The sequence below is a fragment of the Pseudomonas sp. FW507-12TSA genome, assembly GCF_058781435.1.
In genome coordinates, this window is the sequence record NZ_JBYSWT010000033.1 from 1 (window position 1) to 85,451 (window position 85,451).

At 63.9% G+C, this 85,451-nt stretch carries 81 protein-coding genes; 51 read left to right on the forward strand and 30 right to left on the reverse strand.

The window, feature by feature from the left end:
- The first annotated feature begins 369 nt into the window (after positions 1–369).
- From iacA to AC3WK8_RS25875, 7 genes are all read left to right on the forward strand, one after another.
- Entirely contained in the window at positions 370–1,539 is a 1,170-nt protein-coding gene (gene iacA, locus AC3WK8_RS25845) for an indole-3-acetate monooxygenase (protein WP_103326220.1), read from the forward strand.
- Between the two features lie 18 nt (positions 1,540–1,557).
- On the forward strand, positions 1,558–1,920 hold the full coding sequence (locus AC3WK8_RS25850; protein WP_085596979.1) for an IacB protein: 363 nt from the start codon (positions 1,558–1,560) through the stop codon (positions 1,918–1,920).
- Positions 1,921–1,981: 61 nt separating this feature from the next.
- Positions 1,982–3,256, forward strand: coding sequence for an aromatic ring-hydroxylating oxygenase subunit alpha (locus AC3WK8_RS25855; RefSeq protein ID WP_103326221.1), 1,275 nt, complete (start codon positions 1,982–1,984; stop codon positions 3,254–3,256).
- Between the two features lie 14 nt (positions 3,257–3,270).
- On the forward strand, positions 3,271–3,747 hold the full coding sequence (locus AC3WK8_RS25860; protein WP_103326222.1) for an aromatic-ring-hydroxylating dioxygenase subunit beta: 477 nt from the start codon (positions 3,271–3,273) through the stop codon (positions 3,745–3,747).
- Between the two features lie 10 nt (positions 3,748–3,757).
- Entirely contained in the window at positions 3,758–4,498 is a 741-nt protein-coding gene (locus tag AC3WK8_RS25865; RefSeq protein ID WP_103326223.1) for an SDR family NAD(P)-dependent oxidoreductase, read from the forward strand.
- A 46-nt stretch (positions 4,499–4,544) separates the two neighbouring features.
- Entirely contained in the window at positions 4,545–5,504 is a 960-nt protein-coding gene (locus tag AC3WK8_RS25870; RefSeq protein WP_085596983.1) for a PDR/VanB family oxidoreductase, read from the forward strand.
- 11 nt (positions 5,505–5,515) lie between these two features.
- A complete protein-coding gene (locus AC3WK8_RS25875) occupies positions 5,516–6,013 on the forward strand; it encodes a flavin reductase (RefSeq protein WP_085596984.1) in 498 nt (165 codons plus the stop codon).
- A 27-nt stretch (positions 6,014–6,040) separates the two neighbouring features.
- On the opposite strand, the gene AC3WK8_RS25880 is transcribed toward AC3WK8_RS25875, so the two are convergent.
- A complete protein-coding gene (locus AC3WK8_RS25880; protein ID WP_085596985.1) occupies positions 6,041–6,520 on the reverse strand; it encodes a MarR family winged helix-turn-helix transcriptional regulator in 480 nt (159 codons plus the stop codon).
- Positions 6,521–6,717: 197 nt separating this feature from the next.
- On the opposite strand from AC3WK8_RS25880, the gene AC3WK8_RS25885 reads away from it, so the two are divergent.
- Together AC3WK8_RS25885 and AC3WK8_RS25890 are read left to right on the forward strand one after the other, a co-directional pair.
- Positions 6,718–7,842, forward strand: coding sequence for an amidase (locus tag AC3WK8_RS25885; protein ID WP_103326224.1), 1,125 nt, complete (start codon positions 6,718–6,720; stop codon positions 7,840–7,842).
- A gap of 45 nt (positions 7,843–7,887) precedes the next feature.
- Positions 7,888–8,406 carry a nuclear transport factor 2 family protein gene (locus AC3WK8_RS25890; protein ID WP_103326225.1) on the forward strand — a complete coding sequence of 173 codons (519 nt, stop codon included), beginning with the start codon at positions 7,888–7,890 and terminating at the stop codon, positions 8,404–8,406.
- Between the two features lie 39 nt (positions 8,407–8,445).
- On the opposite strand, the gene AC3WK8_RS25895 is transcribed toward AC3WK8_RS25890, so the two are convergent.
- Positions 8,446–9,417 carry an AraC-like ligand-binding domain-containing protein gene (locus AC3WK8_RS25895; protein ID WP_207245109.1) on the reverse strand — a complete coding sequence of 324 codons (972 nt, stop codon included), beginning with the start codon at positions 9,415–9,417 and terminating at the stop codon, positions 8,446–8,448.
- 159 nt (positions 9,418–9,576) lie between these two features.
- Here AC3WK8_RS25895 and AC3WK8_RS25900 point away from each other — a divergent pair, with 159 nt between their 5' ends.
- From AC3WK8_RS25900 to AC3WK8_RS25910, 3 genes are read left to right on the forward strand one after another with little or no spacing between them, the layout of a single operon-like run.
- A complete protein-coding gene (locus tag AC3WK8_RS25900; protein ID WP_103326227.1) occupies positions 9,577–10,575 on the forward strand; it encodes a carbon-nitrogen hydrolase family protein in 999 nt (332 codons plus the stop codon).
- Positions 10,572–11,612, forward strand: a complete 1,041-nt coding sequence (locus AC3WK8_RS25905; RefSeq protein WP_256592377.1) for a phenylacetaldoxime dehydratase family protein — start codon at positions 10,572–10,574, stop codon at positions 11,610–11,612. The genes AC3WK8_RS25900 and AC3WK8_RS25905 overlap by 4 nt, the downstream gene beginning before the upstream one ends.
- A gap of 20 nt (positions 11,613–11,632) precedes the next feature.
- Complete coding sequence (locus tag AC3WK8_RS25910; RefSeq protein ID WP_085596990.1) at positions 11,633–12,505, forward strand: transporter; 873 nt, start codon at positions 11,633–11,635, stop codon at positions 12,503–12,505.
- 146 nt (positions 12,506–12,651) lie between these two features.
- Here the strand turns inward: AC3WK8_RS25910 and AC3WK8_RS25915 are convergent, their stop codons facing one another.
- Both AC3WK8_RS25915 and AC3WK8_RS25920 read right to left on the reverse strand, forming a co-directional pair.
- On the reverse strand, positions 12,652–13,728 hold the full coding sequence (locus AC3WK8_RS25915; protein WP_103326228.1) for an endonuclease/exonuclease/phosphatase family protein: 1,077 nt from the start codon (positions 13,726–13,728) through the stop codon (positions 12,652–12,654).
- Between the two features lie 89 nt (positions 13,729–13,817).
- Positions 13,818–14,477: a YciC family protein gene (locus AC3WK8_RS25920; RefSeq protein ID WP_022641161.1), complete on the reverse strand. Its 660-nt coding sequence runs from the start codon at positions 14,475–14,477 to the stop codon at positions 13,818–13,820.
- Between the two features lie 178 nt (positions 14,478–14,655).
- Between AC3WK8_RS25920 and AC3WK8_RS25925 the strand changes: the two genes are divergently transcribed.
- The 3 genes from AC3WK8_RS25925 to AC3WK8_RS25935 all read left to right on the forward strand — a co-directional run bounded on the left by AC3WK8_RS25925 (position 14,656) and on the right by AC3WK8_RS25935 (position 16,683).
- Positions 14,656–15,432, forward strand: a complete 777-nt coding sequence (locus AC3WK8_RS25925; RefSeq protein ID WP_103326229.1) for a DUF2076 domain-containing protein — start codon at positions 14,656–14,658, stop codon at positions 15,430–15,432.
- A gap of 137 nt (positions 15,433–15,569) precedes the next feature.
- Positions 15,570–16,049, forward strand: a complete 480-nt coding sequence (locus AC3WK8_RS25930; RefSeq protein WP_022641159.1) for an NYN domain-containing protein — start codon at positions 15,570–15,572, stop codon at positions 16,047–16,049.
- A gap of 28 nt (positions 16,050–16,077) precedes the next feature.
- The gene (locus tag AC3WK8_RS25935; RefSeq protein ID WP_022641158.1) at positions 16,078–16,683 is read left to right on the forward strand and encodes a 3'-5' exonuclease; all 606 of its coding nucleotides are present in this window, start codon (positions 16,078–16,080) and stop codon (positions 16,681–16,683) included.
- Positions 16,684–16,771: 88 nt separating this feature from the next.
- Here AC3WK8_RS25935 and AC3WK8_RS25940 read toward each other — a convergent pair whose 3' ends face one another.
- A complete protein-coding gene (locus AC3WK8_RS25940) occupies positions 16,772–17,233 on the reverse strand; it encodes an Lrp/AsnC family transcriptional regulator (protein ID WP_103326230.1) in 462 nt (153 codons plus the stop codon).
- A gap of 162 nt (positions 17,234–17,395) precedes the next feature.
- Here AC3WK8_RS25940 and yedA point away from each other — a divergent pair, with 162 nt between their 5' ends.
- Entirely contained in the window at positions 17,396–18,304 is a 909-nt protein-coding gene (gene yedA, locus AC3WK8_RS25945) for a drug/metabolite exporter YedA (protein WP_085596995.1), read from the forward strand.
- Here the strand turns inward: yedA and AC3WK8_RS25950 are convergent, their stop codons facing one another.
- Together AC3WK8_RS25950 and AC3WK8_RS25955 are read right to left on the reverse strand one after the other, a co-directional pair.
- Positions 18,305–19,366, reverse strand: a complete 1,062-nt coding sequence (locus AC3WK8_RS25950) for an alpha/beta hydrolase family protein (RefSeq protein WP_103326231.1) — start codon at positions 19,364–19,366, stop codon at positions 18,305–18,307.
- 62 nt (positions 19,367–19,428) lie between these two features.
- On the reverse strand, positions 19,429–19,887 hold the full coding sequence (locus AC3WK8_RS25955) for a hypothetical protein (protein ID WP_085596997.1): 459 nt from the start codon (positions 19,885–19,887) through the stop codon (positions 19,429–19,431).
- A 196-nt stretch (positions 19,888–20,083) separates the two neighbouring features.
- Between AC3WK8_RS25955 and rhlE1 the strand changes: the two genes are divergently transcribed.
- Entirely contained in the window at positions 20,084–21,418 is a 1,335-nt protein-coding gene (gene rhlE1 / locus AC3WK8_RS25960) for an RNA helicase RhlE1 (protein WP_085596998.1), read from the forward strand.
- A gap of 46 nt (positions 21,419–21,464) precedes the next feature.
- Here the strand turns inward: rhlE1 and AC3WK8_RS25965 are convergent, their stop codons facing one another.
- Both AC3WK8_RS25965 and AC3WK8_RS25970 read right to left on the reverse strand, forming a co-directional pair.
- On the reverse strand, positions 21,465–22,721 hold the full coding sequence (locus AC3WK8_RS25965) for a TIGR03862 family flavoprotein (RefSeq protein WP_103326232.1): 1,257 nt from the start codon (positions 22,719–22,721) through the stop codon (positions 21,465–21,467).
- A 583-nt stretch (positions 22,722–23,304) separates the two neighbouring features.
- Positions 23,305–24,225 (reverse strand): histone deacetylase family protein, encoded by a 921-nt coding sequence (locus AC3WK8_RS25970; protein ID WP_085597000.1) that lies wholly within the window; start codon positions 24,223–24,225, stop codon positions 23,305–23,307.
- Positions 24,226–24,300: 75 nt separating this feature from the next.
- Here AC3WK8_RS25970 and AC3WK8_RS25975 point away from each other — a divergent pair, with 75 nt between their 5' ends.
- From AC3WK8_RS25975 to AC3WK8_RS25985, 3 genes are all read left to right on the forward strand, one after another.
- The gene (locus AC3WK8_RS25975) at positions 24,301–24,870 is read left to right on the forward strand and encodes a GNAT family N-acetyltransferase (protein WP_085597001.1); all 570 of its coding nucleotides are present in this window, start codon (positions 24,301–24,303) and stop codon (positions 24,868–24,870) included.
- Positions 24,871–24,974: 104 nt separating this feature from the next.
- Positions 24,975–25,844 (forward strand): acyl-CoA thioesterase II, encoded by an 870-nt coding sequence (gene tesB / locus AC3WK8_RS25980; protein WP_022641150.1) that lies wholly within the window; start codon positions 24,975–24,977, stop codon positions 25,842–25,844.
- On the forward strand, positions 25,841–26,434 hold the full coding sequence (locus AC3WK8_RS25985; RefSeq protein ID WP_103326233.1) for an HAD family hydrolase: 594 nt from the start codon (positions 25,841–25,843) through the stop codon (positions 26,432–26,434). The genes tesB and AC3WK8_RS25985 overlap by 4 nt, the downstream gene beginning before the upstream one ends.
- Positions 26,435–26,448: 14 nt before the next feature.
- Here the strand turns inward: AC3WK8_RS25985 and AC3WK8_RS25990 are convergent, their stop codons facing one another.
- Positions 26,449–27,420, reverse strand: coding sequence for a hypothetical protein (locus AC3WK8_RS25990; RefSeq protein WP_103326234.1), 972 nt, complete (start codon positions 27,418–27,420; stop codon positions 26,449–26,451).
- Complete coding sequence (gene ypfJ, locus AC3WK8_RS25995; RefSeq protein WP_103326235.1) at positions 27,421–28,317, reverse strand: KPN_02809 family neutral zinc metallopeptidase; 897 nt, start codon at positions 28,315–28,317, stop codon at positions 27,421–27,423.
- A 140-nt stretch (positions 28,318–28,457) separates the two neighbouring features.
- Here ypfJ and pcaQ point away from each other — a divergent pair, with 140 nt between their 5' ends.
- The 12 genes from pcaQ to AC3WK8_RS26055 all read left to right on the forward strand — a co-directional run bounded on the left by pcaQ (position 28,458) and on the right by AC3WK8_RS26055 (position 41,887).
- On the forward strand, positions 28,458–29,387 hold the full coding sequence (pcaQ, locus tag AC3WK8_RS26000; RefSeq protein WP_022641147.1) for a pca operon transcription factor PcaQ: 930 nt from the start codon (positions 28,458–28,460) through the stop codon (positions 29,385–29,387).
- Between the two features lie 103 nt (positions 29,388–29,490).
- Positions 29,491–30,210 (forward strand): protocatechuate 3,4-dioxygenase subunit beta, encoded by a 720-nt coding sequence (gene pcaH / locus AC3WK8_RS26005; protein ID WP_085597005.1) that lies wholly within the window; start codon positions 29,491–29,493, stop codon positions 30,208–30,210.
- Positions 30,211–30,220: 10 nt separating this feature from the next.
- Positions 30,221–30,826, forward strand: a complete 606-nt coding sequence (gene pcaG, locus AC3WK8_RS26010) for a protocatechuate 3,4-dioxygenase subunit alpha (protein ID WP_103326236.1) — start codon at positions 30,221–30,223, stop codon at positions 30,824–30,826.
- A 157-nt stretch (positions 30,827–30,983) separates the two neighbouring features.
- Positions 30,984–31,661, forward strand: a complete 678-nt coding sequence (locus tag AC3WK8_RS26015) for a TetR/AcrR family transcriptional regulator (RefSeq protein WP_103326237.1) — start codon at positions 30,984–30,986, stop codon at positions 31,659–31,661.
- 96 nt (positions 31,662–31,757) lie between these two features.
- Complete coding sequence (locus tag AC3WK8_RS26020) at positions 31,758–31,982, forward strand: hypothetical protein (protein ID WP_103326238.1); 225 nt, start codon at positions 31,758–31,760, stop codon at positions 31,980–31,982.
- A gap of 107 nt (positions 31,983–32,089) precedes the next feature.
- Positions 32,090–32,611 (forward strand): RNA polymerase sigma factor, encoded by a 522-nt coding sequence (locus AC3WK8_RS26025; protein WP_085597008.1) that lies wholly within the window; start codon positions 32,090–32,092, stop codon positions 32,609–32,611.
- Positions 32,612–32,674: 63 nt separating this feature from the next.
- On the forward strand, positions 32,675–33,688 hold the full coding sequence (locus AC3WK8_RS26030; RefSeq protein ID WP_207245108.1) for a FecR family protein: 1,014 nt from the start codon (positions 32,675–32,677) through the stop codon (positions 33,686–33,688).
- Between the two features lie 131 nt (positions 33,689–33,819).
- On the forward strand, positions 33,820–36,519 hold the full coding sequence (locus AC3WK8_RS26035; RefSeq protein WP_103326240.1) for a TonB-dependent receptor: 2,700 nt from the start codon (positions 33,820–33,822) through the stop codon (positions 36,517–36,519).
- 82 nt (positions 36,520–36,601) lie between these two features.
- Entirely contained in the window at positions 36,602–37,216 is a 615-nt protein-coding gene (locus AC3WK8_RS26040) for a heme acquisition protein HasA (RefSeq protein ID WP_085597011.1), read from the forward strand.
- 218 nt (positions 37,217–37,434) lie between these two features.
- The gene (locus AC3WK8_RS26045; RefSeq protein WP_085597012.1) at positions 37,435–39,219 is read left to right on the forward strand and encodes a type I secretion system permease/ATPase; all 1,785 of its coding nucleotides are present in this window, start codon (positions 37,435–37,437) and stop codon (positions 39,217–39,219) included.
- Complete coding sequence (locus AC3WK8_RS26050) at positions 39,216–40,556, forward strand: HlyD family type I secretion periplasmic adaptor subunit (protein WP_103326241.1); 1,341 nt, start codon at positions 39,216–39,218, stop codon at positions 40,554–40,556. The genes AC3WK8_RS26045 and AC3WK8_RS26050 overlap by 4 nt, the downstream gene beginning before the upstream one ends.
- The gene (locus AC3WK8_RS26055; RefSeq protein WP_085597014.1) at positions 40,553–41,887 is read left to right on the forward strand and encodes a TolC family outer membrane protein; all 1,335 of its coding nucleotides are present in this window, start codon (positions 40,553–40,555) and stop codon (positions 41,885–41,887) included. The genes AC3WK8_RS26050 and AC3WK8_RS26055 overlap by 4 nt, the downstream gene beginning before the upstream one ends.
- 74 nt (positions 41,888–41,961) lie before the next feature.
- Here AC3WK8_RS26055 and trmA read toward each other — a convergent pair whose 3' ends face one another.
- A complete protein-coding gene (trmA, locus tag AC3WK8_RS26060; RefSeq protein WP_085597022.1) occupies positions 41,962–43,041 on the reverse strand; it encodes a tRNA (uridine(54)-C5)-methyltransferase TrmA in 1,080 nt (359 codons plus the stop codon).
- Positions 43,038–44,330: an NCS2 family permease gene (locus AC3WK8_RS26065; protein ID WP_103326242.1), complete on the reverse strand. Its 1,293-nt coding sequence runs from the start codon at positions 44,328–44,330 to the stop codon at positions 43,038–43,040. The genes trmA and AC3WK8_RS26065 overlap by 4 nt, the downstream gene beginning before the upstream one ends.
- Positions 44,331–44,537: 207 nt before the next feature.
- Here AC3WK8_RS26065 and AC3WK8_RS26070 point away from each other — a divergent pair, with 207 nt between their 5' ends.
- A complete protein-coding gene (locus AC3WK8_RS26070; protein WP_103326243.1) occupies positions 44,538–44,987 on the forward strand; it encodes a DUF4879 domain-containing protein in 450 nt (149 codons plus the stop codon).
- A 26-nt stretch (positions 44,988–45,013) separates the two neighbouring features.
- Here the strand turns inward: AC3WK8_RS26070 and AC3WK8_RS26075 are convergent, their stop codons facing one another.
- On the reverse strand, positions 45,014–46,258 hold the full coding sequence (locus AC3WK8_RS26075; protein ID WP_031320570.1) for an MFS transporter: 1,245 nt from the start codon (positions 46,256–46,258) through the stop codon (positions 45,014–45,016).
- A gap of 513 nt (positions 46,259–46,771) precedes the next feature.
- Here AC3WK8_RS26075 and AC3WK8_RS26080 point away from each other — a divergent pair.
- The 3 genes from AC3WK8_RS26080 to AC3WK8_RS26090 all read left to right on the forward strand — a co-directional run bounded on the left by AC3WK8_RS26080 (position 46,772) and on the right by AC3WK8_RS26090 (position 49,471).
- Positions 46,772–48,202 (forward strand): cytochrome ubiquinol oxidase subunit I, encoded by a 1,431-nt coding sequence (locus AC3WK8_RS26080; protein ID WP_103326244.1) that lies wholly within the window; start codon positions 46,772–46,774, stop codon positions 48,200–48,202.
- Between the two features lie 3 nt (positions 48,203–48,205).
- Positions 48,206–49,213, forward strand: coding sequence for a cytochrome d ubiquinol oxidase subunit II (gene cydB, locus AC3WK8_RS26085; protein WP_022641127.1), 1,008 nt, complete (start codon positions 48,206–48,208; stop codon positions 49,211–49,213).
- Between the two features lie 90 nt (positions 49,214–49,303).
- On the forward strand, positions 49,304–49,471 hold the full coding sequence (locus tag AC3WK8_RS26090) for a DUF2474 domain-containing protein (protein ID WP_083456947.1): 168 nt from the start codon (positions 49,304–49,306) through the stop codon (positions 49,469–49,471).
- Between the two features lie 199 nt (positions 49,472–49,670).
- Here AC3WK8_RS26090 and AC3WK8_RS26095 read toward each other — a convergent pair whose 3' ends face one another.
- A complete protein-coding gene (locus AC3WK8_RS26095) occupies positions 49,671–50,795 on the reverse strand; it encodes a methyltransferase (protein WP_103326245.1) in 1,125 nt (374 codons plus the stop codon).
- Between the two features lie 219 nt (positions 50,796–51,014).
- Here AC3WK8_RS26095 and AC3WK8_RS26100 point away from each other — a divergent pair, with 219 nt between their 5' ends.
- On the forward strand, positions 51,015–51,791 hold the full coding sequence (locus tag AC3WK8_RS26100; protein ID WP_053134690.1) for a ferredoxin--NADP reductase: 777 nt from the start codon (positions 51,015–51,017) through the stop codon (positions 51,789–51,791).
- A 54-nt stretch (positions 51,792–51,845) separates the two neighbouring features.
- On the opposite strand, the gene mscL is transcribed toward AC3WK8_RS26100, so the two are convergent.
- A complete protein-coding gene (gene mscL, locus AC3WK8_RS26105) occupies positions 51,846–52,259 on the reverse strand; it encodes a large-conductance mechanosensitive channel protein MscL (protein ID WP_022641123.1) in 414 nt (137 codons plus the stop codon).
- Positions 52,260–52,547: 288 nt separating this feature from the next.
- Between mscL and katB the strand changes: the two genes are divergently transcribed.
- From katB to AC3WK8_RS26125, 4 genes are all read left to right on the forward strand, one after another.
- On the forward strand, positions 52,548–54,089 hold the full coding sequence (katB, locus tag AC3WK8_RS26110; RefSeq protein ID WP_103326246.1) for a catalase KatB: 1,542 nt from the start codon (positions 52,548–52,550) through the stop codon (positions 54,087–54,089).
- A 182-nt stretch (positions 54,090–54,271) separates the two neighbouring features.
- Positions 54,272–54,820, forward strand: a complete 549-nt coding sequence (locus AC3WK8_RS26115; protein WP_103326247.1) for an ankyrin repeat domain-containing protein — start codon at positions 54,272–54,274, stop codon at positions 54,818–54,820.
- 45 nt (positions 54,821–54,865) lie between these two features.
- Positions 54,866–56,233, forward strand: coding sequence for a DNA repair protein RadA (gene radA, locus AC3WK8_RS26120; protein ID WP_022641120.1), 1,368 nt, complete (start codon positions 54,866–54,868; stop codon positions 56,231–56,233).
- Between the two features lie 31 nt (positions 56,234–56,264).
- A complete protein-coding gene (locus AC3WK8_RS26125; RefSeq protein WP_103326248.1) occupies positions 56,265–56,993 on the forward strand; it encodes a hypothetical protein in 729 nt (242 codons plus the stop codon).
- 14 nt (positions 56,994–57,007) lie between these two features.
- Here AC3WK8_RS26125 and AC3WK8_RS26130 read toward each other — a convergent pair whose 3' ends face one another.
- Positions 57,008–57,376 (reverse strand): PilZ domain-containing protein, encoded by a 369-nt coding sequence (locus AC3WK8_RS26130; protein ID WP_022641118.1) that lies wholly within the window; start codon positions 57,374–57,376, stop codon positions 57,008–57,010.
- 252 nt (positions 57,377–57,628) lie between these two features.
- Between AC3WK8_RS26130 and AC3WK8_RS26135 the strand changes: the two genes are divergently transcribed.
- The 3 genes from AC3WK8_RS26135 to yjiA all read left to right on the forward strand — a co-directional run bounded on the left by AC3WK8_RS26135 (position 57,629) and on the right by yjiA (position 60,997).
- A complete protein-coding gene (locus AC3WK8_RS26135) occupies positions 57,629–59,695 on the forward strand; it encodes a carbon starvation CstA family protein (RefSeq protein ID WP_053134681.1) in 2,067 nt (688 codons plus the stop codon).
- Positions 59,696–59,711: 16 nt separating this feature from the next.
- Positions 59,712–59,909 (forward strand): YbdD/YjiX family protein, encoded by a 198-nt coding sequence (locus AC3WK8_RS26140; RefSeq protein ID WP_007937254.1) that lies wholly within the window; start codon positions 59,712–59,714, stop codon positions 59,907–59,909.
- A gap of 101 nt (positions 59,910–60,010) precedes the next feature.
- Positions 60,011–60,997 carry a GTPase gene (gene yjiA / locus AC3WK8_RS26145; RefSeq protein WP_404942591.1) on the forward strand — a complete coding sequence of 329 codons (987 nt, stop codon included), beginning with the start codon at positions 60,011–60,013 and terminating at the stop codon, positions 60,995–60,997.
- Here the strand turns inward: yjiA and AC3WK8_RS26150 are convergent.
- From AC3WK8_RS26150 to AC3WK8_RS26180, 7 genes are all read right to left on the reverse strand, one after another.
- Entirely contained in the window at positions 60,933–61,709 is a 777-nt protein-coding gene (locus AC3WK8_RS26150) for a GntR family transcriptional regulator (RefSeq protein WP_103326250.1), read from the reverse strand. The genes yjiA and AC3WK8_RS26150 overlap by 65 nt on opposite strands.
- Positions 61,710–61,745: 36 nt before the next feature.
- Positions 61,746–62,459 carry a FadR/GntR family transcriptional regulator gene (locus AC3WK8_RS26155; protein ID WP_085597033.1) on the reverse strand — a complete coding sequence of 238 codons (714 nt, stop codon included), beginning with the start codon at positions 62,457–62,459 and terminating at the stop codon, positions 61,746–61,748.
- A 75-nt stretch (positions 62,460–62,534) separates the two neighbouring features.
- Positions 62,535–63,845, reverse strand: a complete 1,311-nt coding sequence (locus AC3WK8_RS26160; protein WP_022641113.1) for a C4-dicarboxylate transporter DctA — start codon at positions 63,843–63,845, stop codon at positions 62,535–62,537.
- Between the two features lie 354 nt (positions 63,846–64,199).
- Positions 64,200–65,453 (reverse strand): serine hydroxymethyltransferase, encoded by a 1,254-nt coding sequence (gene glyA / locus AC3WK8_RS26165; protein WP_022641112.1) that lies wholly within the window; start codon positions 65,451–65,453, stop codon positions 64,200–64,202.
- A gap of 172 nt (positions 65,454–65,625) precedes the next feature.
- Positions 65,626–69,474 carry a bifunctional diguanylate cyclase/phosphodiesterase gene (locus AC3WK8_RS26170; protein ID WP_085597034.1) on the reverse strand — a complete coding sequence of 1,283 codons (3,849 nt, stop codon included), beginning with the start codon at positions 69,472–69,474 and terminating at the stop codon, positions 65,626–65,628.
- Positions 69,475–69,586: 112 nt separating this feature from the next.
- Positions 69,587–70,198, reverse strand: a complete 612-nt coding sequence (locus AC3WK8_RS26175) for a LysE family translocator (protein ID WP_103326251.1) — start codon at positions 70,196–70,198, stop codon at positions 69,587–69,589.
- A 48-nt stretch (positions 70,199–70,246) separates the two neighbouring features.
- Positions 70,247–70,885: an alanyl-tRNA editing protein gene (locus AC3WK8_RS26180; protein WP_103326252.1), complete on the reverse strand. Its 639-nt coding sequence runs from the start codon at positions 70,883–70,885 to the stop codon at positions 70,247–70,249.
- 350 nt (positions 70,886–71,235) lie between these two features.
- On the opposite strand from AC3WK8_RS26180, the gene ettA reads away from it, so the two are divergent.
- On the forward strand, positions 71,236–72,900 hold the full coding sequence (ettA, locus tag AC3WK8_RS26185) for an energy-dependent translational throttle protein EttA (protein WP_031320563.1): 1,665 nt from the start codon (positions 71,236–71,238) through the stop codon (positions 72,898–72,900).
- A gap of 291 nt (positions 72,901–73,191) precedes the next feature.
- Positions 73,192–74,529: an NADP-specific glutamate dehydrogenase gene (gene gdhA, locus AC3WK8_RS26190; protein ID WP_085597038.1), complete on the forward strand. Its 1,338-nt coding sequence runs from the start codon at positions 73,192–73,194 to the stop codon at positions 74,527–74,529.
- 6 nt (positions 74,530–74,535) lie between these two features.
- On the opposite strand, the gene AC3WK8_RS26195 is transcribed toward gdhA, so the two are convergent.
- The 4 genes from AC3WK8_RS26195 to AC3WK8_RS26210 all read right to left on the reverse strand — a co-directional run bounded on the left by AC3WK8_RS26195 (position 74,536) and on the right by AC3WK8_RS26210 (position 77,978).
- The gene (locus AC3WK8_RS26195; RefSeq protein ID WP_103326253.1) at positions 74,536–75,018 is read right to left on the reverse strand and encodes a GreA/GreB family elongation factor; all 483 of its coding nucleotides are present in this window, start codon (positions 75,016–75,018) and stop codon (positions 74,536–74,538) included.
- Between the two features lie 69 nt (positions 75,019–75,087).
- A complete protein-coding gene (locus AC3WK8_RS26200; protein ID WP_085597040.1) occupies positions 75,088–75,444 on the reverse strand; it encodes a hypothetical protein in 357 nt (118 codons plus the stop codon).
- 99 nt (positions 75,445–75,543) lie between these two features.
- Positions 75,544–77,397 (reverse strand): Lnb N-terminal periplasmic domain-containing protein, encoded by a 1,854-nt coding sequence (locus AC3WK8_RS26205; RefSeq protein WP_103326254.1) that lies wholly within the window; start codon positions 77,395–77,397, stop codon positions 75,544–75,546.
- 92 nt (positions 77,398–77,489) lie between these two features.
- Positions 77,490–77,978: a DUF3015 domain-containing protein gene (locus AC3WK8_RS26210; RefSeq protein WP_022641102.1), complete on the reverse strand. Its 489-nt coding sequence runs from the start codon at positions 77,976–77,978 to the stop codon at positions 77,490–77,492.
- A 278-nt stretch (positions 77,979–78,256) separates the two neighbouring features.
- On the opposite strand from AC3WK8_RS26210, the gene AC3WK8_RS26215 reads away from it, so the two are divergent.
- Both AC3WK8_RS26215 and AC3WK8_RS26220 read left to right on the forward strand, forming a co-directional pair.
- On the forward strand, positions 78,257–80,695 hold the full coding sequence (locus tag AC3WK8_RS26215) for a Lon protease family protein (RefSeq protein ID WP_022641101.1): 2,439 nt from the start codon (positions 78,257–78,259) through the stop codon (positions 80,693–80,695).
- Positions 80,696–80,909: 214 nt separating this feature from the next.
- The gene (locus AC3WK8_RS26220; protein WP_031320562.1) at positions 80,910–81,251 is read left to right on the forward strand and encodes a PA4575 family protein; all 342 of its coding nucleotides are present in this window, start codon (positions 80,910–80,912) and stop codon (positions 81,249–81,251) included.
- A gap of 21 nt (positions 81,252–81,272) precedes the next feature.
- Here the strand turns inward: AC3WK8_RS26220 and AC3WK8_RS26225 are convergent, their stop codons facing one another.
- Positions 81,273–83,105 (reverse strand): hypothetical protein, encoded by a 1,833-nt coding sequence (locus AC3WK8_RS26225; protein WP_103326255.1) that lies wholly within the window; start codon positions 83,103–83,105, stop codon positions 81,273–81,275.
- A 152-nt stretch (positions 83,106–83,257) separates the two neighbouring features.
- Between AC3WK8_RS26225 and AC3WK8_RS26230 the strand changes: the two genes are divergently transcribed.
- The 3 genes from AC3WK8_RS26230 to bamJ all read left to right on the forward strand — a co-directional run bounded on the left by AC3WK8_RS26230 (position 83,258) and on the right by bamJ (position 84,928).
- On the forward strand, positions 83,258–83,746 hold the full coding sequence (locus tag AC3WK8_RS26230; RefSeq protein ID WP_031320561.1) for a TIGR00645 family protein: 489 nt from the start codon (positions 83,258–83,260) through the stop codon (positions 83,744–83,746).
- Between the two features lie 132 nt (positions 83,747–83,878).
- Positions 83,879–84,184, forward strand: coding sequence for a DUF6482 family protein (locus AC3WK8_RS26235; RefSeq protein ID WP_022641097.1), 306 nt, complete (start codon positions 83,879–83,881; stop codon positions 84,182–84,184).
- Between the two features lie 126 nt (positions 84,185–84,310).
- Positions 84,311–84,928 carry a BamJ family beta-barrel-assembly machinery protein gene (gene bamJ, locus AC3WK8_RS26240; protein ID WP_103326256.1) on the forward strand — a complete coding sequence of 206 codons (618 nt, stop codon included), beginning with the start codon at positions 84,311–84,313 and terminating at the stop codon, positions 84,926–84,928.
- 87 nt (positions 84,929–85,015) lie between these two features.
- Here bamJ and AC3WK8_RS26245 read toward each other — a convergent pair whose 3' ends face one another.
- The gene (locus tag AC3WK8_RS26245) at positions 85,016–85,285 is read right to left on the reverse strand and encodes a PA4570 family protein (protein WP_022641095.1); all 270 of its coding nucleotides are present in this window, start codon (positions 85,283–85,285) and stop codon (positions 85,016–85,018) included.
- Positions 85,286–85,451: the final 166 nt, after the last annotated feature.

The window sequence follows — 85,451 nt, forward strand, 5'->3', positions numbered from 1 at the left end:
AATAATAAGCGTCATGATTGTTATGGATTTTTATTTGATAAATTGTCGATTAAATTGATTTAAATCAATTAGTTATATTTTTATGCGGAATTTGGTTGTTTGGGTTTCGTGTCGAATGATTGCTTTTTAGCGTGAATATTCAATTGACATTTCACGTAAAAAATCACGATTCTTGGCCATCGGCACCATAACAAGAGAGACAGCCCATGCCGCCTAGCCCCCTTCAAGCCCCTGCGCGTGGCCGACATCCCGCTATCGCCTTGCCTCGCCATACCCTTGGCGGTTTTCGCGGCTACCGATCCAGGTGGCGCCAGCGGCATTTCCCTCCTGCCATCTAGTACCCAACCGCACCTGAGACGGAGAAAGTCCATGGATTCGCTTTGCCTGCATTCGGCGCCTGCTTCGGCGCTGGCCTCCGGACCGGCCTTCGAGGCCTTGCTCGACGGTATTCGTGATCGTGCCCGCCTGGGAGAGTTCGATCGCCAGCGGCATATTTCCCGTGACGTGATCGACGGGTTCAAGGCCCACGGGGTCTATCGTGCCCTGGTGCCGCGTCGTTTCGGCGGGTTGGAATGCTCGCCCGGTGAGTTCTGCCAGATGATCGAGCGTATCTCCCACGCCGATGGCTCGGCGGGCTGGGTGGCCAGCTTCGGCATGAGCCCGGTGTACCTGGCAGCGCTGCCCCTGGCGACCATCGCCCGGATCTATGGCGACAACCCCGACACAGTATTCGCCGGCGGCATCTTTCCACCGCAACCGGCCGAAGTAGTGGCGGGCGGCTTCAGGGTCAATGGGCGCTGGAAATACTCCAGCGGTTCGCTGGGCGCCGATATCGTCGGGGTTGGTATCGCTCCGCGCCACGGCGACAAGCTCGACCTGCCGCGCCTGGCCGTGCTGCCCAAAGCCCAGGCGCGTATCGAGGAAACCTGGGACACCGTGGGTTTGCTGGGTACGGGCAGCCACGACCTGGTGGTGGAGGATGTGCGGGTAGACGAGGACTGGACGTTCGTCCGTGGCGGCCTGCCCAACCTGGACGAGCCGTTCTTTCGTTATCCATCGCTGTCCTTCGCCACCCAGGTGTTGTCGGTGGTCGGCCTGGGAGTCGCCCGGGCCGCCCTGGACGAGCTGTCGGCGATGGCCGGCGGACGACTATCGGTGACCGGGGCCCCTGCGCTGGCCGACCGCCCGCTGGCCCAGGTGGATGTGGCCAAGGCTGAGGCGGCGCTGCGTTCGGCCCGGGCCTTCTTCTACGAATCCATCGAGCGCGCCTGGAGCCATGTTCAGGCTGGCGATCCCGTACCGCAGGAAATCACCAACCTGCTGCGCCTGTCTTCTACCCATGCCACGCGCATCGCCGCCGACGTGGCACGCAACGCACAAATGCTCTCGGGCATGACCGGCATCTATCACGACAGCCCACTGGCCCGCTGCGTCAACGACGCCCAGGTGGTCACCCAGCATGCCTTCATGGGCGATGTCACCTATCAGAACGCCGGAGCGATGTTCTTCGGCAAGCAGCCCCTGCCGGGCTACCTGTAACCATCGAGGAGAAATTCCATGAACGACCGGAAGACCTTGCGCGTGCTGTTCTGCATGGGCATCAACCAGAACTTCTTCGATGCCCCGCGCGAAGAGCAGCTCCAGGTGTGGGCGGCCTTCAGTGCGATGTGGAATGGCATCCACGATCTGCCTGGAGTGAAGGTGCTGGGCAACATGGATGACGACCAGGGCATGGTCGGCCCGTCCGATGGCTATCCCTGGACCACCTACCTGTTGGCCGATGTGCCGGATATCGAGACCGTCCATGGCGCCTGCAACCTGTTCCGCACCACTGAGGTGGGCCAGGGGCCCTACAAGCTGTGGCGCTACGCCAAGGTCGAGGCGCGTATCGGCCGCGAGTTGGTGATCCAGCGTGCCTGAAGTCCCGCGAGCCCCTCTACAACGAGAATGCCCAGCCTTCGACGCTGGCAAGGAGTACGCCGTGAACAACCTGATTCCCGCCGTCAACCTGGCGCTCGATCCTGCCGGGTTGGTGCAGGACGACCGCGTCCATACCTCCATGTACACCGATCCGGCGCTGTTCGATGCCGAACTGGAAAAGATCTTCTACAGCACCTGGGTCTGGGTCGCCCATGAAAGCGAAATCCCGGACGCCGGCAGCTACAAGAGCACCTACATCGGCAAGCAACCGGTGATCGTGGTGCGCGATCGCAAGCAGGCCATCCACGTCCTGCTCAATCGCTGCCGGCATCGCGGGGCCACGGTCTGCGAGCACAAGAAGGGCAAGGCCAACAGCTTCGTCTGTCCCTATCACGGCTGGGGTTATGCCCTCGATGGCTCGCTGCGGGGCATTCCTCAGCCAGAGAGCTATGGCGAATGCCTGGACAAGTCCGAGTTGCCGCTGGTCAGCCTACGGGTGGAGAGTTATGCCGGCATGGTCTTCGCCACTTTCAAGGATGACATCGAGCCGCTGGAGGACTTCCTCGGTGCGGCGAAGAAATGGATGGACCTGTTCATGAAGCAAGGTGCCGGCTATGGCATCAAGGTGCCCGGTGAGCATCGTTTCCGTTTTCCCGGCAACTGGAAAATCCAGCTGGAAAACACTACCGACGCCTATCACTTCCCCCTGGTGCACAAGAGCTTTTTGTCCTCGGTCGACGAGCAGACCCTGAAACTGTTCGACTTCGCCGAAGGCCCGGGCTACGTCGAGGACCTGGGCAACGGCCATAGCGTAATGGTGATGATCCCCGACCTGGTGGACCTGGAGGCCGACCTCGACAAACCCATCCCCGAGCGCTTCGCGGGCCTGGCTGCCGAGCTGCGCGACGAGGGCATCGACGAACCCCGGGTGCGCCGCATCGTTCGAGCCGTGGGCGGCTCGGGTTTCAACCTCAACCTGTTTCCCAACATTGCCTGCTCGATGGCTTTTTTCCGGGTGCTGCAGCCGATCTCGGTGACCGAGACCGAGATTCACCATGCGGTGATCACCATGGACGGTGGGCCGGCCGCGGCCAACCGTTATCGCCTGCGCCTGCACGAACACTTCCAAGGACCCATGGGCTTCGGCACTCCCGACGACTCCGAGGCCTGGGAGCGCGTGCAGAAGGGCGCCAGCGCCGGCGAAGACCTGTGGATCATGCTCAACCGTGGCCTGCCGGGCGAGAGACCCAGCGCCGATGGCCTGGTTTCGGACGTGAGTGCCGAGACCGGTATGCGCGCTGCCTACCGGCAATGGAAAAAACTGATGTCGGCCTGAACCTGGAGAACCCCATGAATCTGCAACTGCTGCAAGAAGTGAGCGCTTTCATCTGGCAGGAAGGCGACATGCTCGACCATGGCGAATACGAAGCCTGGCTGGCGCAATGGACGGAAAAAGGCACCTACATCATTCCGATCAGGCCCGGGGAAGGCGACTACGAGAACAGCCTCAACTATGCCTATGACGACCACCACATGCGCGGCCTGCGAGTGCAGCGCCTGGTCGGCGGCGAGTCGATCTCCACCAGCCCGCGGCCACGCACGGTGCGCACGCTTTCGCGCTTTCGGGTGCTCGACGATGACGGCGACCAGGTCACGGTGCGCTGTGCGCAGAACCTGCGGGAGTTCCGCAAGGACACGCTCAAGCACTACAGCGCCGACCTGACCTACACCCTGGTCAGGGCCGACGGCGGATGGCGCATCCAGCGCAAGGTGATCAGCCTGATCAACAGCGACGATACCCTCGCCGGTATCGGCTACATCCTTTGAGGAGTCGGCCATGAACCAAGTCGCATTGGTAACCGGTGCAGGCCAGGGGCTGGGCCAGCGTACCTGCGCCCGCCTGTTGGCGGCGGGCTTCGATGTGGTGGTCAGCGACCGCGACCTGAAGCTCGCCAAGGCTAGCGTCGCACAGTTGCAAGGGGCGGGCGGGGGGCTGCTGGCACTTGAGCTGGATGTCGGCAGCAAGGCCGACTTCCAGCGGGGCCTGGCGCGGGTGCTGGAGCATTTTGGCGCCTTGCAGGTGGTGGTCAACAACGCCGCCGTGACCAGGACCACGCCACTGATGCAGATCAGTCCCGAGGAGTTCGATGCCGTGGTTGGGCTCAACCTGCGTAGCGTATTCCTCGGTTGCCAGGTGTTCGGCGCGTACCTGGCCGAGGCCGGCTATGGCCGGATCATCAACATGGCCTCCCTGGCCGGGCAGAACGGCGGTACCGCCACGGGCGCGCATTACGCGGCGAGCAAGGGCGCGATCATCACCCTGACCAAGGTCTTCGCCAAGGAATTCGCCGCCCGTGGGGTCACCGTCAACGCCATTGCCCCGGGGCCGATCGATTCGCCGGCGGTGCGTGCGGCGATCCCGGCCGAGCGCATGGCCGGCCTGCTGGCTGGCGTGCCGGTGCAACGCCTGGGGGATGCGGACTTCGTCGGCGAGCTGATCGTGCAGTTGGCGCGGCCCGAGGCCTACTTCACCACCGGTGCCACCTGGGACGTGAACGGCGGCCTGTTCATGCGTTGATTTTCCGGGGCGCCTGTTCGCCCCTGTCGTGATGAGGAGCGCGGTCATGAATGAACAATTACTGAAGGTCGTCGTGCGCAAGCGCGAGATCCAGGGGCACGATGTGGTCGTCCTCGACCTGGGGCGTGGCGATGGCGCGGCATTGCCGGCATTCGAGGCGGGCGCCCATGTCGATATCCATATCGCTCCTGGCCTGGTGCGCCAGTATTCGCTGTGCGGCGATCCGGCCGATGGCGCGGTATATCGCCTTGGAGTCCTGAAGGACCCGGCTTCCCGGGGCGGTTCGCAAGGCGTGCATGAAATCCTGCTCGAAGGACGCGAGGTGCAGATCAGTACGCCGCGCAACTTGTTCCCCCTGGCACCGGGTGCCGGGCGCAGCATCCTGCTGGGAGGCGGGATCGGCATCACGCCGATGATCGCCATGGCCCATACCCTTTATCTGCAAGGCGCCGACTTCGAGCTGCACTACTGCGGTCGTTCGCGCAGCCGCAGTGCCTTCCTCGCGGAACTGGCCAGCGCGCCGTTCGCCGATCGCGTACAGACTCATTTCGATGACGAGAGCCCGGAGCAGCGCCTGGACCTTGCGCGGGTGCTGGGGCCTGGCGCGGTCGGCACCCACCTGTATACCTGTGGCCCGGCAGGCTTCATGGATTGGGTTATCGCCGGTGCCCAGGGGCAAGGTTATGCCGAGGACCATATCCACAAGGAGTATTTCCAGGTGGAAGTGGATACCAGTGGCGAGGGCTTCGAGGTGGTCGCCGCCCGCAGCAACAAGAGCGTTCGGGTGGCCGCCGGCCAGAGCATCCTCGATGCCTTGGCCCAAGTGGGGATCAAGATCGAGATTTCCTGTGAGCAGGGGGTATGCGGAACCTGCTTGTGCGAGGTACTCGAAGGCGAGCCGGACCACCGCGACGTGTACCTGACCGATGAAGAAAAAGCCGCCAACGACCAGATCCTGGTGTGCTGTTCGCGGGCTCGATCGAAAAAACTGGTGCTGGATATCTGAGGGCAACGAGCATGGTAGACGTAAACCAATTTCGCAACGCGATGGCCCTGCTCGGTGGCGCCGTGACGGTCATCACCACCGATGGTCCTGCCGGCCGCTTCGGCTTCACCGCCTCGGCGGTATGCAGCGTGACCGATGTGCCGCCCACCTTGCTGGTGTGCATGAACCGCTCTTCGTATTCCAACGCCCAGTTCAAGGCCAACGGCGCGTTATGCGTGAATGTCCTGGCCGGTACCCACCAGGCCCTGTCCGGAGCCTTCGCCAACAAGGCGCTGAGCATGGAGGAGCGCTTCGCCGCTACCCACTGGACGGTACTGGAAAGCGGCGCGCCGGTGATGCAGGAGGCCCTGGTGAACTTCGATTGCCGTATCGCCCAGGTCCACGAGGTGGGGTCCCACAGCATTTTCTACTGCCAGATCCAGGGCATCCGTCACGGTGCCGGAGATGATGGACTGGTGTACTTCAACCGGGCTTATCACCGGGTGTGCGAGGCGTCCAGGACATGCTGAGTCCGGGGTGGTTTCGCTCCAGCAGGGCTAAAGGCTTTCCAGGTTGTGGAACACCACTTCCAGCATATGGTTCAGCCGTTGCACCTGGGCCTGGGTCAGGCCCTTGAAGCTGCGCTGGAACAGTTCGTGGGTGATGTCCTGCATGCGCTCGATGGCGCGCTGGCCGGTCTCGGTGATGCGTACCTGGGTGACGCGGCCATCCTCAGGGCTGGGGGCTGTGTCCACCAGCCCGTCGTCCTTCATGCGGTAGACGATCTTGGTGATGGTCGACAGCTTGGCGATGGCATGGGTGGAAATCTCGGAAATGCTCGATTCGCCGTTTTCCTTGAGGATCCACAACACGCGCCAGCGCGGCACGTCGAGGTCGACCTTCTTGAGCAGGCGCTCCATGTTCTGGGTATAGCGGCCATGGGTCCGGGCCAGCCAGTAGAAAGGGAAGTCTTCCTTGCGAAAGTCGCTGCTGGCAGGGTCGTGGTGGGGTTGGCCGGGGATCTTGGAATTGCTCATCGATTCACTGCTTGTCCGTGGTAGGTCGCGCCGTCGTAGCCAGTTCCACATCCTGTGCCAGCCGGCGCGAACGGCCTGGCACCGAGTAGATGGAGCGTGGCGATTTTACTGGAATATTCAGTTGATTGTTCAACTAGTCGGCAGGCAGTCCCGGAGCTCAAGGGCTGACTGTCGATCCTGGAAAAGGATTGCATGAAATGACCATCATAGTTGAGTCACTGGACCTGGGCGGCAGCGGCCCTCGGGTCATGATCAAGGACACCATCGATGTCGCCGGCACCGCCACTCGCGCATCCAGCCGGGCCCTGGAGCAGGCGCCGCTGGCCGACCAGCATGCCGAGGTGGTCGGCCACCTGTTGGCCGCTGGCGCTCGCTTGACCGCCAAGGTGAGCCTGCATGAATTGGCGTTTGGCACCACTGGCATCAACCGCTACCTAGGGACGGCGGCCAATCCGCGGTTCCCGGGGCACATCCCCGGCGGCTCTTCCAGCGGTTCGGCCGCCGCAGTGGCCGCCGGCCTGGCGGATTTCAGCCTGGGCACTGACACCGGTGGCTCGATCCGGGTCCCGGCCTGTTGTTGCGGGGTATTCGGTCTCAAGCCGACCTTCGGCCGGGTCAGCCGCCACGGCGTGATGCCGGCGCGCAGCAGCCTGGATTGCGTCGGCCCTTTGGCCGCGAGCCTACCCATGCTGATTCGCGCCATGGGCATGATCGATCCGATGTTCGCCGCCGCCCAGGTCCCCTTCCAGGCCAGGATCGGGGTATTGCCGGTGCTCGCCGCGCCAGCGATCCTCGAGGTGGTCCAGCACACGCTGGCGGCCAGCGGCCTGACCCTGCTGGATGTCGAACTGGAGCATTTCGCCGCGGCCTATGACGCTGGCCTGGTGGTCATCAATCGCGAGACCTTCGAAGGTTGTGGCCACCTGCTGACCAGTGGCCTGGTGGGCGCGGACGTTGCCGACCGACTGGCTGCCGCCGGCCAGACCAGCGATCAAGCGCTCGTCGAGGCTGAAGAGGTGCGCCGGCGCTTTACCACCGAGGTCGACCAGGCGCTGGCTAGCTGCGATGTGCTGGCCTTGCCGACCATGCTCGACTTTCCCTTGCGCGTTGAGCAGGCCGCCGATACCCGGGCGGTGCTGGGCATGACCTCGCTGGTGCGACCGTTCAACCTGTCCGGGCATCCGGCGTTGAGTATTCCGTTGGGCAGCGAGCAAGGGTTGCCGGTGGGCCTGCAACTGGTGGCGGCCAAGGGCGCGGACGCCAAGCTGCTAGCGGTGGCGCAGCGTCTGCTGCTCGGCGTTCATGACGCCAGCGGGCTCTGACCCTTTGCCGCGATGTGTCCCCCCATTGCCGAACCCGAGGTCCGGATGAGCGATATCTCCCACTTGCAGGTCCGCCTGCGCTTCTTCGAAAGCCAGCAGGCGATCCGCACCTGCATCAATCGCTACATGACGTTGTGCGATGCCCTCGACGCCCGCACGCCCCTGGATGAACTGGCCGGCCTGTTCACCCGCGAGGCGGTCTGGGAGGGCAAGGGTGCCCGCTACGCCGCGACCTTCGGTGGCTACCAGGGGCGCGAGGCGATCCGCGCGATGTTCGCCACCTATATGAAGACTCCGGCGCACTTCGCCTTGAACACGCACTTCCTGGCCAGCGAGGTCATCGAAGTGGACGGCGACCAGGGCCAGGGCAGTTGGATGATGCTGCAAGCCAGTAGCTTCGCCGAGGGTGGTTCCCACCTGAACGCGGCCAGGTTGACGGTGCGCTTCGCCCTGGAAGAGGGGCATTGGCGGATCGCCCGTTTCCAGACCGAGAACCTGTTCAGCCGGCCAATGACGGCATGGAACAGCGATGCGCAACTGCCGGTCCCGGGACAAGGCGGCTAGTCGTTTCCAGGGGCTCGATTCCTCGCTGTTGCCAGCCGGTCAGCCCTGCGGGCTCTCAATGCCGAGCATGGTGGCATGCCGGAAGTCCCGGGCGCTGCAACCGAACCGTGCCTTGAACACCCGGCTGAAATAGGCCATGTCGGTGAAGCCCGAACGATAGGCCAGGGTGCTGATCAGGGCGGTTCTTTGGGAAAGACTGCCCAGTTGGTCGGCGCATGCCTGCAGGCGGATATCGAGCAGGAACCGGCCGAACGAAGTCTGCTCGTCCTGGAACAGGCTGTTGATGTAGCGTGGCGTCACGCCGAATGCCCCCGCCACGCCTGTCAGGGAGAGTTCGCTGTCCGCCAGGTTGGCCCTGACATGACGCTTGATGCGATACAGCAGGGACGTGCGGCGCACGGAAGGCTGGACGATGCCCTTGCCGCGTTCGGCCAAGGCCGTGGCCAGCAGGTCCAGGCCCTGCTGCGTGAGCTGGCGCCGGGATTCGCTGCTGACGCTGTCATCGAGTCGGGCCAGGCCGGTCAGGTAGTCGAAGGCCAGTCGTGCCACTGGGTCCTTTCGTGACAGCGCCAGGGCAGTCAGTTGTTCGATGTTACCGATGCGCTCGCGCAGGGCCTGGCAGGGAACCTGCAGCACGGTCTGGCGGAAGCTGCCGGAAAAATGCAGCTCGTAGGGCTGGCGCGTGTCATAGACGGCAAAGTCCCCTTGCGCCAGGGCCGCCTCGCGGCCGTCCTGGATCACCTGCGAGCAGCCTTCGTGTGCCAGGTTGATGAGTACGTACTCGTCCGGGCTGCGGGCTATGCAATGCCGGTCGCGGCGCACCAGCTGGCGGCTGGCGCGAATCTCCACTACCCGCAGCACGTCCAGGTCGTGGGCGCACAAGCGCCCGTCGAAGTCCAGCTGTGCGTCGATCCGGCACTCCAGCGGGACGAAGGTCGCACACACCACGTCCTGCCAGAAGGCCTGGCGTTCATGGGGGCGGATATCGTCGGTATCGAATCGAACGAGCATGGCTTGGCGTCACGACAAGGGAACGGTGGGCAATGAAGAATGCAATTCGAAGGCCAGCGGCGACTGTTCCTCCAGGGTCAAGCATCGCTTCCTTCAGGTCCTAAAGGATCGTTTGGCGCTGCCCTTAACCTCTGGTCATCACTCGATGGAGGTCAAGACATGCAAGCCAAGATCAAGGTCGCCTGCGTCCAGGCGGCCCCGGTTTTTCTCGATCTGAAAGGTACGGTGGACAAGACCCTGGCGCTGATCGAGGAGGCGGCCAGCCAAGGTGCTCGTCTCATCGCCTTTCCGGAAACCTGGATTCCCGGCTACCCCTGGTTCTTGTGGCTGGATGCACCGGCGAACTACATGCCGTTGGTGCAGCGCTATCACGAGAACTCCCTGGTACTGGACAGCGAGCAGGCCCGGCGGATCAGCGAGGCGGCACGCCAGCATGGCATCCATGTGGTGCTGGGCTACAGCGAGCGCGAGCATGGCTCGCTGTACATCGGCCAGTGGCTGATCGACGACCAGGGGCGCACCCTCGGGACTCGGCGCAAGCTCAAGGCCACCCATGTGGAGCGGGTGCTGTTCGGGGAAAGCGATGGTTCTTCGCTGGCCACCTTCGACAGTCACCTGGGCAAGCTGGGTGCCTTGTGCTGCTGGGAACACCTGCAACCGCTCAGCCGTTATGCGATGTACGCCCAGCATGAGCAGATCCATGTCGCCGCCTGGCCGAGCTTTAGCCTCTATCGCCGTGGTACGGCGGCGCTGGGGCCGGAGGTCAACCTGGCGGCTTCCCGGCTGTACGCCGCCGAAGGCCAGTGCTTCGTGCTGGCATCCTGCGCCGTGGTGACCCCGGACATGCTCGATCTGCTCTGCGCCACCGACGAGCAACGCGCGCTGCTGGAAGCCGGCGGTGGCCATGCACGAATCTTCGGGCCAGATGGCGCGGACCTGGCCACTCCGCTGGACGAGCATGAAGAAGGCATCCTCTACGCGACGCTGGATCCGGCTGCGCTGATCGGCGCCAAGCTCGCTGCCGATCCGGTCGGCCATTACGCGCGTCCGGACGTCACCCGGCTGCTGTTCAACCGCAGCGCCTACACCCCCGTCGTGGAATGTGACGCCACCACCATCAGCGAAATTCTGGACATGGCACCGCAGGAGGTCCTGTGAGCATCGAATCGGCTATTCCCAAGCACCTGGTGTGCCCGCGCCTTGAAGCGGCCAGTACGCCACGCAATTACCAGGCGCCATTTCCGGCCTGGACGGCGCGCTTCACGCCGCTGGTGGAGCGGGTCGTGATGGCCTGTTTCGGCGTACAGGCCCCTGGGCCGCTGGAGCTGGAAAGCCTGGCGCCGTATATCGAGCGGTTTGCCCTGGTGGACGGACCCTTGTATTGGGACCCGGCGCAATGCCAGGACGCGACGGGCGCGCATAACCTGGTAGCCATCGCCTATTGGGCCGATGTGGCAGCCTTCGAGCGTTGGCGGAGCAACAGCGGGTTCGACCAGTGGTGGCAGTCGCCGGAGCGCGAGACCGAGGCCATTGGCCGGTTCGTCGAGATCGTGACGCCGGGCCAGGAATGGTTCGAGACATTGTTCTCGTCCCTGAACGGTGTCGAGGGTATCGCCCATCTCGCCAGCGGAATGAGTGGTGTGGTCCGTGAACATGGCTATTGGGGGAGCGCCCGGGATCGGCTGCCTCGGGCCCAGGTGGACAAGCTGGTAGGTGCACGCGGTGATGCTCCGCAAAAGACCGGGACAGGTGCCCGGGTACGGGTGCCAGGACGGCAGAACCTATGCCTGATCCGCTCTGGCCAGGACTGGTCGGCGACCTCGCAACAGGAGCGGGAGCTCTACCTGAGCGATATCCAGCCGGTGCTGCGGGCGGGGATGGATTTTTTGCGGGACGAGGGGCGCAGTATCGGTTGCTCCAGTTGCCGCCTGATGCAGGTGTTGGACGCCTGTACCGGCGCGCCACTGGAAAAGAGCTTCGGGCTCGCGCATTTCGACGACCTTGCCCAGCTCGAAACCTGGGCCAGGAGCCATCCGACCCACCTGGCTATCTTCGGGCGCTTCACGCGCTATACCCAGGCGCTCGATTTCCAGATCGCCTTGCGGTTGTACCACGAGGTGGCGGTCATTCCCGCCAATGCCCAGTGGTTCGAATACATCAATTGCCATGGCCGCACAGGTTTGCTGCGCGGCTGATTTCCAGGCGGGAGCGACCAATGAACAAGTCCAGGATGGCGTTGTACTGCCTGCCGTTCGCCTTTGCCGAAACGGTCCGTGCCCAGGAAACCGCACCGGGCGACTACGAGCCGGTGCCGGCTGGCAAGACTGCATTGCTGATGTACTACCAGCATGCCCGTAGCTCATCGTTCTACCGTTCTGGCCATAGAGTCTCGAACGATTTTCGCATGCGCTCCGACATGGGCCTGCTGCGCCTGGTGCAATCGGTGCCGTTGAGCGACCGGCTGTATTGGGAGCCCCAGGCGATCCTGCCTTTCGGCCAGTTGCGCACGGCAGGCGATGCCAGCGCGCTGGGGGACGAGTCGGGATCGGGCGACCTGAACCTGGGATCGGTGTTCAAGCTCCGGCTCCCTACGCGCCAGGGTGACATGCTGGGCCTTGGGGTGTTTGTCCAGGCGCCCACCGGCAGCTATGACCGGGACGATGCTCTGAACCTTGGGGAAAACCGCTGGCGCCTGATGCTGCAGGGCGCCTACGTGCACCACTTCGACGAGCGCTGGGCGCTGGATACCGTGGCCGATATCAGCTGGTATACGCGCAACCACGACTACGGTCCGACCGGGGCGAACCAGAAGCAGAAGGCCCGCTATGAGTACCAGGCGTTCCTGCGCTATCAGTTGGCACCGGCCACCACCCTGGGCTTTGGCGGTGGCTACGTCACGGGCGCGCGTACCTGGGTGGCCGGTGACGACCAGGACGATGAACTCAAGACTTCCTATGCCCGCCTGACCCTCACTCATTTCCTGGTACCGGACCTGCAGGCCCAAGTGCAGTTGGGCCGTGACATGGAGGTGGAGCAGGGCTTCAAGGAGCGCGCACGGCTCAATTTGCGGTTGGTGAAGTTGTTCTGATACCGGTTGTCGCTCCGCCTGAAACGAAGAGAATCATCAAGATTCTTTTGTTTTTCGGCGCAGAGGCGCAGGAAAAAACGATACCGATCAGTTCGCCGGGGGCCATGCCGGGCCGAGCAGGTTTCGCTCTCGCGGGGTACGGCTCTCTACTGGGCCGGCAGCAGGAAGCGCGCGAGCACCGGCAGGTGGTCGGAGATGCGCAGGGTATCGTCCTGGCGGACCCGCGACTCCACGCGCTTCAGGCGCGGGCTGTAGAACAGGTAGTCGACGGTCCGGTCCGGCCCATCGAGACCGGGGTCGTTGGGATAGTGGGTCAGCCAGCGCGCGCGGTCGGCACCGCTGGCTTGGGTATTGCTGGGGATCATCGGGTACTTGTCCCACAAAAGGTGCAGGGGGCTGTCGGCACTGTAGGGCGCGCGTTGGTTCTCATCCAGGCGCCGGTACTGGCCCAGGGGCAGCAGGTTGAAGTCGCCGCCGATCAGCCAGGGAGTGCCACGGCCTTCCAGTTTGTCCAGGGTCCTGGCGATGGCCGCGACTTGCCGGGCCTGGGTCTCGCCGGCCTGCTGCGCACGCTCCAGGTGGGTATTGAGTACCGCCAGTTGTCCGCCGTCGTTCAGGGGCAGGTAGCTGAGCAGCAGGGCGTCTCGCGGCAGGAATTGCCGGCTGATGACGTTGTGGTCCGCCACCGGCAGTTGCAGGCGCTCGGCGTGTTCGATGCGATAGCGGCTGAGGGTCGCCAGTTGCCGGCCGACGCTGCCGAGGATATGCACGGAGGGAACGAAGTCGGCCTTCCAGTCGTAGGCCCGGGTGCTGCAGGGATAGAGGTCGGCCAGGCGTTCCTGGAGAAGCTTGAGCTGGTCCTGGTAGGCGCTGGCCTTGGCGTTGTCGTCCACTTCCTGGAGCAGCACCAGGTCCGGCTGTTCGTCGCGGATGACCCGGGCCACTTCGTCGAGGCTGAAGGCCATGTCCTCTAGTGTGGGGCGTTCGTCCTGGCCATGGGCCTGGTCGTTCCAGAACACATAGCGCTTGCCGGCCAGGTACTGCAGGTTCCAGGTCATCACCTTCAACGCTTGGCCCGGTACCAGCGGCGCGGCTTCGGCGCTACAGGAAACCGCCAGGGTTTCCTTGGCCTGGGGACGCCAGGTCAGGCTGTAGATCAGACCGGCCAATACCAGGCCGATCAGCAGCAGGCTCAACAGGGTCACGCGAAGTAGACGGATCATCGGCTCGGCTTATGGCGTTGCGGGATGGGGTCCGAGCATACCCGAGTGCGCAGCCGTCCCCCAAGGGGTAGAGCGGCCGCGCCGGGGTTTCAGTGCTTGTCCGGCTGCTGGCTGATCAGCATGAACAGGCGGAACAGCACCACGCTGGTGAACAGCTGGAGGAAGCTGTAGGCGCTGTCGATGGTCAGTGCCACCAGCGGCGTCGGGTCGGGATAGGCGGCTTCGCTCATGCCCTTGAGCAGCCAGAGCGGGGTCATCACGCACAGGATGCACGCCAGGATCCGCAGGAAATGCCCGCGGCTCAGGCGAAAGCTCTCGGTGATGGCATTCAGCGGCGATGCCCCCTTGAGTACCAGCAGGTACTCGGCGAAGGCCAGGACCACCATCAGCCACAGGCCCGGCAGGAAATACAGCGACAGCCCCAGCAAGATCAGCAGGGTACTGACCGCCGTCAGCAGGGCGAAGCGCGGCCACAGGCTCAGGCTCATGGCCAAGAGGTCGCGGGTTCGGGGCGATTCGCCACGGGTACGGGCATCGAGGAGCAGGATCAGTGCACCGGTGTACAGCGGATACACCAGCAGGCCGACGATCACGCTGTACCCGGAAAAGGCATTCGGACCCAGGGCCTTGCCGGCAGCCTGTTGCAGCAGCGCCTCGAGAATCACCAGTGGCAGGCACAGCTGGGCGATGCGCCCGAGGTTGCGTCGAAAGAAATACAGGGAGTCGCGCAGAACGTCTAACGGATTCATCGAAGGGGTCGCAGTGGCGAAGCGGTTGGACACTTTAACCGATGCAGGCCCCGGGGAAGCAAACGTAAACCTTGGGTAAAGACCATTGAAAGTCGACGCACCAACCCCATAACTGTTGCGTATCGCGGTCCCTTCGGACCGTAGAGCGGATTTTTACCGGCAATCTAAAGAGGTCGCCATGAATAGCGAAGAGCAAACCCTGATCGATGGACTGTTTTCACGGTTGCAGCAAGCCGAAACGGATTCAGCCCCGCGTGATGCCCAGGCCGAGGCGCGGATCAAGGAGCATCTGACCCGCCAGCCTGCGGCCGGGTATTTCATGACCCAGGCGATCCTGGTGCAGGAGGCTGCCCTCAAGAGCCTTGACGAACAAAACAAGCAACTGACCCAGCAAGTCCAGCAACTGCAGGCCCAACTGCAACAGGCCAAGTCCCAGGCGGCTCCGGCCCCGGCCTCGAGTGGCGGGTTCTTGTCGAGCATCTTCGGTGGCTCCCGCGAAGCGCAACCGGCCCCGACCGCGAGCCCGGCGCCATCTTCCGGCGGTGGCTGGCGTGAGCCGCCACGCCCGGGCTTTGGCGCGCCACAGCAGAATTTCGGTGCGCCCCAGCAGGGGGTCGGCGCTGCGCCGCAACAGAACTACGCGCCGCAGCAGGCGCCGGCGGCTGGCAGCAGTTTCCTGGGTGGCGCGCTGAAGACCGCCGCCGGTGTCGCAGGCGGCGTGATGCTGGCCCAGGGCATCAGCAGCCTGTTCCACAGCAACCAGCAGCCCCAGGAAGTGGTCGAAGTCATCAAGGAAGAACCGGCGCCGGCCAGCGACAACAGCGGCTGGGGCAATGACGAACAGCGTTATGCCAACAACGACTCCTGGGGCGGCAACGACCAGGGCGGCTTCAACGACGCGGGCTACGACAACGACGACAGTTCGTTCTTCTCCGACGACGATTCCTTCGTCTGACCTACCATCGGTCCGGGGCCACAACATGCCCCGGGCCGATAATTCGCGGAACAATCCCTGGCGCTGGCATACTGGACGACTTTTCCGACCCCAAGGGTCGATCCAGTTGCCGTGCTGCTGCGCCATGAGGATTAGCGGTGAAAAAAATCGCCCTGTTCGCCGATGTGCAAAATCTCTACTACACCGTGCGCCAGGCTTATGGCTGTCACTTCAACTACGCGGCGCTGTGGGCCGATATCAGCAAGCACGGGCAGATCGTCCAGGCCTATGCCTATGCCATCGATCGCGGTGACAGCAAGCAGCAGCAGTTCCAGCAGATCCTGCGCAACCTGGGCTTCACGGTAAAACTCAAACCCTACATCCAGCGCAGCGATGGCTCGGCCAAGGGCGACTGGGACGTGGGTATCACCATCGACATCATGGACGCCGCCAGCCAGGTGGATGAAGTGGTGCTGGCCTCCGGCGACGGCGATTTCGACCTGTTGCTGGAGCGCATCATCCACAAGCATGGCGTCAGCGCGGTGGCCTACGGAGTGCCGGGGCTGACCGCCAATTCGCTGATTCGCGCCGCCAGCCGCTATGTGCCGATCGAAGGCGCCTTGTTGTTGAAAAGCTGAAAACAGATTCATACGGAGCAAAACAGGTTTGGAACGCATTGCCGTCATCGACTTCGAAACCACCGGGCTTTCCCCGAGCAGCAGTTGCCGGGCCACCGAGATCGCCGTGGTGATCCTCGAACAGGGGCGCATCGTCGAGCGTTACCAGAGCCTGATGAACGCCGGCGTGCGGGTACCGGCGTTCATCGAGCAATTGACCGGCATCAGCAACGCCATGTTGCGCGGGGCTCCCTCGGCGGAGCAGGTGATGAACGAAGTCAACGAGGTCGTCGGCACCACGCCGCTGGTGGCGCATAACGCCGCCTTCGACCAGAAGTTCTGGGATTTCGAATTGGGGCGGATCCGGCGCACCCGGTTGCAGAACTTCGCCTGTTCCCTGCTGCTGGCCCGGCGCCTGATGCCGGCGGCGCCGAACCACAAGCTGGGCACCCTGACCGCCTACGCCGGCCTGCCGCATACCGGCCAGGCCCACCGGGCCATGGCCGACGCCGAGATGGCGGCCAACTTGCTGGTGCACCTGGCGGGCGAACTGCGCGATACCCACGGCCTGCACCAGTTGTCCCACGATTTCTTGTGCAAGTTGCAGAAGGTTCCGGCGGCCAAGGTGCCCGAGCACTTGCGGCGCCATCGCTGACGCTCCGCAAGCCCCATCGGAATCTGCGGCCGCAGGGGCCGAGGGCCTGGAGAGTCTGCAAGCAAGGCCCCGTGGAGCCGTTGGTGGATCAACCGGACGGTTTGCCGTTGCTGTCCAGGTGCCCCAGGGGCAGGCGCCGTTCAATGGCGCTGGAGAGCACGATGGAGGTCTTGCTGAAGCCGAACTGGGCGACGCGGTTGATCAGCTCTTCCAGCTCCGGCATCGAACCCACGGCGGCCTGCATGATCACGCAGGGATCGCCCGTGACCCGGTGGCATTCGGTGAGTTGCGGGATCTTGATCAGTTCGTCATAGCTTTTCTGGTTGCCGTGCTGGGCCAGGCGCAGTTCGATGACGCACTGGATCGGCAACCCCAGCTTGTTCATGTCGACCTTGGCCTGGTAGCCGGTGATCACGCCGCTGGCTTCGAGCTTGGCGACCCGCTCGGCCACGGCAGGCGCCGAGAGGTTGACCTTGCGCGCCAGCTCGGCATAAGTCGCCCGGCCGTTTTCCAGCAGTTGGGCCAAGAGCATGCGGTCATACTTATCCATGGAAGGCTCCAAAACACCCTGGCTTTCGAAAGCAAGGTATATAGCCTCGAACTCCATGTTTTGGAAAGTGTACTGCTCTTAAAAACAAGTTTTGTAACTTAAGCTTGCCCCGTTCGGCTTTCTACAATGGGCCTTCCCTGCCTGTCTCCTGAGTCGTACCCCATGCCTGGCCAAAGCCGCTTTCCCTTGCCGTTGATCGCCGCATTCTTTGCCCTCTACGTGATCTGGGGGTCGACCTACCTGGTGATCCGCATTGGTGTCCAATACTGGCCACCCTTGATGCTTGCCGGTATCCGCTTCGTACTCGCCGGCAGCCTGATGTACGCGTTCCTGCGCTGGCGTGGAGTCCCGGCGCCCACCTGGGCGCAATGGAAGGCCGCCGGGATCATCGGCATCCTGCTGCTGAGTTTCGGCAACGGTGCGGTGACGGTCGCCGAGCACCTGGGCGTGGCTTCCGGAGTGGCGGCCCTGGCGGTGGCCACGGTGCCGTTGTTCACCTTGCTCTGCGGTTATTTCTGGGGCACGCGCAATACCCGCCTGGAGTGGGCCGGCATCATCCTCGGGATGATCGGCATCGGCATGCTGAACCTGGGTTCCAACCTGCAATCGAGCCCCTTGGGCGCGGCCCTGTTGCTGTTCGCCGCAGCGGCCTGGGCCTTCGGCTCGGTCTGGAGCAAGCATTTGCCTCTGCCCCAGGGGGCCATGGCCAGCGCCGCGCAAATGCTCGTCGGTGGTGTAGTGCTGCTGCTGGGCAGCCTGCTGCGCGGCGAGCGCCTGGAAGCCATGCCCGCCCTGGAGGGCTGGCTGGCGCTGGCCTACCTGGCAGGCTTCGGTTCGATCATCGCCTTCAATGCCTACATGTACCTGCTCAAGCACGTACGCCCGGCGGCGGCCACCAGCTATGCCTACGTCAACCCCGCGGTGGCGGTGTTGCTGGGCATCGTCTTCGTCGGCGAGAGCATCGGCTTCGAAGAAGCGCTGGCGATGCTGGTGATCATCAGCGCCGTGGTGTTGATCGGCCTGCCGCAATGGCGCAAGCCCAAGGCCGTGGCCCGGGAAGAGGCCGCCTGATTATGGCGGAGTCGGCTGGCTGGCCAGGTGGCGTTCGAGAAAACCGCCGATGACCTGGACCGCTTGCTGGTGAATCGCTTCGCGGTCGCGCTTGTCGCCGTCCCGGCAGATGATTTCATCCTCGGGGTCATCTGCCCTGAGCAGGGCCGTGGCTCCCGGCTTGCAGAGCTGCATGAAGCTGAAATGGCTGGCATCGGCGACCACCAGCAGGCTTGAGGTGGCCGGCGGCAGGTGGGCTTGCAGATAACCCGACTCCTGTTCCACCGGCATGCCGGCAATGTTCACCCCGGCGCCCAGGATCAAGGTCGGCGTCTGTACCGCGGCCAGGCTGTGTGGGGTAAATCCGCGGACCAGCCCCGGGTCCAGTGACACCACGGCCTTGATTCGCGGGTCTCGCAGGTCGGCACTCAGCTGGCCCTGGTTGCCTGCAGCGATACCCAGTTCCGCAGCCAACCCGCACAGGCGCGGGTTGGGATGCAGCCGGCATTCCTCGAGGAGGCGTTGCGGACTGTAGCGCCCGCCGGCCAGCGCGGTGACTGTCCAGCCGCCCAGGGAATGGCCGATGGCGGCGATACGCTGCGGATCGACGGCGCCGGCCAGGCTGCTGTCGGCAGTGAGCGTGTCGATCACCCGGCTCATATCGTGGGGGCGCTCCCAGAGCTTCGCCGCTTCTGCCGGGCGTCGGTCGAAGGTCGTGGTGCCAGGGTGGTCTGGAGCTGCGACCACATAGCCCTGGTTGACCAGGTTCGGTACCAGCCAGCTGAGGTTGCGCCAGCTGCCGCGATAGCCGTGGGACAGGACCACCAATGGGTGGGCCGCCGGGCCAGGCGAGGCATCCTTGATGGCGGGCAGGCCCTGGAAGACCGGGGTCTGTGCGGATGTCAGCAGCGGCGCGGGTGTCTCGGTGGGATACCAGAGGGCGACATGCAGTGGGCGTTGGCCGCTGGCATCCGCCACGGTGATTTCACGGAAACCGATGAGTTCGGCAGCTCCGGCAAGGGGGAGGAGCAGGGCCAGAGACAGGCCCGCGAGCATCCGTGCGGACAGGGCGATATTGCGCATTGGGACTCCATGTACAAAGGACGCCGGGCATTGCCCGGCGTTGTGGTTTCAGCGCGAAGGAATCACTCGAGGCCGATAAGCAGCGCTATCGCGAAGACCACCGCCGCCAGGGCCAGGCAAAACAGCAGGCTGACTCCCGCCACTGGCCATAACGAGACGAAGTTGCCGCCGTTGGCCTTGTGGTCCACCACCTGGGGGCCGAACAGTTGGCGCGCATAGGCGTTCATCCCGTAGATCTGCGGCAGGATGAAGACCACGGCGGGAACGTTATCCGGAAGGAAAAAGCCTGCCAGGGTCATGGCCAGGAAGACACCGATGCCCATGGTCCAGGCTTTCCTCACCTCAGCCTCGCGCCCCAGTGCCTTGAGGTTCCGGCTGATGAAATAGGCTCCCGCGATGGCGGTGCCGAGGAAGGTGCTCAGGCCGATGGCTGCGACACTGTAGAGGCGCAGGTTCTGATCGACGGTCGGGGCGATCCGCAGTTCGGCGGCGGGGGCCTGGAACGGGTTTTCTTGGTCCATGCGAGGTGAGACTCCTTGAGGGGGGGAGGGCCGAGAAGATGTCCGGTGCGCAGGGCGCGGGGCATTCTTTAGGGCCGGCTGGGGGGCGAGCATACACGCTCCCCAGCCGGCGGGCATGGTCCGTAAGTGGGGCCGTGAATTAGGGTAAACTGCCGCCCATTGCATTCCTGTGCTGACTCTTTCCTACGGTATCCCCATGACATTCGCCACTCTCGGCCTGATCGAACCCTTGCTGCGCGCCCTTGAACCCCTTGGCTACCAGGCCCCGACCCCGGTGCAGGCCCAGGCGGTTCCGGCGGTGCTGGCCGGTCGCGACCTGATGGCCGCAGCCCAGACCGGCACCGGCAAGACCGCCGGTTTCGCCCTGCCGCTGTTGCAATTGCTGACCCTGGAAGGTCCGAAGGTCGACAGCAATTCGGTGCGGGCGCTGATCCTGGTGCCAACCCGCGAGCTGGCCGAGCAGGTCCACGACAGCGTGCGCCAGTACGCCGAACACCTGCCACTGCGCACCTACGCTGTGTATGGCGGAGTCAGCATCAACCCGCAGATGATGAAGCTGCGCAAGGGTGTCGACCTGCTGGTGGCGACACCTGGCCGCCTGCTGGACCTGTTCCGGCAGAACGCGGTGAAGTTCGGCCAGTTGCAGACCCTGGTGCTGGATGAGGCCGATCGCATGCTCGACCTGGGGTTCTCCGAAGAGCTCAAGAGCATCTACGCAGCCCTGCCGAAAAAGCGCCAGACCTTGCTGTTCTCCGCGACGTTCTCCGATGCCATCCGCCTGTTGGCCGGGCAGATGCTCAATGACCCGCTGAGCATCGAGGTCAGCCCGCGCAACGTCGCCGCCAGCACGGTCAAGCAATGGGTGGTACCGGTGGACAAGAAGCGCAAGCCGGAACTGTTCAGCCACCTGCTGCGCAAGAACCGCTGGAAGCAGGTGCTGGTGTTCGCCAAGACCCGTAACGGCGTGGACGCCCTGGTGGAAAAACTCCAGGGCCAGGGCGTGAATGCCGACGGCATCCACGGCGATAAGCCCCAAGCCACGCGCCAGCGTGCCCTGGACCGGTTCAAGCTGGGCGAGATCCAGATCCTGGTGGCGACCGATGTGGCGGCCCGCGGCCTGGACATCGAGGATCTGCCGCTGGTGGTCAACTTCGACCTGCCGATCGTCGCCGAGGACTACGTCCACCGCATCGGCCGCACCGGACGTGCCGGTTCCACCGGTGAAGCGATTTCCCTGGTCTGCGCCGATGAAGTGAACCTGCTGTCGGCGATCGAAATGCTTACCCGCCAGACCCTCAAGCGCCATGAGGAGCAGGATTTCGAGCCCGAGCACCGGGTGCCCGAGACCGACGCCAGTGGCCAGGTGGTGAAGAAGCCTAAAAAGCCGAAGAAGCCCAAGGCTGCCGGTGGTGCCGGCAAACGCAACCTGGGGCGTTGGGTCGATAGTGGCGAAGTAGCCGCCGAGCCTGCGGTGAAGCCGGTGCGCAAGGTGCCGGCCTTCAACACCGGCCCGCGCAAGCGCAAGCCGTAAGCACCGCGGCCAGTTGCCGGCGGCAGGTCCGGGCCTGGCCGCCCAGCTACCTGGCCTGGGGCCTGCGGGGCTCGGCTAGCCATTGGAGGATGCCGTGCCCGGCCCGGCGTCCGCTGGCGAAGCAGGCGGTCAACAGGTAACCGCCGGTGGGGGCCTCCCAGTCGAGCATTTCTCCGGCGCAGAACAGCCCAGGCTCCTGCCGGATCATCAAGCGTTCATCCAGTGCTTCGAAACGTACGCCGCCGGCACTGCTGATGGCTTCGTCCAGGGGGCGGGGCTTCACCAGCGTCAGTGGCAGCGCCTTGATCGCCGCCGCGAGGCTGGCCGGATCATTGAAGGTCGTGGCCGGTGTCAGCTCCCGCAGCAAGGCGGCCTTGACGCCATCGATCCCCAACTGGCTATGCAGGTGCTTGGCCATCGAACGCGAACCACGAGGCTTGGCCAGGGCCGCCTGGACCTTGTCCCGGGGCTTGCCCGGCAGCAGGTCGATATGAATGGTGCCTTGGCCGTGCAGGTTGATCGCTTCACGGATCGAGGCCGAAAGGGCATAGATCAGGCTGCCCTCGATACCCTTGGCGGTGATCACGCATTCCCCCAGCCGTGGCGTGTCGTCGTTCAAGCCGATAGCGACATTCTTCAATGGCGCCCCGGCGAACTTGCTCTGCAGCAACTCGCTCCAGGCACTGACCTCGAAACCGCAGTTGCTCGCCTGCAGCGGCGCTACCTGGACCCCGCGTTGCGCAAGCAACGCCATCCAGGCGCCATCGGAGCCCAGGCGTGCCCAACTGCCGCCGCCCAGCGCCAGTAGCACTGCGTCGGGGCGTACCGCGCTTTCACCCTCGGGATGCTGGATACGCAGGCTGCCGTCGGCATTCCAGCCGAGCCAGCGATGCCGGGTGTGGATAACCACCCCGGCCTCGCGCAGGCGCTTGAGCCAGGCGCGCAGCAAGGGCGCGGCCTTCATGTCGCTAGGAAACACCCGGCCGGAGCTGCCGACGAAGGTCTCGATCCCCAGTCCGTGAATCCACTGGCACAGGGCCTGGGCATCGAAGTCGCGCAGCCAGGGGGCGATTTGCGGCGCTCGTTCGGCATAGCGCGAGAGAAAGGCCGGATAGGCTTCGGAATGGGTGATGTTCATGCCGCCCACGCCCGCCAGGAGGAACTTGCGTCCGACCGAGGGCATGCCGTCATACAGGTCGACCCGGACTCCCGCCTGGCTCAGGACCTCGGCAGCCATCAGGCCGGCCGGGCCGCCACCGATGATGGCAACGTGGTGGGACAGGGAGGAAGGGGATCGAGTCATGGCGGGGCGGTGCTGGTGGAGTGAGTCGCGCATTCTACCCGAGCCATGGCCAGGCTGCTGTGCCGGTGAAACTGCTCAAAATCTAGTCGATAGGCTGCAGGCCTTGTGGGTCAAGGGCTACAGCGGCTTGCTCGCAGGTTATCCACAAGCGATTCCACAGGGATTGGGGGTAAGCGAGCATGACTGGGTGACCGATTGATGACTCTGGTCAAAAAATAGTCGATCGTCTGAAGGCCACGTTCTACAAGGGGTTGGATGAGTTTCACGCAGGTTGTCCACAGGCGCCTCCACAGAGAGTGGGGGTAAACATGGATGGCAGCGATGAATGGATCGACCCCTGGTCAAAAACTGAGCGTCAGCCTGTATGTCTTGCCGATCCTGGGCTGTAGCTGGTTTCCCGCAGGTTATCCACAGCCGGCTCCACAGGGATTGGGGGTAAGCGATTCACAAGAATGTGACGGTTCATGGTTTTCGATCAAAAAACGAGCGATTGAACCTAGCCCTTGTGGAACAAGGGCTGTGGAGGCTTTCACTCAGGTTATCCACAAGCGGTTCCACAGCTGGTGTGGGTAAGGGCGTCGGGTCAGCGACAGCCTAGCGACTCCCAGACTCTCTGGGCGCTGTGGTGCAGGATGCCATGGCGTCGGGCCAGGGCCTGGCGGTCCTTGCTGTAGCCGCCGCCGATCACTCCCACCACCGGGATATCCCGGCCCAGGCATTGGCGCATGACCCGTTCGTCGCGCTCGGCCACCCCGGCGTCGGTGAGCTTGAGGTAGCCCAGGGCGTCGTCCTGGTGGACGTCGACACCGGCGTCGTACAGCACCAGGTCCGGCTGGTACAGCGGCAGCAGGTAGTTGAGGGCATCGTCCACCACCTCCAGGTACTCGGCATCGCCCATGCCCATGGCCAGGGGGATGTCCCAGTCGCTCTGGGCCTTGCGCACCGGGAAGTTCTTTTCGCAGTGCAGCGAGACGGTCACCGCATCGGCGGTGTGCTGCAAGATCCGCGCGGTACCGTCGCCCTGGTGCACGTCGCAATCGAAGATCAGTACCCGTCCAACGCGCCCGCTTTCCAGCAGGTAATGGCTGATCACCGCCAGGTCATTGAAGATGCAGAAGCCGGCTGGATAGTCGTAGTGGGCGTGGTGGGTACCGCCGGCCAGGTGGCAGGCCAGGCCGTGTTCCAGCGCCTGCTCGGCGGCCAGCAGCGAACCGCCGACCGCGCGCACGGTGCGCCGGGCCAGGGCTTCGCTCCAGGGCAGGCCCAGGCGCCGCTGGTCTTCCCGGGACAACTCGCCATTCATGTAGCGCTCGATATACCCAGGGTCGTGGGCCAGCGCCAGGACTTCGGCCGGGCACAGCTGCGGGCGCAGCAGGTCGGTATCCCGGGTGAGGCCGCTGTCCACCAGGTGGTCGCGCAACAGGCGAAACTTGTCCATGGGGAAGCGGTGCTCCGGGGGGAATTCCGGGCTGTAGTCGTCGTGGTAGATCAGCGGCAATGTCATGGCATTTTCTTAGAAGGACCCGTGAAGGATCCTACCAGCGATGTAGACTTGCACCCATGAAAACGGAGGGCACCGATGGAGCCGATACTGCAACTGGAAAGCGCGCGCCTGGTGCTGCGCCAATGGCGTGACGACGACTTGCAGGCTTTTGCGGCGATGTGTGCCGATCCGCAGGTCATGCGCTACTTTCCGGCACCCTTGAGCCGTCTGGAGAGCGCCGCCTTGATCGGCCGCATACGCGGGCATTTCGCCGAGCATGGTTTTGGTACCTGGGCCCTGGAGCGCAAGGACAACGGCGCCTTCATCGGTTTTACCGGCCTGGGCGTGGTGGGTTTCGAAGCGCCTTTCACCCCGGCGGTGGAGATCGGCTGGCGCCTGGCCCGCGAGCATTGGGGCCTGGGTTATGCCAGCGAGGCGGCCTGGACGGCGTTGCGTTGCGCGTTCGAGCGCCTGGCCCTGGACGAAGTGGTAGCCTTCACCACCCGGACCAACCTGGCGTCGCAGAAAGTGATGCAGGCCATTGGCATGCAGCATGCCGTCCAGGGGGATTTCGAACATCCCAAGCTCGCCGGCGATCACCCGTTGCGCGAGCATGTGCTGTACCGCATCACCCGTGAACAATGGTTGGAAACCTTGCATGGATAGCAATCGCGCATGTTTAGAATGTGCCGATGAGGTTGCTTGCCCCGAATCGATTTGACCGCCGCAGCCGAGATTGCGCGGTTTTGCTCTGTGTGAGGAGAGTCTGAATGAGTCATGTGCTGGATGATCTGGTCGATCTTTTGACCTTGGAACCCATCGAGGAAAACCTGTTTCGTGGGCGCAGCCAGGACCTGGGTTTCCGCCAGCTGTTCGGGGGCCAGGTACTCGGCCAATCGCTGTCCGCCGCCAGCCAGACGGTGGAGGAGGCGCGCCATGTGCATTCCATGCACGGTTACTTCCTGCGCCCCGGGGACGCTGCCTTGCCGGTGGTCTACCAGGTGGACCGGGTCCGCGATGGCGGCAGCTTCAGCACCCGGCGCGTGACGGCGATCCAGAAGGGCAATCCGATCTTCACCTGCAGCGCTTCGTTCCAGTACGACGAGCAGGGTTTCGAGCACCAGAGCGGCATGCCCCAGGTGGTCGGCCCGGAGAACCTGCCCTCGGAGCTGGAGATCGCCACCCAGCGCGCGCACCTGATTCCCGAGCACATGCGGGAAAAACTGCTGTGCCCCAAGCCCATCGAAGTGCGCCCGGTGACCGAGAGGGACCCGTACAACCCGCAGCCGATGGATCCGGTGAAGTACGTCTGGTTCCGCGCCGACGGCACCCTGGCCGACAACCCGGCGCTGCACAAGTACCTGCTGGCCTATGCCTCGGACTTCGGCCTGCTGGTCACCTCGCTGCTGCCCCATGGCAAGTCGGTCTGGCAGAAGGATATGCAAGTGGCCAGCCTCGACCACGCCCTGTGGTTCCACGCCGACCTGCGTGCCGATGACTGGCTGCTGTATGCCATGGACAGCCCATGGGCCGGCAATTCCCGGGGCTTCTCCCGCGGCAGCGTGTTCAACCGTGCCGGCCAGTTGGTCGCTTCGGTGACCCAGGAAGGGTTGATCCGCCATCGCAAGGATTGGGCATGAGCCTTTCGGATATCGAGCATTGGGTGTTCGACATGGACGGCACCCTGACCATCGCCGTGCATGACTTCGAAGCGATCCGCCAGGCGTTGTCGATCCCGGCGGATGAAGACATCCTCACGCACCTGGCGGCCTTGCCGGCGGATGAGTCCGCGGCCAAGCATGCCTGGCTGCTGGAGCACGAGCGTGAACTGGCCCTGGGGTCGCGCCCGGCGCCGGGCGCGGTGGAGCTGGTGCGGGACCTGGCCGGGCGCGGATATCGCCTGGGCATCCTCACTCGCAATGCCCGCGAGTTGGCCCACGTGACCTTGCAAGCCATCGGCCTGGCCGACTGCTTCGCCGAGGCCCATGTGCTGGGCCGCGACGAGGCCCCGCCCAAGCCCCATCCTGGTGGCCTGCTGAAGCTGGCCCAGGCCTGGGATGTGGCTGTGCAGCGCATGGTGATGGTCGGCGATTACCGCTTCGACCTGGACTGCGGCCGCGCCGCCGGTACCCGCACGGTGCTGGTCAACCTGCCGGACAACCCCTGGCCGGAACTGACCGACTGGCATGCGCAGGATTGCGCGCAGTTGCACCGCCTGTTGCGGGCTTGAGGCCGGGCGCGGTTCTACTTGAACAGCGCCGCCTGGCCCTGGGCCGAGGTGAACATCTTGTCCCCGTCATGGCCGACCCCCGGCACCTCTACCAGGCGTTGGGCCAGGCCCTGGGGATGACGCCTTAGCAGGTAGTCGAAATAGCTGTGCCCGCGCGCCAGGCGATAGGCGCCCTGGGCCTCGGCGGCGCAGCTCTTGTCCAGGGCCGGGTGCCGAGGGTCGATGTCCTGTTGTCCCAGCAGGTAGGTGATATCCCGCCCCGCATAACGCTGTTCCAGCTGTTCCGGCATTTGCCGGGAGACATAGGCCGGGCGTCGTTCCAGGCCGTATTTCCACTGGTTGAATCCGCGGCAGGCGGCTGGCTCGACGGCTACCGGGCGCCAGGCGTCGAAGTAGGCGTAGGACGAAGGATTGGCGACCACGAAGCGCAGGCCGATTCCGGCCCGCTGCAGTTCGGCATGGTTGCCGCTGGCCAGGGCGTAGCGTTGTACCACCTGGGCACCGCCCGAGTGGCCGGCGACCACCACTTCCCGCAGGTTGGGAAAGCGCTGGCGATCGCCCAGGCGCAGCAGGATGGCGTCCAGTGCAGCGTAGGAGCTCAGCGCCTGGGGGGCGGTGGCTGGCTCGCCGCCCATCCAGGCGTTGCCCTGCCAGCGCAACAGGCTGCTGGGCAGGTGATGGCGGGCAATGTCGTGCTGATTGAGAAACTGCGGGGCGATCACCAGGGTCGTGGCGTCTTGCCCGGCCAGCCTGGCGGCGCTTTCGCCGCTGTGCAGGTAGGCCTGGGCGTTGCGCAGGCGGCCATGGACGATCACCAGGGCCCGCTGTATGTCCGGCAATGGCTTGCGCCAGTCCTGGCTCAGGCCCAGGGCCAGTTCACCGGCTGGCAGTTCCAGTCGCCCGGGGCTGATGATCTTGACCCCATGCCCCGCAGCCTGGGCGCCCAGGCTGCCCAGGCACAGCAGCGCCGCGAGCAGGCGGCGCATCTACAGGCTCTTGGCGGCGAAGGTGTCGCACTGGCCGACCTGGCCCTGGCTGAAACCGGTCTTGAACCAGCGTACCCGCTGGGCCGAGGTGCCGTGGGTGAAGGAATCCGGTACCACCCGGCCCTGGCCCTGCTGCTGCAGGCGGTCGTCGCCGATGGCGTTGGCGGCGTTCAGGGCTTCTTCCACGTCCCCGGGTTCCAGCCAGTTCAAGCGTTTTTGCGCGTGGTAGGCCCAGACGCCGGCCAGGCAGTCGGCCTGCAACTCCTGGCGTACCAGCAGGCCACCGTCGCCTTCCATCTGCCGACCCTGCTGGCGGGCCGCCTGCATCTTGGCCGAGACCCCGAGCAAGGTCTGCACGTGGTGGCCCACCTCATGGGCGATCACGTAGGCCTGGGCGAAGTCGCCAGCGGCGGAAAAGCGCTGGGCCATTTCCCGGAAGAAATCCATGTCCAGGTACACCTGGCGATCGGCTGGGCAATAGAAGGGGCCGCTGGCCGAAGTGGCGGCGCCGCAGGCGGACGTGACCCGGCCACGGAACAGGATCAGCTTGGGCGCCTGGTACTGGCGGCCGGCCTGCTGGAAGACCTGGCCCCAGGTGTCCTCGGTATCACCGAGGATCGCGCGGACGAATTCCGCCTGTTCATCGTTGGCCGGTGGCGCCTTGCGTTCCTGGGTGGTGGCCGGGGCCGAGACCTGGCCGCCGCCCTGGCCGAGCAGTTGCCCGAGGATCTGCAGTGGGTCCTGGCCGGTGGCCCAGCCGATGCCGACGATCAGCACGATCGCCGTCAGGCTCAACCCCTTGCCGCCGCCGAAGCGCAAGCCGCCGCCACCACCGCCGCCGCTGTCATCTCGCACATCCACGACGTTGTCGCTGCGCCGGCCTTTTTTCCAAAGCATGGGGGAGTCCTCGTTTCTTCTGCTGGTCAGTGTTGCTGCTGGCTGGAACCGGCGCCAGTCCGGTCGTCAGGGATTTTTGCCCACGCTACCATGGCCCGGCACCGGGTCGGCCGGTTGCAAGCGCATTTTGGGGCTCCCTATTGAACATCGATACCCGCATCAAATTCCGTCACCTGGTGGGTTTTCTTGAAATGGCCCGCCAGGGCAGCCTGGCCCGGGCCGCCGATGTGCTGGCGGTGAGCCAGCCGGCGATGTCCAAGACCCTCAAGGAACTGGAGACCTTGCTGGACACCCGGTTGTTCGAGCGCAGCAAGGCCGGGCTCAGCCTGACCGAGGCCGGACGGGCCTTCCTGCGCTATGCCGGCCCTTCGGTGCAGGCCCTGCGGGAAGGGGTCAGCAGCTTGCGCGGTGGCGAGCATGCCGCGCAGGCGGTGCGTATCGGCGTGCTTTCTACGGTGGAGAGCCTGTTGCTGCCGGAGGTGCTGCGGCGTTTGCACCAGCGGCATGGGGCGCTGACGCTCAGCGTGGTCACCGGCCCCAGCGCCTACCTGCTCTCGCAACTGCGGGTCGGCGACCTGGACCTGGTGGTGGGGCGCATGACCGAGAGCCCGGAGATCCAGGGCCTGAGCTTCGAGCATCTGTACAACGAGTCGATGACCCTGGTGGCGCGCCCCGGGCATCCGTTGGCCAGCGGACTGCTCGACCGTGAGGCCGTCGGCCGTTATCCGCTGGTGCTTCCGCTGGCTGGCACCAGTATCCGCAAGCATGCCGACAGCCTGTTCGTGCAGTGCGGCATCGCCCAGTCGCCACAACGCCTGGAAACCCTGTCGCTGGCCCTGGGCCGGCGCTACACCTTGTCCAGCGATGCGTTGTGGATCGCGCCGCTGGATGCGGTGCGCCTGGACCTGGCCAGCGGCGAACTGCTGGAGCTGGACCTGGGGTTGCGTGAGCCCGGTGGCTCGGTGGGGATCTCCAGCAATGCCAGCCTGCCGTTGCCGCTGGCGGCGCAATGGGCGGTGCAGGTGTTGCGGGAGGTCGGGCTGGCCTATCGCGAGGGGCGATATCCTTAACCTTGCGGTTATGGATGAGCGCCGGTTTTTCAATATTCCGCCGGCCTGGTTTGTTTGAAACTCTGCAAGCTGCGCTCCAGAACTCAAACAACAGGAGATCGACATGTCCGATTCAGACGGCAGTCGCTTCGTGATGCGCGACCGTGACTGGCACCCCAAGGCCCTGACGCCCGACTACAAGAGTTCCATCACCCGCTCCCCGCGCCAGGCGCTGGTGAGCATTGCCCAATCGCCCAGTGAAACCGGCGGTCCGGACTTTTCCCAACTGCGCCTCGGACGCCTGGACAACGACCTGCTGCGCAATTTCGACAACGGCGGCTTGCCGGTGGGAGAGCGGATCATCGTCGCCGGGCGGGTATGCGACCAATACGGCAAGCCGGTGCCCCATACCCTGGTGGAAATGTGGCAGGCCAATGCCGGCGGCCGCTATCGGCACAAGAACGACCGCTACCTGGCGCCCCTGGACCCGAACTTCGGCGGCGTTGGGCGTACGCTCACCGACCGAGATGGCTACTACAGCTTCCGCACCATCAAGCCTGGGCCCTATCCATGGCGCAACGCTCCCAACGACTGGCGCCCGGCGCACATTCATTTCTCCATCAGCGGTCCGGCGATCGCCACGCGGCTGGTCACCCAGCTGTACTTCGAAGGCGATCCGTTGATCCCGCTGTGCCCGATCGTCAAGTCGATCGCCAGCCCGGAGGCGGTGCAGAGCCTGATCGCCCGGCTGGACATGAGCAACGCCAACCCCATGGATTGCCTGGCCTATCGTTTCGACATCGTGCTGCGTGGCCAGCGCCGGACCCATTTCGAGAACTGCTGAGGAACCCGCCATGCCCGTTCGACTGTTGCCGGAAACCCCCTCGCAAACCGCCGGGCCCTACGTGCATATCGGCCTGGCCCTGGCCGCCGCGGGAAATCCCTCCCGGCCCGAGGAAATCTGCAATCGGCTGGCCAGGGAGGATGCTCCGGGCGAGCACATCCAGCTGTTGGGCCACGTCTACGATGGCAATGGCCACCTGGTACGCGACTCGTTCCTGGAGTTCTGGCAGGCCAATCATGAAGGCATCCATGACCCGATCTTCGATACGCAAAAACCCTTCAACTGCTTCGGCCGGGCCGCCACCACTTTCGATGCTGGGGAGTGGGTTTTGCATACAGTCAAGCCTGGAATTGTAAACAATGCCGCCGGCCTGCCCATGGCGCCGCACATCAACGTGATGCTGTTCGCCCGGGGGATCAACATCCACCTGCATACCCGCTTGTACTTCGCCGATGAGCCGCAAGCCAACCAGCAGTGCCCGGTGCTGAACCTGATCGAGCAGCCGCAGCGCCGGGAAACCTTGCTGGCGTGGCCTTGCGAGGTCGATGGCCTGCGTGCCTATCGTTTCGACATCCGGCTTCAGGGCGAGGGCGAGACGGTGTTCTTCGATTTCTAGGTCGTTGCCCTGGTGCGCTCCGGCTGGCGGTCCAGCGTGGGTTCCAAGTTGTAGAAGATCTGTAACCGAGGGGGCTGGCGGCCCCCCTCGGCGCTTTCTTTCGCGACCTGACGCAGCCCATAATCGCCGGCTTGTGAGTGATGGCTGTGAGCCCAGAATGACAATGACCAGTGAACGCTCCGTTGTGCCTGACAAAGCTGCTCTCGCGCCGCGCAAGAGCCGCAAGAACAACCCGGAAAAGACCCGCGAGAACATCCTCCAGGAGGCGGTTATCGAGTTCGTGCAACAGGGGCTTTCCGGGGCTCGGGTGGACGCCATCGCCGAGCGTATCCATACCTCCAAGCGCATGATCTATTACTACTTCGGCAGCAAGGAGCAGCTGTATGTCGAAGTGCTGGAGAAGCTCTATGGCGATATCCGCAGCACCGAGAGCCGCCTGCAGCTGACGGAGCTGACGCCACCGGAGGCCATTCGCCGCCTGGTGGAGTTCACTTTCGATCACCATGATCACAACGCTGATTTCGTGCGGATCGTCAGCATCGAGAACATCCACAACGCCGAGTACGTGAAGCAGTCGCACGTGATCAAGGCGATGAACAACAGCGTCCTGCATGCCCTGGACGAAATCCTCGCGCGCGGAGTCAAAGAGGGCCTGTTTCGCAGTGGGTTGAATGCCCTGGATGTGCATTTGCTGATCAGTTCGTTCTGCTTCTTCCGGGTTTCCAATCGCCATACCTTCGGCGAGATCTTCCAGCTCGACCTGCCGGATGAGACGGTCAAGCGCCGGCATCGGGAAATGATCTGCGAATCGGTGCTGCGCTACCTGCAAGCCTGAGTGGCCGCCGGCATTGGCATGGGCCATGGCCGCCCATTAAAATCGCATGCGCGAGCCAGCCGGCTCCATGACATTTCCCTCGACAAGGAAGGCTCCATGGGCAACCCCGTCCCCACCCTGAAAATCATCCTGATCCTGATGATCGTCGTCGACGGTTTCTGGTTCGGCGAGCGCTTGCTGTCCATGGCGGGTGTCAGCCTGCTCGACTGGCTGCCGACCCAGCTGATCAACCTGCTCGGCATCCTCAGCAGCATGCTGCTGATCCTCTTCAACGTGCTGTTGCTCGGCCTGCTCTCGCGTTTGCAGCTCAAGTCCGATTGAGCCATCGGCCCAGGCGCGACCTGTGGCTGATGGTTATGGCAATTGAAAATCATTCTCGACTGACCGTAAGATGCCCGGCAATTTCCTATATGCGCCAGGGAGTCGGTTTGTCGGACGTGGATCTCAAGGGACTGTTTCTCAAGCATGCCGCTGCCTTGCGTGGGTACCTGGCACGCCGAGTACGGGACCCGCAATTGGCTGCTGACCTGGTGCAGGAGAGCTTCCTGCGGCTGGCCGAGCAGACCCGTGGCGCGCCGATCGACAATTCCCAGGGCTATCTATATCGCACGGCGAACAATCTCTTGATCGATCATGTCCGGCAGGAAGCCCGGCGCAAGACCGAAGCCGTGCCCCATGAAGTACTGGCCGAGATCGAGGATGACGGAGCCGGGCTGGAGGCACAGGCGATGGCTCTGCAACAGCGCATGGCATTGAAACAGGCAGTGGCCGAGCTACCTGGGCGAACTCGGGAGATCTTCCGCTTGAACCGTATCGAAGGCATGACCCACGCCGAGGTCGCGCGACACCTGGACATCTCCGACAGCTCGGTGCAGAAGCACCTGTCCAAGGCCCTGGCTTATGTCATGCAGCGCCTGCAGGCTACCGACGGTCGGCCGGGCGACCCGTGAGTTACGGTAAACGCCGAACTCAGACGTCACTGCTTATACATAACGAGAAATCGAGATTCACACGTGAATAGCCAGGGTTCGCAAGAGCAGAGTATTACCGAGGCCGCCGCCGACTGGGCGGTGCGTCTGCACGCCGGGCCATTGGGGTCCGTCGAGCAGGCAGAACTTGCCCAATGGCAGGCCGCCGATCCACGCCACCGCCAGGCCCTGGCTTTTGCCCAGCAGACCTGGGAGGCCCTGGGCGAACTGCGCCTGGATCCGCAACCTGGCACTGGCGACACCCCACGTCGGCCCTTGCGCAGTACCACGGCCGTGGCCCGCCGACCTCTTCGCCGGCGCTGGCTGCCTCGGGCTGCCAGTGCCGCGGTGCTGGTCCTGGCGGTGGCCCTGGGCGGTTGGCAAGCGCCCAAGGCATGGTTGTACCTGGAGGCTGACTACCAGACCGCCAAGGGCGAGCTACGTACCGTGCACCTGGCCGATGGCAGTACGGTCGAGCTGGACGCATCCAGCGCCATCGGCCTGGATTTCACCAACAGCCAGCGCCGGGTCCGCTTGCTCGCCGGCTCGGCGGTGTTCGACGTGGCGCCCATGACCGGCGACGAACAGCGGCCGTTCGTGGTCAGCAGCGCCGGTGGCCAGACCCGGGCCTTGGGGACTCGCTTCGTGGTCGGCCGGGAAGGTGCGCAGCAGGCTTGGGTCGGAGTGTTGCAGCACAGTGTCGCGGTGAGCCTGGATACCCCGGCGCGACAGGGCGCTTGCGCGCAGGTCCTGCAGGAAGGCCAGAGCGCACGCTATAGCCCCGGTTCGGGAGTGGTATCCCTGGATGGGCTGGACCTGCAGCGTGCTACCAGTTGGCGCCGGGGCGTGCTGGTGTTCGACCGCGAGCCACTGGCCTCGGTGATCGAGCGCTTGAACCGCTATCGCCCTGGGCGAGTGGTGTTGACCAACGAGGCCCTGGGCCAGCGCCAGGTCAGCGGGGTATTCCAGCTGGACATGCTCGACGCGGCCCTGGCCAGCCTGACGCAGGAGCTGCAGGTCCGGCGTTTCGACCTGGCCGGAGTCAGCCTGATTTACTAGGGTCTGCGGGCCTTTTTCCAGCTTCTTGAAAAATAATCGGAAAAAACCTTACTGAGTTTTCCTGCCTGGTACGTCTAGCTAACTGAGATGCATTCGCATGAACAGAAATGGCCGGCGCAGGAATGACGAACATGAGGTTGGGCAGTCGCACTGGAGTTCACATCGCAGGTCGTTTGGCCCTGGCCATCCACCTGGGTGTAGCGGGGCTGTTGGCGGGAAGTGGCTCGCTGTATGCGGCGCAATCCCTGGACGGCGCCGGGCAGCAAGCCGAACGGCGCATTGGCCTGGACTTCGACATCCCCGCCCAGGTCCTGGGTAGAGCCGTGCTGGCCTTTGCCGAGCAGGCCGGGGTGCAAGTGCTGTTCGACAGCCAGCGCCTGCATGGCCTGCAGAGTTCGTCGCTCAAGGGGCGCTATGGCGCCGAAGAGGGCCTGGCCCGCTTGCTCGGCACTGCCCCGGTGAAGTACCGCTTCACCAGCGAACGGCAGGTGACCCTGAGCCGGGTGGACACCGAGCAGGGCGGCGCGCTGGCCCTGGCTCCCACCACGATCTCCGGCAATCTCGAAGCCCGCGAGCGGGACTGGACCTATACCGCGCCGCGCTCGGTGAGCCAGGTCACTCGCGAACAACTCGACCGCAACCCGCCACGCCATGCAGCCGACATGCTGGAGGAAACCTCCGGCGTGTACTCGGCGGTCAGCCAGCAGGACCCGGGCCTGTCGGTGAACATCCGGGGAATCCAGGACTACGGCCGGGTCAACATGGCGGTGGACGGCATGCGCCAGAACTACCAGCAAAGCGGTCACCAGCAGCGCAACGGCACCTTGTACATCGATCCGGAACTGCTGTCCGAGGTGGTGGTGGAGAAGGGCGCCACCTCTACCATGGGCGGTGCCGGGGTGATTGGCGGCATTGCCAACTTCCGCACCCTGGAGGCCCGCGACCTGATCAAGCCCGGGCAGGAAATCGGCGGGCGGATCCGCGCCACCACCGGCCTGGGCGGCAGGCGCAACGGTACCCACTTCATCGGCAGTTCCGCCTTCGCCATCGGCACCCAGGCCTGGGACATGCTGCTGGCCGCCAGCGAACGGCACCTGGGCGACTTCAATCCGGGTACCCGGGGCGGGATCGGGGAATTGCGCACCGGGAGCTGGATGGATCCGACGATCAATGATCGAGTGAAGCATTCCAAGGTGGCTTATTCAGGTTCGGTGATGCGCTCGCGCCTGGCCAAGCTGGGGCTCAACCTGCCGCAGGACCAGCGCCTGCAACTGAGCTACCTGACTACCCAGGTGTCCTACGAGGACGCCAACATGATGAATACCCAGAACAAGGACCGGCTATGGGAGAAACTCGGCGGCAGCGATGTGCGTTCGCAGAACTTCGCCCTCGACTACAGCTACGCCCCGGACAATCCGCTGATCGATTTCAAGGCCAAGCTCTACTACGTCGACAACCGCAACGACCAGAGCACCCTCAAGCGGGGGATCAGCCCCGGCTACTCGATCACCTACCAGACCGATACCTATGGCGTTCAGGCGCAGAACACCTCGACCTTCGCCCTGAGCGAGCTGTCCACGGTCAAGGCCAACTACGGCCTGGAGTTCTTCTACGACAAGGTTCGCCCGGACTCCAGCCAGCCGGTGCCCACGGGCTCGGCCGTCAGTGCTTCGCCCGCGGCGAGCATGACCCCCGAGGGCGACCGGGCCCTGGGTAGCCTGTTCACCCGCCTGGACTACGACTATGACGGCTGGCTGACCCTCAATGCCGGCGTGCGCTACGACCGTTATCGGCTGCGCGGCGAAACCGGGATCAACACCCGCACCTTCGTGATCGGCAAGACGCCCCAGCAGGTCACCGTACCCGTGGATTACGACATCGACAGGATGGAAGGGCGCTTCTCGCCGACCTTCGGCCTATCGGTCAAGCCAGGGGTGGAGTGGCTGCAGTTGTTCGCCAGCTACGGCAAGGGCTGGCGCCCGCCGGCGGTGACCGAAACCATGATCATCGGTCGTCCCCATGGTGGCGGTTCGGAGAGCATGTATCCCAACCCTTTCCTCAAGCCCGAGCGCTCCAGCAGTTGGGAGGTGGGCTTCAATATCTTCAAGGAAAACCTCTGGGTCGATGAGGATCGCCTGGGGATCAAGGTCGCCTATTTCGATACCCGGGTCGAAGACTTCATCTACATGGCCATGGGCGTACAGCCTCCGGGTTATGGCATGGCCGGTATCGGCAACAGTGCCTATGTCAACGACCTGAGCGGCACGCGCTTCAGGGGCGTCGAATACCAGTTGGACTATGACACCGGCCGCGCCTATGGCCAGCTCAACTACACCCACATGATCGGCGACAACGATTACTGCATGAAGACCGCATGGATGGGCGGCGTGACCCAGCCGGTGAAGAACGGTACCGGGCGCAAGGCGATCGTCACCGGCATGCGTCCCGACGATGCTGCCAACAACGCCACTCAATGCAAGGCCGCGATCCTCGGCTCCGCCGAACACATGCCCATGGACCGCGGCACCCTGACCCTGGGCGCGCGCTTTTTCGAGCGCAAGCTGGATGTCGGCGCCCGTGCTCGCTACAGCGCCGGGTACTCGGTCGCCGGTGGCGCGACTGTCAGCCAGTCCGGTGTCTATCCAGCCGACTGGAAGCCCTACACCGTTTACGACCTCTACGGCAGCTACCGGGTCACCGATGAACTGACCCTGCGCCTGGCCATGGAGAACGTCACCGACCGCGCCTACCTGATGCCCATGGGCGATGTGCTGGCCTTCACTCTTGGCCGTGGCCGAACCATGCAGGGCACCGTGGAATACCAGTTCTGACCGCTTTTGCCCAGTGACGGGCAAAACCGCAGCAGGCACTGGCGTGCTGCGGACATGACCCACCCATGTATTGGAGTTTTGCATGAGCATTTCGATCTCTTACAGCGCGACCTACGGCGCTAACACTGTCGCCCAGTACCTGAACGACTGGTCGGCCTACTTCGGCGACGTCAACCATCGTCCAGGCCAGGTGGTCGACGGCACCAACACCGGTGGCTTCAATCCAGGTCCGTTCGACGGTACCCAGTACGCCATCAAGAGCACCGCCAGCGACGCGGCCTTCGTCGCCGATGGCAACCTGCACTACACCTTGTTCAACCAGCCGAGCCATACCCTGTGGGGCTCGCTGGATACCGTCTCCCTGGGTGACACCCTCACCGGTGGCTCGGGCAGTAATTACAGTCTGGTCAGCCAGGAAGTCAGCTTCAGCAACCTGGGCCTGAACAGCCTGAAGGACGAAGGCCGTGCGGGCGAAGTGCACAAGGTGGTCTACGGCCTGATGGGCGGCGACAGCTCGGCGCTGGCAGGGGAAATCGACGCACTGCTCAAGGCGATCGATCCGAGCCTGTCGGTGAACTCCACCTTCGACGACCTGGCCGCCGCCGGCGTCGCCCATGTCAATCCGGCACCGGCCGCCGCCGATGTGGGCCTGGTGGGTGTGCAAGACGTGGCCCAGGACTGGGCGCTGGTCGCCTGAGAGCAGGCTTGAGGCAAAAAAAAGCGAATGCAGGATCGCTCCTCCATTCGCTGGCTTGACTCACCGCCGCCGCCCGAGTTGTCGAAGGCCAGGGCGGCGGCGGTGGCAAATTCTGGGGAGCGCCGCGGTGCCTGTCAACGTGCCGGGCGTGCCTCCTACCGCTCCATCCTGCCTGGGTGGAGGGCTACCTATCCGTTAATTTTCCACAGGACATCTGGATGAGCAGGCCGAACTCACTTGCCGCTTCCGAGACGCTGGCGGCCCTGGCGGCCTACAAGAACGGTTTCTTCAACATCGGCCTGTTCTCGGCGGTGATCAACTTGCTGATGCTGGCCCCGGCCCTGTACATGCTGCAGGTCTATGACCGGGTCCTGGCCTCGGGCAACCAGATGACCCTGCTGATGCTGACCCTGATGATCCTCGGCCTGTTCGGCTTGATGGGGGCCCTGGAGTGGGTGCGCAGCCAGCTGGTGATCCACCTCGGCACGCAGATGGACATGCGCCTGAACCAGCGGGTCTATGACGCCGCGTTCGAGGCCCAGCTCAAGGGCAGCACGCAGGCGGCCGGCCAGGCGTTGAGCGACCTGACGGCGCTGCGCCAGTTCGCCACCGGCAATGCCTTGTTCGCCTTCTTCGATGCGCCGTGGTTCCCGGCGTACCTGCTGGTGATCTTCCTCTTTCATCCCTGGCTCGGGTTGCTGGCCCTGGGCGGTGCGGTGCTGCTGGTGGTGCTGGCCTGGATCAACCAGCACATCTGCCAGGCCCCCCTGGCCCAGGCCAGCCAGTTGTCCATCGCCACCAGCCAACAGGCCAGCGCCAACTTGCGCAACGCCGATGCGATCGAGGCCATGGGCATGCTGGGAGCCTTGCGTGCGCGCTGGTTCGTCGGCCACCAGGGTTTCCTCGCCCAGCAGAACCTGGCCAGTGAAAAGACCGCGGCCATCAGCGCCTGGTCCAAGGGCGTGCGCATGGCCCTGCAATCCCTGGTGCTGGGCCTGGGGGCGTGGCTGGCGGTAGAGGGCCAGATCACCCCGGGCATGATGATCGCCGGTTCGATCCTGATGGGGCGGGTGCTCAGTCCCATCGACCAACTGATCGCAGTCTGGAAGCAGTGGAGCTCGGCGCGCCTGGCCTATGAGCGCTTGTCGGAACTGTTGCAGGCCCACCCTTCGCGGCCGCTGCGCATGAGCTTGCCCACGCCCAAGGGCGAGTTGAGCGTCGAGCAACTGAGCGCCTGCGCTCCTGGAAGCCGCCGGCCGGCCCTGGCCAATCTTGGTTTCAGCCTGGCGGCTGGCCAGGTCCTGGGGGTGATCGGGCCGTCCGGTTGTGGCAAGTCGACCCTGGCGCGGCTGCTGGTGGGGGCCTGGACCCCGCTGGCGGGCAAGGTGCGCCTCGATGGCGCGGACCTCGCCCAGTGGGACAAGCAGCAGCTGGGTCCGCATATCGGCTACCTGCCCCAGGACATCCAACTGTTCGCCGGCAGCATCGCCGAGAACATCGCGCGCTTCGGCCAGGTGGATTCGGACCTGGTGCTGCAAGCCGCGCAACTGGCCGGGGTGCATGGGTTGATCCTGCAATTGCCCCAGGGCTACGACACCCGGCTCGGGGAGGGCGGGGCCGGGCTGTCCGGCGGCCAGCGCCAGCGCATCGGCCTGGCCCGGGCCCTGTATGGCTTGCCGGCGCTGATCGTGCTCGACGAACCCAACTCCAACCTGGATGAGGCCGGCGAGCAGGCGTTGCTGCAGGCCATTGCCCAGCTCAAGCAGTTGCAGCGGACGCTGGTGCTGATCACTCACAAACCCAACGTGCTGAGCCTGACCGACCAACTGATGATCCTGCGTGAGGGCCAGTTGCAAGCCTTCGGGCCGACGGCGCGGGTGCTGGAGGCCAGCACCAAGGTCAAGGCCGCGCCACCGCCGGCGGCGCCGGCGAGCAACCCGGTGGCCAGCTTGAACATGAATTACCGCCTGGGCGTGGCCGGGGCAGAAGGTAAAAAGGCATGAAGGCATCTTTATCCACAGGCGCCACCGAGGGGACCGCGGCCCGCAATGTGCTGGTCCTGGATGACCGGCGCTATTCCCGGCTCGGGTGGTTCCTGGTGCTGGCGGGGTTCGCCGGTTTTCTCGGCTGGGCCGCCTTGGCCCCGCTGGACAAGGGCGTGGCGGTATCGGGCAAGGTCATGGTCTCGGGGCATCGCAAGACGGTGCAGCACCAGGACGGGGGGATCATCGAGCGGATCGAGGTCAAGGAGGGTCAACGGGTCAGCGCCGGGCAGGTGCTGCTGCGGCTCAACGAAACCCCGCTGCGCACCCAGGTACAGTCGCTGCGCAGCCAGTACCTCGGGTCCCTGGCCAGCGAGGCGCGACTCGACGCCGAACGCAACGGCGCGCACGAAATCCTCTTCGATGCGCAGTTGCAGGCCCTGGCGCAAGAGCCGGACGTGGCAGCCAGCCTGGCGTTGCAACGGCAGCTGTTCGAGAGCCGGCGCCAGGCCTTGGCCATGGAGCAGCAGGGAATGGCCGAGAGCATCGCCGGCTCCGAGGCGCAGTTGCGCGGGACCCGGGATTCCCAGGCCAGCAAGATCCAGCAGCGCCAGGCGCTGAACCAGCAACTGCAGGGGCTGCGGGAGTTGGCCCGGGACGGCTACATCCCGCGTAACCGCCTGCTGGACAGCGAACGCTTATACGCCCAGGTCGAGGGCTCGATCGCCGAGGACTTCGGTCGCATCGGCCAGTTGCAGCGCCAGGTTCTCGAACTGCGCCTGCGCATCCGCCAGTCAGCCGAGGATTTCCAGAAAGACCTGCGCAGCCAGCTGGCCGAGACCCGTATCCGTACCGAGGATTTGCGCAACCGCCTGGCTGCCGCCGAGTTCGAACTGGCCAACAGCCAGGTGCGGGCCCCGGCCGCCGGGGTGGTGGTGGGCCTTGAGGTGTACACCGAGGGTGGGGTGATCAAGCCCGGCCAGCCGCTGATGGATATCGTGCCCCAGGACGAGCCCTTGCTGGTGGAAGCCCGGGTGCCGGTGCAACTGGTCGACAAGGTCCATCCGGGCCTGGCGGTGGAGTTGATGTTCCCTGCATTCAACCAGAGCACTACGCCGAGGGTGGCAGGGGAGGTGACTTTGGTCTCCGCCGATCGCCAGGTCGATGAGCGTACCGACGAGCCCTACTACAGCCTGCGGGCGGTGGTCAGCCCCCAGGGCATGCAGCAGTTGCAAGGCTTGCAGATTCGCCCGGGCATGCCGGTGGAAGCCTTTGTCCGCACCGGTGAGCGCTCGATGCTCAACTACCTGTTCAAGCCGCTGCTGGACCGGACCCACATGGCGTTGGTGGAAGAATGATCCGGTGCCGCTACCTGTTGCTGCTGTGCCTGCTGTTCGCTCCCGGTGCCCGGGCCTTGGGCCTGCTGGCAGCCTACGACCTGGCCTTGCGCAACGACCCGACCTTCCAGGCGGCGATCAAGGAGCGTGACGCCGGGGAGGAGAACCGCGCCATCGGGCGTGCCGGGCTGCTACCGAACCTGTCCTGGAGCTACAACAATTCGCGTAATCGCTCGCAGGTGACCCAGGAAACCCTGCGTGGCGATCTCACCAGCAATCGCGATTACCGCAGCTACGCCTCGACCCTGACCTTGCAGCAACCCTTGCTGGATTACGAAGCCTACGCACGGTTTCGCCAGGGCGCGGCCCAGGCGCTGTTCGCCGACGAGCGTTTTCGTAGCAAGAGCCAAGAACTGGCGGTGCGCCTGTTGGAGGCCTATAGCCAGGCCTTGCTGGCCCAGGAGCGCATCGAGCTGAGCCAGGCGCAGAAGCGGGCCTATGCCGAGCGCCTGCAACTCAACCAGCGGCTGCTCAAGGATGGCGAAGGCACTCGCACCGATGTGCTGGAGACCCAGGCCCGGCTGAGCCTGGCCCTGGCCGAAGAGATCGAGGCCCAGGACCAGCAGGATGCCGCCCTGCGTGAGTTGCAGGCGATAGTCGGGGAGCCGGTGCAGATCGACGAACTGGACCCGCTGACCCGGCAATTCACGATCCAGCCATTGCAACCCAATCGCTTCGATAGCTGGCGGGACTTGGCCATGGCCAACAATCCGCTGCTGGCGTCCCAGCAGCAGGCCCTGCGAGCCGCCGAATACGAGGTGGAGCGCAAGCGCGCCGGGCATCTGCCCAAGGTCAGCCTGTACGCCAGCAGCCGCCAGACCAGCTCCGACTCGGAGAGCTCCTACAACCAGAAATACGACACCAATACCATCGGCATCCAGGTCAGCCTGCCGCTGTTCGCCGGTGGTTCGGTGACGGCCTCGACTCGTCAGGCGGCCAGCCAGTTGTCCCAGGCGCAGTACGAATTGGACGCCCAGACCGCCACTACCCTCAACGAGTTGCGCAAGCAGTTCAACCTCAATATCAGCGCCGCAGCCAGGGTCCGGGCCTACGAGATGGCGGTGGACTCGGCCCAGGCACTGGTGGCCGCGACCCAGAAAAGCGTGCATGGCGGCGAGCGGGTCAACCTCGATGTGCTGGATGCCGAGCAGCAGCTGTTCGGCGCCCGCCGTGACCTGGCCGATGCCCGGCACGCCTATCTGCTGGCGCGTATCCAGCTCAAGTACCAGTCCGGACTGCTCAACGAGCAGGACCTTGCGCAACTGGCCGGCTACTTCCACCCCCTGGGCTGACCAGGGCCTTCAATGACGGCCGCTGACAGAATGAAAACGGCCGTCACGAGGACGGCCGTTGGTGGGGCAGCGGATCAGCGCCGGGTCAGCAGGACCCCGGATTCCATGTGGTGGGTCCAGGGGAACTGGTCGAACAGGGCGCAGCGCTCGATGCGGTGGGTGTCGTGCAACTGGGCGATGTTGGCCGCCAGGGTTTCCGGATTGCAGGAGATGTACAGGATGTTGTCGAAGCGTCGGGTCAGTTCGCAGGTGTCCGGGTCCATGCCGGCCCGTGGCGGGTCGACGAACACGCTGCCGAACTCGTAGCTCTTCAGGTCCACGCCTTGCAGGCGACGGAACGGCCGTACTTCATTGAGCGCTTCGGTCAACTCCTCGGCGGACAGGCGCACCAGGGTGACGTTGTCCACGGCGTTTTCGCTGAGGTTGCTCAGGGCGGCGTTGACCGAGGTCTTGCTGATCTCGGTGGCCAGCACCTTGCGCACCCGGGTGGCCAGGGGCAGGGTGAAGTTGCCGTTGCCGCAGTACAGCTCCAGCAGGTCATCCTGGCGTTCGCCCAGGGCGGCATAGGCCCAGTCGAGCATCTTCTGGTTCACCGTGCCGTTGGGCTGGGTGAAGGCGCCTTCGGGCTGGCGGTAGCTGAAGCTGCGACCGCCCACTTCCAGGCGTTCCACCACGTAGTCCTGGCCGATGACTTCACGCTTGCCCTTGGAGCGGCCGATCACGCTGACTTTCAGCTCGGCGGCCAATTGGCTCGCGGCCTGGTGCCAGTGCTCGTCCAGCGGGCGGTGGTAGCACAGGGTGATCATCGCATCGCCGGCCAGGGTGGTGAGGAACTCCACCTGGAACAGCTTGTGGCTCAGGGCGTGGCTGGCTTGCCAGGCGGCCTTGAGCTGCGGCATCAACTGGTTGATGCGCTGGCTGGCGATGGGGAACTGCTCGATCAGGATCGGCGTACGCTTGTCCTCCTGGGAGAACATCGCGTAGTGGCGCTCGCCGGCTTCGCGCCATAGGCGGAACTCGGCGCGCAGGCGGAAGTTCTGCAGCGGCGAATCGAAGACCTGGGGCTCGGGTGCGTCGAAGGGCGCCAGCAGGCCACGCAAGCGCGTGACCTTTTCCTGCAACTGGGTGTTGTAGCTTGCGGCGTCGAAAGTCATGCGGGGTAACCCAGCTTGATCACGAACAGGATCGACAGGATCACCAGGGGCGCGTTCAGCTCACGGGCACGGCCCGACAGCAGCTTGATCACGGTCCAGGCAATGAAACCGAAGGCGATGCCATTGGCGATGGAATAGGTGAACGGCATGGCCAGGGCGGTGATCACTACGGGAGCGGCGACGGTGATGTCTTCCCAGTCGATTTCCGCCAGGCCCGAGGTCATCAGCACGGCGACGAACAGCAGTGCCGGTGCGGTGGCGAAGGCGGGAACGCTGGCCGCCAGTGGCGAGAAGAAAAGTGCCAGCAGGAACATGATCGCCACCACGATGGCGGTCAGGCCGGTGCGTCCGCCGGCGCTCACGCCTGCTGCGGATTCGATGTAGCTGGTGGTGGTCGAGGTGCCCAGCAGGGAACCGGCCATGGCCGCGGTGCTGTCGGCGATCAGGGCCCGGCCCATCTTCGGCATGTGGCCGTCCTTGCCCATCAGGCCGGCGCGCTTGGCCACGCCGATCAGGGTGCCGGAATTGTCGAACAGGTCGACGAACAGGAAGGCGAAGATCACGCTTACCAGGCCGATGTCCAGGGCGCCCTTGATGTCCAGTTGCAGGAAGGTCGGGGCCAGGGACGGAGGCATCGAGGTCACGCCGCCGAACGGAGTAACGCCCAATAGGATGGACACCACGGTCACCGCGAGGATGCCGATCAGCACCGCGCCACGCACTTTCAGGGCTTCCAGGGCGACGATCAGGGCAAAACCCAGGGCCGCGAGGATAGGGGCCGGTTTGCTCAGGTCGCCCAGGCCGACCAGGGTCGACTCGTTGCCCACCACGATCTGCGCGTTATGCAGGGCGATCAGCGCCAGGAACAGGCCGATACCGGCGGCAATCGCCGAGCGCAGGGGCAGGGGGATGCTGTTGATGATCCATTCGCGGATGCGGAAGATCGACAGCAGGAAGAACAGCACCGCCGAGATGAACACCGCACCCAGCGCCACTTGCCAGGTATGGCCCATGTGCAGGACCACGGTGTAGGTGAAGAAGGCGTTCAGGCCCATGCCGGGTGCCAGGGCGATCGGGTAGTTGGCGATCACGCCCATGACGGTGGAGCCGATGGCCGCCGCCAGGCAGGTGGCAACGAACACCGCGCCTTTGTCCATGCCGGTCTCGCCGAGGATGCTCGGGTTGACGAAAAGAATGTAGGCCATGGCCAGGAAGGTGGTAACGCCCGCAAGTATCTCGGTGCGCACGTTGGTGTTGTGTGCCTTGAGTTGAAACAGCCTTTCCAGCATGTCTGCTCCCCGTGGCGCCGCCGGGCGCCGTGAATGTATCGACTCCAACAGCAAAGCACAGACTGCCTGATGCGCCTGTGGATTTGCCTTGGGTCGGGAAAAGCCGCGCATCATACCAGCAGCGTGGGCCAATGGCTGCGATCGTCGTCGATGTTTTGCCGGGCTGGCAAGTAGCGCATACTGCGGCCTGATTTCGAGGGGGGATTTATGCGCAGTACAGTGAAAATGACCGCCTTGGCGCTGCTGGGAACTGCGGCCTGCTGGTTCGCCGCCTCGGCCCCGGCCGGTTCCGCCGCGCCCTTGAGCCAGGTGGAAATCCTCAAGGTGCTGTCGTCGTCCTGCAGGCTGGAGGATGTCTCCGACGGTCGTGAGCGGACCCAGTGCGACCACAGCGGGCCGGGCATCAAGGTCTATGTGCTGGAGATCGGCTACGGCCGCGAGCCCTACGTGACCCTGGACGGCTTCGAGGTCGATGGCACCCGGACCCCGGTATGCGAAGACGGCTCCAGCTACGAACCCTGCGCCCCTGGCGGGATCACCGCCGGCTACCTCTATATCTTCGACCTGGCCGACAAGAAGGAAGGCACCTTCCGCTTCAGCAACACTTCGATCAATGCGCCGGGCAACAGCATGAGTGCAGAAATCTACATCAAGTAGGCCGCCGGCGGTTCCGGTTCGGCCAGCTAGCCAGCCCGGGTTTGCTCCATTTGTGGTTCGTGCATCCGGTCACGCTGGGCCAGGGTCGGGAACAGCTTGATCCAGGTCCCGGTCACCAGCAGCGTGCCGACTCCGCCCAGCACCACCGCCGGCACCGTGCCGAACCAGTGGGCAGTGAGCCCGGATTCGAACTCCCCCAGTTGGTTCGAGGCGCCGATGAACAGGCCGTTCACCGCGCTGACCCGGCCGCGCATCTCATCCGGGGTTTCCAGCTGCACGAAGGAGGCGCGGATCACCATGCTGATCATGTCCGCCGCCCCCAGTACCACCAGCACGGCCAGGGAGAACCAGAACGAGGTGGACAGGCCGAAGGCGATGGTCGCCACGCCGAACACCCCGACGGCGGTGAACATCACCCGCCCGACCTTGCGCTCGACGCTGAAGCGCGCCAGCCACAGCGACATCAGCAGGGCGCCCACTGCTGGCGCCGAGCGCAGCAGGCCCAGGCCCCAGGGGCCGGTGAGCAGGATGTCCTTGGCGAATACCGGCAACAGCGCGGTGGCGCCGCCGAGCAGTACGGCGAACAGGTCCAGGGAGATGGCGCCGAGGATGTCCGGCCGGCTGCGGATGAAGCGGATGCCCGCCAGCAGCGAGTCCAGGGTGGCCTTGCCCTTGTTCAGGGCGGCCTGGCGGGCTGGCAGGTTGAGCATCAGCAGGCAGGCGATCAGGTACAGCACCACGGTCGGACCGTAGACCCAGACACTGCCGAAGGCGTAGAGCAAGCCGCCCAGGGCCGGGGCGACGATGGTCGCCGATTGCTGGGCCGACTGGGCCGCGGCCACCGCCCGGGGAAACAGTGCGGCGGGCACGATGCTCGGCAGCAGGGCCTGGGTGGTGGGCATCTCGAAGGAGCGCGCGGCCCCGAGCAGGAACGCCAGGATGAAGATCAGCTCCCGGCTGACGCTGTCGGTCAGGCTGCCGATGGCCAGGGACAGGGCGATCAAGGCTTGCAGCGACTGGCAGATGGCGGCCACGCGGCGTCGGTCGTAGCGGTCGGCCACATGTCCGGTATGCAGCATGAACAGCACCCGTGGGGCGAACTCCACCAGCCCCACCAGGCCCAGGTCCAGGACGTTGCCGGTCAGTTGATAGAGGTTCCAGCCGATGGCCACCGTGAGCATCTGGAAACCGCTGGCGGTGAAGATCCGGGCTATCCAGAAAGCGATGAACGGGCGGTGGTGGCGGAGCAGCAAGGGTTCTGGGCTGGGCATCGGCAGGTAGATCTGAGCGGGGAGGGGGACGAGGTTATCACCAAGATGTAACCAATGGTTGCAGTCCAGGAAAAATCGTTAGCCGCGCATCTATCTCGTTTCTGGCTCCTTTTTTCGATGCGAGGCCCTGTCGCCGCGACCGCAGGTTCCCGGCTGACCGGGCGGACGCCGAAGGCCCAGGGGGCCTTGTCGCAGCTTCGCAGGCTCAGCAGCGGCTACAGGTTCGATGTGTGCTGGAGAAGTGCTGGGAAACCCCGGTTTTGACAAGGTGAGGCAAGCTGTCACGCGGCAAATAACCACAGAGTTGCCCGGCAAAATTAGGACTACTCTTTTAACGTTGATTGATCCAGATCAAGGCCTTTTTCGAGGGTTGGTGTGGTGGCCGCAAGGCCAGGATCCCTGCGTAGCGATGGTTTAAAAGAACGAATCCGAATTCGCCGCACTCCATATCCGTGGGGGCAGTGGGTGCAGGCCTCTGGCCGGCAGCCGGTATTACCTGACAGAGGAAAGCTTATGTTCGGTTTAGAGGCTCTTGATCTCGCCCGAATCCAGTTCGCATTCACCATCTCGTTCCACATCCTGTTCCCGGCGATCACCATCGGCCTGGCGAGCTACCTGGCGGTACTCGAGGGCCTGTGGCTCAAGACCCACGACGATACCTACCGCGATCTCTACCACTTCTGGTCGAAGATCTTCGCCGTCAATTTCGGCATGGGCGTGGTGTCCGGCCTGGTGATGGCCTATCAGTTCGGCACCAACTGGAGCCGGTTCTCCGACTTCGCCGGTTCGGTCACCGGTCCGTTGCTGACCTACGAGGTGCTCACCGCATTCTTCCTGGAGGCCGGTTTCCTCGGGGTGATGCTGTTCGGCTGGAACAAGGTCGGGCGCAAGCTGCACTTCTTCTCCACGGTGATGGTGGCCATCGGTACCCTGATCTCGACCTTCTGGATCCTCTCGTCCAACAGCTGGATGCAGACTCCTCAGGGCTATGAAATCGTCAACGGCCAGGTGATCCCGGTGGATTGGCTGGCAGTGATCTTCAACCCGTCCTTCCCCTATCGCCTGGCGCACATGGCGGTCGCCGCGTTCGTGGCCACGGCGTTCTTCGTCGGCTCGTCGGCGGCCTGGCACCTGCTGCGCGGGCGGGACAACCCGGCGATCCGGCGCATGCTTTCCATGGCCATGTGGATGGCTCTGATCGTGGCCCCGGTACAGGCAGTGATCGGTGACTTCCACGGTCTCAACACCCTCAAGCACCAGCCGGCGAAGATCGCCGCCATCGAAGGCCACTGGGAGAACGTCGGTAACGAGCCGACTCCGCTGATCCTCTTCGGCTGGCCTGACATGAAGGCCGAGAAAACCAAGTTCGCCGTGGAAATCCCCTACCTGGGCAGCCTGATCCTCACCCACTCCCTGGACAAGCAGGTGCCGGCGCTCAAGGAGTTCCCGCCCGAGGACCGGCCCAACTCGACCATCGTCTTCTGGTCGTTCCGGATCATGGTCGGCCTGGGCATGCTGATGATCTTCACCGGGCTGTGGAGCCTCTGGCTGCGCAAGCGGGACAGCCTCTACACCTCGCGGCCGTTCCTGTACCTGGCGTTGTGGATGGGGCCGTCCGGGCTGATCGCGATCCTCGCGGGCTGGTTCACCACCGAGATCGGTCGCCAGCCGTGGGTGGTCTACGGGCTGATGCGCACCGCCGATGCTTCTTCCGGGCATAGCCTGGTGCAGATGAGCATCACCCTGGCGTTGTTCGTGGTGGTGTACTTCGCGCTGTTCGGCGTGGGCATCGGCTACATGATGCGCCTGGTGCGCAAGGGACCGGTGACCAACGAAGGCGCCGAGACCAGCCATGGTGGCCCCGGCCGCAAACGCACGCCGGCCCGTCCGCTTTCCGCGGCCGACGATGACGACCACAGCACCAGCCTGAACGAGGGGAATTGAGTCATGGGTATCGATCTTCCGCTGCTCTGGGCCGTGATTATCATCTTCGGCATCATGATGTACGTGGTCATGGACGGGTTCGACCTGGGGATCGGGATTCTCTTCCCGTTCGTCAAGGACAGCCGCGACCGTGACGTAATGATGAACACCGTCGCCCCGGTCTGGGACGGCAACGAGACCTGGCTGGTACTGGGCGGGGCGGCGCTGTTCGGCGCCTTCCCGCTGGCCTACTCGGTGGTGCTTTCGGCGCTGTACATGCCGCTGATCCTGATGCTGGTTGGGCTGATCTTCCGTGGCGTGGCCTTCGAGTTCCGCTTCAAGGCCAAGGAAGCCAAGCGCCATATCTGGGACAAGGCCTTCATCGGCGGTTCCGCTGCGGCCACCTTCTTCCAGGGCGTGGCCCTGGGGGCCTTCATCGATGGCCTGCCAGTGGTCAACCGCCAGTTCGCCGGCGGCTCGATGGACTGGCTGACGCCCTTCACGCTGTTCTGCGGCCTGGCGCTAGTGGTGGCCTATGCCTTGCTCGGTTGCACCTGGCTGATCATGAAGACCGAAGGCAAGCTGCAGTTGCAGATGCATGACCTGGCGCGGCCCCTGGCCTTCGTCCTGCTGGCGGTGATCGGCGTGGTCAGTATCTGGACGCCCCTGGCCCATGCCGAGATTGCCGCGCGCTGGTTCACCCTGCCGAACCTGTTCTGGTTCCTGCCGGTGCCGATCCTGGTGCTGGTGACCCTGTACGGGCTGCTCCGGGCCGTGGCGCGCAACGCTCACTACACGCCGTTCCTTTTGACCCTGGTACTGATCTTCCTCGGCTACAGCGGCCTGGGCATCAGCCTGTGGCCGAACATCGTGCCGCCGTCGATCTCCATCTGGGACGCCGCTGCACCGCCGCAGAGCCAGGGCTTCATGCTGGTGGGCACCTTGTTCATCATTCCGTTCATCCTGGGATACACCTTCTGGAGCTACTACGTGTTCCGCGGCAAGGTCACCCACGAGGACGGCTACCACTAGTCAGGCCTCGCTCCTCCAGAGGAGCGCAGCCTGCTCGCGACGGCGCCCTTGCAGGCGCCATCGCCCCCCTTGCGAAAGGAGCATTCGATGATGGCTGGTAAACATTCATTGCAGGAAATCGAGCAGGCGGAAAAGAAGCCGCTCTGGCAACGCCTGGGCTGGCTGGCCATGATCTGGGGCGGTAGCGTCCTGGCCCTGTTCCTGGTGGCCAGCCTGATGCGCATGTTCATGAACGCCGCGGGCCTGACCACGCACTGATCTTCATTACCGCTCATCCCATCCCGTGTCGTGCGGCGCGGTTTATAACCCTCCATTGGAGGGTTTTTTTTGACCTGGGCTTGCTACGTCTTTTCTTTGCAGGTGCAGCCGGTGGGCTCGCGATGAGCGAGAACGCGGTACTTGGCATTTCGCGGGGGACTCACCGCGAGCAAGCTTGCGCCTGCGGGGCAGTGTGGGGTTACTTGCGGGCCTTGAGGATGACGAACTTGGGCGTCGCCGCCACCTGCTCAACACCGCGGAACAGGCGGGCCAGCTTGCTGTGATAACCCAGGTGGCGGTTACCGACGATATATAGCGCACCGCCCACCACCAGGGCTTCCCGGGCCTGCTGGAACATGCGCCAGGCGAGGAAGTCGCCCACCACCTGCTGCTGGTGGAACGGTGGGTTGCACAGCACCACGTCCAGGGATTGCGGCTCCTGGCCGGCCAGGCCGTCGCCGGGGCGGATCACGGCTTCGCGCTCGCCAAGCAGCGCCTGCCAGTTTTCCCGGGCCGACTGCACTGCCACGAACGACTCGTCCACCAGGGTGTAGCGGGCCTGTGGATTGTCCAGGGCGCTGGCGATGGCCAGGATACCGTTGCCGCAGCCCAGGTCCGCGACCCGGGCATTGCCGAGGTTCTGCGGCAGGTGCGGGAGGAAGGCGCGGGTACCGATATCCAGGCCTTCGCGGCAGAACACGTTGGCGTGGTTGAGCAGCTCGACAGCAGGCTTGTCCAGGCGATAGCGGGTCGGGTAGGGCGAGGCCAACGGCGGCCTGGCCTCGGCGGTGGCGATCAGCAGGCGGGCTTTCTTCACCGCCAGCGACGCCTGGACCGGGCCGATGTAGCGCTCCAGCAGGTCGCCGGCGGCCCGGGGCAGATGCTTGACCATGGCCGCAGCCACCACTTGGGCCCCGGGAGCCAGCTGGCCTTGCAGGCGGATCAGTTGCTCCTCCAGCAGGGCCAGGGTTTTGGGGACACGGACCAGCACCCGGTCGAAGGGGCCCTCCAGTGGTTCGCTGGCCGGCAGCACCTGCACGGCATCGAAGGGCAGGCCATTGCGTGCCAGGTTTTTTTCCAGGGCCAGGGCGCCGAGGTAGGAGTCGCCGCTGCTGGTGACCTGGACCTTGCCCAGCAGGCTCGCGGCCAGGGCCCCGAAGCTGTCGTTGAGCACCAGGACCCGGGTCTCGCTGCCCGGTTGCTGTTCGGCCAGGTGGCTGAGCAGGTACTCGTCCGCGGCGTCGAAGGCTTGCAGCGGCTCGTTCTGCTGTTCGGGCTGGCGGATCAGGTCGAGCTGGGCGAAGGGGCTGGCAAGCAGGGGCATGGGCGGACTCTAGGTAATAGGTGGGCCTGTCGGCGCGGGACCGTGGCGGACAGGAGCCTTTGGGCAGCGCTGTTGCAACGCGCGGGCGGGCTTGTGCAAATGCGGCGATTTTACGTTTTTTCGCCGGGGATTGCCCGCCGTCTATGCCACTACAAACCACCGGTGTTTGTGCACGACGCTTTGCGGGACACTAGGAACATCGGTTTTGTGGAGTTCGTCATGACTGCCAGTGAAGAAAAGTACACCCGCCAGACCCTGCTCGATGTCCAGCCGCTGACCCCCAGCCTGTTCACCCTGCGCACCACCCGGGACCCGGGCTTTCGCTTCCGTTCCGGCCAGTTCGCCCGCCTCGGGGTGACCCGGGCCGACGGCAGTACGGTGTGGCGTGCCTATTCCATGGTGTCTTCGCCGTTCGACGAGTTCCTCGAGTTCTTTTCCATCGTCGTGCCCGACGGCGAGTTCACCAGCGAGTTGAGCCGCCTGCGTGAAGGCGACAGCCTGCTGGTGGATCGCCAGGCCTTCGGTTACCTGACCCTGGACCGTTTCGTCGATGGGCGCGACCTCTGGTTGTTATCCACAGGTACCGGCATTGCGCCATTTCTGTCGATCCTCCAGGACTTCGAGGTGTGGGAGAGATTCGAGCGCATCATCCTGGTCTACAGCGTGCGCGAAGCCAGGGAACTGGCCTACCAGCAATTGCTCGCCGAATTGCCCCAGCGTGAATACCTGGCCGAAGTTGCCCACAAGCTGCAGTTCATCAGCACCGTTACCCGCGAACAGCATCCGGGCAGCCTCAACGGGCGCATTACCCAGCTGATCGAGAACGGTGAGTTGGAGCGTGCGGCGGGCCTGGAACTGAGTCCTGAACACTCCCGGGTGATGCTCTGCGGCAACCCGCAGATGATCGACGACACCCGGGCCCTGCTCAAGCAGCGGGGCCTGAACCTGAGCCTGAGCCGACGCCCGGGACAGGTGGCAGTGGAAACCTATTGGTAGGGGAAAAGCCCCGTGGACGCTGCTTCGCGCGGCCACGGGTCGCTACGGCGTGCCTCAGGACTTGTCGTTCTGGGCCTTGAGCAGGTCGCGGATCTCGGTCAGCAGCACTTCTTCCTTGGTCGGAACCGGCGGCTCCGCTGGTGCCACGGCTTCTTCGCGCTTGAGACGGTTGATCACCTTCACGCCCATGAAGATGGCGAAGGCGATGATGATGAAGTCGATGATGCTCTGGATGAACTTGCCATAGGCCAGGACCACCGCTGGCGTGTCGCCCACGGCCGCCTTGAGGGTGATGGCCAGGTCGGCGAAATCCACGCCGCCGATCAGCATGCCGATTGGCGGCATGACCACGTCACCGACGAAAGACGAGACGATCTTGCCGAATGCGGCGCCGATGATGATACCGACGGCCATGTCGACCACATTACCTTTGACCGCGAAGGCCTTGAACTCACTTAACACGCCCATAGGTTATTTCCTTGTTGCAGATGAGGTTGGTTAAAGCAGTGTAAGTCAGCAAAAAGCATTTTGCCGACTCAACTTTCTACAGCTCGCGGCGTATGACCGATATATCGGCGAAGAGTTTAATCAAAGTGCCATCATTTTTCGCGCGCGATATACCTCGTCATTGCCGCTATAACCACAACATTCTGTCAATCAAGCGCTTGCGGGCTTTCTATTTAGCTTTCAAATGTTTAGCCACTAGCCTCTAGCAGGCGTATCGAGATACGCCTTATATAACTAGAGGAATCCGACATGACTGTTTCCATTGGCCTGGGGAATCTTTCCCCGCGCGGCGTACTGGGCGTGCTCGCCGCCAGTATGCTGTCCCTTTCCGTACAGGCCGCCACACTGACCCGCGACAACGGCGCGGCGGTAGGCGACAACCAGAACTCGCAGACCGCAGGCGCCACTGGACCGGTGTTGCTGCAGGATGTGCAACTGATCCAGAAGCTCCAGCGTTTCGACCGCGAGCGTATTCCAGAGCGGGTGGTGCATGCGCGCGGCACCGGCGCCCACGGCACCTTCACCGTCACCGACAACCTCACCGACCTGACCCGGGCCAAGGTGTTCGCCGCTGGCGAGGTGACCCCGGTATTCGTGCGTTTCTCGGCGGTGGTGCATGGCAACCATTCCCCGGAAACCCTGCGCGATCCACGGGGTTTCGCCACCAAGTTCTACACCGCGGACGGCAATTGGGACCTGGTGGGCAACAACTTCCCGACCTTTTTCATCCGTGACGCCATCAAGTTCCCGGACATGGTCCATGCCTTCAAGCCCGACCCGCGTACCAACCTGGACGATGATTCGCGGCGTTTCGATTTCTTCTCCCATGTTCCCGAAGCCACCCGCACTTTGACCGAGCTGTATTCCAACTCCGGGACCCCGGCCAGTTATCGGGAAATGGACGGGAATGGCGTGCACGCCTACAAGTTGATCAACGCCAAGGGCGAAGTGCACTACGTGAAGTTCCACTGGAAGAGTTTGCAGGGTGTGAAGAATCTCGATCCGCAACAAGTGGTCGAGGTCCAGGGGCGCGATTACAGCCATATGACCCATGACTTGGTATCCCACATTAATAAAGGGGACTTTCCCAAGTGGGACTTGTATGTCCAGGTATTGAAGCCCGAAGACTTGGCCAAGTTCGAGTTCGATCCGCTGGACGCCACCAAGATCTGGCCCGGCATTCCCGAGCGCAAGGTCGGGCAGATGGTGTTGAACCGCAATCCGGGCAATGTCTTCCAGGAAACCGAGCAGGTGGCCATGGCTCCGGCCAACCTGGTGCCGGGTATCGAGCCCTCCGAGGACCGCCTGCTGCAAGGCCGGGTGTTCTCCTATGCCGACACCCAGATGTACCGCCTGGGGGCCAACGCCCTGCAACTGCCGATCAATGCGCCGAAGGTTGCGGTGAACAATGGCAACCAGGATGGCGCCATGAACCAGGGGCACACCCAGAGCGGGGTCAACTACCAGCCGAGCCGGCTTGAGCCACGCGAAGAGCCCGCGGCGGCGCGCTACAGCCAGCAGGCGTTGGCGGGCAGCACCCAGCAGGCGAAGATCCAGCGTGAGCAGAACTTCAAGCAGGCCGGCGACCTGTACCGCTCCTACAGCAAGAAGGAGCGCCAGGACCTGATCGAGAGCTTCGGCCAGTCCCTGGCCGACACTGACGACCAGAGCAAGCACATCATGCTGTCGTTCCTCTACAAGGCCGACCCCGAGTACGGCGCTGGCGTGGCCAAGGTGGCCAAGGGCGACCTGGCCCGGGTCAAGGCCCTGGCCGCCAAGCTGGCAGATTGACTTCGACCCGCGTCACGCTCTCGGGCGTGACGCACCTTTTCTTTGTAGGAGCGAGGCTTGTCCGCGATGGGCCGCACAGCGGCCCCAATACCGATTCTGCCTGGAGCCCTGTTTCCCGGGCTGGAGGCATGGGTGGCAAGCCTCGCGCTTACGGAGTTTCTTGAAACAAAGGGAGTCGCACCATGCGCCTGTTCATTTCACTGCTGCTGGCCGTCTGCTCCCTGGGGGCTCATGCGGAGCAAGCGGGCGTTGCCGACCCGGTTGCGGTCAAGGCCCAGCTGGCCAACTACTATTTCGATGCCGCCCGCCGCGGCGATATCGAGATCCTCGACACCTTCATCGAGGCCGGCTACGCCCTCGATACCCGCGACGAAAAGGGCTATACCGCGCTGATCCTGGCCGCCTATCACGGCCACGGGGCGGCGGTGGAGCACCTGCTGGCCGCCGGCGCCAATGCTTGCGCCCAGGATGAGCGCGGTAATACCGCGTTGATGGGGGCGATCTTCAAGGGCGAAGTACGGATAGCCCGGCGCCTGATGGCGGCCGATTGCAGCCCTGACCAGCGCAATGCCGCTGGCCAGACGGCGGCCATGTACGCCGGCCTGTTCAAGCGTACCGAGTTGCTCCAGGCCCTGGCGGCCAAGGGCGCCGATCTTGAGGCCGAGGACCCGCTGGGCAATAGCGCCACGCGCCTGGCCAGCGGGCAGATCCGCACCGCCGCGCCGCGCTGATCGGCGCCAGCTGAGCTATCATCGCGGTTTTTGCCGGGGGTTCAGATGGCCAAGGCCAAGCGCATGTACGGCTGCACCGAGTGCGGCTCCACCTTTCCCAAATGGGCCGGGCAATGCGGTGAATGCGGCGCCTGGAACACCCTGGTCGAGACCATGATCGAAAGCGGCGGTGCCGCGGCGCCCGCCGGGCGTACCGGCTGGGCCGGGCAGCAGGCGCAGATCAAGACCCTGGCCGAGGTCAGCGTCGAGGAGATCCCGCGTTTCTCCACCGCTTCCGGCGAGCTCGACCGGGTGCTCGGCGGCGGCCTGGTGGATGGCTCGGTGGTGCTGATCGGCGGTGATCCGGGGATCGGCAAGTCGACCATCCTGCTGCAGACCTTGTGCAACATCGCCACGCGCATGCCGGCGTTGTACGTCACCGGCGAGGAGTCCCAGCAGCAGGTGGCGATGCGCGCCCGTCGCCTGGGCCTGCCCCAGGACCAACTGCGGGTAATGACCGAAACCTGCATCGAGACCATCATCGCCACGGCCCGGGTAGAGAAGCCCAAGGTGATGGTGATCGACTCCATCCAGACCATCTTCACCGAACAACTGCAATCGGCCCCAGGCGGGGTGTCCCAGGTTCGCGAGAGCGCCGCCTTGCTGGTGCGCTACGCCAAGCAGAGCGGCACGGCGATCTTCCTGGTCGGCCACGTGACCAAGGAAGGCGCCCTGGCCGGCCCGCGGGTACTGGAGCACATGGTGGACACCGTGCTGTATTTCGAGGGGGAGTCCGATGGTCGCCTGCGCCTGCTACGGGCGGTGAAGAATCGCTTCGGCGCGGTCAACGAGCTTGGCGTGTTCGGCATGACCGACCGTGGGCTGAAGGAGGTCTCCAACCCGTCGGCGATCTTCCTCACCCGGGCCCAGGAGGAAGTGCCGGGCAGCGTGGTCATGGCCACCTGGGAAGGCACCCGGCCGATGCTGGTGGAGGTCCAGGCGCTGGTGGATGACAGCCACCTGGCCAACCCGCGCCGGGTCACCCTGGGCCTGGATCAGAACCGCTTGTCCATGCTGCTGGCGGTCCTGCACCGCCACGGCGGCATCCCGACCCACGACCAGGATGTGTTCCTCAACGTGGTGGGTGGGGTCAAGGTGCTGGAGACCGCCTCCGACCTGGCGTTGATGGCGGCGGTGATGTCGAGCCTGCGCAACCGGCCGTTGCCCCATGACCTGCTGGTGTTCGGCGAGGTGGGCCTGTCCGGCGAGGTGCGCCCGGTGCCCAGTGGCCAGGAACGCTTGAAGGAAGCGGCCAAGCATGGCTTCAAGCGGGCCATCGTGCCCAAGGGCAACGCGCCGAAGGAGCCGCCGGCAGGGCTGAAGATCATCGCCGTGACCCGCCTGGAGCAGGCACTGGATGCACTTTTCGAATAACTCGGGCTGTTACTGAAGGGACGCACACGACATGGGCATGACAAACATGAAGGACTGGTTGCTGGGGATCGGCTTGCTCTGTGGCTGCAGCCTGGCCCTGGCCCAGCAGGCCGAGGCGCCGCCGGGCTACTGGATCGCGCAACAACTTCCGGTGGGGGATGGCACGACGCTGCAGGTGCTGGAAGACCAACGCATCACCCAGGAGGTCCATGACGAAAACTGGGGCAGCGGCATGGACGCGGACAATCTCCCTGAGGCCGCGGACGGCCAGCCGGCGGAGCCGTTGGAAGCCCGGGCGCGCCTGGTCTCGGACAGTGGCCAGGTGCTGGCGCAGCGGGCCCTGGGTTATCCCCTGGCCAATGTGAAGAAGGCCCCGCTCAGCGGCCTGCCATCGCCGACCTTCTTTTTGTCCATCGACCAGACCGCCCCCCTGGGTAGCTACAGCGGCCCGCTCACCGAGGTGCTGGTGCCGGCGCAGAACCGCCTGGACCCGGTGCCATGCCAGGACGAGACCGGCGAGAAACGGCCACTGATGTTCAGCCATACCGGCAAGGCGGCCTGGCAGATAGTGCCCGCCAGCGGGGGCGGGACCGAAACCATCCAGCAGGTGTCGTCGGCCTCGACCATGGTGGACGATGAGTTCATCACCACCTATCGCACCTTCCGTTATGTCGATGGACAGTGGACGGCGGTTTCCCGACAACAGCCGGGCTACTGGGACATGGAGCACGATTTCCCCGAGCCCGCGCTGTTTCCCTGACTCCCTGCGGCAGGTCAGATATCGATCAGCGCGCCCAGCTCCCGCTCCAGCTCCTCGGGGTCGCCCAGGTTCAGCTCGATCAGGCGCCGCAGGTGCTCGATGGACTCCAGGCCGATATGCAGGCAGACGAAACCCAGCTGGCCGTTGTTGTCATGGGCCAATTGCACATCCATGCGCACGTCGGCGTCCTGGCCCAGGTGGATATCGGCTTCGAAGGGGCGCTTGGGATCTCCCAGCCAGGGGGCGGGGCGCTCGATCAGCAAGCCCTTGAGGGACAGGTCCAGCAGTTGCACCGGCCAGCGGTGGGTGCCCTGGCTGAGTTCGGTCTTGGCATCGAAGGCGATACGTTTGAAGCGTCGGCGGTCGTCGTGTTGCTCGCTCATGGACTGGCCCTCTGCGTGGTGCACTGACTATAGACCCCGGCACCGGCCCGCCGCTACAACCCATGTCGCGCCTTGCGAAGCAGTCGCCGTAAGCGCCGCCCGGGAAACATTCGCCGCCAGCGCGAAGCAGGCCCGCGAAGCTGCCACGGTGCGGGAAAGAATGCTCTAGACCAACGTGGGGGCTGGCCTTTGGGTGGAGTAGCGCTACACTCGCAAGCGCTATCTTTCTGTCCACCTGGCTGGAATATAAAAATGAAAAACAATAATAGCCCGCTACGCCACCTGCCCTGGCTGGTGCTGGCAATCGTAGGAGCATGCGCCCTTGGCGTAGTTGCATTGCGTCGAGGGGAGGCGATCAACGCCTTGTGGATCGTGGTCGCGGCAGTGGCCATCTACCTGGTGGCGTACCGGTACTACAGCCTGTTCATCGCCAACAACGTGATGCAGCTGGATTCGACCCGCGCCACCCCCGCCGTACTCAACAATGACGGTCTGGACTATGTGCCGACCAACAAGCACATCCTGTTCGGCCACCACTTCGCGGCCATCGCTGGCGCAGGTCCCCTGGTGGGCCCGGTCCTGGCGGCGCAGATGGGCTACCTGCCCGGCACCCTGTGGCTGATCGCCGGCGTGGTCCTGGCCGGCGCGGTACAGGACTTCATGGTGCTGTTCCTGTCCACCCGGCGTAACGGCCGCTCCCTGGGCGACATGGTCCGCGAGGAGATGGGGCGCATTCCCGGGACCATCGCCCTGTTCGGCTGCTTCCTGATCATGATCATCATCCTCGCGGTGCTGGCGCTGATCGTGGTCAAGGCCCTGGCCGAGAGCCCATGGGGCATCTTCACGGTGATGGCGACCATCCCGATCGCGGTGTTCATGGGCGTGTACATGCGCTACATCCGCCCGGGCCGCATCGGCGAGATCTCGCTGATCGGCGTGATCCTGCTGCTCGCTTCCATCTGGCTGGGTGGCCAGGTGGCGGCCGATCCGGTCTGGAGCAAGATGTTCACCTTCACCGGCGTGCAGATCACCTGGATGCTGATCGGCTACGGTTTCGTCGCTGCGGTGCTGCCGGTCTGGCTGATCCTGGCGCCACGGGACTACCTGTCGACCTTCCTCAAGATCGGCACCATCATCGCCCTGGCGATCGGCATCCTGATCACCATGCCCGAACTGAAGATGCCGGCCCTGACCCAGTTCACCGACGGCACCGGCCCGGTGTGGAAAGGCGGGCTGTTCCCGTTCCTGTTCATCACCATCGCCTGTGGCGCGGTATCCGGCTTCCATGCGCTGATCTCCTCGGGGACCACGCCCAAGCTGCTGGATAACGAAACCAACGCTCGCTACATCGGCTACGGCGGCATGCTCATGGAGTCCTTCGTGGCGATCATGGCCATGGTCGCGGCCTCGGTGATCGAGCCTGGCGTGTACTTCGCCATGAACAGCCCGGCGGCCATCGTCGGTGGTGACGTGGTCGCGGTCGCCCAGACCGTCAGCAGCTGGGGCTTCGTCATCAGCCCCGAGCAACTGCAGGCAGTGGCCAAGGACATCGGCGAGAACACTATCCTGGCCCGTGCCGGTGGTGCCCCGACCCTGGCGGTGGGGATCGCGCAGATCCTCCATCACGTGCTGCCGGGCGAGAACACCATGGCGTTCTGGTACCACTTTGCGATCCTGTTCGAAGCGCTGTTCATCCTTACCGCAGTGGATGCCGGTACCCGGGCCGGGCGCTTCATGCTCCAGGACCTGCTGGGCTCCTTCGTCCCCGCGCTCAAGCGCACCGAATCCTGGGGCGCCAACCTGATCGCCACCGCCGGTTGCGTGGCCCTCTGGGGCTACCTGCTGTACCAGGGCGTGATCGATCCGCTGGGTGGTATCAACACCCTGTGGCCGCTGTTCGGCATCTCCAACCAGATGCTGGCCGGTATCGCCCTGATGCTCGGCACCGTGATCCTGATCAAGATGAAGCGCCAGCGCTACATCTGGGTCACCCTGCTGCCGGCTGTGTGGCTGCTGATCTGCACCACCACCGCGGGCTTCATCAAGCTGTTCGACGCCAACCCGGCGATCGGCTTCCTGTCCCTGGCCAAGAAGTACAGCGATGCCCTGGCCAACGGCCAGATCCTCGCCCCGGCCAAGGACATCACGCAGATGCAGCACGTGATCTTCAACGCCTATACCAACGCGGCCCTGACCGGCCTGTTCCTGCTGGTGGTATTCAGTGTCCTGTTCTACGCGCTCAAGGTCGGTGTCGCCGCCTGGGGCAGCAAGGAGCGCACGGACAAGGAATCGCCATACCAAGCGGTACCGGACGCCTGACCCGAGGATTGCAACGATGTTCAATGACCTGAGTCGCCTCGGTAAATACCTCGGTCAGGCCGCGCGCCTGATGGTCGGCATGCCCGACTACGACAACTATGTCGAACACATGCAAACCAAGCACCCGGACAAGCCGGTGATGTCGTACGAGGCGTTCTTCCGGGAACGCCAGGAGGCACGCTACGGCGGCAAGGGCGGTCCGAAGTGCTGTTGAGGCACTGCGTTTAGGCAATACCCCGGCAGGAGCCGGCGGGCCCGACGATGGCGTTCCAAGGAGCGCTCTCGCCAGGTTCGCCGGCTCCTGCGTTTTCAGGCATGGGAGACCCTGTTTTGCACAATCCTGTTCCCGTCACCGTTCTCAGCGGTTTTCTCGGCGCCGGCAAGACCACCTTGTTGCGCCATCTGCTCAAGGCCGAGCACGGTTTGAAGATCGCCGTGATCGAAAACGAATTCAGCGACGCCGGTATCGACAGCCAGTTGCTGGGCACCGAGCCGGTTCAAGTCATGACCCTGTCCAATGGTTGTGTCTGCTGCACCATCCACACCGACCTGAGCAAGGCCCTGTACTTGCTGTTGGAGCGCCTGGACAGCGGCGAGATCGCCTTCGACCGGCTGGTGATCGAGTGCACTGGCCTGGCGGATCCGGCGCCGGTGGCGCAGACCTTCTTCATCGATGAAGAGCTGCGCGAGCGCTATATCCTCGATGGCATCATCACCCTGGTGGATGCCAAGCACGCCGAGTTCCACCTGAGCCAGACCATCGCCCAGGCGCAGATCGGCTTTGCCGACCGCTTGCTGGTGAGCAAGCGCGACCTGGTGGACCAGGACAGCTTCGAGGCCCTCTGCCAGCGCCTGACGCGGATCAACCGCCGGGCGCCGATCCATGTGGTGGATCACGGCAATATCGAACTGGCGCAACTGCTGGATGTGCGCGGCTTCAATCTCAATGCCGACCTGGGTGGGGGCATCAGCCTGCGTCCGGTGAGCAAGGCGCCATCGGTGGATCGCATCGCCAGCCTGGTGTTGCGCACCGAGCAGGCGCTGGACCTTGCGCGCCTGAGCGAATTCATGAATGAGCTGCTGGAAGAGCACGGCCAGCAGTTGCTGCGCTACAAGGGCGTGCTGAACGTCATCGACGAACCCCGGCGCATGGTGTTCCAGGGGGTGCTCAAGCTCTACGGCTTCGACTGGGACAGCGAGTGGGCTGCAGACGAAGTTCGCGAGAGCGTGATGGTGTTCATCGCCGATGACCTGCCGGAAGAAAAGATTCGCCAGGGCTTCGCGCGGATGCTGGCCGGCTGACACGGCGCTGCGCAGCCTGCTCCTCCAGGCCCCTGAGCAAGCGCAGTTGCAGGTGTTCCAGGTGCTGTTGCATCAACGCCTCGGCCACCGTGGCGTCGGCTTCCTGCAGCGCCTCGACGATGGCGGCGTGTTCCTGCCAGGCGCAATGCTGCAAGGCCTGGCCCGCCAGCTGGGCGATGGCCAGGGAGGTCAGGGGCACCAGGCTGCCGAGGAAGTTGGCCAGGGGCGCATTGCCGGCCAGTTGCGCCAGTTGCAGGTGGAACTCCCCTGACAGGCGGATGGCCGGGCCATGCCAGCCGCGTTCGATGGCCTCGCGCTCGCGGGAAACCAGTTGGTGCAAGGGCTGCAAGCGCTTGCGTGGCTGCTGGCAGGCCAGGCGCACCAGGGCGATTTCCGCCAGGCGCCGGGCGTGGAGGATCTGCCGGGTCTGCTCCAGGTCCGGTGCCGCCACCTGGGGCCGGTGGTTGGGTCGCAGGATCACCACCTGCTGGTGGGACAGGCGCGCCAGTACCTGACGCACGATACTGCGGCTGACGCCAAAGGCCTGGCCCAGGCTGTCCTCGGTGAAGCGGCTGCCGGGGGCGATGCGCTGCTCGAGGATGGCATCGAAGATCTGCGGGTAGACATCGTCCACCAACAGCTTCTTCGCACCATGTCGACGCAGGTTGGCCACCGGGGTGAAGCGAGGGTTTTCCAAGGCGTGGCTGACCATGGCCGGTCTCCGGTCCAGTTGCTGATACGGGATGGGTTACCGGGCGTCCGGGCCCAGGTGGTCGTCCGGGATATTCAGTTCGATGCCCATGCGTTGGCCCTCCTGGAGGATGTGCCGGCGCATCTCGGCGCTGGCCTGGGCGCTGTTGCGATTGCGGATCGCCCGGACCACCGCTTCGTTTTCCTCCAGGCGTTCGGCCAGGTGCTCGGGAGACTCGCGCAGGATCCGCGCGCTCTGCCTGAGGGCGTTGCTGGTCTGCTGCACCACGTTCTGGAAGATCGGATTGCTGGTCAGGGTGAACAGTTCTTCATGGAAAGCGATGTAGGCATTGGCCCCGGCCTCGGCATCGCTGGCCTCCAGGGCTTCGCGCATGTCCATCAGGGTCAGGCGTAGCTGGCCGATCTCCCGGCTGCTGATGGATTGCGCCACCAGGCCGACGATGAAGGGCTCCAGGGTATAGCGCAGCTGCAATACATCCTCCAGGCTGGCGCCGGCCAGCGTGGCTTCCGGGCCCTGGAGCTCGTCCAGGGGAGCATCGAGCACCAGCACGCCCTTGCCGGGCATGGAACGCACCAGGCCCAGGGTTTCCAGGACGATCACCGCTTCACGCAGGCTGGGCCGGCTGATCCCCAGCTGTTCGGCCAGTTCACGCTGTCCGGGCAGCATATCGCCGGAGCGCCACTGGCCGCGGGCCAGGGCGGCCCGCAGCTTCTCTACCACTGAGTTCACAACCGTTGACGAGCTGATCACTGTCGACTCCATGTAAGGGGCGCGCGTTGTCGCGCGCTGATTGCTGTGCCTGGCGCGGGCCGGCACAAGGATGGATCAGAATTCCTGCTGGCTCCCGCTCGCAGCCTTGCGGGCCTGGAAACCATAGCCTTGCTGGCCGCTGAGCACCTTGTCGGCTCGCTGGAGATCGATGTCCTGTTCCCAGCGGGCGATGGCGACCGTGGCCACGCAATTGCCGATCAGGTTGGTCAGGGCCCGGCCGATGCCCATGAACCAGTCCACCGCCAGCACCAGTACCAGGCCCACCACCGGGATCGCCGGGATCGCGGTCAGGGTCGCCGCCAGGATCACCAGGGCCGAGCCGGGAATGCCATGGGCGCCCTTGGAGGTGATCAGCGATACCAGCAGGATGGTCAGCAGGTCCGCCATGGACAGCGGCGTGCCGGTGGCGTTGGCGATGAAGACGATGGCCAGGGTCAGGTAGATGGAGAAACCGTCGAGGTTGAACGAGTAACCGGTAGGAATCACCAGGCCCACGGTGGAACTGCCGATCCCCAAGTGTTCCAGCTTACGCATGATCTGTGGCAGTACCGCGTCCGATGACGCAGTGCCAAGGACGATCAGCAGCTCCTCGCGCAGGTACTTGAGGAAAGGCAGCATGCGCAGGCCCGACAGGCGCATCACCAGGCCCAGGATCAGCGCGACGAAAGCGCTGCAGGTCAGGTAGAACAAGCCCACCAGGCTGCCCAGGTGCTGTAGCGAGTCCAGGCCGTACTTGCTGGTGGTGAAGGCAATGGCGCCGAACACGCCGATGGGCGCCAGGCGGACGATCATGCCCATGATGCGGAAGATCACGTGGCTCAGTTCGTTGATCAGGCGCGAGATCCCCGAGGCGGCTTCGCCCACCAGGTTCAGCGCGCTGCCGAACAGCACCGAGAACAGCAGCACCTGGAGGATGTTGTTCTCGGCGAAGGCACCGAGCACCGAGGAGGGGATCAGGTCCATGAGGAACTGGGTGGTGGTGTGCATATGCTCGCTGCGCTGGGCGATATCGCCCATGTCGGCGGGAGACAGCTGCTCCAGGTGGATGTTGGCGCCGCTGCCGATGCCGGTGCTGAAGGCCATGACCAGGCCTATCACCAGGGCCAGGGTGGTGAGTATTTCGAAGTAGATCACTGATTTCAGGCCGATGCGGCCGACCTTCTTCAGGTCGCCGGCGCCGGAGATACCGCTGACCACCACGCAGAACACGATGAGGCCGATGAGCATCTTGATCAGCTTGATGAAGGCATCGCCCAGGGGTTTGAGTTGCGAGGAGTATTCGGGGAGGGTGAGGCCGCACACGATGCCGAGCAACAGCCCGAGCACCACTTGGAGGAAGATCGAACGCGAGCACCATTTGAGCATGGGAGGAGTCCTGGTCGGTGTCCGGCCTGCCGTGCATTCGAGACGCAGCGGGTGGCGGACTTAATTATTTTGGTCTTACCGGTTTGTCCAGTGCAGGCGCAGTCTACGCTCGGTTTTTTTGGGTTTACAAGAGGGATCGGGAAAATTGGCTTTACCGGTCTGACCAGTGGCCTTGCGCCGTCTACCCGGGCTTTCGGCCTGGTGGCTTTCAGGGGCCGTGCAAGGTCCATTGCAGAGCCTTGGAGGTTTTTTGCGGGGCGCGTCGCCGCCTGCATTAGCCGCTAGAGGGAGTTTTCTGCGGGCATGAAAAAGCCCGGCGCCAGGCCGGGCTTTTCTGTTGCGGTGCGGTGCTGATTAAGCGCCGTACACCGGCAGCTTCTTGCAGATGGCCTTGACCTTCTCACGTACGGCGTCGATCACCGCTTCGTTGTTCAGGTCAGCCAGGATGTCGCAGATCCAGCCGGCCAGTTCGCGGCACTCGGCTTCCTTGAAGCCACGGGTGGTCACGGCTGGAGTACCGAAGCGCAGGCCGGAGGTGACGAACGGCGAGCGTGGGTCGTTTGGCACGGAGTTCTTGTTCACGGTGATGAAGGCCTTGCCCAGGGCGGCGTCGGCATCTTTACCGGAGATGTCCTGCTTGATCAGCGACAGCAGGAACAGGTGGTTTTCAGTACCGCCGGAAACCACGTCGAAACCGCGCTCGATGAACACGCTGGCCATGGCCTGGGCGTTCTTCACCACTTGCTGCTGGTAGGTCTTGAACTCAGGCTGCAGGGCTTCCTTGAAGCAGATGGCCTTGGCGGCGATCACGTGCTCCAGCGGGCCGCCCTGGGCGCCAGGGAATACGGCGGAGTTCAGCTTCTTCTCGATGTCGGCGTTGGCGCGAGCCAGGATCAGGCCGCCACGTGGACCGCGCAGGGTCTTGTGGGTAGTGGTGGTCACCACGTCGGCGAACGGCACTGGGTTCGGGTATACGCCAGCGGCTACCAGGCCGGCCACGTGGGCCATGTCGACGAACAGGTAGGCACCGACCTTGTCGGCGATTTCGCGAAAGCGTGGGAAGTCCAGGATCTGCGAGTAGGCGGAGAAGCCGGCGACGATCATCTTCGGCTTGTGCTCGACCGCCAGGCGCTCGACTTCGTCGTAGTCGATCAGGCCGTTGGCGTCGATGCCGTACTGCACGGCGTTGTACAGCTTGCCGGAGGAAGAAACCGCAGCACCGTGGGTCAGGTGGCCGCCGTGGGCCAGGCTCATGCCCAGGATGGTGTCGCCGCCTTGCAGCAGGGCCAGGTAGACCGCGGCGTTGGCCTGGGAACCGGCGTGTGGCTGGACGTTGGCGTAGTCGGCACCGAACAGCTCCTTGGCTCTGTCGATCGCAAGCTGCTCGACCACGTCGACGTACTCGCAACCACCGTAGTAGCGCTTGCCTGGGTAGCCTTCGGCGTATTTGTTGGTCAGTACCGAGCCTTGAGCTTCCATCACCGCTGGGCTGGTGTAGTTTTCCGAAGCGATCAGCTCAATGTGCTCTTCCTGGCGCTGAGCTTCTTGCTCCATGGCGGCAAAGAGATCTGCGTCGTACTTGGCAATAGTCAAATCACGGCTGAACATGGCGGTCCTCAAGGATCGGGGGGCAGAAAAGGCAGGCATTCTAACCCAATGGGTTTTGGATGGCATATGAAAGGACATCATGTCGCACAGAAGCCGCATTCAAGTGACGAGCTGCAAGCTGCAAGCGGATCGCTTTCCCTTGCGATTGGCTGCTTGTAGCTTGCCGCTGCCGCTAGTCGAACATGAACAAGGCGTCGTTGCTGAATTGCGCTTCGAAGCGGTTGGCCGGCATCGGCCGTCCGAACAGGTAGCCCTGGACTTCGTCGCAGCCGTGCTCGCGCAGGAAGTCCAGCTGTTCGTGGGTCTCTACCCCTTCGGCGATCACCGCCAGGTTCAAGCTGTGGGCCATGGCGATGATGGCGCGGGCGATCTGCGCGTCCTGTTCGCCGGACGGCAGGCCGTCGACGAAGGTGCGGTCGATCTTCAGTACGTCGATGGGGAACTGCTTGAGGTAGTTCAGCGATGAATAGCCTGTGCCGAAGTCGTCTACCGCGATGCTCAGGCCCAGGTTCTTCAGGCCGTCGAGGATCTGCATCGCCTCGCTGACCTCGCGCATCAGGATGCTCTCGGTCAGTTCCAGCTCCAGGCACGCCGGCGGCAGGCCGGTGTCCCGGAGAATGGTGGCAATGCGCATGCCCAACTGGCCGTCGGAGAATTGCCGGGCCGAAATGTTCACCGAAACCTTCGGTACCCGTACCTTGGCCACATGCCAGGCCTTGAGCTGGCGACAGGCTTCGCTGATCACCCAGTCGCCGACGTCCACCACCAGCCCCAGCTCCTCCAGCACCGGAATGAAGTCGCCCGGTGGCACCAGGCCACGGCGTGGATGGCGCCAGCGCAGCAGGGCCTCGGCACCGGTCAGGCGCTTGCCGTCGCCGCTGAACTGCGGTTGGTAGTAGAGCACGAACTCCTGCTGCTCCAGGGCATGGCGCAGGTCGCTTTCCAGTTCCAGGCGTTCCAGGGCGCTGGCGTTCATGTCCGCCTGGTAGAACTGGAAGTTGTTCTTGCCGCGTTCCTTGGCGTGGTACATCGCGGTGTCGGCGTTCTTCATCAGCTGGCTCAGTTCGTTACCGTCCTGGGGGCTCAGGGCGATGCCGATGCTGGCGGTGACGAAGAACTCCCGGCCTTCGAGGACGAAGGGTTTGACCAGGCTGGCGAGGATCTGCTCGGCGACGTGGATCGCCCGGTTCAGGGCGATTTCCCGGCTGGCGCGCGGTTGCAGCAGCAGGGTGAACTCGTCGCCGCCCATGCGCGCCACGGTGTCGTCATCGTCGACGCAACCCAGCAGGCGGACGGCCATCTCCTTGAGCATGCGGTCGCCGGCGGCGTGGCCCAGGGAGTCGTTGATCGGCTTGAAGCGATCGAGGTCGAGGAACATCAGCACCACCCAGGACTTCTGCCGCTCCGCCGATTGCAGCGCGGTATGCAGGCGGTCCTGGAACAGCGTGCGGTTGGGCAGGTGGGTCAGGGCATCGTAGTAGGCCAGGCGGTGGATCCGCTGTTCGCTGGCCTTGCGTTCGCTGATGTCGCTGAAGAAGCACACGTAGCTGGCCAGGTCGCCTTCGTCGTCGAGCACGGCGGTGATCCCGACCCAGGCCGGATAGTGCTCGCCATCGCGGCGCTTGAGCCAGACCTCGCCTTCCCAGGTGCTGTGCTGGTTCAGCTGCTTGATCACGTAGCGCAGGTGGGCTTCTTGCTGTTCGTCCACGGTGAGCATGTTCGGCAGTTGGTCCAGCACCTGGGATACGGCGTAGCCGCTGACCCGGCTGAAGGCCTCGTTGGCCTGGACGATGTAGCCCGCCGGGTCGGTGATGAGAATCGCCGAGGTCGAGTGCTCGAATACCGTGGCCGCCATGCGCAGGTCTTTTTCCGCCCGGCGTTGCTGGCTGATATCGCGGCCGACCCCGAGCACGCCTTCGAAGGCGCCGTGTTCGTCCCAGACCAGCACCAGGCGTAGTTCGATGGGGATCTTGCGGCCATCGGCCCGCAGGCAGTCGAACAGGAACAGCTGGGTCTGCACCTGGCTGCGCAGTTGTGCCAGTTGCTCGGGTTTGTCCAGGGCCTTGCTGACCCGGTCCATCAGCACGTAGATGCCGGTCAGCTGCTGCGGGTTGGCGATGGTCGACTGCCAGCCGTTCTGGAACACCCATTCCACGTCGTAGCCGAGCACCGACTGCACCGATGGGCTGACGTAGTTCAGCGAGAGCTTGTTGTCGGTGGAGAAGATCACGTCGCTGATGCTCTCGGCGAGCATGCGGTAGCGCTGTTCACTGTCGCGCAGGGACTCGCTCGCCTCGATCTGGTCGGTGATGTCCTTGGCCACGCCGATGATGCGTGTCACCTGGTCATAACGGTCCCGGGCCAGGGCCTGTTCGCGGATCTCGAAGCGCCGCCATTGGCCGCTGCGATGGCGGAACCGCAACTGGCACTGCAGCAGCTGGGCATAACCGGAATGTCGCTGGTCCTGGCGCAGTTGGTGATAGAGGTCGGCATCCTCGGGGTTGAGCAGGATCTCCCAGAAGTACTCGCCCATCTGTTGCAGTTCGGTCCTGTTGTAGCCCAGGGTCTGTCCCAGATGGTGGTTGCTGAAGATCATTCGCTGGCTGATCACGTCCTGCACGTACAGGTGATCGGGCACGGTCCGCACCACGTCCGACCAGAAGCCCTCGCGCTCCAGCAACGACAGTTCGATCAGCTTGCGGCTGGTGATGTCGCTGATGCTGAGGATCACCGCCCTGAAGTCGTCGGGCTGTTCCGGCAGGCGCATCACCAGCCACAGGTGCTGATCGTTGCCTTGGGCGTCGCTGAGCTTGATCTCCAGTTCCAGCTGCTTGTGCTGGTTGACCAGGGCCTCGAGCAACTGGCCGCCGATGGCGCTGCCGGGATTCGGGCTGCCTTCGATCAGCAATTGCCAGGCCTCGTCGCCGGAGTGGACGTTGAGCAGGCTCAGGGCGACCTGGTTGACTTCGGTGATGCGCAGTTCCTGGAGCAATTGGCGGTATTGCTCCGCATGACCGTCCTGCCAGCGCTTGAGCTGGTTGAGCGAATGCAGGTGGTGTTTCTCCAACAGGCCTGGCAGGCCGGAGATGTCCAGCACGCAGAGGGCCACGCCGGTGCCCTCGAAAATGTCCTGGTAGCGGCGCCGGCCCTCGTGCAGTTGGCGCTGGCGCCGACGGATGTTGAGCAGGGCGATCACCGGCAGCAAGGAGAAGGCCAGCCCCAGCAGGCACTTGCCGATGAAGGCCGGCAGCAGTTCCTCGAGTACCGCACGCTGGTCGAACAAACCGCGCAATTGCCAGTCGCTGTTGCCCAGGGGCAACAGCAGCACGCTGCTGGCCATTTCGTCGGGGTCGAGCATGCCGGGGGTCGGGGTGCTGCGCTCGTCACGCTTGATCACCTGGCGGCTCAGGCGGTTCTCGATCACCCAGCTCGGCTTGAAGCCGTCTTCGCTCTGGCGCACCAGGCTCTGCAGGAAGCTTGGCGCCATGCGCAGGATCCAGTAGCCACGGGTCGAGCCACTGGCCTGGTGCAGCAGCACGTGCACCACCGAGCCGTCGGCGGGGTTGCTGTAATAGAAGCGCTGCGAGCGGCTGCGCTGCACCAGTTCGGCGAGCCAGACGGCATCCTGGCTGCCCTCGGCGGTATCGCTGATGATTTCGCCCTGGGCATCGAGCAGCGCGAAGCTGCGCACATCCGGCAGGGAACGCTGGAGTTTCTCCAGCAGTTGCTGTTGTTGCTGGTTGTTCTGGGGGGCTTCGACGATCGGCAGCAGGTTGAGGGCGATCTGCGCATTGAGCGCCAGGTTCAGGCTCAGGTGGTCGGCGAGGTCGGCGCTGTAGTCGATGGCATGCTGGCGTTGGTCTTGGCGAGCCTGTTGCAGTTGGTCGAGCAACTGCCAGAACAGCAGGGCCAGGAGCAGCAGCACCAGGGTCGCCAGTGCGCCTTTGAGAGTGCCGCGCAAAGGAGGGGCCGACACAGGGGCTTTAGCGCGCGCTGGCTGTGGCGAAGTAACGTTGGACAAGCTGTGATCCTGCGGTTTGGCTGGGCTGGCGCGACGTGCACTATAAGCCGGACGCCCGAAGGGCGGCTAGCATGCCTTGAGTTGTGGCAAAGTGCCAGACCCGCCTGGCCGACTAGAGAGCCAGCCTGCTATCGAGCTGCAAATCCGCCAGCCGCCAGAGAATGGCTAGCGCGAAGCAGCAGATCACCACCGAGGCCGTGCGGTTGATGGCGTGGGGCGTCAACCAGGCGTGGCCGCTGCGCTTGATCCGGGCGCCGAACAGCACCCAGGCGCAACCCACCGGGATCACCACTGCGGTGAACTGTGCGACGAAATGCAGGTACAGCTCGAAATCGGCGAAGGTCTGCAGCGGGACAATGAACGACACCACCAGCAAGCCCTTGGGATTGATCAGGGTCAGCAGGAAAAAATGCCTTCGGGACACCAGGCTCTCCGGTGAACCCGGCAGGCCGCCGTCGGGCCTGCGCCAGAGCAGGTACGAGGTCCTGGCCAGGTAGCCGATCGAAACCAGCTGCATCAACTGCAGAGACCAGGGGGCGCCATCGCCGATATGCCCCAGCAGGTAACCCCAGAAGGATATCTGCAACAGGTAGGCCAGGCATTCCAGCAGGCTCAAGGGCCAGGCGCGCCTGAAACCGTTGAGTGCCCCCGAGCGCAACAACAGGGTGTTGGTCGGGCCCGGCATCAGCAGCAACAGTCCGAGTGCGGACATGATGTTCAGCATGCAAGCGGTTTCCTCTGAGTCCACCGGGCCACGAACGACTGGCGGCGGCTAATCCACCAGGTAGATCTCGACGCGCTCCTTGTGCGCCCCGATGTTATTGCGCTTGAGGCGAATCCGCCCGACTTCGCCAGTCCTGCGCAGGTGCGTACCACCGCAGGGCACCTGGGAAAAGCCCTCGATGAGCCAGCAACGGCGCAGATGCTCGGTATCGGTAAAGCGACTTTCGATCGGCAGGTCGGCCGCCACCAGCCGTTCGACCTCGGCGAGGATCTCGGGAAAGTACTGGCTGATGCTGCCGTCCATGGTGAAGTCGATACGTGCCTTGGCCTGGCCTATATGGGCGCCGATCTTATCCAGCCCGGGGAATTTCTTGTAGAACAGCTCCAGGACGATTTCGGCGGCGAAGTGCAGCCGCATCAGGGCGTAGCGCCGTGGCCAGTCGATTTGCACATTGACCAGGTCGCCCACGGCGAAGTCCGGCGCCGAGGCCAGCCGATAGACGATGTGTTCGCCGACGACCGTGGCCTGGGTGACCTGGATGCGATCGATGGTGCCCTGGTCCGACTCCTGGCCGCCGGACTCGGCGAAGAAGATCGTCGGGCTGATCATGACGTCGGATCCTTCGACACTCAGCACGCGAGCATCCAGGGAGGTGAGGTAGGGAGTACTCCAGAAGGCACGTTCCATAGGGCTTGTCTGTCTTGTTCCATGGAGAGGGGCGAAAGGTAGCGTAGAAGCATTGGAGAGCGCTTTCGAGGAAAACTGACCGCCGGCCGGGTAGTGGCCCGATGGCAGGCTCATGCCCGAGCTTGCCCGTGGCCTTGTTTGAGAGTGGCCAAGGCCTTGCTTCTACAGGCTCTGGGGCTATTGGCGGGGGCCTTGTGTCACAGGGGCTGCAGCAAGAAAAAGCGCGGCTGAAGCTCCCGGCGGTCTGCCCGCCGTCGCTCAGTTAGGTTAACCTTGAAGGTTGGGAGTGCTGTGTATCGCACCACGAGGCTTAGCAGGCCTGTTTTCACCTTTTTCACGAGGTCCATATTTTGGCTCAATACGTTTTCACCATGCATCGGCTGGGCAAGGTCGTTCCGCCGAAGCGGGAAATCCTGAAAAACATCTCCCTGTCCTTCTTCCCCGGAGCCAAGATCGGCGTACTGGGCCTCAACGGTTCGGGTAAGTCCACGCTGCTGAAGATCATGGCTGGCGTCGATACCGAATTCGAAGGTGAAGCACGGCCGATGCCGGAGCTGAACATCGGCTACCTGCCCCAGGAGCCACAGCTGGACCCGTCCAAGACCGTGCGTGAAGTGGTCGAGGAAGCGGTCAGCGTGATCAAGGACGCCCAGGCCCGCCTGGACGAGGTCTATGCTGCCTACGCCGACCCTGATGCCGACTTCGACAAGCTGGCCGCCGAACAGGCCAAGCTGGAAGCCATCCTGCAGGCCAGCGACGGCCACAACCTGGAACGCCAGCTGGAAGTCGCCGCCGATGCCCTGCGCCTGCCAGCCTGGGACGCCCGCGTCGAGCACCTGTCCGGTGGTGAGAAACGTCGTGTGGCCCTGTGCCGCCTGCTGCTGTCGGCCCCCGACATGCTGCTGCTCGACGAACCGACCAACCACCTGGACGCCGACTCGGTGGCCTGGCTGGAGCACTTCCTGCACGACTTCCCGGGCACCGTGGTAGCCATTACCCACGACCGTTACTTCCTCGACAACGTCGCTGGCTGGATCTTGGAACTGGACCGTGGCGCGGGCATCCCGTACGAAGGCAACTACTCCGGCTGGCTGGAGGCCAAGTCGGCGCGTCTGGCCCAGGAATCCAAGCAGCAGTCGGCCCACGAGAAGGCCATGAAGGAAGAGCTGGAGTGGGTGCGCAAAGGCGCCAAGGCCCGCCAGTCCAAGTCCAAGGCCCGTCTGCAGCGTTTCGAGGAAATGCAGTCCCAGGAATTCCAGAAGCGCAGCGAGACCAACGAGATCTACATCCCGGCCGGTCCGCGCCTGGGCGACAAGGTCATCGAGTTCAAGAACGTCACCAAGGGTTATGGAGATCGCGTGCTGATCGACAACCTGTCGTTCTCCATGCCCAAGGGCGCCATCGTCGGCGTGATCGGCGGCAACGGCGCCGGTAAGTCGACCCTGTTCCGCATGCTGATGGGCAAGGAGACTCCGGACTCGGGCAGCATCGAGATCGGCGAAACCGTGCAGCTGGCCTGCGTGGACCAGAGCCGCGAGGACCTGGATGGCAGCAAGACCGTGTTCCAGCAGATCTCCGACGGTTCCGACCAGATCCGCATCGGCAACTACGAGATCCCGTCGCGCACCTATGTCGGCCGTTTCAACTTCAAGGGCGGCGACCAGCAGAAGTTCGTCAAGGACCTTTCCGGTGGTGAACGTGGCCGTCTGCACCTGGCCCTGACCCTGAAGGAGGGTGGCAACGTCCTGCTGCTCGACGAACCGTCCAACGACCTCGACGTCGAGACCCTGCGTTCCCTGGAGGAAGCCCTGCTGGACTTCCCTGGCGCCGCCATCGTGATTTCCCACGATCGCTGGTTCCTGGACCGCGTGGCCACCCACATCCTGGCCTACGAGGACGATTCCCAGGCGGTATTCTTCGAAGGCAACTACACCGAGTACGAAGCCGACCGCAAGAAGCGCCTGGGCGAAGCCGCGGCGCAACCGCACCGTGTACGGCACAAGAAGCTGGCCTGATCGGCTCGCTGCTGGAGAAAAACGGAGCCCACCGGGCTCCGTTTTTTTATGCCTGGAGAATGTATCGGCGGGGTAATTTCCCGGCTGTGGAGCACGTTCAAAGTGAGTGCAAAGCTGCGGCGTTTTGTCACCAATCCAGTGCGTACGAAGCCCGCAGATCGGGTCGATTTATATTTTTTGCACCATTTAAATTCATAACTGCGACATTTTGCTCTGTCCCAGTGCAGATTGAATTGCTAAAGTCCCTGGCAAATCTCCCCCTTAACGACAATAAATCCGCCGAGACTTTCCATGATCGAATCCGTCGAAGACTTCCTCGCCCGCCTGAAAAAGCGCGATCCGGACCAGCCAGAATTCCACCAGGCGGTGGAGGAGGTACTGCGTAGCCTATGGCCGTTTCTCGAAGCCAACCCGCATTACCTGGAGTCCGGGATTCTCGAGCGGATTTGCGAGCCGGAACGTGCCGTGGTGTTTCGTGTGTCCTGGGTCGACGACCAGGGCAAGGTTCGGGTCAACCGTGGTTTCCGCATCCAGATGAACAGCGCCATAGGTCCCTACAAGGGCGGCCTGCGCTTCCATCCGTCGGTGAACATGGGCGTGCTGAAGTTCCTGGCTTTCGAGCAGACCTTCAAGAACTCCCTCACTTCCTTGCCCATGGGCGGCGGCAAGGGCGGCTCGGACTTCAACCCCAAGGGCAAGAGCGATGCCGAAGTCATGCGCTTCTGCCAGGCCTTCATGAGCGAGCTGTACCGGCACATCGGTGCGGACGTGGACGTGCCGGCCGGGGATATCGGTGTCGGTGCCCGGGAAATCGGCTTCCTGTTCGGCCAGTACAAGCGCCTGAGCAACCAGTTCACCTCGGTGCTCACCGGCAAGGGCATGAGTTACGGCGGTAGCCTGATTCGCCCGGAAGCCACGGGCTTTGGCTGCGTGTACTTCGCCGAGGAAATGCTCAAGCGGCGTGACGACCGGGTCGAGGGCAAGCGCGTGGCGATCTCCGGCTCCGGCAACGTGGCGCAATACGCCGCCCGCAAGGTCATGGACCTGGGCGGCAAGGTGATCTCATTGTCGGACTCCGAAGGCACCCTGTACTGCGAGCCCGGCTTGAGCGAAGAACAATGGCAAGCGGTGCTGGAGCTCAAGAACGTCCAGCGTGGGCGCATCAGCGAACTGGCCAGCCGCTTCGGCCTGGAGTTCCGTGCCGGCAAGACGCCATGGGACCTGCCTTGCGATATCGCATTGCCTTGCGCCACCCAGAACGAGCTGGACGCCGAGGCGGCCCGCACGCTGCTGCGCAATGGCTGCATCTGTGTCGCCGAGGGCGCCAACATGCCCACTACCCTGGAGGCTGTGGATATCTTCATCGACGCTGGCATCCTGTTCGCCCCGGGCAAGGCTTCCAACGCCGGTGGGGTGGCGGTGAGCGGGCTGGAAATGTCGCAGAACGCCATGCGCCTGCTGTGGACCGCCGGCGAAGTGGACAGCAAGCTGCACGCCATCATGCAGTCGATCCACCATGCCTGCGTGCATTACGGCGAAGAAAACGGCCGGATCAACTACGTCAAGGGCGCCAACATCGCCGGGTTCGTCAAGGTGGCCGATGCCATGCTGGCCCAGGGCGTGGTCTGAATCGGTTCAGGCCGGTTCGATGCCGATGACCTCGATCAAGCGGTCGCCCGCCGGCCGCTGCCACAAGACCTCGTCCCCCAGACGCGCGCCCAGCAAGGCGCGACCCAGGGGCGAGGCCCAGTTCACCAGGCCCCTGGCGACATCGGCCTGGTCCTCGCCGACCAGTTGCACACTCTTTTGGTCGCCTGTTTCATCCACATAAGTCACCCGGCTGCCAATCTGTACCCGGTCGGTGGCGCTCGCCTGTACCACCTGGGCGCTGTGCAGGCGCTGGGTGAAGTAGCGCAGGTCCCGTTCCAGCTCCGCCAGGCGCTGGGGATCGCCGGCATCTTGCAGCCCGTGCTGCTGGTGCTGTAGCTGTGAAACCTTGTCCTGGAGCTCCACCAGCCCCTGTGGCGTAACGTAGTTGGGCTGGCTGCTGACCTGGCGCTCCACCGGCTGTGCGGCTTGGGCGGCGGCCTGGTCTTCGTTGACGAAAGCACGACTCATGGCGGTTCTCCCTGGTTGGGGTTGGCCATGGTGGCAGGTCCCAGGCCTGGAGCGTTGCCTGAAAGCGACCTATTGCGAACGATAGGCCCGGGCGGCATCGCGGTCCTTCTCCTGCTGCCAGGCCCGCTCACGCTCATCCCAGTGGCGCTGGCGATACTGTTCGCGGTCCTGGTTCTCCAGCATGGCCTGGCATTGGCGAAAGCCGTCGCTCCAGCCCTCGGCGTATTGCGCATCCTTGAGATAGCGGGGGACGTCCTTGCGAAACTCTCCACTGATGGAGCCGGCTGCCTGTCGGCCGCTGACACAGCCGTCGTCGAATCCATCGGCAAAGGCCGGCGGATAGCCTTGCTTGAGCAAATACTCGTGGTTCGACTCACAACCACCGATCAGGGCCAGTGCCAGCAATGCCCAAGCGTAACGCCACATCGAGGAGCTCCCAGACTTCACATGAGTGAAGTCTAGAAGGGCATTTGTCGGCGACGCGTGAAAACCTTGTCGCTAGGAGCTTGACGCTAGCAGCTGCCGTTAATAGTGGTACCACTTGAGTTCGAGCATGACTTCATTGACCGGGCTGGCCAGCTGGCTGAACTCGCGCTGGGCGCTCAGGCGCAGGCCCAGGTTGCGTGACAATTCCCATTGCTGGTTGAGGCTCAGGCTGCGGCGGACTTCGCCGTTGGTGAAGTAGTCGCCCTTGGCTTCGAGGCTGAAGTTACCCAGGGGGTTTTTCCAGAGGATGCCGGAATCGAAGCCGGCTGCCGGAGCGATGAAGCCGGCGAAGTCGGCATTGTGTTCCACCCGTACCGTGCCCAGGACAAAGCCCAAGGTGTCTTCGCCCAATTGCCAGGTACCACCGGCACCACCGTTGACGTGGCTGACCAGGGTTTCATCGTCGTGCTTGCCAGGTACCCGTTCCAGGCCACCGGTGACTTGCCAGGACCATGGCTGCAGCAACTCGTTGCGTGGGGTCAGGGAGCGGATGGTCGCCAGGTCCAGCTGTTGCAGCTGCCAGTGATTGCCTTCGTACTGGCGCAGTTTCATCTGCAGGATCTCGATCTGCGCTCCGAGGGGGAAACCTTCGGCGTTGTCGTTGAGATCGTGATAAGCCATGCGCAGGCCGTATTCGGCGAAAGCCTTGTCGTCCCGCGTGCCGACGCCGAGCTGCCAGGTCCGGGACTGGTGGCCGTCCTCAGGCAGGCCCGGACGCTGGATCTGCAACTCCGGCGCCGGGTTCTGGTTGATGGCCTTGAGCAGCTCGAAGCTGCGCTGCGAACGTTCGGTGTCGCGCTCCTGGCCGTTGGCCCGATAGCGTTCCAGGCGGTAGGCCGCGTCGACGATCAGGGCCTGGCGATCCCGGGGCATGGCCTTGAAGCCGGGGTCTTGCAGTTGTTTCTGGTCGGCGCTGACCTTGAGTACCCACTGCTGTTCTTCATGGCTCAAGGGCTGGGCGCGGCTGAGCAGCTCGCGCTCGCGGGACGGACGGTAGTCGATGCGCTCCACCAGCCCGGCGTCCTTGACAGCCTTGACCGTGTCGGTGGGGATCGCGGTGAGCGGGAACTGGCCGGTCAGGCGCAGGCTCGGGCGGGCGACCTGAAGCAGTTCCAGCAAGCGGTAGGAGCAGTTCTCGTCGAAGAAGAAGTAGTCGAACTTGATCTGCTTCAGTTCCCAGACATGCTCCACCATGCGCTCGGTTTCTTCCTGGGTCAGGTTCAGTCGGTACTCCCACAGGTCGCGATTTTCCAGGCTGCGGTATTCCGCCAGCTTCTCCTGGTAGGGGACCAGGGCGAACAGCCCGGGATAGCCGCCCATCAGGCCTTTCCAGGCATAGAGGATGCTGTTGTCCGAACCTTCGATATAGGCGCCGAAGTTGATCGCGTAGCTGAGCAGGGCCGTGTGGTTGCTCTGCACGTCTGCCTGGTCGATACGCAGCAGGGTGTGGCCGAACATCGACGAAGGGCTGTTGAGGTAGGCCGCCGGGAAGATCATCACCGTGCTGTGGGGGGCGACGTCCTTGAACCATTGGCTGAACTCGTTGCACTGGACCGCAGGCAGGTCGTTGAGCCCCAGCTGCGCCTTGAGCCAGCGGGTGCGGGCCGGGTAGACGCACTGGGCATGGCGTTCGCCGGTGCTGGCTGGAGCATAGAGAGCATCGAGGGTCGCACTCAGCTCGGCATCGGGATGATGGGCGCCGTCGGCGGCGAGGAAGAAGCGCGGATCGCTGACATAGCTGCGCCAGCCGCCGAGCTTGGCGGTCTCGTAGTGGCCGATGGAGATCCAGAAGGGGTCGTTGGCCAGTTGCTGCAAACGTTGTGAGTCAATGTGGGGCGCGGCGTACAGCGGGGCGCAGGCACAGAGCGCCAGGTAGGCAAGGCGTTTGAGCATGGTGGGCAACTTGAGTCGGAAATACAAAAGCCCGGAAGGGGCAGGATCAGAAAGAAAAACCCGCTCCCCGAAAGGAGCGGGCGGGGGCCGGCTTAGGCTGGAGTGGCGTACTTGGCCAGGCGAGCATCGCCTTTGAGTACGGCCAGGGTGTTGGTATGCACGTCTTCGGCGGTCACGTCGGCCTTGCTGAAGATCTGCTGGAAGTGTTCATGGGTAACCGCGGCGAAGTGCGCACGGTCTTCTGGAGCTACACCCAGGACCACGGCGTAGGTGGTCAGGGCTTCGCCCTGGCCCTTGGCCATGTCTTCGGACAGCTCGTTCATCATGCCGTTCATGGCGAACCAGGATTTACCGCCGTAGGTCAGGGCGGCGTTGGTGGAGCAGCCGTTGGTGCCGGAGGTCATGCCGAAGGTGGCGTTGCCGGAGGTACCGTTAGTGGTGGAAGCCAGGAAGTGGGCAGGAGTGCCGCGCTGGCCTTTGAACAGCATGTTGCCCCAACCGCAGTCCGGGCCACCTGGCGCTTGGGCCATGGCGTTCAGGGAGACGGCGGTGAAGAGAGTACCGAGAAGAATCCGTTTCATAGCGTTGTTCTCTTTGTGCATACCAATAATGGACAGGGAGGTTGGTCCGTGCCGGCACCAGGGGACCGGTTATTTATCCGGTCGCGCAGTTTGGAGTTTAGGCAGATTCCATCGGTTCCGTAAGTATTTGCAACGCAATACCGGAAATGCCGGGTGGCCCCTGGCATGGGGGGACAGGCTGCGGTCCGTCCCTGTTCGGCCATCAGGCGCGCCTTGCCAGCCGGGCCTGGCCAGCGCCAGAATGCCGTCATCCGCCCCGCCTGATGTAAGGAAGTCCGATGCCTGATCCTGTTGCCGCCAGCCTGCGTCTCGCGCCTGAGGCCTTGACCCGTCCGTTCTCCGCTGAGCAGTTCAGCTTCTCGACCACCAATGATCTGGAGCCCTTTCGCGGTGTGCTTGGCCAGGAACGCGCAGTCGAGGCCCTGCAATTCGGCGTGGCCATGCCCCGCCCCGGTTACAACGTATTCGTCATGGGCGAGCCGGGCACCGGGCGCTTTTCCTTCGTCAAGCGCTACCTGAAGGCCGAGGGCAAGCGCCTGCAGACGCCATCGGACTGGGTCTACGTCAATAATTTCGACGAGCCGCGCGAGCCGCGGGCGCTGGAACTGGCAGCAGGGGCCGCGGGCAGCTTCATCGCCGATATCAACGGTTTGATCGACAACCTGCTGGCAACCTTTCCAGCGGTCTTCGAACACCCGTCCTACCAGCAGAAGAAGAGCGCCATCGACCGCGCCTTCAACCAGCGCTATGACCGTGCCCTGGATGTGATCGAGCGCCTGGCCCTGGAGAAGGACGTGGCGCTGTATCGCGATAGCAGCAATATCGCCTTCACTCCGATGTACGAAGGCAAGGCGTTGGACGAGGCCGAGTTCGCCCAGTTGCCGGAGGCCGATCGCGAACGTTTCCACGAGGACATTTCTGCCCTTGAAGAGCGCCTCAACGAAGAGTTGGCGAGCCTGCCGCAGTGGAAGCGCGAGTCGAGCAACCAGCTGCGCCAGCTCAACGAGGAAACCATCACCCTGGCCCTGCAGCCGTTGCTGGCGCCATTGTCTGAGAAGTACGCGGAGAACGCCGGGGTCTGTGGCTACCTGCAGGCCATGCAGGTCTACCTGCTGAAAACCGTGGTCGAGCAACTGGTGGATGACAGCAAGACCGACGCCGTGGCGCGCAAGCTGCTGGAGGAGCAGTACTGCCCGAGCCTGGTGGTCGGCCATCCCGCCAGCGGCGGTGCCCCGGTGGTGTTCGAGCCCCATCCGACCTACGACAACCTGTTCGGGCGGATCGAGTACAGCACCGACCAGGGCGCGCTCTACACCACCTACCGGCAATTGCGCCCCGGTGCCCTGCACCGGGCCAATGGCGGCTTCCTGATCCTGGAAGCCGAGAAGATGCTCAGCGAGCCCTTCGTCTGGGACGCGCTCAAGCGCGCCTTGCAGTCGCGCAAGCTGAAGATGGAGTCGCCGCTGGGGGAAATGGGCCGCTTGGCCACCGTGACCCTGACGCCGCAGATGATCCCGCTGCAGGTCAAGGTGATCATCATCGGTGCTCGCCAGCTGTACTACACGCTGCAGGACCTGGATCCGGACTTCCAGGAAATGTTCCGCGTGCTGGTGGACTTCGACGAAGACATCCCGATGGTGGACGAGAGCCTCGAGCAGTTCGCCCAGTTGCTCAAGACCCGTACCTCGGAGGAGGGCATGGCGCCTCTGACCGCGGATGCGGTGGCGCGCCTGGCTACCTACAGCGCGCGCCTGGCCGAGCACCAGGGGCGCTTGTCGGCGCGGATCGGCGACCTGTTCCAGCTGGTCAGCGAGGCCGATTTCATCCGCCACCTGGCCTCGGACGAAATGACCGATGCGGGGCATATCGAGCGGGCGCTCAAGGCCAAGGCCACCCGTACCGGCCGGGTCTCGGCGCGGATTCTCGACGACATGCTGGCCGGCATCATCCTCATCGACACCGATGGCGCGGCCGTGGGCAAGTGCAACGGCCTGACCGTACTGGAGGTGGGTGATTCGGCTTTCGGCGTGCCGGCGCGGATTTCCGCCACGGTCTACCCCGGCGGCAGCGGCATCGTCGACATCGAGCGCGAGGTCAACCTCGGGCAGCCGATCCACTCCAAGGGGGTGATGATCCTGACCGGCTACCTGGGCAGCCGGTATGCCCAGGAATTCCCCCTGGCGATTTCGGCAAGCATCGCCCTGGAGCAGTCCTACGGTTATGTGGATGGCGATAGTGCTTCGCTGGGCGAGGCCTGCACGCTGATCTCGGCGTTGTCGAGGACGCCGCTCAAGCAGTGCTTCGCCATCACCGGTTCGATCAACCAGTTCGGGGAAGTGCAGGCGGTCGGCGGGGTCAACGAGAAGATCGAAGGCTTCTTCCGCCTGTGCGAAGCCCGTGGGCTGACCGGTGAGCAGGGCGCGATCATTCCCCAGGCCAACGTCGCCACCCTGATGCTCGACGAGAAGGTCCTGCAGGCAGTGCGTGATGGGATGTTCCATGTGTATGCAGTGCGCCAGGCTGACGAGGCCCTGAGCCTGCTGGTGGGCGAACCTGCCGGCGAACCGGATGCCGATGGCCAGTTTCCGGAGGGCAGCGTGAACGCCCGGGTGGTTGAGCGCTTGCGGGTGATCGCCGAGATGATCAGCGAGGAAGACCTGAAGGAGGCGGAGAAGGAGTCGGCGCAGGAGGCGTTGGCAGAAGCCAAGCCGGCCTGATGACGGAAGATGGCGAGGGCATTGGCTCTCGCCATCGGCGTCGATGCGCTGACGCCAATTTTTCAAAGTAGACCATTCGGCGCCTGTTGGATCGGTCAACTTTGTTTATCGGGCTTTTCTTCTATTCTCAGGGCAAGGAGAACGACAACCGTCGCTGGATCGAAACAGCCTTCGACCGAAGGCTGAATAGTGGATCTACCCGAGGGTCGCCGCCATGTCGCGCAACCTTTGCCTCACTCGCCAATGCCTTGGCCTCGTCACCCGTATCGAATGCTGCGTCCGCCCCCTGGCGGGAGACAACGGTATGTGGACCCTGCTCTTCGCCGCCGGAATGGCCGGTGAACAACCTTCGGCAATCAAGTCCCAGGGACCGTTCTGCGGTCCGGTGGTGGCCGAGTCCATCCTCGATTCCATCGTTGAAAGCCTGACTACCCATGGCTACCAGTTGGCGGACGATCCGCAGATCTGGTGCCTGCACCTGCAGGCCCAGTTGCGTCAGATCAACGGGGAACGGGGGCGCAACAGTGGCGACTTCCAGTTCCACCCCGAGCACTGAAAGCCGGGCCTCGATGCCCGGCTATGGCGCGGCAGGCGCGGATTCGACCTTGTCGAGCTTGACCTCGAAGCCGTATTCCACGGTGTTCAGCTCCGTGCGGTTGTAGCTTTCCAGCTGGCTCGGTTGGCCGTAGAAGTAATGCACGTCATATAACGCCGGGCCGCCATGCGGCGCGCTGTGGGAGACGGCGAGGATCTCCTTGAGGTACTGGCCGCTCGCATCCTTGGCATAGAAGCGCCAGGCATCCGAGGCAAAGAGCTGCTGGTCGACGATCAATGCATTGCCCTTGAGCTCCAAGCCCTTGGGCAACTGCTGCGCAGTGAGGGTCTGCTTCTCGATATTGGCCAGGAACAATGGGATCGAGCCGACCGCATAGGCGGGGGTTTCCGGGAACAGGTTCAGGTCATAGGTAATCAAGCCGCGCAAGGCGTCGATCTCGAATGCTTCGTCCGGCAACTCGATGGGCTCGCCACGCTGCCCCTGGGCGTTCTGGGTAAAGAAAGTCAGTGGTGTGTCGCCTGTACTGAACTGCCCGCCCAGCAGCTCGTCGTTGAAGGTCCGCGGATGGCTGAACTCGATGCGTGCATCACTGGCGTCCTCCACCGACTGGCTGATGGTCACTGACTTCTTCAGCGACTCCTCGTCGATCTGCGCTCCCTTGAGGTAGCTGGCCGCCTGGTCGTCATAGACCACCACCGGTATTGGTAGTGCCTGGATGGTCTTGTCGGTGGTGTTGCGTTCGAAACTCAATACCGGCAGGTCAAGATCCTTGCGTGTGACCTGTGCCTTGGAGAAATCCATTACCGCGACCTCCAGCTTGTCCACCATGCCGTTGAAGTAGACCTTGGCGTAGCGTCGGGTGTGCTTGCGGTCGAAGGCTTGCTGTTCATCTTCCAGTTGCTTTTCGAAGGCATCGCTCCATGTGCTCTGCTTTTGCATTGCGGCCAGTTGGCGCCGGTAGAAGGCGATCTGCTCGGCGTCCTCGTTGATCGATCCGGAACGCGAGAGGACCTGGCCGCTGCTGTCCCGGGCCTGCACCATCAGGGTATTGACCGAAACGTCACTGGCCTCCTCGAGTACTGGAGCGTTGTTGTTCATCTCGATCTCGGCGACGTTTTTCTCCAGGGCCAGCAGGGTCAGGCTGATGTTGCCGTCCTTGCGTGGCTTGCCGATGTCGGCCTTGGCCAGCTCGAAAGTCAGCACTCGCTGGGGCGCCATGACCTCGAGCTTGCCTTGCAGGGAGACCGGTTGCGGCTGGCTCTTGTTGTCGATTTCCAGGCCTTCGACGAAGGGGTAGGCGATGGTCAGGTCATCCGGGTTGGTCATGTTCGAGCTGGAAGGACTCAGCTGGATACCTGGGTCGGTTTCCGACCATTCAGGCTGGAAGTCCACGACTTTCTTGTTGCTCAGGGTGACCGATTGCCATTCCAGGCCATGGGGAAAAGGGAAGTGCCCGGGGATGCTGAAGTTGAAGGGAAAGATCGGTTGCAGGTCGGTCAGGTAGTCCGAGTTCGAACGCTTGCGCAGCACGAACAGGCCGTTGACATAGGTATCCACCAGGGCCTGCGGGGTAGGGTAGTGCTTGAGCACGGCGAGACTGTCATCGCCGTACTCGGTCTCGATGGGCTTGGTGGCGAGCTTGAGCTGGGCTCGCTCCAGCAACAGCAGCGAACCGCCAAGGTCGGCGAAGGCATCCTTGAGCTTGGGGTCCTGGATGGCCGCAAGGGACTTTTCCAGTTGCGCGGCTTCGTCCTTGAGGTTGGCCTCTTGCTTTTCATCGCTGGGCGAACAGCCGCCGCTACTCAGCAGGGCCAGACCAAGGCCGAGGCTCGCCAAAGGCAATCGCAAATCCATTTTCCAGTTTTCCTGTCCAGGGTCGGTGGGCGGTTGGAGTGGCTTCGACACTAGCAGAAAAAACGCCCGGAAAAACCCGTGGACCTGTGGTTTATGGAGTTTTGGGGCGCTGATATACTCGCCGCCGTTTTCACACCGGCTGCGAGATTCCAATGGAACGTTTTATCGAAAATACAATGTATGCATCACGCTGGCTGCTGGCGCCGATCTACTTCGGTCTGTCACTGGGCCTGCTGGCGCTGGCATTGAAGTTCTTCCAGGAAGTTTTCCACGTCATTCCCAACGTGTTCGCCATGGCTGAGTCCGAGCTGATCCTGGTCCTGTTGTCGTTGATCGACATGGCACTGGTGGGCGGCTTGCTGGTGATGGTGATGATCTCTGGCTACGAGAACTTCGTATCGCAACTGGATATCGACGAAAACAAGGAAAAGCTCAGCTGGCTGGGCAAGATGGATTCCTCGTCGCTGAAGATGAAAGTGGCGGCATCCATCGTGGCGATTTCCTCGATCCACCTGCTGCGGGTGTTCATGGATGCCAAGAACACTCCTACGGAGTACCTGCTGTGGTACGTGGTAATCCACATGACCTTCGTGGTCTCGGCGTTTGCCATGGGCTACCTGGACAAGCTGACCAAGCACTGAAGAACTCTTGATTGCCTGTAAGCCGCCCGGCCGTTGTGAAACGGACGGGCGGTGTCGTTTGTGGCTTGTGCTTTTCCTGGCCGCGGCATATCCCTTTAGGTGTCACGGGCCTGGAATGCATGAGGTGCGCTCATGAACCTGCAGGAAATGAATGCCTATGCCATCGCCGGAAAACTCGACGAACTGAACCTGATCTCCCTGGAAGGCGGGATCTACCTGCTCGAGGCGCGCATGCGCGGGACGGCCTATCCACTGAGCGATGCCCACGGGCAGACGTTCCACCTGCGCTCGGTGGAGCATGCTCGCGAGGTGCTGCAAGCTTTTCCCGACTTGCCATTCAACCTGATCCATACCTCGGTGCATGATGAGATGTGCGGCTTGTCCGGTACTGTCGAGGACAATCTGAAAGTCCCCATCGTCCTGCACTCCGGTGGTTGAGTCCGGGCGGCGATGATCCGCGCCGGCCTTCTGTGCTAGTCTGCTCGCCCTTTTGGTTCCGGGCGCTCCGGAATGCGCTGTGTCTGCACGGCCTTTCCCGAGCCGTCCGCACAGCGGAGCAGCGTCATGTCCGAAGTAAACCTGTCTACCGACGAAACCCGCGTCAGCTACGGCATTGGCCGTCAGCTGGGCGACCAACTGCGTGACAACCCACCACCAGGTGTGAACCTGGAAGCGATCCTGGCTGGCCTGACCGATGCGTTTTCCGGCAAGCCAAGCCGTGTGGGCCAGGAAGAGATGTCCGCCAGCTTCAAGGTCATCCGCGAAATCATGCAGGCTGAAGCCGCTGCCAAGGCTGAAGCCGCAGCAGGCGCTGGCCTGGCTTTCCTGGCTGAAAATGCCAAGCGCGAAGGCATCACCACCCTGGCCTCCGGCCTGCAATTCGAAGTGCTGACCCAGGGTGAAGGCGCCAAGCCGAGCCGTGAAGACAGCGTGCGTACCCATTACCACGGCACCCTGATCGACGGTACCGTATTCGACAGCTCCTACGAGCGTGGCCAACCTGCCGAGTTCCCGGTGGGTGGTGTGATCGCGGGCTGGACTGAAGCGCTGCAGCTGATGAACGCCGGTAGCAAATGGCGTCTGTACGTGCCGAGCGAACTGGCTTACGGCGCACAAGGCGTAGGTAGCATCCCGCCGCATAGCGTCCTGGTGTTCGACGTCGAGCTGCTGGACGTTCTGTAATTCCCCGAGGAGTCGACCTGCGAGCGATGGCGGCTTGGCCGCGGATGGTTCATCGCCAGCAGGCAGGCTCCTTTATCGGCTTGGGTTTCATACGCGGATTCTTGCGCTCAGGCCTTGGCTTTCGGCGCCGGTCGGCCGCAAGGCTCTGGCGTAGCAGAACAAAAACAGGTTACGCACCAACTCCTTGAGTACCAGCGGCTCGCTGGAGCTCAAGCCATTGAGGTCCAGGTCTCCCTGGTCCTGCAGCTCGTTCAGGGCTTCCTCTTCCAGTACTGCACAGACTTCCCCGGTTTCCCGATGCAGGATTCGCAGGTAGGGATGTGGGCGGTCCAGCCAGGCATCGATCAAATAAGTCATGGTTCTCATCTCCTTGAATTGGGGGTTCAATGAGAATAATTCTTATTCAATGAATAGCAAGTACCTATTGGCGGTTTCTGCTTTTTTTTGCCCAAGAGTTGCTGTCGCGCAAAGACCATGGCCTTTCGCTTGCTACGTCACAGGGGGGAGGCGGGGCGGGGCCCGG

What these genes read in the sequence shown, in the direction of transcription:
- AC3WK8_RS26180 (WP_103326252.1), bottom strand. Translation starts at nt 70,885, where the DNA reads ATGGAACGTGCCTTCTGGAGTACTCCCTACCTCACCTCCCTGGATGCT.
- AC3WK8_RS25940 (WP_103326230.1), bottom strand. Translation starts at nt 17,233, where the DNA reads ATGGATAAGTATGACCGCATGCTCTTGGCCCAACTGCTGGAAAACGGC.
- AC3WK8_RS25985 (WP_103326233.1), top strand. Translation starts at nt 25,841, where the DNA reads ATGAGCCTTTCGGATATCGAGCATTGGGTGTTCGACATGGACGGCACC.
- pcaH (WP_085597005.1), top strand. Translation starts at nt 29,491, where the DNA reads ATGTCCGATTCAGACGGCAGTCGCTTCGTGATGCGCGACCGTGACTGG.
- AC3WK8_RS25880 (WP_085596985.1), bottom strand. Translation starts at nt 6,520, where the DNA reads ATGAGCAATTCCAAGATCCCCGGCCAACCCCACCACGACCCTGCCAGC.
- AC3WK8_RS25870 (WP_085596983.1), top strand. Translation starts at nt 4,545, where the DNA reads ATGAATGAACAATTACTGAAGGTCGTCGTGCGCAAGCGCGAGATCCAG.
- yedA (WP_085596995.1), top strand. Translation starts at nt 17,396, where the DNA reads ATGCCTGGCCAAAGCCGCTTTCCCTTGCCGTTGATCGCCGCATTCTTT.
- AC3WK8_RS26135 (WP_053134681.1), top strand. Translation starts at nt 57,629, where the DNA reads ATGAAAAACAATAATAGCCCGCTACGCCACCTGCCCTGGCTGGTGCTG.
- AC3WK8_RS26140 (WP_007937254.1), top strand. Translation starts at nt 59,712, where the DNA reads ATGTTCAATGACCTGAGTCGCCTCGGTAAATACCTCGGTCAGGCCGCG.
- katB (WP_103326246.1), top strand. Translation starts at nt 52,548, where the DNA reads ATGACTGTTTCCATTGGCCTGGGGAATCTTTCCCCGCGCGGCGTACTG.
- iacA (WP_103326220.1), top strand. Translation starts at nt 370, where the DNA reads ATGGATTCGCTTTGCCTGCATTCGGCGCCTGCTTCGGCGCTGGCCTCC.
- pcaG (WP_103326236.1), top strand. Translation starts at nt 30,221, where the DNA reads ATGCCCGTTCGACTGTTGCCGGAAACCCCCTCGCAAACCGCCGGGCCC.
- AC3WK8_RS25860 (WP_103326222.1), top strand. Translation starts at nt 3,271, where the DNA reads ATGAATCTGCAACTGCTGCAAGAAGTGAGCGCTTTCATCTGGCAGGAA.
- AC3WK8_RS26020 (WP_103326238.1), top strand. Translation starts at nt 31,758, where the DNA reads ATGGGCAACCCCGTCCCCACCCTGAAAATCATCCTGATCCTGATGATC.
- AC3WK8_RS26125 (WP_103326248.1), top strand. Translation starts at nt 56,265, where the DNA reads ATGGGCATGACAAACATGAAGGACTGGTTGCTGGGGATCGGCTTGCTC.
- AC3WK8_RS26035 (WP_103326240.1), top strand. Translation starts at nt 33,820, where the DNA reads ATGAGGTTGGGCAGTCGCACTGGAGTTCACATCGCAGGTCGTTTGGCC.
- AC3WK8_RS25965 (WP_103326232.1), bottom strand. Translation starts at nt 22,721, where the DNA reads ATGACTCGATCCCCTTCCTCCCTGTCCCACCACGTTGCCATCATCGGT.
- AC3WK8_RS26195 (WP_103326253.1), bottom strand. Translation starts at nt 75,018, where the DNA reads ATGAGTCGTGCTTTCGTCAACGAAGACCAGGCCGCCGCCCAAGCCGCA.
- AC3WK8_RS26175 (WP_103326251.1), bottom strand. Translation starts at nt 70,198, where the DNA reads ATGCTGAACATCATGTCCGCACTCGGACTGTTGCTGCTGATGCCGGGC.
- AC3WK8_RS25915 (WP_103326228.1), bottom strand. Translation starts at nt 13,728, where the DNA reads ATGATCCGTCTACTTCGCGTGACCCTGTTGAGCCTGCTGCTGATCGGC.
- AC3WK8_RS26230 (WP_031320561.1), top strand. Translation starts at nt 83,258, where the DNA reads ATGGAACGTTTTATCGAAAATACAATGTATGCATCACGCTGGCTGCTG.
- AC3WK8_RS26235 (WP_022641097.1), top strand. Translation starts at nt 83,879, where the DNA reads ATGAACCTGCAGGAAATGAATGCCTATGCCATCGCCGGAAAACTCGAC.
- AC3WK8_RS26040 (WP_085597011.1), top strand. Translation starts at nt 36,602, where the DNA reads ATGAGCATTTCGATCTCTTACAGCGCGACCTACGGCGCTAACACTGTC.
- AC3WK8_RS26150 (WP_103326250.1), bottom strand. Translation starts at nt 61,709, where the DNA reads ATGGTCAGCCACGCCTTGGAAAACCCTCGCTTCACCCCGGTGGCCAAC.
- AC3WK8_RS25875 (WP_085596984.1), top strand. Translation starts at nt 5,516, where the DNA reads ATGGTAGACGTAAACCAATTTCGCAACGCGATGGCCCTGCTCGGTGGC.
- AC3WK8_RS25955 (WP_085596997.1), bottom strand. Translation starts at nt 19,887, where the DNA reads ATGGACCAAGAAAACCCGTTCCAGGCCCCCGCCGCCGAACTGCGGATC.
- AC3WK8_RS25895 (WP_207245109.1), bottom strand. Translation starts at nt 9,417, where the DNA reads ATGCTCGTTCGATTCGATACCGACGATATCCGCCCCCATGAACGCCAG.
- AC3WK8_RS25970 (WP_085597000.1), bottom strand. Translation starts at nt 24,225, where the DNA reads ATGACATTGCCGCTGATCTACCACGACGACTACAGCCCGGAATTCCCC.
- cydB (WP_022641127.1), top strand. Translation starts at nt 48,206, where the DNA reads ATGGGTATCGATCTTCCGCTGCTCTGGGCCGTGATTATCATCTTCGGC.
- AC3WK8_RS25990 (WP_103326234.1), bottom strand. Translation starts at nt 27,420, where the DNA reads ATGCGCCGCCTGCTCGCGGCGCTGCTGTGCCTGGGCAGCCTGGGCGCC.
- AC3WK8_RS25885 (WP_103326224.1), top strand. Translation starts at nt 6,718, where the DNA reads ATGACCATCATAGTTGAGTCACTGGACCTGGGCGGCAGCGGCCCTCGG.
- AC3WK8_RS25850 (WP_085596979.1), top strand. Translation starts at nt 1,558, where the DNA reads ATGAACGACCGGAAGACCTTGCGCGTGCTGTTCTGCATGGGCATCAAC.
- AC3WK8_RS26115 (WP_103326247.1), top strand. Translation starts at nt 54,272, where the DNA reads ATGCGCCTGTTCATTTCACTGCTGCTGGCCGTCTGCTCCCTGGGGGCT.
- AC3WK8_RS26080 (WP_103326244.1), top strand. Translation starts at nt 46,772, where the DNA reads ATGTTCGGTTTAGAGGCTCTTGATCTCGCCCGAATCCAGTTCGCATTC.
- tesB (WP_022641150.1), top strand. Translation starts at nt 24,975, where the DNA reads ATGAGTCATGTGCTGGATGATCTGGTCGATCTTTTGACCTTGGAACCC.
- AC3WK8_RS26220 (WP_031320562.1), top strand. Translation starts at nt 80,910, where the DNA reads ATGTCGCGCAACCTTTGCCTCACTCGCCAATGCCTTGGCCTCGTCACC.
- AC3WK8_RS26130 (WP_022641118.1), bottom strand. Translation starts at nt 57,376, where the DNA reads ATGAGCGAGCAACACGACGACCGCCGACGCTTCAAACGTATCGCCTTC.
- AC3WK8_RS26100 (WP_053134690.1), top strand. Translation starts at nt 51,015, where the DNA reads ATGACTGCCAGTGAAGAAAAGTACACCCGCCAGACCCTGCTCGATGTC.
- AC3WK8_RS26075 (WP_031320570.1), bottom strand. Translation starts at nt 46,258, where the DNA reads ATGCCCAGCCCAGAACCCTTGCTGCTCCGCCACCACCGCCCGTTCATC.
- glyA (WP_022641112.1), bottom strand. Translation starts at nt 65,453, where the DNA reads ATGTTCAGCCGTGATTTGACTATTGCCAAGTACGACGCAGATCTCTTT.
- AC3WK8_RS26225 (WP_103326255.1), bottom strand. Translation starts at nt 83,105, where the DNA reads ATGGATTTGCGATTGCCTTTGGCGAGCCTCGGCCTTGGTCTGGCCCTG.
- AC3WK8_RS26045 (WP_085597012.1), top strand. Translation starts at nt 37,435, where the DNA reads ATGAGCAGGCCGAACTCACTTGCCGCTTCCGAGACGCTGGCGGCCCTG.
- AC3WK8_RS25890 (WP_103326225.1), top strand. Translation starts at nt 7,888, where the DNA reads ATGAGCGATATCTCCCACTTGCAGGTCCGCCTGCGCTTCTTCGAAAGC.
- AC3WK8_RS25950 (WP_103326231.1), bottom strand. Translation starts at nt 19,366, where the DNA reads ATGCGCAATATCGCCCTGTCCGCACGGATGCTCGCGGGCCTGTCTCTG.
- yjiA (WP_404942591.1), top strand. Translation starts at nt 60,011, where the DNA reads ATGGGAGACCCTGTTTTGCACAATCCTGTTCCCGTCACCGTTCTCAGC.
- AC3WK8_RS26070 (WP_103326243.1), top strand. Translation starts at nt 44,538, where the DNA reads ATGCGCAGTACAGTGAAAATGACCGCCTTGGCGCTGCTGGGAACTGCG.
- AC3WK8_RS25865 (WP_103326223.1), top strand. Translation starts at nt 3,758, where the DNA reads ATGAACCAAGTCGCATTGGTAACCGGTGCAGGCCAGGGGCTGGGCCAG.
- ypfJ (WP_103326235.1), bottom strand. Translation starts at nt 28,317, where the DNA reads ATGCTTTGGAAAAAAGGCCGGCGCAGCGACAACGTCGTGGATGTGCGA.
- AC3WK8_RS26245 (WP_022641095.1), bottom strand. Translation starts at nt 85,285, where the DNA reads ATGACTTATTTGATCGATGCCTGGCTGGACCGCCCACATCCCTACCTG.
- gdhA (WP_085597038.1), top strand. Translation starts at nt 73,192, where the DNA reads ATGATCGAATCCGTCGAAGACTTCCTCGCCCGCCTGAAAAAGCGCGAT.
- AC3WK8_RS26065 (WP_103326242.1), bottom strand. Translation starts at nt 44,330, where the DNA reads ATGCTGGAAAGGCTGTTTCAACTCAAGGCACACAACACCAACGTGCGC.
- AC3WK8_RS25900 (WP_103326227.1), top strand. Translation starts at nt 9,577, where the DNA reads ATGCAAGCCAAGATCAAGGTCGCCTGCGTCCAGGCGGCCCCGGTTTTT.
- mscL (WP_022641123.1), bottom strand. Translation starts at nt 52,259, where the DNA reads ATGGGCGTGTTAAGTGAGTTCAAGGCCTTCGCGGTCAAAGGTAATGTG.
- AC3WK8_RS26050 (WP_103326241.1), top strand. Translation starts at nt 39,216, where the DNA reads ATGAAGGCATCTTTATCCACAGGCGCCACCGAGGGGACCGCGGCCCGC.
- trmA (WP_085597022.1), bottom strand. Translation starts at nt 43,041, where the DNA reads ATGACTTTCGACGCCGCAAGCTACAACACCCAGTTGCAGGAAAAGGTC.
- bamJ (WP_103326256.1), top strand. Translation starts at nt 84,311, where the DNA reads ATGTCCGAAGTAAACCTGTCTACCGACGAAACCCGCGTCAGCTACGGC.
- AC3WK8_RS26215 (WP_022641101.1), top strand. Translation starts at nt 78,257, where the DNA reads ATGCCTGATCCTGTTGCCGCCAGCCTGCGTCTCGCGCCTGAGGCCTTG.
- AC3WK8_RS25920 (WP_022641161.1), bottom strand. Translation starts at nt 14,477, where the DNA reads ATGAATCCGTTAGACGTTCTGCGCGACTCCCTGTATTTCTTTCGACGC.
- AC3WK8_RS26015 (WP_103326237.1), top strand. Translation starts at nt 30,984, where the DNA reads ATGACAATGACCAGTGAACGCTCCGTTGTGCCTGACAAAGCTGCTCTC.
- AC3WK8_RS25975 (WP_085597001.1), top strand. Translation starts at nt 24,301, where the DNA reads ATGGAGCCGATACTGCAACTGGAAAGCGCGCGCCTGGTGCTGCGCCAA.
- AC3WK8_RS26160 (WP_022641113.1), bottom strand. Translation starts at nt 63,845, where the DNA reads ATGCTCAAATGGTGCTCGCGTTCGATCTTCCTCCAAGTGGTGCTCGGG.
- radA (WP_022641120.1), top strand. Translation starts at nt 54,866, where the DNA reads ATGGCCAAGGCCAAGCGCATGTACGGCTGCACCGAGTGCGGCTCCACC.
- rhlE1 (WP_085596998.1), top strand. Translation starts at nt 20,084, where the DNA reads ATGACATTCGCCACTCTCGGCCTGATCGAACCCTTGCTGCGCGCCCTT.
- AC3WK8_RS26055 (WP_085597014.1), top strand. Translation starts at nt 40,553, where the DNA reads ATGATCCGGTGCCGCTACCTGTTGCTGCTGTGCCTGCTGTTCGCTCCC.
- AC3WK8_RS25925 (WP_103326229.1), top strand. Translation starts at nt 14,656, where the DNA reads ATGAATAGCGAAGAGCAAACCCTGATCGATGGACTGTTTTCACGGTTG.
- AC3WK8_RS26090 (WP_083456947.1), top strand. Translation starts at nt 49,304, where the DNA reads ATGGCTGGTAAACATTCATTGCAGGAAATCGAGCAGGCGGAAAAGAAG.
- AC3WK8_RS26210 (WP_022641102.1), bottom strand. Translation starts at nt 77,978, where the DNA reads ATGAAACGGATTCTTCTCGGTACTCTCTTCACCGCCGTCTCCCTGAAC.
- AC3WK8_RS26205 (WP_103326254.1), bottom strand. Translation starts at nt 77,397, where the DNA reads ATGCTCAAACGCCTTGCCTACCTGGCGCTCTGTGCCTGCGCCCCGCTG.
- AC3WK8_RS26095 (WP_103326245.1), bottom strand. Translation starts at nt 50,795, where the DNA reads ATGCCCCTGCTTGCCAGCCCCTTCGCCCAGCTCGACCTGATCCGCCAG.
- AC3WK8_RS25910 (WP_085596990.1), top strand. Translation starts at nt 11,633, where the DNA reads ATGAACAAGTCCAGGATGGCGTTGTACTGCCTGCCGTTCGCCTTTGCC.
- AC3WK8_RS26200 (WP_085597040.1), bottom strand. Translation starts at nt 75,444, where the DNA reads ATGTGGCGTTACGCTTGGGCATTGCTGGCACTGGCCCTGATCGGTGGT.